The sequence below is a fragment of the Enterococcus sp. DIV0691 genome (assembly GCF_051711145.1).
Classification (GTDB): domain Bacteria; phylum Bacillota; class Bacilli; order Lactobacillales; family Enterococcaceae; genus Enterococcus_B; species Enterococcus_B hirae.
Map to the genome: position 1 here is coordinate 693,530 of NZ_JBIOLY010000001.1, position 115,343 is coordinate 808,872.

The following is a 115,343-nucleotide window of genomic DNA, read 5'->3' on the forward strand; positions in this document are numbered from 1 at the left end:
GATAATTTAGTATTAACTGGTGACTTAGGAGCCGGAAAAACAACGCTGACCAAAGGGATTGCTCGCGGATTAGGAATTGAACAAATGATCAAGAGCCCCACTTATACAATTATTCGGGAATATGATCAAGGTAGATTGCCACTTTATCATATGGATATTTATCGTGTGGCAGCTAGTGGTGCGGATCTTGGTTTAGATGAGTATTTTGAAGGAGAGGGTCTATCTGTCATTGAATGGGGGAATCTTTTAGAAGAAGCCTTACCAGAAGACTATTTGGAACTGATTTTAGAAAAAAGTGATACAGATTTAGAATATAGATATGTGAAATTGCAAGCATATGGGGAGCAAAGTGAAGCTTTCAAACAACGGATCATGGAACAATGGAGACAAAACAATGAGTGAAGAGATCTCATTGACCATTCGAGAAGCTCAGCCAGATGATGCCAGTGAATTATTAGCAATGATGCAACAAGTAGAGGAAGAGACTGACTTTTTGGTTATGGATGAACAAGGAATGGAGCTAACACCTGAAGCCTTAGCTTTATCCATCGAATATCTACAAGACAGCAACAATAATCTTTTACTCTTAGCTTGTATGGGTCAAAAAATCATCGGGGCTGTTTCTGTTAAAGCAGGCGAACAATACCGCATCTCTCATGTGGGAGAGGTTGGGATCAGCATCTTAAAGGACTATTGGGGTTTGGGATTAGGAACGATGTTGCTTGAAGAAGTATTGATTTGGGTGAAAGAAAATGGTGTACTTTTTAGACTGGAATTAGATGTGCAAACTCGAAATGAACGAGCGGTTCACTTGTATCAAAAAATGGGTTTTGAAATCGAAGCGCTTATGAAAAGAGGGGCCCGAACAGATGATGGGGACTTTTTGGATGTCTATAGGATGTCTTTATTGATTGACTGATCTTAGATTTAGGAGGACATCTTTTCAAATAATCAGAAAAAATTGGTGAATGGTTGGAATGAAGGGGATAAAGGTTCTTGAAAAGGTTAGAAAAGGCGATCAAAAAATCCATGGTTACCTGTAAAAAGCAACCATGGATTTTTTGTCTACCTATTTTTTAGTAGCTCATTTTAGGGTAACTAATTTTTTCAAAGGATCTGTTCCAAAGTGTTTTTCTTGATAAAGTAAAATCTCTGCACAGGCACGACTGTCTTCTAATGCATCATGGTGATTCGCTAAAGTGATATTTAAATTTTCACAGACAGTATTCAATCGATGATTTGGCATCTCTGGAAATAAACGACGACTGGTTTTTACCGTACATAAAGATAAATAATGAGGTTGGAGCAAATTGTAATAATCTAAACAACCAGCTAGAACTTTCGTATCAAAAGCTGCGTTATGAGCGACGACTAAGCGGTTTTTTTGGAAATAATGTTGAATCGTTTGCCAAACTTCAGGAAATTTGGGTGCGGTACGAACATCTTCTTGATGAATACCGTGAATTTGAACATTTCTCCAGAAAAAAGGTGTTTCTGGCTGGATGAGTGTGTAATATTCATCAACGATTTGGCTATTTTGGACCATAACCAATGCTAATGAACAAGCACTGTGGGATTGATGGTTGGCTGTTTCAAAGTCCATTGCAACAAAATTCATGTGCATAAAACCTCCTTAAAAAATAAACACTAACATAAAAAGTGAAGAAAAGAAAGTGATGGATATGTAAAAAAAATCAATCAAATGAAGAAAGACCACGCTCAAAAAAGAAGCATCTTTGCTGATCTTTCTTCATTCTCTTTAATAAAAATATTCAGCCCTGCCTAGGATGACGATGGCTAACAATGAGATTATTTCAAGTCTAGTTCTACGGGACAATGATCGCTTCCCATAATCGAGGTATGGATTTTTGCATCTATCAAGCGTGGCTTCAACTCGTCACTAGTTAAGAAATAGTCGATACGCCAACCTGCGTTGTTTTTTCTAGCATTGAAACGATAACTCCACCAAGAATAAATACCAGTTTGTTCAGGATAGAAATAGCGGAAGGTATCAATAAAGCCATTTGCTAACAAGTGTGAGAAGGCAGTTCGTTCTTCCATCGTAAAGCCAGCATTTTTTTGATTGGTTTTCCAATTTTTTAAATCAATTTCCTGGTGGGCAACGTTTAAGTCGCCACACACAATGACTGGTTTTTGTTTTTTTAGTTCTTCTAAGTAATGGTAAAAGGCTTCTTCCCATTGTAAACGGTAGTCCAAGCGTTTTAATTCATTTTGGGAATTAGGTGTATAACAAGTAACTAGAAAGAATTCAGGGTATTCAAGTGTGATCAAACGTCCTTCTTGATCATGTAAATCAATGCCCATTCCATAAGAGACATTTAGTGCGGGTTCTTTGGCAAAGATCGCTGTGCCTGAATAGCCTTTTCTTTCTGCATAATTCCAATATTGATGATAGCCAGGTAAGTCTAATTCGATTTGACCGGCTTGTAGTTTGGTTTCTTGAAGACAGAAAAAGTCGGCATCTAATTCATTAAAGACGTCTAAAAAATTTTTATTGACGATTGCACGTAGGCCATTCACATTCCAGGAGATAAATTTCAATTAAATACGCATCCTTTCTTTTGGATCTTAGATTAGCATTTGTGGTTCTATTGTACCTTATTTTACTAAAAAATAGTGTAAGATAAGAGTAATGAATGGATTGGAGGAACGAACATGCGAATTGGTGTGATTGGTGTGGGTAATATTGCAGAAAAAGCGTATTTACCTACTTATGCAAAAAATCAAGGAAAGATTGATTTCTACTTTGCGACTAGAAACAAAGAAACGAAAAAACGAATCCATGAAATGTATGGATTTGACCATCTATATGAATCAATTGATGAACTACTGTCTCAGGATATCAAGGCTTGTATGATTCATGCAGCCACAAAGGTACATTATGAATTAGCCAAAAAGTGTCTTGAAAATCAGGTGCATGTGTATATCGATAAACCACTCAGTGTTGACCTTAATGAAATCAACGAATTACAAGAACTGGCAGATAAAAATCAAGTTGTCTTAATGGTTGGATTCAATCGACGTTTTGCTCCAATGGTCGAACGTTTGAAACAAGTCCCCGAGAAGCGGCTAATCCAGTTACAAAAAAATCGAATTGCCGCTCAGGAAACAACGGAATTTGTGATCTATGATTTGTTTTTACATCTTGTTGATACGGCGGTATATCTTTTGGACGAACCGATCTTGCGTACGAAATATCAGATCCGTGAAACAAAAGAATTTTTGGGATTTGCCGTATTACAATTGGAAACAGCCCATCAAACAGCAATTTTAACAATGGATCTTTTAAGTGGAGCAAATAGCGAGAACTATCAGATCACTAGTAAAAGTGGTACTTATGAAGTGGCGGAATTAACGGATATGACGATCCAACGAGCATCTGGTATCGAAATAGAAAAATTTGGCGATTGGGAAAGTACGTTAGTCAAACGCGGATTTGAGCCAATGGTTCAAACATTTTTCGCAGAGATTAGCAAAGAAAAACCTTCAATGGAAGGATTGAAGCAACAAGGGATCATGCAAAGTCATGCACTTTGTGAAGAAATGCTACGCAAACATACAAGACAACAAATGTGAGGGAAACTGGCAAGTTTGTTTTAAGCGTGATAGAATAATGGGGATGTTTGATATAGAAAGGAAAATCCTCAGTGAATAAAGAAGACTTAGTTAAAAATTTACCAGCACTCAATCTATTGTTTGATGAACCATTGATGAATTACACGTTTACCAAAACGGGCGGTCCAGCGGATGTTCTCGTTTTCCCAAAAACACAAAATGAAGTAAAAGAAGTAGTGGATTATTGCCGAACCCATGATGTACCTTGGATGGTTTTAGGTAATGCCAGTAATTTGATTGTTCAAGATGGTGGGATTCGTGGCATGGTGATCATGTTGACTGAGATGAAACAAATCCTAGTTTCTGGGACGATGGTCACAGCTGAAGCTGGAGCAAAATTGATCGATACGACCTATGCGGCATTAGATACTTCTTTAACCGGGTTTGAGTTTGCTTGTGGCATTCCTGGAAGTATCGGAGGCGCTGTTTATATGAATGCAGGTGCCTATGGCGGTGAAATCAAAGACGTATTAGCAGAAGTGGATGTTTTATTAGCGGATGGTACGTTGAAAACTCTAACCAACGAAGAAATGGCGTTTTCTTATCGACATAGTAAAATCCAAGAAATGGATGCAGTCGTTTTAGAAGCACGTTTCCAATTAACTGCAGGAGAGCATGAAGTAATCAAAGGGCGGATGGACGAGCTGACTGAATTACGTCAATCGAAACAACCATTGGAATATCCTTCTTGTGGGAGTGTATTCAAACGTCCTGTGGGGCATTTTACTGGTCAATTGATCCAAGAAGCTGGATTACAAGGCTTAAAATGGGGTGGCGCTCAAATCTCTGAAAAACATGCTGGCTTTATTGTCAATATTGATCATGCGACCGCTACGGATTATACAGAATTGATCGCGCATATCCAAGAAGTGATCAAAGAAAAATTTGATGTGTCTTTGGAAACAGAAGTACGGATCATTGGCGAAGCAAAAACAGTGGATGCAAGCATGTAACCATTGCTAGTTGAATGAACTAGCCATCAATGACTACAGTGAGATGTTCAAACTTTTGTGATAAAACAGATAGAAAGAGCTATTCTGTTTAGAAAGGAAGTTAGCTCATGCTAGATAAACATGTTCCTTATGCCGAGATTTGGATGACTCGTCCATTAAGTGACAGTCTCCCTACGCAATCTTTAGCGACTGGGTATCATTTTGAGTACTACCGTCTAGGCGATGAAACCGAATGGGCAAGAATCGAACAATCAGTCGGAGAGTTCGCAACAGAAACAGAAGCACTTGCTTACTTTCAGAGAGCTTTTTTACCTTATCAAGAAGAACTTCAGCAACGAATGCTTTTCGTTGTAACTGATACAGGTGAAAAAATCGCGACTTGTACCGCTTGGTTCAAAAAACGGAAGGATGGAAGCTATCCGCTTTTTCATTGGCTGGCAGTAGATCCGAGGCATCAAGGAAAAGGGATTGCCAAAGCATTAACGATCGAAGTATTGCGTATTTTCCAAAAGCTGGCATCTCATGGACCAGTGTATCTGCATACGCAAACTTGGAGTCATCCTGCCATTCAACTATACCAAAAGCTAGGGTTTACGATTATCGCTGAGAATTTTGATGGACGTCCGAATAGCGAGTATCCCTTAGCAATGGACACTTTGGAAAAATTGAATATAAAAGCTAAAAAAGACTAACATTCTTTTTGTGGAATAACCGTGATAATGGAAAGTAGAATCAGCTATTTTCTGTGATCATGGTTATTTCGGCTTTCTTTTTTCCGACCTACTGGTTTCATTTCAAATAGGTTTAGGCTGAAATGTAAGAATGTATATATAACTATAGGATACAATTATGAATGGAAAACAGTTATTTAGGAAATGAACGACCTGAAGAGGTAAATCTAGACTATAATACATTTAATATTTATTAAAGCTTTGAGAAAGATGTGCCAAATGATATTAAAGGGAGCGATATCATGAAGAAAACAGAAGAAATCAATCAAATTATAGTAGAATTATACGACTTGATTCTTAATAAAGAAGTCAAAGAAAGGGAAAGAGTATCATTAATCGAGGCTAAAAACAAACTAGAAAAACAAGAATATTTTCCAAGAGTAATGAAAGATCTGGAATATCAACTACGCCCTTTAGCGATCAAGAGTCAATTGACACCACCAGTCGCAGCTTTTTATTTAAAAATTTCTACGATAGGGCGATTTGAACAAGAATTAGGTCGAGGATTAGCTTCGACGCCTATCGCTTTTGGACCATTTTTTCAATAAATATCCCCTGAAGCGTGGAACCACTGCTAGCTGGTTTATCTGATCTCTTTAATAAGTGTAAGTAGTACAATTCCTGAACACACTTTATTTGTTTTTATACTCATCAAAAAAGCTTAGGACGTTCTTGTCCCAGGCTTTTAATAGTAGACAATTTTTCTTATACTAGTTTCTAAAGTTATCGATAGGATCACATAAAGAATAATTGACGATAAAATTTTGTTTATTTCGAAGATGCTTTTCTTCTTTCAGTTCGTGATTCTCTCTTTTTTCTGGGGATGAAGTTACGGATAAAAGTAAACTTCCGATAATCATTCTGACTATAAAGATATCCAAAGATACTAAACGTCAAGGCTCCAATAAAATTGACGAATAGGTCTTTCATCGTGTCAATAATCCCTATGTCAAGATAACCACCAGAAATCACATATTTTTCTGTATTTCCAGCTGAATCTTTATATTCCACGGTGGTTTGCTCGATATTAGGGATCGAGTGGACAGTATTGCCATCTTTACTTAACTCCACACTATTGATTTGTTGGACAAGGCTATCTTTTTGCATGTCCAGTTGAAATATATGATCAGCTGAAAATTCAACAAATTCCCACATCACACCGACTGTCATTGAAAAACAAAATGAAACGATAGCTAACAATAATGGTGTTAGATTCATTGTTTTCGTGTTTTTGTTCAGTAAGTAGACAAGTGAAAAACCAACCCCACCAGCTAAAAAACCAGTTAAAGCATGTAAGATAGTATCCCACATTGAGAAATACCCGTAGAAGTCACTTAATTCTCCTAAAACAGTTGAACTAAAAATAAATGAAATAATAATGATTTCTAACATATTCGGGATTTCGATCTTTAACATTTTTTCTAGAAGATAAGGAATTTCAAATAAAACTAGAGTCAGCAATAAGAGAAAAGTATTCCCCATATTTTGCTGAAAAATTTGATCGACTAACATTACTGTAACGATGACCCGTAGAAGAATATAAAACGCATGGGTAATTCTTCCAGCGGTTTTGGTACCATTCATAAAAAACATTTTCAGATAGTTCATAAAATAACTCCTTTATCTATAGTAAAGATTATACTAGGGTAAAAGCGCAAACCAAAATTATTTGTACCAAAACGCCTAAATGAATAAGAAAACAGCCAACAAAAATTAGCAAAAGTAGTTATCTAGAGATGCTAGATGAAAAAGTCATTGTTTATTGATAAAAAGAATAAAAAAATAGTTGGAATTGTGAATTTTTTCACTTAAAATAAAGGAGTACTAAAATTTAGGAGGAAAAGAATGAAAAAAGTGCTAAAAAGTTTGGTGGTTTTTACATCAGTTTTAACAATGGGAGCTTGTAGTGCAGATTCAAAAGAAAAAACGACGACAAGCACGAAATCATCTGAAAAAACAGAGGTATCTTCAGGTGCATCGGAACAAACGTATACCAACCCAGCTGAAATGAAAGATTCTTATGATATTATCATTGTTGGTGCAGGTGGAGCAGGGATGACAGCTGCGATTGAAGCAAAAGATGCTGGATTGAACCCAGTCATCTTTGAAAAAATGCCAGTAGCAGGTGGGAATACCTTAAAATCCTCAAGTGGAATGAATGCATCAGCCACTAAATTCCAACAAGCTGACGGAATCAATGACTCCAATGAAGCGTTCTACGAAGAAACATTAAAAGGCGGAGGTGGCACCAATGATCAAGAATTACTACACTACTTCGTTGATCATTCAGCCGCTGCGATTGATTGGTTGGATCAAAATGGAATCAAATTGGATAATTTAACAATTACTGGGGGAATGAGTGAAAAAAGAACCCACCGTCCTTCAGATGGCTCAGCTATTGGTGGTTACTTAGTTGACGGATTGTTAAAAAATGTACATGAACGTAAAATTCCTATTTTTGTGAATACAGATGTAACTGATATCAAAGAAAATAGTGGTAAAGTCAATGAGGTGACTGTACAAGTCCAAGGCGAAGAGCCAAAGGAAATCAAAGGGAACGCAATTGTAGTGACAACTGGCGGGTATGGTGCCAATCAAGAAGTGATTGAAAAATACCGTCCTGATTTAGCAGGCTATGTCACTACTAACCAAGTAGGCTCAACTGGTGATGGAATCACGATGATTGAAAAATTAGGTGGTCAAACGGTTGACATGGATAAAATCCAGATACATCCAACAGTCCAACAAGATGAAGGCGTCTTGATTGGTGAAGCTGTTCGAGGTGAGGGAGCTATTTTAGTCAACCAAGAAGGACAACGATTTGTGAATGAATTAGATACAAGAGACAAAGTTTCCGCAGCTATTACAGCTTTACCGGAAAAATCTGCTTATTTGATTTTTGATCAAGGAGTAAGAGATCGAGCAAAAGCAATTGATTTCTATGAGCAAAAGGGTTACGTGACTTCAGGAGATGATCTGGCAGAATTAGCTGAAAAAGTAAATGTGCCTGCAGACAATTTGGCTCAAACACTTGAATCCTGGAATAAAGCAGTCGATGCTCAAAAGGATGACGCTTTTAATCGGACGACAGCGATGGATAATGGGCTGACAGAACCTAAATACTATGCGATCAAAATTGCACCAGGTATCCACTACACAATGGGTGGCGTGAAAATCAATACGAAGACAGAAGTATTGAATAAAGAAAATCAACCGATCACTGGTTTGTATGCTGCTGGTGAAGTAACTGGTGGGCTACACGGGAATAATCGGATTGGTGGAAATTCAGTTGCTGAAATTATTATCTTTGGACGACAAGCTGGACAACAGGCAGCAAAATTCGTCAGTGAAAATTAAGAACGTAAATATAAAGTAAATGGACGGTCAATTAGGAGAAAACTAGCATCTCAAAAGTTAGTTTTCTCCTATACTTTTATCAAACTGTGAAGAACATGCGATCATGGTTCTACTCCTTTACTTTGAATAAATGATTATTTGATAGAAAATAAGTGACTTTTGCAGGTCGTTCCAGATGATAATAAATAAAAATAGAAACGAGTGAAACGAATGAGTCAACAATTATATTATTTCTTTTTGATAATCGCATTCGTACGATTGTATGTATTAAAAATTTCAAGTAAGCATGCGAACCAATTATTACATGAAGGAGCGATTGAGTATGGAAAAACAACTACAAAATGGTTAGCTATCTTACATACGCTGTTTTATTTTTCTGCTTTCTTTGAGGGAAGCATTCAAAAAACACAAATTAATTGGGTCAGCTGGATTGGATTTTGTCTCATCCTATTTTCGTTTATCATGCTCTTTTGGGTCATGAAATTATTAGGAAAATATTGGTCAGTGAAATTGATCTTTGAACCAGATCATCAATTGATTGAACATTGGTTGTTCCAACGGGTCAAGCACCCCAATTATTTTTTAAATATTTTACCTGAATTGATTGGAGTCGTGCTTCTTTTTCACGCCTATGTGACACTCATTATTTTTATTCTTCCTTATAGTCTCTGTCTCTATCTACGAATAAAAAAGGAAAATCAATTAGTTGCATCTATTAAACAGAAAGAAATAAAGCAGTCATAATAAACTAGCTAAATAAAAAAAGCCGTAGAATCCAAAAATAGTTGCTCCTATTTTTGAGATTCTACGGCTTATTTTTTGATTGCTATTTGCATTTAAAAGTTGGTTATTTTGTTATCGTCAAAATAATCTTTCCGATATTCTTATTCGCTTCCATATATTCATGAGCTTCTTGGACTTGCGCCAATGTAAAGGTACGATCAATAATTGGTTTGACTCGTTGGTCAGCTAGATAAGGTCCAACTACTTGCATAAATTCTTGAGTCAATTGAGCTTTGTACTGATCACTTCGAGGAGTCAACAAAGTGCCGATCAATTGGATTCGTTTGGTGATCAAGGTAGCTAAATCAATCTCTGGTACAATTGTTCCACCTAACATTCCGATCAATACCCAACGTCCATCAATAGCAATAGAAGCTAAATTTTTCTCCCAATAAGAAGCCCCGATGAAATCTAAGATGACGTCGACACCTTTTCCATTGGTAATTCTTGCTACTTCGGTTGAAAAATCCTGTGTTTTGTAATTGATCTGTTCATCTGCACCAAGTTTTTGACAAAAAGCTAGTTTTTCTGATGAACCAGCAGTGACGATGACGGTTGCCTTAGTAAGTTGTTTTGCTAGTTGGATGGCTGCCGTTCCCACACCGCTCGCTCCAGCGTGGATCAAAACAGTTTCACCTTCTTGTAAATTTCCTAGCCAATAGAGTGTTTGGTAAGCTGTTAAAAAAACTTCTGCAATACCAGCCGCTGCAATATTATCCAATGTATCGGGCAGTAAAATTGCACGGTCAGCTGGCATCACTGCGTACTCGGCATAACCGCCTAAATTGACTAACCCACATACTCTTGTACCTGGTACAAAAGTTGGGTTATCACTTCGGTTTTCAACCACTTCTCCAGCTACTTCTACGCCAAGAATCGGGTAAGGAGTTTGTTGATTCGTTGTTTCTCGACGCATGATGTCCGTTCGATTGATTGCCGCTGTGTGAACTTTTATGAGTAATTGTCCTTTTTCCGCTATTGGTTTTGGTGCATCGATCTCTTGTAGTACTTCGGCAGAACCGGGATGTTTGATCGTGATGGCTCGCATTTTTTATTCCTCCTCGACTATTTGTTGCAACGCAGTTGAAATTTCCTGCGTTCCTTCAGATAGTACTAGCGTTGTTTTAGTTATAGTTGGTTGTTCCACTAAAGCTGTCAAAACAGCAGCTACCGTTTGACGAGAGACGGTTTTAGCAGTGGCTTCTGTTGGTTTTGCCAGTTGGACTGTAGTAACTTCTTCATTTGTTAATGACACTGGCTGGATGATTACATAATCTAAAGTTGTTTGTTGTTTCAGCCACTCATCAGCATAATGTTTCGTAATGTAGTAATCAATCATAGAATCTGGCCATTTGCTGCGATCCTCGGCAAAAACAGCACTAATCATAAAGTAGCGAGAAACATGTGCTGATTCGGCCGCTATCATTGTCTTGATCGCACCGTCTAAGTCGATCTGCAATAAGTTTTTCCCTTGCGAACCCGCAACAAAAATAACGAGATCACAACCTTTAAAAGCATCTGCCATTTCTTCAATTGTCCAAGTCAGATCGAAAGAAACATAAGTGACATTATCTTTTTTTACTAAAGATTGTGTTGCAACCTCGCGTACACCTGCTGTCACTTGATGTCTAGTAGTTGCAAGGTCTTTGATTAAATGCCGACCAATTTGGCCATTAGCACCTACAACAAAAATTTTCATTTTAATCATCCTTTCTTATAATAATCACTATCAATCATAACACTAAACAAAAAAAATGCGAGAAAGAGGTTATGAAAGCATCGATAGCTCCGAAGACAATAAGAAAGAATTTTTTAAAATAGCTTCACATATTTTGAAAAATTCAGGCTTATTGCCGAAGGTCAGCTCTGAGAACGCCGTGGATAGGATAATAAACAGCATGGGGAACTTAGATGGGACAAATTCAGGCTTGCTCCAAGGAGTAGAAGCTTTCATACTATTGATGATTTTTAAGTAAAAAACATCCATCTACCAATTTCAACAAAAATTGGGATGGATGTTTTGATTCAAAGAAGATCATGTTCGCTATCAGCTAATTGTCTTATTTAGGTTGGGGTGTCGCATGCATCAAACGAAGCAAGACACTACCAACAGCGACTGTAGCAATTCCAGCGATGATTCCTTCTGGAACACCACTCGTAAAGATAACAGCTAAAATAGCAGTATATAACGCATGGATACTTTTTCCGACCACTTGAGCATAATCTTGTTGGAATAAGAAATAGATCATATTCATCACTAGGATCGTATTCACGAAAGAACCAGCTAAGCCTGCTAGAAACAAAGAAACACCTTGAAACTTGTTTTTACTTAGCCGTAGTATTCCTTTATAGACAAAGTAGGGAACAACACCAATCAATATCCTTGGAATAAAAGCAATCAATAATGCTTTCAAACTTCCGTGGTCTGTGCCAATCACTGGGATGAATGGGGAGAAGACGAATGATAAAGGCGTTTGAATGACCGTACTACGAATCATACTAATCAAGCCGAATGTCCCTCCTAGAAAGCCACCTAAACGTGGGCCCAAAACGATTGATGCAATGATCACTGGGATATGCATGGTCGTAGCGTTGATTGGACCAATAGGAATAAACCCAAGCGGTGTGACCGCTAATAAAATCATGATTGCTAAAAACATAGCAGTCAAAGCAAAAGTACGTGTGTTTTTCATAATGACTCCTTTTATATTAAGCGTTTCTTTCATTAATCAATTGTACCGTTTGATCAATGATTATTTGGGTATCAGCTAAAGCACCTTTGCCAAAATCACCACAAGCCAACAACGACTCTCTTGGCTCGATTTCTTGATAGCCGATTGATTTTAACGTATTTAAATTCCTTTGATTGAGTGGATGTTGATACATATTTGTATTCATTGCAGGAGCAATCAACTTCGGAGTATCTGCAGGGAGTGCCATTGCAACTGTTGAGAGCAGATCATCTGCTAATCCATTTGCTAATTTACCGATAATATTAGCCGTAGCAGGAGCAATCAAGAACAAGTCTGCTTGTTTTGCCAGTTCGATGTGATTAATCACTGAAGGTTCTTTTTCTTGCATGACATCGGTATGAACGGCACGTTTTGATAAGGATTGTAACGTAAGTGGCGTGATGAAGTGAGTGCTGCTTTCTGTCATGATTACGTCTACTTGGTAGCCAAGTTTCACGAGTTGGTTGGTAATATCCGCACTTTTATAAGCAGAGATACTGCCAGTAACCCCCAATAGAATTTTTTTCATAATTGTTTACTCCTTTCATTCCCTGCTAAAATCAAGCTTAACTTTTGTGTTTTAAGAAATAAATCAGAGAATTCTTTTCAGCGTTTCATTGGTTAAAGGAAACTGGTTCTATTATAACCGATGCTAATAATTTAGCAATTTCTTCCTTGGATTGTGCTTCTTTGATTGTTCCGTCTGCCCCTAATAGATAGCCGTGATGGTTTGTTCCGTCGATTTGTGTCAGATCATTCGCGAGGATGTAGTCTACCTGATTCTTCATGATGCTTTTTTTGGCGACTGCTAAAAGTTCTGTTTTTGAAACATCGACTAATAACTTAAAGCCGATGATGGTTGCTTCTGGTTGCCATTTTCTTAGATAGCCGATGATCTTAGGCGTTTTTTTCAAGGCAATTAACAAGTGTTCTGTGTCAGAAGAGATTTTTTCAGCTTTATTAGGATTTATTTCATGGTCTCGGAACCATGAAGAAAGGTGTTCTGGCGTTAGCGGTGTTTGGTCAATGCTCTGTGACAATTGTTCTTCAGATAGGCTAAAAGCAGGAGTGAAATCGCTCACTGCCATACTATGGATGATGGCATCATAAGAGTCACTTGTCAGTAATCTTTCCAAAGTTTCAAATAAATCTTGAGTGGACTCGATTAGATGAAAGCGAATATTGTCCTGTGACGTTGGCTTGACAGCACTGTTTGTCGTGACATAGTCGATCGTTACTGTTGAATCAGTTACCAATGTTTCAGCAATCTTTTTACCTAACTGCCCAGTCGAATGATTTGTGATTGAACGGACTTGATCAATTTTTTCGCTTGTGCCACCAGCCGTAATCAATATCTTCATTTCATTTCACCTACATTAACTAGTGTTCTTCCCTGATGTTGCCCAGCTAACAATCCTTGAATCACTTTGGGCAATTCCTCCAAGGCGATTTCTTTAACGAAAAGATCATCAGCAATAGCAAGATCAGCTAATTGTTGCCATAAGGAGAAACGTTTTTCATGCGGAACATTGACTGAATCGATACCGATCAACTGGATATTGCGCAAAATAAACGGTAATACAGTAGTGGTCAATTTGATTCCTCCAGCATTTCCACATAATGCCGCAGCACCATCATAGGCGATCAAAGGAAGGAGTTGGGTCAATAAGTCACCACCAACCGTATCAATGACATAATCGATTTGTTGCTTTCCTAAAGGTTTTGTCTTTTCAGGAAGAAATTCATTTGGGGATAGGACTTCATTTGCCCCTAATTTTTTCAGCCATTCCACCGATTCTTTTTTGCGTGAAAGAGCGATGATCGAAGTAAATCCCATTTTTTTTAAAATTGCTACAGCAGTACTGCCTACTCCTCCAGATGCTCCAGTTACAACAATACGGTCACTCGATTTCATCCCTTTTGATATGAGGGCGTTCACGCATAAAAGTGCAGTAAAGCCAGCAGTTCCTAATACCATTGCCTGACGAAGTGACAAGGTTTTCGGAAGTGGGATCAACCAATCACCAGAAACTTTCTGGTACTGGCTATAGCCTCCAGGTTGAGTGACGCCCAAGCCATAACCAGTTAGGAGAACAGAATCATCTGTTTTGAAACGTTCATCTCGACTTTCGACAACGGTTCCTGAAAGATCAATCCCAGGTGTCATAGGATAAGAACGGATGACACCACCAGATTCACTACTAGCTAGTGCATCTTTATAGTTAACATCAGAATAAGCAACTTTGACCAACACTTCGTTCGCTGATAAAAGAGGCATTTCCTGGTCAATGATCGAAGTATGAAAATGCGGAACATTATTTACTTGAAACGCTTTAAATTTATTCATGTAAAAACAGAACTCCTCTCAAAATTTTTCTTTTATCATACCATAAATCAATCTATTTTATGGTGATTCGCTGATGATTAGTGACTAAAAAAAGTGAAACTTATTCTTTCAAATAAAAAAGATGTTTTTCTTGAAATTTAAAATAAAAAGGGTTGTGTTTTTGATCAAAATTTGTATACTAGTACGAGTGAGAGTAAACTTGATGTTTACTATTAGAAAACTTCATGGAGGAGGAATGAGATGGAAATAGGTGAGAAGTTAAGAAATTTACGTATCCAGAAAAATTTGACACAAGAAGAATTAGGTGAACGTACGGATTTATCAAAAGGCTATATCTCTCAATTAGAACGTGACTTGAGTTCGCCATCCATGGAAACATTTTTTTCGATTCTTGAAGTATTAGGTGTTTCTCCTGAAGAATTTTTTCATCAAGAAACAGTGAATCTACAAGTTGTTTATTCTAAAGAAGATCATACCGTTTATTTAGATGAAGAAAATGGTTATCAACTTGAATGGTTGGTCTCTGATTCGAATGAAAAAGAAATGGAACCTGTTTTACTGACATTCAATGAAGCAGGAGAGTATAAATTATTTGAACCTTCTTTATCAGAAACGTTTATTTTTGTGTTAGAGGGGGAATTAGAGTTAAGCTTAGGTGAAGAACGATATATTGCCAAAGCAGGTCAATCGATCTATTACCAAGCAACAAAGCACCACCAATTGAAGAATCATCAATCAAAACGTACGAGGGCATTGATTGTCGCTACTGAATCGTACTTGTAATTTTAGGGGGTTAAAAAGTGGGAAAACCAATTATTTCATTTGATCAGGTGGTCAAACGCTATGATGATGAAACGATTTTGAAGAAAGTGAGTTTTGAGATCGAACAAGGGAAATTTTATACCTTACTAGGTCCTTCGGGTTGTGGAAAAACAACGATTTTACGAATTATTGCTGGTTTCACAGATGCTACTGAAGGCGAAATGTATTTTGAGGGAAAACGATTAAATGATGTGCCAGCTAATAAACGGCAAGTAAATACGGTTTTCCAAGATTACGCCTTATTTCCTCATATGAATGTATTCGACAATGTCGCTTTTGGATTGAAAATCAAAAAAATGAATAAAGTCGATATTGAGAAAAAAGTCAAAGATGCACTTCGCATGGTGCAACTTCCTGGGTACGAAAATCGAGAAATTAGCGAAATGTCTGGTGGACAAAGACAACGTGTGGCTATCGCGCGAGCTATCGTTAATGAACCTAAAGTATTGTTGTTAGACGAACCTCTATCTGCGCTGGATCTAAAGTTGCGAACGGATATGCAGTATGAATTAAGAGAGTTGCAACAACGTTTGGGAATTACATTTATTTTTGTGACACATGACCAAGAAGAAGCTTTAGCAATGAGCGATGAAATCTTTGTGATGAATAAGGGGAAAATCGTGCAGAGTGGAACACCTGTCGATATCTACGATGAACCGATCAATCATTTTGTGGCTGATTTTGTGGGTGAAAGCAATATCGTTGATGGTGTGATGATCGACGATAATCTTGTAGAGTTTGTTGGCAAACGATTTGAATGTGTTGATGGTGGAATGCGTCCCAATGAACCAGTTGAAGTCGTCTTGCGCCCTGAAGATTTAACGATTACTACCCCTGATAAGGGAAAACTGGTTGTGACTGTTGATACGCAACTGTTTCGTGGGGTCCACTATGAAATTGTCTGTTACGATGAGCAACAAAATGAATGGACGGTTCATTCAACGAAAAAAGCAAAAGAGGGTAGCAAAGTTGGTCTAGCCTTTGATCCAGAAGATATCCATGTCATGCGTTTTAATGAATCAGAAGAAGAATTTGATGCACGACTTGATAGTTATGAAGAGTAAGGAGGAATAGTCAATGAAAACAATGCGTAGAATCTACTCTGTTCCTTATGTACTCTGGCTTGGTCTATTCGTGATTGCACCAGTTTTGATGATCATTTACCAATCTTTTTTTGATATGAATGGACACTTTACTTTAAATAATTATGCTACTTTTTTGACGTCTAGAACGAATCTTTTCATGGCGTTAAATTCTGTTTGGTATGCCTTTTTGATCACCTTTTTTACATTAATCATCAGCTATCCGACTGCTTATTTTTTAACTAAATTAAAACATAAACAGTTGTGGTTGATGCTGATCATCTTACCAACATGGGTGAATTTATTACTAAAAGCTTATGCGTTTATTGGTATTTTTAGTATCCATGGAAGTGTGAATCAATTTTTTGAATTTTTAGGGATCGCTCCAAGACAAATTTTGTTTACCGATTTTAGTTTTTTATTTGTGGCAACTTATATCGAGATTCCATTTATGATTATGCCGATATTCAATGCATTGGAAGAAATGAATCCGTCATTGATCAGTGCTAGCCGTGATCTAGGAGCAAATAATTTTGAAACATTTCGCCGAGTAGTATTCCCATTGTCATTGAATGGTGTAAAAAGTGGGATTCAAGCAGTGTTTATTCCTTCACTGTCATTGTTCATGTTGACACGACTGATTGGTGGAAATCGTGTGATCACTTTAGGAACAGCAATTGAACAACATTTTCTCGTGACTCAAAATTGGGGGATGGGTTCGACGATCGGAGTTATTTTGATTATTGCAATGTTTATTGTGATGTTGTTGACAGGTGAGAAGAAGAAGGGAGGCCGCGCATGATGAAAAAATTTAAGTGGTCTTACCTTTACCTCTTTATTGTTTTTCTACTATTATATTTGCCTATCTTTTATTTGATTTTCTACTCCTTTAATGACGGTGGTACCATGAACAAATTTACCGGTTTTACTTGGGACCATTATCAGGCAGTTTTTGAAGATACACGATTGATCATTATTGTATTGAACACCTTTATGTTAGCTTTTTTATCGGCACTGATCGCAACGATTATCGGAACGTTTGGGGCAATGGGGATTTACTATACTAAAAAACGTCAAGCAAGAACGACATTACTAAGTATGAATAATATTTTATTAGTTTCACCAGATGTAATTATTGGTGCCAGTTTCTTGATTTTCTTTACTTTTTTAGGCTTTGGATTAGGTTTCCAAAGTGTTTTGCTTTCTCATATTGCCTTTAGTATCCCAATCGTTGTATTGATGGTATTACCTAAATTACAAGAAATGAATGATTCGATGGTTGATGCCGCTAGAGATCTAGGTGCAAATAATTTTCAAGTCGTAAAAAATATTATTTTACCATTCTTGTCTCCTGGCATCATTGCAGGCTACTTTATGGCATTTACTTATTCATTAGACGATTTTGCGGTGACCTTTTTCGTGACAGGTAATGGATTCACTACGTTGTCAGTAGAAATCTATTCTCGTGCTCGTCAAGGAATCAGTTTAGAAATCAATGCGTTAAGTGCATTAGTGTTCCTATTTTCGATGGTTTTAGTGATCGGTTATTATTTTATTAGTAAAGAAAATCGTTCCAAAAAACTGAGAAAAAATCGCCGAGGACGTGAGGAGGTCGCACGCTTACGATGAAAAAATTACAATCACTGTTTGTGGGTATCGTTGTGATCATCTTGGTCTTGCTCTTTGGTGTACGGCAATTAGAACAAGCAAGCGGAATGAGTGGAGCAAAAATCGTTACGATCTATAATTGGGGCGATTACGTTGATCCTAGCTTGATCACAAAATTTGAAAAAGAATATGGGTATAAGGTCAATTATGAAACGTTTGATTCCAATGAAGCCATGTTTACTAAGATCCAACAAGGTGGCACAAATTATGATATAGCCATTCCTAGTGAATACATGATCCAAAAGATGATCAAAGAAAAATTAGTGCTTCCTTTAGACCATTCCAAGATCAAAGGATTAGCGAACATTGATGAGCGCTTTTTGGATTTAGACTTTGATCCCCAAAATACCTATTCGATTCCATACTTTTGGGGAACCTTGGGGATCGTATATAATGATAAAGTTTTCAATAAAGAGGAAATCCAGCACTGGAATGATCTTTGGAAACCGAAATTAAGAGATAGTTTGATGTTGATCGATGGTGCCAGAGAAGTGATGGGGCTATCGTTGAACAGTTTGGGCTATTCGTTGAACAGCAAAGAGATGGATCAATTGAATGCAGCTGCAGATAAACTGAACAAACTAACCCCTAATGTCAAAGCAATCGTAGCTGATGAAATCAAAATGTATATGATCAATGAAGAAGCATCCGTCGCTGTAACTTTTTCTGGAGAAGCAGCAGATATGATGTCTGAAAATGAACATCTTCATTATGTGATCCCTTCAGAAGGTTCGAATTTATGGTTTGATAATATCGTGATGCCGAAAACAGCAAAAAACAAAGAAGGCGCATATGATTTCATCAACTTTATGTTGAAACCAGAAAATGCTGCCCAAAATGCTGAATACATTGGCTACTCAACACCTAACAAAAAAGCGAAAGCTCTTTTACCAAAAGAAATTTCCCAAGATGAACAATTCTATCCCTCTGATGAAACCATCTCTCATCTAGAAGTTTATGAAGACCTTGGACCTAAATTCTTAGGAATCTATAACGACTTGTTCTTAGAGTTCAAGATGTATCGGAAAAGCTGGTAAGACTCAATAAAATTGGGGAAAAATCAAGCTTAAAATAGTCTATTTCACGTACTTTCTGATACTCAGTTTTCCAATTTTCTACCAAAAGCGTCTTTTTAGGCGCTTTTTTTGTGTTATTTTATCTTTTCTACCAGAAAAAATAGATGAAATAGTGATGCAACAAGTATGATATGTTTTTGATAGGCATTGGTTGGGTTAATCTAATGCCTGTAAGGTAACTTACAAATAAAAGCCTATTTTTCAGTCGCCTTTTGGTGGCTATTTTTTATAGTTGATATAATGAATATGAATAGAAATAGGTTGTTTTATCAACTATAATTATATTGTGATGTATGAGACATTCTATTGTATTTGTATTCTATCCTTTACATAAATCATCTAACAAAGAAGGTATAGTTATGTACTCTGTAGAGTTCAGCAAGGAATTTTCCGATGTATTTTCTGAGAATCAATCAAAAAAATACCAAGAAATAATCGTATATAAAGTGAATGAGTATTTGACACATAATTTTTATCGCATCAAACCTGTCCATTCATCTGCAAAATACTCTATTTATGAAATGAAAATCCATTTAGGAAAGGAAGATTTTCGAATTGCTTTTAGAATAGATGGCAAAAAGGTGCAAGTTTTTTATATTAGTCGAACGTTGAAAAAATTTTTATTTGATAAGGAAGTAAATAAGTTGGTTAATCGACTCAACAAAAATCAATGGCTAGTCGATGAAGAAAGTAGAAGTGCCATAAAATGAACATGATTTATAAAAAGCAATTAAAACAATTTTTGAAAAAAACATTTAAGTCAAAGAACTGTTTCGCTTTAAAAATTCTTACATTCAAAAAAGATCGCTATGTATTTATTTGTTATGACCAAGATCAATACACGATAGTTGAAGATGGATTTGAAAAGAATAGGTACCAGTTTGACTCTTCAGATGAAGCAATGAAAAAAGTAATGAAAATAGCAGATATTGAATTTAAAAATAGCTATAGACTTTATATACAAACTAAACTTAAACAATGACTCTCATTTGTTTTATCTTCTTGAAAGGAATGCTTTATTATAAATAAAAAACGACTCAAAATGAGTCGTATAAATCAATTATTGTAATAAATCATTAATTTCTTTAAATTCTTTATCAAGTTCTTTTTCATCATATTTCTCATATTTACCAGCTTCATGAAGGATTTTTTTAATTTCATGAATCGCTTTTCGTTCAACTAACCATTTTTTTAGGTTATGTTTTTTTTCTGGATTTTCAGATAACGTATCAAGTTCGTCTAATTCTTTATCCAGTTTATTAACCGTAGCAATAATTTTGTCTAAAGTTTTTTCTTCTTTATGTTCTAAATTTGACATTTATCTTCACGTCCTTTTTATTTGATAATTCAAGTATAAAATGTCAATATATTTTTTTCAAATAAAACTCTTTATATATGTTTTATTGCATAAGTAAGTAGAACTAGTTCCCTCTATCACACTATACGATAAATCAATTTAGTTAAAAATATCCTCTTTGACTATCGTACTACTGTGATCAGTTAGGGTTTGCTAGTAATCTATTTACTCAAAAATGCCTTGATATCAGAATTTTTGGTGTTTATATGAATTGATAGAAGTCAATTTTAATCTTTAATCAAGATGCTAGAAATTAACATTGAACAGAAGAATAGAGTCATGCTATAATAATCGTGCAAAAAGGAACTGCGTCAACAGTTCCCTTTTGACAGCACCGCTAAAGACGGTGGCGAATTCAATGGTATTTCAAAAAGAAATAGCCAGTCTTCTCGCTAAAGTGACGGCTATTTCTTTTTGTCATGTTTAAGCATAGATACAACCAAGCCAATCAAAGAAATGGTAAACATACCAAACCCAAGAATGGTTTGAATTGTCTCGTATGCGGACAAAAAGGCATCTCCTTTCTCTAAAGTGTGAGATTATGTGCATAAGCACCACCTCGCTTTCAGAATGGAAAGCCACCGTCATTAAACTTTACTGTCATAAAGGATCGTAGCATATAGACTTAGGGATCATTGCTTTAAAAAAACAATCGTTCTTTTGTTTTTTATTGAATAGAAGAATAGAGGTATGCTATAATAAATACGAAAAAAGGAACTGCGTCAACAGTTCCCTTTTGACAGCACCGCTAAAGACGGTGGCGAATTCAATGGTATTTCAAAAAGAAATAGCCAGTCTTCTCGCTAAAGTGACGGCTATTTCTTTTTGTCATGTTTAAGCATAGATACAACCAAGCCAATCAAAGAAATGGTAAACATACCAAACCCAAGAATGGTTTGAATTGTCTCGTATGCGGACAAAAAGGCATCTCCTTTCTCTAAAGTGTGAGATTATGTGCATAAGCACCACCTCGCTTTCAGAATGGAAAGCCACCGTCATTAAACTTTACTGTCACAAATGATTATAGCATATAGACTTAGTTATTTTCTTGAAAATTCAAGTAGAACTGAGTCTATTTTTTTGTTTGAAAATAAAAAAATAGAAGGGATAATGTGTATTGAAAAAAACAAACCAACTCACTTATCTAGTGTTAGTCAATTTTAGATTTTTTTGGCTAACTATTTTTTTAACTATTTAATTAGTTTATTTGTTGACAAACAAAATAAATAGTTTATCATTTACTTTGTTGATATCGATATAAACTAAGTAAATATTTTGGAGGTCATCTTATGAATCATCATGAAATCTTAGAAAATCTGTTAGAAATTGCGCACCAACCGTTTTTGATTTTTGCCTATCAAGTGGAAGAAAAGACAGACAATGCTTTTGAAACATTAAAAATATTAGTGGCTGAGGACGATGTGACGGCAGGACGGTTAGCTGAAGTGCTAGATATTAAACCGTCTAGTGTGACACAAATCATCAAAAAATTAGAAGAGGCTGGGACGGTCATGCGGGAAAAATCAGCAACGGATTCCCGAGTGACTTTGGTCAAGATTACTGATAAAGGTCGAGAAAGTCTGCAAGAGCGTGGTTCAATCAGTACAACATTAAAAGATGTCTTATTTAAAGGCTTTGCAGAAGAAGAGTTAGCACAATTGAATACCTATCTTGAACGAATGAATGAAAATATCAATCGTCCTGAATTTCAAGAAAAATTAGCTGAAGTTTTCGGCGATGATCAACGTTGGGAACGATTCAATAAGATGAGTGCGCATTTTGGCAGAGCACGTGAACAGATGATGGATCGCAGTGGGTTCGGTGGTTTTGGTCGAGGTGGCTTTGATCGAGATGCCTTCGATGGACGATTTGATAGACATTACGGTGGCTTTGAAGGATGGAAGAAAGGGCGTAGAAAATAATGGCACAAGGTGGAGGCGGAAGCCCCGTTAGTATCTCGATGAAACAAACGAATACAAGATTTTCTTTGAAAGAATTTCTTAGTTTAATCAAACAAACAAAACCGCGCTATCCCTTACTGGCGATTGGGATGATCTTATTAGCAGGTTCATCAGCTGTGCAAGTTTATGTTCCTAAATTGGCTGCTAATTTAGTTAATCATTTTCAAGAGGGGATCGATTATGCTTTATTAGGAAGAGTCGTGGGGATGTTCGTTTTTTCAGCTGTAATTTCAGCGATTGGTGGGACGGTTTTAGGAATTTTTGGCGAAAACGTCATTCAAAATATGCGAAAACGTTTATGGAATAAATTAACGATACTGAAAGTCACCTATTTTGATTCGGTGAAGGCGGGTGAGATGTCCAGCCGAGTAACGAATGATACGTCCCAGGTAAAACAGCTGTTGGCTGTGACATTTCCACAAACGATTGCGAGCATCATTACCGTGATCGGAACGGTTTATATGATGATCAGAATGGATTGGCATATGTCGCTAGCCATGGTTATTGCTGTTCCCGTCGTTATCCTATTGATGATTCCTGTGATGACCTTTGGTTCAAAGATCAGTCATATCCGTCAGGATGCTATGAGTCATTTCAATGGAATCGCAACAGAAACGTTGTCAGAAATTCGTTTAGTAAAAACGTCGAATGCTGAACAACAAGCACAAGAACGGGCAGCAAATGAAGTCGATCGTTTGTTTCGCGTTGGTAAAAAAGAAGCAGTCTTTGATGCTGCAATGCAACCGATCATGATGATGGTTTTTATGAGCATGGTCTTTGGTTTGTTAGCTTATGGAATGCATCGTATTGCGATTGGAGCGATGACGATCGGGGTATTGATGAGTTTTCTCATGTATCTCTTCAATCTGATCGGCGCGATGCCAACGATTGCCACATTGTTTTCTGAAATGGCAAAAGCTGCTGGTTCGACACGCCGTGTACAAGAATTATTGAATGAAGTACCTGAAGACTTTGAATCTGGTGAAGAAGTGGATTTATCGAACAAAACATTGTGTGTTTCTAACGTGGACTTTGCTTATAGTGATGCACCTGAGGAACCGATTTTAACGAATGTGTCTTTTGAAGCTAAACCTAACGAGATCATTGCTTTTGCGGGTCCTTCTGGTGGAGGGAAATCGACTACATTCAGTTTATTAGAACGTTTTTATGAGCCAACAGCAGGTACGATCAAATTTGGCACAACGGAGATCCAAAAGATCAAGTTGTCCAATTATCGTAGTCAAATTGGCTATGTTTCCCAAGATTCTGCTATTATGGCAGGAACGATCCGTTATAATTTAACTTATGGATTAGCGGATACTTACACAGATGAGCAGCTTTGGGAAGTGTTAGAATTAGCCTATGCACGTCAATTTGTGGAAGAGATGCCCAATGGTTTAGATACAGAAGTGGGCGAACGTGGTACGAAAATTTCTGGAGGCCAACGGCAACGACTGGCAATCGCTCGAGCGTTCTTAAGAGATCCAAAGGTCTTGATGTTGGATGAAGCAACAGCAAGTCTTGATTCTGAATCAGAAGCAAAAGTCCAACAAGCCTTGACAAATCTGATGAAAGGTCGGACAACATTAGTGATCGCACATCGTCTATCAACGATCGTGGATGCTGATAAAATCTACTTTATCGAAAAAGGAAAAGTAACCGGTTCAGGAAAACACGCTGAGCTTGTTCAAAAACACAAAACCTATGCCAAATACGTAGACGAACAATTTAAAGTTGATACATTGCAAATTGCCTAAGTGTTAAAAAGCTGAATCCTTTTATCTTACTGAAAGAATGCGAAGAATCTAAGAGAAAGAAGAAATACTTTTTTCTGTTCTTTTTATTTGGTTAAACAATTTTCCGCGAAATAGATAATCAGGTTTAGAATGTTTAGGATATGTTTGGTAAACTGAGTATCAGACATCTTGAATCCTCCTATGAATTGGTTCGTTAAACTAATTCTAAAGGATTTCAAGGTGTCTTTTTTTCACCGTTTATTCGTTTTTAGAGATACTAGGAGAGACTGAGACAAGTTTTGGCTCAGTCACACAAAGTATAGAAACAAAAGAGAAGGAATTATATACAGGTATAAAAATCTATCATCTGATCACAATTTATTCGTTTTGTCATCTATTTCATTGGCAATTGTATTTGAAAAACGACTCCTCTAGGTTCCCAGTCTCTTACGGACAGTTTGCCTTTATGCTGAGTGATGATCTGTTTGGCAATTGCGAGACCAAGACCATAGCCACCAGTTTCTTTAGAACGAGAGCGGTCTTCGCGGTAGAAGCGTTCAAAAATTCGTCTTTTGTCTTCATCGCTAATAGATGGCCCGTTGTTTTTGACTTCAATCAGCCAATTATCGTTGGAGATTTCAGATTGCAGGACGATTTTTTCTTTAGCTTCTGTGTATTTTAGCGCATTGTCCAGCAGAATAACTAGAACTTGGTGGATACGTTTTTCGTCGACTATCACTGGTTGATCGGCAAAGTTTTCCAAGACAAAATATTGATCGTTTATTTCTGCGATTTCCTGGAAGGGCTGGGCTAATTGACGAATAAATTCTTTGGGATTAACTGATTCTTTCTGCAGAAGCAACTGATTGGAATCACTGCGTGCCAAGGTTAGCAGGTCTTCAGTCAGGCTTTTCATTCGCCGTGTTTCATTCAGGGCTTGGGCAATTGGTTCAGACTCTTCCAAGATGGTGTGATTGGGTCGGGTGAACAATTGCTGCAGGCTGTTTTGAATGATTGCTAGTGGCGTGCGTAATTCGTGAGAGGCATTTTCAACAAATTCCTGTTGTTTGCGCCATGAGAGCATGATGGGTTGCATATTCATTTTTGAAATGTAAAAGCTTATTCCAATCGAAATCAGCCAAAAAACGACCATACAGATAATCAGTGTTGTCTTGAAGGTTTTCATGGAGTCTGCGATTTGATTGGTATTGGCTAAAAATTGAATATAGGCGATGTCTCCTCCTTTATCTGCTTTGATTGTATACGAATGAAAGGAAAGTTTTTGGCTAGAATAGCCTGCATTTTTTAAACTTAATGCTTGAACAGAATCGAGATTTTTCTTATCTAAGGTTAAATTTTCCAGTTCAGTGAACCGTCCACCAATCGTGTCTTTGTTGAGAATCGTTCCTTCTTTTGACCATAAAATGATCTGAGTATTGAACTGATTATTGCCTTCTGGTCCATTCTCTCTCAGCTGATCGCCCGGCATTTGTGCCAGAAAGGGATTGCTTTGTTGGTACCGGTTGATTTCCATCTGAATAAGATGTTCATTTTCCGCCATTTGAGTTAGTGACAGGTCTGTTTGGCGGTAGGCCGAGCTTTGCAGCAACTGTAGAGTTATAAATCCTAATAATAGGAAGATACCTGCAAAAGCGGCTACATTTAAGAAGAAAAATTTTAGTCGTTGTTTTCTTGATATTTCGGTATTCATAGCATTAATCCTTTTGTAAGATGTAGCCGACATTTCTCAGTGTTTTAAAGAACTGATCTGCACCTGACGGCTTCAAATGTTTTCTTAAGTGACTCATATATACTTCTACAACTGTAATGGTCGTATCGGAATCAAATCCCCAAATCCGATCGAAGATTTGCTCCTTTGTTAAAATCACGCCCTTATTTTGGATGAAATAAACCAAGAGATCAAATTCTTTTCCTTGAATTGATAGGATCTCATCGTCGATGGTTACTTCTTTCGTCGCAAGGTTGCAGGTAATATTTTTATAGACGATTTGATTCTCAGAAAACAATCCTAACGAACGCTTCAATAACGCTTTTACCCGCATAATCAGTTCTTCACGATAAAAAGGTTTCGTCAAATAATCGTCTGCACCTTTTTGAAATCCATTGATTTTGTCTTCTAGGCCATCTTTGGCAGTTAGAATCAGCACAGGGGTTTGGATATTTTTTTTTCGTAATTCTGCTAAGATTTCGTAGCCGTTTTTCCCTGGCAGCATCAGGTCCAGCAATATTAGATCATAAACACCAGTTTCTGCTTCAAATAAGCCTTCTTCCCCATCATAGATCTGTGTGATCTCACCTAAATCCGACAAGATTTCTTTTATATTATCTGAAAGTGTCGCTTCATCTTCTACTATTAAAAGGTTTATCATTGATTTTCTCCTTTTTCATCTATTACTTACTCAGTTTACCACGCTTTCCTAAAACAACCTTAAAAACTTTTTTGTCACGTTTAAGCTTCGGTTAAGCCAATTTGCCTATTCTATAAACAGACAAATGAAGGAGGAACCAAAATGAATTATATCAAACGGGCGATTCAAAGCCTTTGGGCCAAAAAAGGACGCAGCATCATTATGATCACCGTCTTTTCCGCCATATTAATTTTTGTATTAGCGGGGTTAACGATCCGCAGCGGCGCTGAACTGGCGACCACGAATGCGAAAAAAAGTGTCGGGGCGACCGTCACCTTATCAACGAACCGAGAGGCAATGTTCAAACAGCAATCAAATTCAGATTCAGATGATGAAAGCAGTCGCCCAGATCCAGGTAGCTTTGAACAGACACCCGTCAACTTGAGTGATGCAAAAAAAATCGCAGAATTAGCGAATGTTAAATCGTATTCATTTGAAGCAAGTACTTCAGCGGATAAAGGCACAGGGATTACACCGATCTCGAGTGATAGTGACAGTGAAGAGGAATCTTCGGATGAACAAGCTGTTGGATTTGGTGGACAGAAAGCACCTGGTGGGATGAGTCAAGGGGATTTCCAAATTAAAGGTGTTTCCGAAAGTAATTCTTACAGTGATTTTTCATCAGGAACAGCTAGCCTAGTTGAAGGCAAGGCAATCACTTCGGATGATGAAGGGACGAATAATGTACTGATCGAGCAAAGTTTAGCGGAAGCAAACGATCTAAGTGTCGGGGACAAATTTAAGATTAAAGATACCGATGATAAAGATGTTGAAGTTACTATTAAAGGTATTTACAAAACAAGTGATTCTGGCAACAGTATGAGTGCTCGCTTCAACTTTATGAATCCAGCGAACACGATTTTTTCTTCTTATACACTGGTTAACACCTTAACTGGATCGGAAGGAAAAACGATCGATTCGGCAGTTTATAACTTAGATGATCCCAAAGACATGGACAGCTTTGTAGAAGCAGCGAATAAATTGATCGATACGGATACATTCAGCTTAGAAACCAATGATCAAATGTATCAGCAAATGCTTCAACCATTGAATAATGTATCAAGCTTTGCGAAGAATATCGTGATTTTAGTAGCCGTAGCCGGAGTCATTATTTTGACATTGATTATTATGCTGTCGATTCGTGAACGTAAATATGAGATCGGTGTATTACTTTCATTAGGTGAATCACGGGTCAAAGTTATTTCATAATTTTTCGTTGAGATTTTTGTCTGCATGATCTTCGCTTTAGGGATCGCTGCAGCTAGCGGAAATGTTGTTGGCAATGCAGTCGGCAACCAGTTGTTGAGTCAGCAAACAACTTCGCAAAATGCAGATGGACAAGAAGCGAATACGGCAGGAAACGGCGGTCCAAATCAAGGTAACCAAGGACAAGCACCTGGTGGCGGAAACGGTGGTCCTAGTGGTGGTCAAATGGGAAGCAATCCATTTACACAATCAAAAGAAATTCAAGAACTAAATATTTCAATGCAGCCAACCGAGATTTTAAGTCTTGCAGGAATTGGGCTGGGGATTAGTTTATTCTCAATTGTCCTTTCATCAGCTGGAATTCTACGACTGAATCCGAAGAAAATATTGATTTCCTAATTAAAGGAGGAATTTTTAATGACACTATCAACAAAAGATTTAGGCTACTGGTATGAAGACAACCGACGATTATTCGAAAATGTTAATTTAACTTTTGAAAAAGGCAAAATGTATGCAATTTTAGGTACGAGCGGTTCAGGGAAAACGACTTTTTTATCCCTGATCGCAGGATTAGATACACCAAAAAGCGGAGAAATTCTCTATGACGACAAATCGTTGAAAAAAATTGGATTGCGGGAATATCGTCGTAAAGATGTATCAATTGTGTTCCAAGCCTATAATCTACTGCCGTATTTATCGGCAGTAGACAATGTGGTAACAGCGATGGAGATTGCTCAAAGCCAACAGACAGATAAAAAAGCCTACGCCTTAGCGAACTTGGAAAAAGTCGGAATCACTAAGGATTTAGCAGATAAAAAAGTTACGATGCTATCTGGTGGTCAGCAGCAACGAGTAGCAATCACTAGAGCCCTATGCTGTGAACACGATCTAATCGTTGCGGATGAACCGACTGGAAACTTGGATGAAGCAACTTCCAGCGAGATCGTTAAACTTTTCCAAGAGATTGCACATGAGCAAAAGAAATGTATTATTTTAGTCACCCACGAACAGGATGTCGCTAAAGGCTGCGATGTGGTGTATGAACTGAAAAATCAAGAATTCAATCAAGTATCTTAAACAAACAGAATTTCGGTTCAGCTAGTATGAATGAGTAGGAAATGAATAGAGGAGACTGAGAAAATTTTTGCTCAGTCTCTCTTTTAGTAATAGTCGTTTTTTTTAGGTTGAAAGGAATAAAGTGACCTATTAATAAAAAGAATAACAGATATAATTCTTGTAAAAGAGCGATAGATAGGAGTGTTTAGAATGGGATTGTCTCAATGGCTTAGAAAAAATTTTTCAAATAATAGAGATGCAAATAATCAAGATAAAGAAGTCAATGAAATGCTACTTAAGCTAAATAAAAAGATTCATGAATCGAAAGACTTTTGTCCGGCGACTACAGCATTAATCCGCTTGTATGACCGAGAAAAAAATGCAAAAGAAATAAATAAAGGTGAAACCAGTTATGAATCTCATACTGAAGCCTTTCATAAAGAAATACAAGTCCATAGTCAAGAAAAGATTTATCTAACAGATTATTTAAATATCTGGCTACAAATAAATGAAGCAAAATTACAGGAATATAAGTTGGATACAATGTTCGAGAAAGGAAATTTAAAGGAAATCAAAGTAGAACTAGCGAAGGATATAAAGATAAAAAGTGAAATTTTATCGCGGTGTTTGGGAGGGGAAATTACTAATTATCGGTTAAATCAACAAGCTTATCAAGAAATGTTTGGGCGAATAAATCCTAAAGGCTGTCAAAGAAACAAAGTGGTAATTGATTTTCAAGTAACAAAGAAGATCACTGATTTCTCATTGAATAAGGGGAGGGATCAGATGGAGAGTCAGACAAAACAAAAAACTCAAACGAATGGATGCCAAACGATGGAAAGTATAACCGATAAAATAAAGGACCCCGGTTTAATCGAAACAAAGGCACAATCTAGTGAGACAAAAGTTCAAGAAAATTTAGGTAGAGAATAAACAAGCACTTTGAGATTGCTTTGATAGTGTGCGTTGTGATAATTGAAACGCCCTCGAAACAGCGGGTACTGTTTTGAGAGCGTTTCTAGTGCAGAAATGAATATTCATTTATCTGTTTTTATTCATTTTCATATTCTTCAAGCTCAATACTCAAATCTTCCCATTCAGAAAGTTTTGTTTCTTGAGATTGGCGAGTTGCTTCGAGTGTTTGATTCAATTCATTTAATTTGAGATGGTCATCCAAATTCTCTGGGGACACCATTTGTTGTTCTAGTGCCTCGATCTGTTCATCTAAAATAGCTAATTCTTCTTCAATTTGAGTAATTTTACGTTGCAAACTACGTATCAGCTTTTGTTGCTCTTTACTTTGGAAATAGGTTTTCTTGTTCGTAGAAATATGCTCTTCTTCTGGTGTTTTTTCAGCTAACAGCTCTGCTATTTCCGCTTCTTCTTGTTTCTTTTCCAAATAATAATCATAGTCACCTAAATAAACTTTACTACCGTTTTCCGATAATTCGATGACTTTTGTGGCAATCCGATTGATGAAATAACGGTCATGAGAGACAAACAACAAAGTACCATCATAATCAATCAAGGCATTTTCTAATACTTCTTTATTATCAATGTCCAGGTGGTTGGTTGGTTCGTCTAAAATCAAAAAGTTTTCTTGATTCATTGCGAGTTTTGCAAGGGCGACTCGGGCTTTTTCACCACCGCTTAGCAAGGGGATGGTCTTTTCTACATCTTCACCAGAAAATAGAAAGGCACCCAAAACGCTACGAATTTCTTTTTCGGGGGTCGTTGGATGTTCATCCCATAATTCAGCTAAAATTGTTTTGTTGGTGTGTAAGTCTGCTTGACCTTGATCGTAATAGCCGATCGTCACGTTGGTTCCTAAATGTTCTTTTCCACGGATAAAAGGCAACTGATGGATGATCGATTTTAAAAGCGTGGATTTACCAATACCATTGGGACCGACCAGTGCAATGGCTTCTTGACGCCGAATATCAAGATTGATCGGTTCAGACAAAACTTCATTATGATAACCAATCGCAGCATCTTCAATTTGTAATACAACATTTCCTGATGGCTTTGCTACATTGAAAAGAAAGTGAGCTTGTTTTTCGTCTCCTTGAGGACGGTCGATTCGATCCATTTTCTCTAGGACTTTTCTGCGGCTTTGGGCTCTTTTCGTCGTAGAAGCGCGAACCAAGTTGCGTGCGACAAAATCTTCCAATTTATGGATCTCAGTTTGTTGTTTTTCATAAGCTTTCCATTCACTCGCTAATTGCTCAGCTTTCATGTCGAGGTATTTTGAATAATTCCCTTTATAGTGGCGCATTTTTTTGCGACTTAATTCGTAAACTTCTGTTGCGACTTTATCTAAGAAATAACGGTCATGGGAGACAATCAGTAAGGCACCAGTATAACTTTGCAGGTAGCCTTCTAACCAAGAGAGAGTCTCAATATCTAAATGGTTGGTTGGTTCGTCTAAAATCAATATATCTGGATGTTGGAGCAACATTCTTGCTAACGCTAAGCGAGTGCGTTGTCCTCCAGACAATTCATTGATTTTTTGATCATAAAAAGACGGATCAAATTTAAAGCCATGTAAAACAGAGCGTATTTCATTTTCGTAGCCATAACCGTTTCTATCTGAAAAATCGTGTTGTAATTTATCGTATTCTTTCAAAAGTGACTCATAGGAAGGTGTATCAGGTGTTCCTTCACTAATCAAGATTTCAAGTTCGCGCATTCGATTTTCCATTTGACGGATTGTTTCGAATGATTTAAGCATTTCATTCCAGACTGTTTCTGCTGAATCTAACCCAGTATCTTGTGCCAGATAGCCTAAAGTAGCAGCTTTATTTTTAGCAATTGTTCCTTCATCGGGGCGTTCGATTCCAGCAAGGATCTTCAAAAGTGTTGATTTTCCTGCTCCGTTACGGCCGACTAATGCGATCCGAGCCCCTGTGCTGATTTCTAAATGGATATTCTCAAATAAGATCTCTGCACCGAAGTGACGAGCAATTTGATTGGCTTGTAATAATATCATGGAATCCTCTTTTCTACTTTGTGAATTCTCTAAGAATAAATCTCTTTTTCAACTAGTAGTCTACCATAAATTCCTTGATACTGCGAGGTTCAAAGAAATGATAAAAAAATGAATAAAGAATAAAATTTCACAATATCCAAGCAATCAAATTGATTTTTTCCTATATATACTGATATGATGGATAAATCAAAGTAAACTTAAAGTAAAAGTGGAGGTAATTAAGTGAAAGATCATGTTATTCCAAAGGCAACAGCCAAACGGCTACCTTTGTATTACCGTTATTTACGAATCTTAAATAATGCTGGTAAGAAAAAAGTATCATCAACTGAATTAAGTGAGGCTGTTCAAGTTGACAGTGCAACGATTCGCCGTGATTTTTCATATTTTGGAGAATTAGGAAAACGAGGCTATGGCTACGATGTTGAAGACCTCATGCATTTTTTCGCAAAAACATTGAATGATGATCAATTGACTAATGTGGCGTTGATCGGTGTCGGTAATTTGGGAAGTGCCCTTTTAAAATATAAATTCCATCAAAGTAACAGTATCCGTGTAAGTTGTGCATTTGATGTCAACGAAGCAATCGTTGGACGGATCGTGGATGGGATTCCCGTTTACCCTATGGAAGATATGTTTGAGCAAATCAAGATCCAACAAATCGAAGTAGCAATATTGACGATACCAGCTGAGCGAGCACAAGAAGTAGTTAATCGGTTGACTGAAGCGGGCATTAAAGGTATCTTGAATTTTACTTCTGCTCGATTAAATGCGCCAGCAGACGTGTTGATTCAAAATGTTGACTTAACGAATGAATTACAAACGTTGATTTATTTTCTTCATTCTGATGCATCCTTGCAAGCGACTGAAGAAACTGAGTAACGAATGATTCAGATGACCTGGTTGGTTTACTAAACAGTCTCAAGTGATGAATGATCATTTTAGAAGTCGTGATTTCCGAAATTGATGTCTCAGTTTTTGTGAAATTTCGGCTCTTTTTTGTGGTCCGTTCGGTGGGTAACCATCTTCTTGTCACCGAACAAAAGTTCCTATATAATCATGATAGGGGTGAGTGAGATGGAATTACAGTTTCCTTTACATAATGATACATCTAGAAAAATCATTCATATCGATATGGATGCTTTTTTTGCCTCTGTCGAAGAACGGGATCATCCAGAATTTAGAGGGAAACCCTTAGTTATTGCCAGACATCCGAGTGACACTGGTGGTCGAGGAGTAGTTACTACAGCGAATTATGAAGCAAGAAAGTATGGCATCCATTCAGCGATGAGTGCGCAAAAAGCATATGAATTATGTCCACAAGCTATTTTTAAACCAGGTGACCATCAAAAATACAGTGAGATCTCACAAACTGTTCGTGAGATTTTTTACCGATATACGGATATCGTTGAGCCTGTCAGTATTGATGAAGCCTATCTTGATGTGACGAACAACAAATGTAATTGTAAATCAGCAATCAAAATTGGTCGTTTGATCCAAAGAGACATTTGGGAAGAGGTAAGACTGACCTGCTCGGCAGGTGTGAGCTATAATAAGTTTTTAGCGAAATTAGCCTCAGATTTTCAAAAACCTAAAGGCATTACTATCGTTGCACCTCAAGACGCATTGACGTTCCTAAAGGCATTACCTATTGATAAATTTCATGGGGTAGGAAAAAAAACCGTCCCTAAGATGCATGAACTTGGTATTTTCACTGGAGAAGATCTTTATAATTGTACGGAAATGATGTTGATCCAACAATTTGGAAAGATGGGCTATTCCCTTTATCGAAAAGTAAGAGGTGTCCATGATGCACCAGTCAATGTGACAAGAGAAAGAAAATCTGTAGGAAAAGAGCATACTTATGGTCAGCCACTACAAACGGAAGAAGCGGTATTAGCACAATTACGACAATTAGCTGAGAAAGTCGAAGAGTCGTTGAAAAGAGTCCAGAAACATGGAAAAACCGTAGTGTTAAAAGTGAGATATACGGATTATACGACAGTCACGAAAAGAGTCACTTTACCTGAGTATATCTATAAGAAAGAAGCGCTCTTTTATCAAGCAAGTTTGATTTGGGAAGAAATTTTAGGGATTGAACAAGGCATACGTCTCTTGGGGATCACGTTAACGAATTTAGATCCCATGACTTATGAGAATATTGTGTTACCTTTGTGGGAATGAAAAAACAGTAGAAAACGTGTTGGAAATCAACATACGTTTCTACTGTTTTTTATTCAATGAGGAGTGGGAGGACCTAAATGAACTCCTGTTTTTTGATTTGTTCATACGATTCTGTAGCATCGCTGCATTTTTCCCAAATCACTACTCTATTTTCGGCTAGCGATTTTTTGACATCGATGATGCGTTGATTACTACTACCGCGAAACTGTAGTTTTAAATCCTTTTTACTTAGTTCAAAACGTCCATCAACTAAGATATCGATTTTTGCTAAAAGAGCTAACTTGTCTTCGGAGTCTTGAAGTAGTTCGTCAAAAGTATAACCGGTCCACGACCAGATATCTTTGGTCTGACCAAATTCTTGTCGGATACGCTCAACGACTTGGAGACAGACGTCCGTGTTTAGAAAAGGTTCCCCGCCTAAAAGGGTCAGTCCTTGAACGTAATCATGGCGGAGATCGGTAATGATTTGTTCTTCCAGCTCTGGTGTGAAAGGTTTACCATAGCGGAAGTTTTGCGCTGCTTTATTGAAACATCCTTCACAAGCAAATAAGCAGCCACTCACATAAAGACTATTTCTTACGCCTTCGCCATCCACAAAGTTAAATGGTTTGTAATCAGCAATGTAATTTTGGCTGTAATCTTGTGCCAGCCATTCTTTAGGTTTAGGGTTTCGCATAAAAAAACTTCTTTCTAACATCAAAGTATGAAAAATTTACTTAAAACTCAAACCAGTTTCACAGCAAGCAATAGCAGACAAGCTAATGGACTAGCCTCAAAAAAATGCAAATAAATCGAACGGTCACGGTTCACACACCGTTCGATTTATCGTAGTCACGCTGTGAAAGGGGATTGTTTTCTAAGGAATAACTGATCGCTCTATCTTTTTTCTTAGAGTAAATTAGAACGAAATAGTAGAGAAAGATTACTTCATATGTTTGACACGTGAAGAGATCTCCTTGTGACGACCGTGAACCATTGGACGTGCTTGTGGGTTACCTAAATAGCCACAGGTTCTTTTAACGACGTCACAAGTTTTTGGATCATGATTGCCGCATTCGGGACATTCAAAGCCACGTTCGGTTGGTTTGAAGTCACCTTCAAAGCCACATTTGTAGCAATGATCAATTGGTGTATTCGTTCCTAAATAGCCAACTTTATCGTAAGCATAATCCCAAACGGCTTCTAATGCTTTCGGGTTTTGTTGAAGCATTGGGTACTCACAGTAATGGATAAAACCACCAGAACAATACTTCGGATAATCTTTTTCAAAATCTAGTTTTTCAAACGGAGTTGGGTTTTTACGAACGTCATAATGGAAACTATTCGTGTAATATTCTTTATCAGTGATGTTTTCGACTTCGCCAAATTTTTCTGTATCTAAACGGCAGAAACGATCAGTTAAGCTCTCACTAGGTGTAGAGTAAACGCTGAAATGATATCCATATTCGTCACCCCAAGCATCTGCTTTGGCTTTTAATTCTTTCACGATATCAAGGGTAAAATCTTTTGCTTCGGGATTGTTTTCCCATTCCCCACCATAAAAAGCAGAAGCCACTTCGTAAAGACCGATATAGCCTAAAGAAACCGTTGCACGACGATTTTTGAATAATTCATCGACAGCATCTGTTTTTGAGAGACGTTTGCCGAATGCACCATACATATATAAGATTGGTGCGTTAGCAGGGATCGCTTCTTTACAACGATCGACACGATAAACTAAAGCATCTTTCATGATGGCTAAGCGCTCAGAGAGGATTTGCCAGAATTTTTCCTGATCGCCTTTCGCTTCGATGGCAATACGAGGTAAGTTTAGTGTGACCACACCAAGATTCATTCGTCCAACGTTCACTTCTTGGCCATTTTCATCTTTCCAACCTTGTAAAAATGAACGACAACCCATAGGTACTTTGAAACTACCGGTTAATTCAACGATTTTGTCGTAGTTTAAAATATCAGGATACATCCGCTTAGTTGCACATTCCAAAGCTAATTGTTTAATGTCATAATTAGGATCAGTTGGGTTCAAGTTTATGCCATCTTTTAATGTGAAAATCAATTTAGGGAAGATAGCTGTCCGCTTTTCGCTGCCTAAGCCATTGATCCGATTTTGTAAGATTGCTTTTTGAATTTCTCGCTCAAACCAGTTTTTTCCTAAACCAAAGCCAAGAGAAGTAAATGGTGTTTGACCATTTGAAGTAAAAAGAGTATTGATTTCATATTCTAGACTTTGCATCGCATCAAAAATATCTTTTTTGGTTTTTGATTTCGCATACTCTACTCGACGTTCAGGTGTTTCGATCCATTCTTCTGCATCCGCTAAATGTTTTTGATAATTCAGTTCAGCGAAAGGAGCAAGTAATTCATCTGTTCGATCAGCAGAACAACCACCGTATTGACTGGAAGCTACATTTGCAATAATCTGTGAAATTTGAGCAGTAGCAGTTTGAATTGATTTTGGTGATTCCACTTCAGCATTTCCAATTTTGAATCCGTTGTTCAACATTCCTTTGAAATCGATCAAACAACAGTTTGTCATTGGTGTGTATGGATGATAATCTAAATCATGGTAATGGATGTCGCCTTTTTGATGCGCATTTGCGATATGTGGGGGCAACATTTTCAAACCGATGGATTTTCCAACGATACCAGCGGTTAAATCTCTTTGAGTATTGAAGACATTACTATCTTTATTTGCATTCTCATTGACAACTGTTTGGTCTTTATTGATCAATTTTTTGATCGAAAAATTGATATCTGTCGCTTTGCTTCTGGCAAAATCACGTTTTGTGCGGTAATTGATATATTCTTCTGCTAATTCATATTCGTTTTTTTCTAAAAGAATGTGTTCAACGATATTTTGGATCTCATATATTTTAACGTTGTCGGTAAAGCGTCGTTTGATTTCTTGAACGACTAAATCCACGATCGTTTGAATTTTTTCATAAGTAAGTGGAGACAATGAGCCATGAATTTTCTTTTCAGCTTTGACTAAAGCCTCATTGATTTTTGTTTCATCAAATTCGACACGTCGACCATCTCGTTTAATGATTGTTATGTTTGATACTTCTGAATGAAGGGGATCTGTTACTTTTTCTTCAATTTGTACACTCATTTTATTCAACTCCTGCTAAATTCTTCTTGTCTATCATAAAACAAAATCCACGAAGGAGCAACTAAATACTAGCTATATATAGTATTCAAACAGGTGTATAAACGGACAACTATACTATATGTTGTATATATTTCTTTGTGAAAAAAAGTGAAAACGTAAGTTTATAGGATTTTTATTTTGAATATACCGCTTTCGTGAATAAAATAGATGAATAAAAATTTTTTTAAAAAAGGTTATGTCTGTGAAATGATAAAAATCTAAAAAGAAATGCTCAAATGCTGTAAAGATCAGAGAAAAAAACCAAAGAATATGCTAATATGCTGGTAAGTGTGTCAGTGTGGCGAGTAAGCAAAACCCAAGGAGGAAAGCCATGGATAAAATGATCGAGGTAAAACATGTAAGTAAAAGCTATGGAAATAAGCTTTCGCCGGTAAAAGTACTTGATAATATCTCTTTTACAGTAGAAAAAGGAGAATTTGTTGGCATCATGGGTCCGAGTGGTGCTGGAAAGACGACTTTGATGAATATTCTTTCGACGATCAATCTACCAACGATGGGAAGTGTGTTGATCCAAGGAAATGAGATCACTAAAATGAAAAATAATGAATTGAGTGACTTCCGTCGCAAAAAATTAGGATTTATTTTTCAAGAATTTAATTTGATCGATACATTGAATGCGAAGGACAATATCTTACTACCATTAGCGGTGGAACGAATCTCGAAAGAAGAGATGGAAAAAAGTGTGTTGCATGTTGCTCAATTATTAGGGATCGAAGAAATCTTAAAACGTTATCCAGATGAATTATCAGTTGGTCAGAGACAACGGATTGCGGCTGCTAGAGCATTAGTTATTCAACCACAAGTCATTTTTGCTGATGAGCCAACCGGGTCTCTGGACTCGAAATCAGCCACCGAGTTACTAAATTATTTAACAACGATGAACCGAGTAGAAAAATCAACTATCTTATTAGTAACACATGATCCGTATACAGCCAGTTATTGTGATCGGATTTTATTTATCAAAGATGGGGTGATTTTCTCTGAAGTAGTTCGCAGAGGTTCAAGAAACGAATTTTTTGAACGGGTGATTGATATGCAGGCGACCATTGGGGGAGGTGGAAAACTCAATGCTTTATAAGTTGGCTGCGAAAAGTTTTCTGCGACAGTCAAGAGGGTATCTCGTTTACTTTTTTAGTCTAACGTTATCAACGATGATCTACTATTCTTTTAGTACGATTTCTTATGATCAATTATTGAACCGAAGGACACAGCAAGATTCTTTATTCAATGTTTTTTTTGGTATTGGTAGTTGGATTATCTTAATCGTATTACTTTTTTTTGTTATTAGTGCAAATCGTTTTTTCTTTAACCGCAGACAAAGAGAGATTGGGATCTATCAGTTGTTTGGTGTGAAGAAAACCCAAATCTCACTGATCTATGTATTGGAAACAATGGCTATTGGATTATTCGCCTGTACAGCAGGGATTATTTTAGGAATCATTTTCTCAAAATTATTTTCTATGATCTTGATTCGCATGATGAACTTGCAAATCATGAGTCTTTTCTTCATTTCCGTGCCATCGATTTTTGAAACATTTCTGTTGTTTTTTTTGATTTTATCTGTTGTTTCTTTGTATTCATTATGGAAAATCTGGCGCTATCCGACGATTCGAAATTTTGGCGAATACGATCATTTGGAAAGTAGCAAGTTAAGAGTTCGGACACGCCATCGTTTTTTAGGAACACTGGGTTTATTGCTGATCTCTAGTGGTTATTTCTTTGCGGTCCACTATCGGGAATTTGCTGCTAAACTTTTTATTTTTACGCAAGATCTTCGCTTTCCTTTCTTATTATTTGTTCTGATCCTGCTGTTTTGTGTGATCGGGACATATCTGTTCTTTTGTTTTTCCCTACGTGTGTTAATCGATTTGGTGAGTCGTTCTCGAATTAAGTATCGAGGGATCAACTTCTTGCTGATCGGCAATACGCAGATCCATCTGCTGAAAAGCTGGCGGATCAATTCGTTGATCACACTGATCATGGCTCTAGCTTTAACGATGATTGGCGCAATGATGAGTGCGACTGTCATCATGTCTCGAAATGTGGAGATGGTCTCACCGGTATCTTATCAAATGGATAAGGCAACAGCCGACAAGCTGCGACCGCTTCTTGCAAGTGAAGGGCAAACGATCACAAAAGAAATGACGATCAATTACAAAGTAATTGGAAGTTACTATAATGATAAGTTAGACGGGATTTCTGAGGAAAAAGTATTTCAATTGGTAAATTTGATTCCAGAAAAAGAATATCATGCCTTTCGACAATTCAATCCTAAAATGCCTAAAATTGATTTAACATCGGATAACAGCACTGTGGTATTAGATAGTATGAAAAACATCTTTAGAAATTTTTCAATGTATGATTCAACATTCTACTTGCCCGATCAAACTTTAGATATTCAAGCAACCTTACCTAATTTTTTAGGAGATGGTTCGTTGAGGTATTTCGGTCCGACACTCGTTGTCAGTGATGATTATTTTGCTAAGGCATCTGGACTAAACTATCAAGTGGTCAATTGGAATGTGCAAGGGGGAGATCAGGAAAAAATCATTGAACGTATTTCTAAAGAGATTCCTACAAGTTATGAGAACATCATTTATTATGATTATGAGATCAAAGGAGAGTCTATAACTGGAACGATTCATAAAAATGAATCGCACCAAGAAAAAGCAGCTTCAGATCAATCTTCTGATGAATACAATAATGAAGATTCACGTCTTAACTTTTCTGCACGTTTCCCATTTAAACGAACAGTTGAACAAGGAATTGGTTTAATGGCGTATGTTTCGATCTTTATTGGAATAATTGTTATTGTCACGACTGGAAGCATGCTGATGGTTCGTCAATTAGCAGAAGCAGAAGAAGAACGAGAGAATTATCAATTATTAACGAAATTAGGGATTTCTCGAAAAAAAGTGAAGCGAGTCATCTTTGGGCAAAATGCGATCATGTTTTTCCCACCAATTATTTTGGGGAGTATGCATACCTTTTTTGCCATTGAAGTATTTACTCAATATGTCGATACAGCAAATTATGGGTTAGCATATCTGATTTGTGGCTCACTTGTCTTGATCTATATCTTGTTTTATTACATCACAAGTGTCTTATATTGCAGGATTATTGAGGAGTAAATCAAGCTATATTTAAATGAGCAAAAGGTGAGTACTCTGTTTTTTTAATTTGAATGAAGAAAGACTTAAACGATTGGTTACATAGATCGCTTAAGTCTTTTTAGCTTTTTTAAAAAAAATCTTTATTTATTTGAGGTGATGCTTATATTATAATAACCGTCTTTTTATAGTTAATCTAAATTGTGACAAAATTGTTAGCAGAAAAGCGATTACTGTTAGGAAAACAAATGTTGTTTTTTAAAAAGAATGGGTAAAATTATTTTGAGATTCGATTAGGAGGGAAATATAAATTGAAAAATTGGTGGAATAATCCTCAATTTAGGTACTGGGGCACGTTTGTGGTACGAACATTATTGTATAGTGCAATTATTTTTATGTTGATTTATTTGTACCATTATAAAAATGTCCAAGGCGGATCTTTTATCTATAATGAATTTTAGGAGGAAGACGATGGATATTCAAACAATCGTTGAATCAATTGATTTTTTTGGTCAAACGGAACCAGATCGGGTCGTTTATCAGACAGAAACCACAGAGCATACCTATGGGGAGCTAAAAAGAAAGTCCGATGCTTTAGCAGCTTATTTAGACAGAAATCTACAGAAACAGGGACCAATCGTGGTTTTTGGAAATCTAGAGTTTGAAATGATCGTTTCTTTTCTTGGTGGCACCAAAGCTGGCCATGCCTATCTTCCGATTGAAGAACATACGCCGAATGAGCGAATTGAATCAATTCTTCGAGTAGCAAAACCAGCTTTGATCATTAGTGTCGGTGACTGGCAGATGGAAACAGATGGTATCCCAGTGATTTCTCGGGGAGAATTAGCAACGATCACGAAAAAAGAGAGTCAATACGAAGCAACACATCCAGTTAAAGGTGACGAAAATTATTACATCATTTTTACCTCTGGTACTACAGGTGAGCCCAAGGGTGTGCAAATCAGTCATGATAACTTATTGAGCTTTGTTCGTTGGACAATCCAAGAATTTCATCTTGAACAGGGTCTACGTTTCTTAGCACAAGCACCATTTTCGTTTGACTTATCTGTTTTTTCGATTTATCCAGCACTTGTGACAGGAGGAATGTTAAAACCCTTAGAAAAAGCGGTTATTCAAGACTTTAGACAATTATTTTCTACTTTAGCAAAGTTGAAATTAGATGTCTGGGTGTCAACTCCTTCATTTATCGATATCTGTTTGATGGAACCCACTTTTGATGCGGAACATGTACCAGATCTAGCCACTTTCTTGTTCTGTGGGGAAGAATTAACCAAAAAAACAGCGCAAGAATTATTGAAACGATTTCCTGAAGCCCGTATTTATAATACGTATGGACCAACGGAAGCCACGGTTGCTATTTCAAGTATCCAAATCACTCAAGGTATTTTAGATCGCTATGAACGTTTACCGATTGGTTATATCAAAGAAGATACCGAGGTTCAGATTGTGAATGATCAAAAAGTGCAACCGGTCAATCAAACAGGTGAAATTATTATCTTGGGTCCTAGTGTCTCCAAGGGGTATCTGAATAATCCAGAAAAAACCAAAGCTGCTTTTTTCAAGAAACAGGATCAACAAAGTTATCATACTGGCGATGCTGGGTTTCTTAATGAGGAAGGTCTTTTGTTCTATGAGGGACGAATGGATCAACAGATAAAACTTCATGGGTATCGTATCGAATTAGGAGATATCGAACACGGGCTTTTGTTAGATGAACGGATTAAACAAGCGATAGTTGTTCCAAAATACCAAGGAACTAAAGTTCAACAACTAGTTGCTTTTATTGTATTAGAAAAAAATTCGCCAGAACCAAGTTTTAAACTCTCTAAATCAATTAAGGAAAAATTGGCACATTCGGTCATGGATTACATGGTCCCTCAAAAAATCAATTACATTGATCTTTTACCACAAACGGTGAACGGGAAAATCGATCGGAAAAAATTAATAGCTGAGGTGAATCCTCAATGACCTTTCCACATATGATCCCGTACGCAGAACCTTATTATTTTCTGCTGTTAATCATCGGTTTAGTACCAATCGTGCTATCATTGTTGATTCGAGGGAAAAGATTGCCAATTTATCAAACACTCATCACCTTGCTTTTCTTATTCATCAGTTTTGGTGGTGTCTATTGGCAACAAGGTGTAGCCTTGATTGCATATGTTGTTTGGCAGACATTATTAGTTTGGGCTTACTTCGTTTACCGTCAAAAGAAAAATCAAGGTATTTGGTTTTACTTAGCGGTGATCCTAGCGATTTTCCCATTATTTTTAACAAAAGTCACACCGTTTTTTGCCCATGGGAAAGAATCTTTTCTAGCTTTTCTAGGGATCTCCTATCTAACCTTTAAATCTGTTCAGATGATCATGGAAATTAGGGATGGATTGATCAAGAACTATCAGCCTTTTCGTTATATTCAATTTTTACTCTTTTTTCCAACGATTTCATCTGGACCAATCGATCGCTATAGAAGATTTGAAAAGGATCAATGTCAGCCGCCTGCAACTGAGAAATATCTGACATTATTAGAAAAAGGTATCCAAAATATTTTTCTAGGTTTTTTATACAAATTTATTATTGGCTATTATTTGGGTCAAGTGTTGTTACCAATCGTTTCCAAAGCTGCCTTGCAACATGGTGGTTTTTCTTGGTCATTAGTAGGATATACCTATGTGTATAGTTTATATCTGTTTTTTGACTTTGCAGGCTATAGTTTGTTTGCGGTGGGAACGAGTTACTTGATGGGGTACCAAACACCAATCAACTTTAACAAACCATTCTTGTCTTGGAATATCAAAGAATTTTGGAATCGTTGGCACATGACGTTATCATTTTGGTTTCGAGATTATGTTTATATGCGCTTGATGTTTTTCTTGATGAAGAAAAAATGGTTCAAAAGTAAAATTGTAACCTCGAATATTGGTTATTATGCATTATTCCTATTGATGGGAATCTGGCATGGTCTAACTTGGTATTACATCGTGTATGGGTTGTATCATGCTACTTTGATTTGCTTAACCGACGTTTGGCTACGATTCAAGAAAAAACATAAAAAACAACTACCATCCAATTGGTTTACTCACGCTTTTGCTGTCTTTATGACTTTCCAAGCAGTTTGTTTTAGTTTATTGATATTTTCGGGCTTTTTAGACCAACTTTTGTTTAAGTAAAGCAGATGATTATCTAAGACTTAAAAATGATTTATTTTACATTATGATTATTTAAGGAGAGATTATATTATGGAAGAACAAATTTTAACTATTTTAGAAGACATTACGGGAACAGATGAAATAAGAGAAAATCGAGAGCTTGATTTGTTTGGTGAAGGATTGCTGGATTCACTTGCTTCTGTTCAATTATTAGTCGAATTAGATGGACAATTAGATGTTCAAGTCCCTGTTTCTGAATTTGATCGTGAACAGTGGGGCACACCGAATAAAATCATTGCACAAGTACAAGAATTGAAGGGATGAGAATGAAAAAGAAATTATTTGCTATTTTCGGTCCAATCCTTTTAGCCTTTGGATTGATAGCAGTTTTTTTCACTTCTTCGTATCGTGTGGATCTAACCGACCCAACAATCATAAAAAAAGCTTCTACATCCATGTCCGAAAATGTGTTAAAAGGAGATACCATCAAAAACGAAGCCTTAGCTGAAAAAAAATATGTTCCTTTTTTTGGTTCAAGTGAACTCAGTCGGATCAGTCCATTTCACCCATCCGTCTTGGCGGAGAAATACCATCGTGATTATCGTCCCTTCTTATTAGGGGCACCTGGGACACAATCATTAAGTCAGTATATGATGATGCGCTCTGCAGGAGATGATTTGAAAAATAAGAAGATCGTTTTTATCATTTCTCCACAATGGTTTGTCAAAGATGGCGTAAAAAAAGATTATTTTGATACGTATTATTCACAGTTACAAACCCTTGACTGGCTGTTCTCATTGAAAAAAATCACTCCTGCTGACCGTTATTTAGCTAGAAGACTTTTACATTTTTCTATCGTTAAAAAAGATGAAAAATTGACGGAAATGTTACAAATGATCAAAAAAGGTCAACTTCCTTCTGTTGAAAAACGAAATCAATTGCGCTTGAACTGGAATATTTTAAAAAGAGAAGATGAAATGTTCAGCAATATTGGTCTGAAAAGTAAACAAGACAAAATTGATCAGGCAATGAAGCCGTTGCCTGCTAATTATCAAGAAAAAGTTCTGGCAAACCTAGCGGAAAATATTGGGAGAAAAAGTACAAGCGACAATTCTTTTGAGTTAAAAAATGATTTTTATAAAGAGCGCATTCGTCACCACTTAAAAGAGCTGAAAAATTCTCAAAAAAATTGGGATTATCGTTTTTCACCTGAATTTTCAGATTTTCAATTAGTCCTACAGCAATTAGCCCAAGAACAGGCAGAAGCATTATTCATCATTCCACCTGTGAATCAAAAATGGAGTGATTATACTGGGTTATCTCAAGAAATGCTTCAAGGATTTGCAAAGAAAATCAAATTTCAATTGCAGAGTCAAGGCTTTGATCGGATCGCAGATTTTACAAAAATGGCTGATCAACCTTATTTCATGGAAGACACCATTCATTTAGGTTGGAAAGGGTGGCTAGCAGCAGATCAACGGATTAGACCGTTTTTAGAAAACCAACAACAACCAAGTCACTATCAATTGGATCCATCATTTTATAGTAAAGACTGGCAAAAACATTCACCAAATGATTTAAAAGAAAACCAACAGTAATGGAGTTTCGAACACGAAGTGCATAAAAGAAACGCTCGTTTACTGCTGTCAGTCCATTTAAGAGAAAATAGCGATTGCTATCGTATGCATTATGCAAAAAAGCCAGGATTATTGAAAGTTATTCGGTAAACTTTCGAGGAATCCTGGCTTTTTTCTAACTGAAAAAATCGTTCTGCTGAAAAGCACACCTAATAAATGGTATAATCTAGCTATCAATACGAGAAATGAGGGAGACGTTTTGGATAAAAAAGAAGAACAGTTATTGATTGATCTGACTTCAGCCAAAGGAGTACCAGGCAATGAAGAAGAAGTGAGACAAGTCTATAAAAAGTATGCAAAAGACTTTGCGGAAGATATTTTTTATGATGGTTTAGGTAGTATTATCGCCAAACATGGTTCTGGTGGTGGACCTAAGATTTTTATTTCCGGTCATATGGATGAAGTGGGATTTATGGTGACTAAGATCACTGATAAAGGTTTTTTGGAATTTCAAACATTAGGTGGTTGGTGGGGACAAGTGATGTTAGCCCAACAAGTGGAAATCAAAACGCAAGCTGGGAAAGTGATCCATGGCGTGATTGGTTCGAAACCGCCACATGTTTTAACCCCACAAGTAAGAAATAAACCGTATGATATCAAGGATATGTTTATTGATATTGGAGCGACAAGCGATAAAGAAGCAAAAGAATGGGGTATTCGCCCTGGCGATATGGTAACCCCATATATTGAGTATAAACGGTTGAATGGCGGTAAATTTTTACTAGCTAAGGCTTGGGACAATCGCATCGGTACAGCTGTTTCATTACGAGTTCTTGAGAATTTAGCAAAAGAAGGACATCCCAATGTTTTATTCGCAGGGAGCGATGTGCAAGAAGAAGTTGGCCTTAGAGGGGCACGCACAAGTACACACTTAGTGAATCCAGATATCGCCTTTGCTTTAGATACAGGAACAGCTGGAGATACACCGGGGATGACGCCAAAAGAAGCGGATTCGATTTTGGGTAAAGGTCCACAAATCTTGATTTTTGATGCTTCAATGATTCCACATAAAAAACTGTTGAATTTTGTGATTGATGTGGCGGAAGAAATGGATATACCATTCCAATACACCGTCATTACTGGTGGTGGGACAGACGCAGGACAGATGCATTTGACAAGAGATGGGGTACCGTCTGTGGCGATTACTGTTCCGGTACGGTATTTGCATTCACATACTTCAGTGATCCATGAAGATGATTATTTGAATACTGTGAAATTAGTGACGGAATTAGTGAAGCGATTAGACCACAAAACAGTTGAAAAGATTAGGAGTTATGATTAATGGAAACAAAGTTATCACTTTCAGATTATCGCAAAAAAGCTCGAGCTAGCCTTGCGCAACAATGGGGAATCAATGCTTGGCTAGTCTTTCTTTCGATGTTTGTTGCGGGTTTGATCCAAATGTTTTTTGAGGGATTTTTTTTCGTAGATAGCACGCAACAACAAATAGTTAGCTTTTTACTAGAGAATTTCCTTTTATTTGCTTTTTCATATGCCTTATATTACATTGCGCTGGTAGTCGTTCGTGGTGGCAGAGCAAAAAGTAATTTATTGTTTGCCGTCTTTCAAAAAAAATATTTTGGACCTATTTTAGTGATTAATTTGATCAATGTTGTGATCAATTGGATCATTAATGCCCTTGTTTTATTACCAGGTTTTTTGATTGGTGGTGTCAATACTTATACACAATTACTATTTAATTCAAACACAATTTCAACAGATGTGTTATCAGGGAATGCTTTGGACATTAGTTACGTTTTGACCACCCTGCTCATGACCTTTGTTTCTCTTTTGTTGATGAGTATTGTAGGCGGATTGTTTCAATTTGCGGCTTGGACTAAATTTGATTACCCAGAACTTTCAATCATCCAGTGTTTGCAATACGCGTGGTATTTATTAAAAGATCGTTTAGGTACTTATATCCTATTACAACTTTCATTTATCGGGTGGTACCTTGTTGGAGCCCTAGCCTTGTTCTTTGGTTTATTGTGGGTTATCGCCTATGTCAATGTGACTATTGCAGGTTTTTACGAGCAAGCAAGACTTGAAAAAGAACCCCCAGCTACTTATTTTTCATAAAACATGAGAGAGGTTTCACAGAAAAAACAGGATTCTATTACATTGATTCTGAAAGGAGAACGATCATGAAATTAACTGTATTAGGTTGCTTAGGCGCCTATCCATATAAAAATCAAGGAACGACTAGCTATTTATTGCAGTCAGCTGGCTTTAACCTACTGATCGATGCTGGTAGCGCCACCTTGATAAAATTACAAGAGCATCTTGAACCGTTAGAACTTGATGCGGTTATCTTGAGCCATTACCATCATGATCACATCGCTGATCTAGGTGTATTGCAATATTATTGGCAACTACATCCTGAAAAAGAACCAGGAGCTATCTTGCCAATCTATGGTCATACTAAAGATACTTTTCATTTTGATGAGTTAACAATGCCGAACGTGTCAGAAGGACGTGGCTATTTTGAGGCAGAAGAATTGAAAGTAGGTCCTTTTTTAATCACGTTTATGGAAACCATCCATCCAGTGGTGTGCTATGCCATGCGGATCGTCGAAGAAGCGACTGGCAAAGTCTTTGTTTTTACAGGTGATTCCGGCTATTTGGAAAGTTTTGTAGAATTTGCTGAAAATGCAGACTTATTTCTAGCAGATACTTATCTGTTTGCTGGTAATGAACGACACAAAGCGCACTTTACGTCAAAAGAAGCGGGGGAACTTGCGAAAGCAGCAAAAGTCAAAAAGCTAGTATTGACCCATTTACCTCAATTTGGGGATCTTACACAATTACAGAACGAAGCGCAACAAGCTGCGGGTGATACAGTAGAAGTAGCACTAGCAAAAGTCGATAAAGTATTTGATATCTAGGAGGAAGACAATGATTTTTGTACCGAATGACAAGCATGATCCACGTATCAATCTAGCAATTGAACAATTTTTACTCCAAGAAATGCCTGTTGATGAACCGATTTTATTGTTTTATATCAATGAACCATCTATCATTATTGGGCGTAATCAAAACACGATCGAAGAAATCAATCGAGATTACGTTGAACAACAGGGCATCCATGTCGTTCGTCGTTTAAGTGGCGGTGGAGCCGTCTATCACGACTTTGGAAATTTAAACTTTAGTTTTATCATGCCTGATGATGGCGATTCTTTCCGTGATTTTGCTAAAGTTACTAAGCCAATTATTCAAGCTCTTCACGAATTAGGGGTATCTGGAGCGGAATTAAAAGGCCGAAATGATTTAGTGATTGATGGTATGAAATTCTCTGGTAATGCAATGTATGCAACGAATGGTCGAATGTTTGCCCATGGAACTATCATGTTTGATTCTGACATCAATGAAGTGGTCAATGCGTTAAAAGTAAAAAAAGATAAAATCGAGTCCAAAGGGATCAAATCGATTCGTTCTCGTGTGACCAATATCAAACCATTTTTACCTAAAGAAAAACAAGAAATGTTAACAGAAGAATTTCGTGATGAAATTCTATTAAAAATATTCGGAGTAGCAACGCTGGCAGAGGTTAATACGTATCAGCTAACAGACAAAGACTGGATCAAAATCAACGAAATCTCTGATCGCTATTATCGTAATTGGGATTGGAATTATGGGGAATCACCTGATTTTAACTTTTCGAGACAAAAGCGGTATCCGATTGGTTCGATCGAAGTCCATCTGAATGTGTCACATGGTTTGATTGATGATGTGAAAATATTTGGTGACTTCTTTGGGTTAGGAGAGATAAAGGACGTCGAAGAAAAACTGATTGGACAAAGATATGATAAATCAGTTTTAAGTGATGTAGTAAAAACGATTGATATCAAAAAGTATTTTGGTGCGATCGAAGCTGAAGATTTTCTTGCTCTTTTATATTGATCGAATGTTAGTCATCAGTCAAAAACAGGGAACACCAATGATTGGTGTTCCCTGTTTTTTATCTTTTTTTGAGAAAGAGAACGAATATTATTTTGTCCGCTCAAACCTTCATTCAATGAATCAATTTTCCAATCCGCCAAAGACATTATACGCTTTTCTTGGGATTTGTTTTAGTCAATTGGATGATTAAACGATCAACCTGACTATCTTTTTCCTGAGTCAACGTTCCTGCATAACGTTCCGCCACATCTTGGATTATTTTTAAATCAAACTGTTCTTGTTCAGCAAAGTTTTCGGTAATTCCTTGTGAAAAGAGATTTGTTTCATAGTTTGCGCTATGTTCACAACGAATCAATAGTTGATTTTCTTTTTCCTGCATCGATAAATAAATTTTTCGATGCATTGGATCTTCAATGGCATGTGTTTCTCTAAAAGAATGTTCTAAGACATGAATCAGTATTTGGGTCAAGTCATCATCATTGACGGTCAATACTTCTGGTAGTTCGGCTTGAAACTTCACTTTGATATTTCGCTTTGATGCAATTTCTTGATAACGAGCTAAAATAAGATTAGTGAGTTGGTGAGAGGAGTAAGAGAAAATAAATTCAAAATTTCGAGCATTAGTTAAGATAGTTTGCACATAATTTTGTACTTCATCGGTTTCTTCTTCCTTGACCAAGTGTTCTAAGTTTTCCATAGTTTGGATAAACTCAGTTCTTAATGTACTGATTTCTTGAATGTGATCACGTAGCTGATCATAATGCTGTTCAAGTAAATCCGATTTTGTTTTCAAGAAATTAACAGTTCGCTGATGCTTATCAAAGCTGATGATGTACTCGATAATATTATAACAAATGATAATAATCAGAATAATCATAAATAGAATAGTAGACCAATTAATATTTGCATTATAAATACCTAATGATGGTTGGATATAAAGCATACAATGGAAAATGGCAATCAGCACAATCCACGGTGTACAAGCAATGAAAAAACGATTATTCCGATAGGCTTCCCCAACACAGACAAGCGAAGTAACTAATGTACTGATTACACTAACCGCATTAACAATGGGCATTAGTTCAGTTAATTCTCCTACTGTCATCAATGAATAAATAAGGACACCTATTTGGATGGAGACTTGTAGAAAACAAAAGAGACCATATATTTTTTGATAATGTTTCATTCGGGATAAATAATACAATACCAGAAATACTGAAGTTAAAATAGTAAATGTATCAGATAAAATCGAATGGACGATTGGTTCAAAAAGGATGCCGCTTAATATATCTTCAGAGATTGATTCAAACCCTAAGACTAACGCAAAACAACTGAGAATGATCAGTGAAATATCTAGTGTCTTTTTTTTGTAAAGCTTAAAAATGGCGTACACCAATATCCCAATTCCTAAAAAGATGGCAATGATCATGGTAACTACTTGAGGAACAGATTGGGAAAAAATAAAGCTGATGATTGGTCCCGTATTTCCAACATAAACTTTTGGTGGAATACCCGAATAGTTTTCATATGGTGAAGTAACTTCGATTTTTAAGTGTTCACCAGCATAATGTGTAGGCAGATCAATAACTGCCAAAGATAAACCAGGATGAAGTTGGTCTTGTTCATTTGTTCGATCATATAAAAGTTGATCATTTAAATAAACTTTTATCCATTGGTTGTTTCCCCGAATCACTAAGTTCGAATCATCCATCTCTTCTTTTAATATAGTTTCCATCACAAAAGTTTCATTTCTTTCAACTGTTGGAAGGTAACTAATATAATGACTATCAAAACGAAAATCAGGTTCATTTTTTAAGTAAAATTCCCATGAATTTTTTATTTCTTTGACCTTTCCACTATCAGAAGGAGTAAAAATATAATAAAAGAAATATACTGTTATCATTAAAAATAACGTTGATAATAGAATAGTGAAAAACCATTTTATCTTTAATGAGTTCGCTTTTTTAAAATATTCAATGTTATTAAAAAAGTTCATAATGTGTCCTTTCTAAAAGTAACATTTTTTTTAGGGTAAACGTTTTTTGTTTTCTAGTCAATCATAAACCTGCATAAAGTTAGATAACCAGAGTTATTTTTTAGATTTTTTTTAAAATTCTTTCAATTCGTTGTAGAAGAAATAGAGTTAAAATTGATAAAATTAAATCGTTATTATATGATGGGAAATAAGAAATGAGTAAAGGGAGTGGAAACTAGTGCCATTTTATAAAAAAATAACCTATATTAGTTCAATTACACTGATTGTTATTTTAGCGATCATTTTGAGCATTATTTTACTTCCTAAAATAGCTGGTCTATCAACCCATATTATTGAAGATCGTGGTATGAGTCCTTACTATAGCCAAGGAAGTTTGATCTATGTACGTCCGAAGAAACCAGAAGAATTGTTGGTTGGTGACGTGATTACGTACTATGAAAACTCAGGAGAGCAAATAACCACCCGACGAGTGATCGCAGTGGAAAAAGACCATCAAGACTTTTATACTAAAGCAGATAGTTCTACGCAGACCGAATCCGGTGTAGTGGGGAGAAGATACATCATTGGAACGCCCATTTTTCAGATTCCCTATATTGGCATTCTTTTATCAAAGTCAGCATTTACTTGGATGCGCTGGCTATTTTTTACCATCGCCTTTTGTTTGACCGGTATTACAGCTTGGAACATGCTAGATGAATTTGAAAAAAAGAAAAGTTTCAATCGGTTTTTTACTCATAGCCAACGAAAAGGAAAGTGAGTGTAAATTTGTTTGCAACTTGTGGATTTGTCAGGTTCTTCGTATAATAATTTGGAAGAGGAGGCAGATTATGCGTAATGAAATGATGCATCGTCCGGTAGTAAAAGAAGAGTTAGTTGATTTTATGCGGACAAAACAGAAAAAACTGTCTGGAGAACTTGGTTTGATTGAAGAAGAAGCCCATTTAGCGGAAGTACCGATCATTCCCCATGAAACAGTCGTATTCATGCAGTTTTTATTAGGGCAATTAAAACCAAAGAATGTTTTAGAAATTGGTGCAGCTATTGGTTTTTCTTCTAGTTTGATGGCTCAATTAATCAGTGAAAAAGGTCACGTCACGACGATCGATCGTTTTGATGTTATGATCAAAAAGGCCAAGGCAACTTATGAAAGACTTGGCGTAACCGAAAAAGTTACTTTACTAGAAGGACAAGCGGCTGATATTTTACCAGAACTAACTGGGCCTTATGATTTTATTTTTATGGACAGTGCCAAATCGAAATATATTGAGTTTTTACCAGAATGTTTACGTCTGCTAAAAAAAGATGGCGTATTGATGGTTGATGATATTTTTCAAGGCGGAACGATTTTATTGCCTGATGAAGAGATTCCTAGAGGCAAACGTGCCATTCATCGTAAATTAAATGAATTTTTACAGGTCGTCATGACCCATCCAGACTTGACTTCCACATTAGTGCCGCTGGGTGATGGTGTGATCTTGATAACTAAAGAAAAAGAGCAAATTCATCTACCTTAAGAGTATTTACCTTGTTACGACAAAAAGCTTGCTTTTTGTCGGACACTAGGTAAAAGAGGAACGCTTTCTATTGAGCAATCTTTTTTATTGATAAAATAACTATTTCATATTGACAGAACCAAAATGATTCTATATAATTATTTTTGTTCCGAAAAAGCTGTCATAGTAGCTCAGCTGGATAGAGCATCCGCCTTCTAAGCGGACGGTCGGGGGTTCGAATCCCTCCTGTGACGTAAAAAAAACCAAAACCGGTAGAAACGAAAGTTTCTACCGGTTTTTCTTTGTTCTGGTAGTTGGATCAAATGGGTACGTAGCAAGTATTCTTATGATACGCAGTCTAATCAGGTAGGACCTAGGTATGTGTTAAAAAAGAATATATTGGATGTTTTTCTAAGTAAAAGGAGTAGGTAAAATTTTTACTCTACAAATTCATACATTCGTGTATTTTAACTTCGTTTAAGCAGAAATCAGTCCATCCTCTATAGGTGGATGATGTTTGATATCGGGGGATCCAAGGCTTTTTTAATCGCTACAAGTGTGTTTGTTTTTTTATTTTTGAACGGTTCGGCTATACTTATTCTAAGCCGATAAGCAGAAATGAATAGGGGGAGAAAATATGTCGATTATTTCACAAATTATCATTACATTAGTCGCAATTGAATTTTTTTATATCATGTATTTAGAAACCTTTGCTACAACTTCTAAAGCAACTGGCAGAGTATTTAAAATGAGTCAAAAAGAATTAAGTAATCCGTCGGTACAAACGTTATTTAAAAATCAAGGTGTTTATAATGGATTGTTAGGTATTGGTTTATTGTATGCCACTTATATTTCGTCTGCACCAAAAGAAATGGCAAGTTTGTTATTGATTTATATTGTATTGGTCGCAGCTTACGGTAGTATCACTAGTGACAAACTAATTATTTTGAAACAAGGTGGTCTGGCAATCATTGGATTACTGACTCTTTTGATTTGAGTTAATCTTATTTTATAAAAATTTTCATGAAAACGCCTCTAACTTTGTGAAAAAGCTGACATGAGTTAGAAAAATATGCTATTCTAGTAGTTGCGTGTTTCGTAAAATTTTTATAAAAAAGGAGTCTCTAGGTTGTTCAAAAAGTATATTATTTTACTAAATGAAGAATTTGACGGATATGATCGTCAAAAATTCCAAAAAGATTTATTAGCTGGTATTACTGTAGCTGCAGTAGCTTTACCTTTAGCGTTGGCGTTTGGCGTGTCCAGTGGTGCAAATGCTGCGGCAGGATTAATTACAGCGGTTATTGCTGGACTTATTATTGGTGGCTTGTCAGGTGGTTTTTATCAAATTTCAGGACCAACAGGCGCAATGGCTGCGATCTTGATGTCGATTGCAGCTACTCAAGGGATGTCTGGGGTGTTACTGGCGACATTTTTAGCAGGACTATTATTGCTAGTGGCAGGCATTTTTAGATTAGGAACATTGACCTCTTTTATTCCAGCTCCAGTGATTACTGGATTTACTTCGGGAATTGCTATTATCATTGCCTTGGGTCAAGTGGATAACTTGTTTGGTGTCCATTCAGAAGGTGCAAATGTGATTGAGAAGTTTCTCAGCTATCAGACCTTTGGCTTTTCGATAAATTTTTCCTCCTTTATTATGGGATTATTAGTGATCATCGGAATGATTATCTACCCCAAAAAATGGGCTCAAACTATACCAAGTTCTTTGATGGCAATTATTCTTGCAACGGTTGCGATGTTCTTGTTTCACTTGCCGATAGCAACCGTGGGAAAAATTCCACAGACGTTGATCAGTAGCGATCGCTTAACGTTTGCAGCCTTTCATCTTGATTCTTTAAAAGAAGTGATGGTGCCAGCGATTAGCATTGCCTTGCTTGGCATGGTGGAAAGTTTGCTCTGTGGTGCTTCTGCGGGACGAATGGCAAACAAACCATTGGACAGCAACCAAGAACTTGTTGCGCAAGGAATCGGAAATCTAGTTTTACCATTTTTTGGAGGCATTCCAGCGACAGCTGCGATTGCCCGAACAAGTGTGGCAATTAAATCAGGGGCACAGACTCGTTTAGCTGGTATCATTCATGCTTTGGTTTTGTTTTTATCTATGATTATTTTTGCACCAATTATGTCAAACATTCCTATGCCAGCTTTGGCAGGAGTGTTGATTGTTACTGCTTGGCGCATGAATGAATGGGAAACGATCAACGTCTTGTTCACTAAGAGATATTGGTCTGGCATCTTATTATTTTTGATTACTATGGGATGTACTGTGATTTTTGACTTAAGTATTGCGATCGTCATCGGTATTATCGGTGGCTGTATTTTCTTTGTGATCAAAAGTGCGGCAATCACGATCTCGGTTGAAACAATCGATTGGGAACGAATGGATTTGCCAGAAACGAAAAAATTAGATAATTGGACAGTTGTCTATATTAGCGGACCACTCTTTTTTATGTCTGCTGAAAAATTAAAAAATACATTAGCTGATCTAAATCAAAAAGAGGGGATCATTTTTTCTATGCGTGGTGTTCCAAGTATTGATTTAACTGCCCGAGCTGTTTTTGATGAGTTTCAAGAAAAAGCTAAAATGCGAGAACAAACGATTATTTACACCTCGCTACAACCAGAAGTAGAAAAACAACTACAACATTTATGGCAAAAAGCTGGCTTTGAACAACACCAAACAGTAGCGCATGCACTCTCAGCGCTGCATGAACAATATACGTAATCAGTCATGAGTAGGAGAAATGTTTTTGAGAAGCAGGGCAAACAAAGTGTTTTTTGCAGTGTTTAATTAAAATAAGCTATAAAAATTCAAAAATCCCGAAACAGCTTTTTTCTGTTTCGGGATTTTTTACCTATGGAAGCTGTGGCTATTGATTGCTAGGATCTTTCTCGAGATAGTTTGCTAAGGTAAGCCAGTCTTTGCGGATCACGTCAGCTAATGTTCGATTGTAAAAAATAGCTGCAGGATGGAAAAGCGGGAGGATCTGGTAGCTTTTATCACTCCACTCGTAAGCATCTTTTTGTTGATTCAGTTTTAAAATAGGCCCAGTATAAAGCTGACCATGATTTTTAGAGATCGTATAAGCAGAACCTAATAACCGTTGCAAACCGATATTGCCTAATGTAGCAATCAAATGGGGCTCGACATGCTCGATTTCATAATCTAGGATCGGCGCATGAGCGAATACTTCCGCTTTCGTTGGTGTCCGATTCGGATAAACAGTTTCTGCTTGCTGAGTTCGTTTATTGAGTCGTTGGACTGTCCGATAAGGTCGACTTCTGACTGCACTAGTAATATAAACATCTTCTCTTGTCAAACCAGCTAGAGCAAGAGTTTGCATTAGTTCTTTGCCTGCTTGTCCGCTAAAAGGAATATGATTATCGATTTCTGTTTTGCCAGGAGCTTCACCTACCAGCATGAGTTTTGGGTGGAGTGGGCCTTGACCAGCAACGAAACCTTCTACCGCACGACCTTGCATACGAATCGTTGCTTCTTGAACCAATTCATCAGGATAGATCATTCGTTTACCTCCTTCGTCTTCACTAACATTATAATGAGCAAAAGGGAAAATTGCGATTGATTGACTTAAGAAAAGTTCTAGAATCTAGAGTTGACGAATGCGCTAGTTTCTGGTAATCTAGTACTGTTGTAATTGTGGACTCCACAGCTACAACCGCACAGAACGAGTTTGTAAGTACAGGTAACTGTCACTCTGGATGGCGAGTCTAAGTCTATTATAAGGAGGTGCTTTATAGCATGTACGCAATTATTAAAACTGGTGGTAAACAAGTAAAAGTTGAAGTTGGACAAGCAATCTACGTTGAAAAACTTGACGTTGAAGCAGGTGAAAAAGTTGTTTTTGACGAAGTTATCTTAGTAGGTGGCGAAACTACAAAAGTAGGCGCTCCAATTATTTCTGGTGCAACTGTTGAAGGTACTGTTGAAAAACACGGCAAACAAAAGAAAGTCGTTACTTTCAAATACAAACCTAAAAAACATTCACACCGTAAACAAGGTCACCGTCAACCATACACAAAAGTGGTTATCGACGCGATCAACGCTTAATTAGCGCTTGAGAAAGAAGGCCTGAATAATGATCAAAGGAACATTTAAACGTAATGACGCTGGTCAAATCGTTTCATTTACTTTGACAGGGCATGCTGATGCTGGTCCTTATGGGAGTGATATCGTCTGTGCAGGAGTTTCTGCATTAGCGATCAGTACTGTCAATGGGATTGCCTCATTAGCTGGTTTTGAACCAATTGTCGAAATGAATGAAGAAGAGGGCGGTTATTTATATACCGAAGTCACTTCAGGATTGACACAAGAGCAAAACAATATTGCCGAGATTCTATTAGAAAATCTCTTGTTGGGATTACAATCGATAGAAGCTGAAAATTCAGAATATATCCAAATTAAAACAATTAATGATAAATAGGAGGTGCAGACCATGTTGTTATCAATGAATCTACAATTCTTTGCCCACAAAAAAGGTGGCGGTTCTACATCTAACGGACGCGACTCAGAATCAAAACGTCTAGGTGCTAAACGCGCTGACGGACAAACAGTTACAGGTGGATCAATTCTTTACCGTCAACGCGGTACAAAAATTTATCCAGGTGTGAACGTGGGTATTGGTGGAGACGACACTTTATTTGCTAAAGTTGACGGAGTAGTACGTTTCGAACGTAAAGGCCGCGACAAAAAACAAGTGTCTGTTTATCCAGTAGCTCAAGAAGCTTAATAAACAAACTGCTCTATCTCTTGTGTAGCAAGGGGTGGAGCTTTTTTGTTAATTAAGAGAATTTTTTTGACCATACTTTTGACCATACTTTCTTAGAAGTTAATATAATTTGTTAGTTTTTGTGTTGTTTCTTCTTTTTTACTATTAGTAATGTGTGTATATGTGTCCATAGTAGTTTTTATATTTGCGTGCCCCATTCTTTCTTGGACTTCTTTGTGATCTGCACCAGCCTCATATAGCATTGATGCATGAGTATGTCTAAAACCATGCAGACCGATATAGGGTAAGCCGACACGCTCGCGATATACATTGTATCTTTCTGCTACTGCCTGATTAATTGTGAAACTATTTTCGTCATTGGTAAACTTAACGGGAATCACGGATAATGGTTATACAGGTTCTGACAAACCGAAAACAGATACTCTAGCAATTAATGCGGGCGAAGAAACGAGTGAAAAACTAAAATCAGAGATTAAAACTGGCGACACTTTGAAAGTGAATTTCTCAGCTAATCAGTGGGCGACCGGTGAGACTATTCCGCCATGGGTGAAAGGTTAAAGCTACAAGGTTCAATAAGTAGACGGCAATAAAATTTTACTTGCAGATATTCTTTCTTGGATTGATAAATCTAATGTAGAACTTTTACCAGATTCTACGACAGTTATAGAACAACCTTCAACTACAACGTACATTGTACAGTATGGAGAAACCTTGTCATCAATCGCAACCCAATACGGCACAACTTACCAAGCTTTAGCTTCATTGAATGGATTGAGTAATCCAAACATGATCTATGCTGGTCAGGTGCTAAAAGTAATTGGTGTAGCAAGTGGAACTAGTATGTATACAGTTCAATATGGCGATAATCTTTTGTCAATTGCGACTAAGTTAGGAACAACCTATCAATCACTAGCACAACAAAATGGATTATCAAATTCTAATTTGATTTATCTAGGTCAAGTACTATCATATTAAAAAATATCCCCTCAATTTTGAGGGGAAGTACATAGATATTATTACATAACGATTAAAAATGTTTCTTTGGTTACAATAAAATTTCTCTTTTTTAAAAAAGAAATTAAAAAATGATGCATTTTGATACAAAACGATTAGTAAGTATGTTAGTATTATTTGTAGAATATTGACAAAAAACAATAAACTTAAGTGTGGGATAAAAGTTGTTAGCAATTAGATGTTACCATTGTGGTAAAAAAGATACTATAAATGAATTTTGTGAAAATCAGGATTTCATTCCTATTAGTAACCATAAATATGACAACAAATGGGCAGGTCCAGGTATGTATTTGTGGGATAATTTATACAACGCAAAGCATTGGCTTAATAGTCGTAGTGATAAGAAGAATAGAAGCATTTGTAAATGTATGCTTGAAATTGAAGAAGAGCATCTGCTAGATTTAACTGACTTAGAAATTGTGGAATCTATGCAAAAACTTATAGAGTTGATGGAAAAAAACGAAGATATATCTGTTAACGATGAAGTGGGTATTAAAATATCTTTTCTATCAAATTATATAGGTGCTAAAGCAATAAAAATTTTTGGTGACTATCCCAACCTTAAGAAATCTCCATTTTTCAATGTACCATCAAAAAATGTACCCCATGTAGATATAACTACAAAGGTTATTTATTGTGTGAAAGAAGGAAACCCTGACGTACTAACAAAAAGGGAACTCGAAGAAAGCGAGTTAGAAGAGGTGATTTAGCATGGAAATGTTAGATAAATTAAACAATTTAAAAGAAAGATTGAATTCTTCGCCAGAGAATTTAAAGAAGTTTATGAAGGATTATGAAGAGTACAGAAATGAAGTTATTTATAATCAAACGAAAAGTGACTTTATTAACAATGTTGCTTTTTATTATTTAAGTGAGGACATTATTTTCGATAATAAGAAGGAAAGTTCTGAGTATGATAATAAAAAGGCAGATGTGTCAGTAAATACTTTTAAATTATCAAATGAAATTATAATGTTTAGTGATAACAAGTTTGCGGCTTAGGAGTTAATGAGACAAATGGGTAAAGGACCAGTAATTTATTTAGATGGATATAATATTGATGAAATATCATATAAAAATGTGAGTAGTAAAGAAACATTAGTAAGTAAAGAAGAACCTGAATTTTCTTTTGAATTTGGTTTTACTGAAAATTTAGAACATGCTATAGTTAAAATGACTGTCGAATTAAATCAAGGAAACAGAAAAATCATGGTGAAAATGTCAGGTAATTTTTCTATACCAGATTTAGGCTATACAAAAGAAGAGATAAAATTATTTGTTGCTCAAAATGGCAGTGCAATACTATACCCATATTTGAGAAGTGTTGTTTCAATTATAAGTACTTTGGATGGTCCATCTGCAGTAGTACTTCCAACATTAAATATGATAGATGAGCTTGCTAAACTAAGCGAAAAAAACAAAAAAGATCTTAGCGAAAGCTAAGGTCCTTTTTATTTTTATGACTTTTAATGAAAACGGTTGACAAAAAAGGTGCTTAAACATAAAAATCAATACCATTCTTTACTTTTTTATTCAAAATCCTGTGCTTATCATTAGTTAAAATGGAAATTACATATAAAAAAACGAACGTCATTCTAAATGATCGGTTAAAAAAATAAAAAATGTTTCCCGTTTAAAGTATAACAATATATGAGTGAAAAAAATCACTACTATTTGTGAATGTGGTATTGTATACTGGGATTAAAAAAGGAGTGATGAATGAAAAAATGAATTTAAATAACGTTTCAAAGCGTTTGTACAAATGGGACAATTTAAAGGCTTTATTAATTTTCCTGGTTGTAGTAGGTCATTTAATTGATCGGGCGAATCAAAAGAGCGACTTGTTAATGAAAATTAACTATTGGATATATATGTTTCATATGCCAGCATTCATCTTTGTTTCTGGTCTATTCAGCAAGAATACAATTCGTAACAAGGATTTCCGTAAAAGTTTTAGATATCTCAAATGGTTTTTCATTTTAAAAATTATATTTTTGATTAGCACTTTTCTCTCTTCAGGTTCTTTAAGCTTTTCCTTTTTAACAGAAAGCGGACTGCCGTGGTATTGTTTTGCTATTTTTGCTTTTCAATTAATCAGCATGGTTATTGATGGATATGACAAATACTGGGTGCTAGGCATAGCTGTTGTAATTGGTTGTTTGGCAGGGTATGATGCAAATTTGGGAGATTTTCTATGTTCTTCAAGAATCTTAACTTTCTTTCCATTTTTTTATGCTGGATACTTAATTGATTATCAAAAAATGTCAAGTTATCTAAACAATTTTAAGATCAAGTTGTGCGCGTTGTTCCTTTTGTCAGGAAGTTTTTTTGTCGTTTATTTTAAGTTATATGGCACCTCACTGACGATGGGATTTTTGACCGGTAGAAATGCTTATGCGAATGTAAGCGAATTAGTAGGTCTTTATGGTGGTTTTTTCCGATTTATTTACTATATTGCAGTCTTCCTTATAATCAGTAGTTTGGTTGCTTTGATAAGTAATAAACGACTGTTTATTACGAGTTTTGGAGAATTATCCTTGATCATATATATGTTGCATATACCTATCGTCAGAATAGTTAATGATAAACTTCATTTGGATTTGTTTATTAAAAGTTTTGGTGTACCGCAGAGTATTACGATTCTAATAGTAACTATATGTATTTTCTTTTTGTGCAGAATGGAGTGGGTTCATAAGCCGTTAAACAAAATTCTCTATTTTAATGTTCCTGAAAAAACAGATAATTTGGTAAAAGGAAATGGATATTTTAAAAGCTTTTTTTATGACCGTACTTTGACCATACTTGATAGTAAAAATGAAGAATAATTAGATGGTATGATGAGCGTATTATTATAGAAGACAAGTGTTTAGGTTATACGATCGGAGTTAATAAAAGTTCACTAGAAAATATTGAATTGGAAGTGATTGTTTATCCGAGCACTCAATAAACAGAATAAATTGAATAAACAATGAACTAAACTCAATGAAAAAAGTTCTCTCTTGTTGATTAAGAGGAGAGCTTTTTTTGTCTGTGTTTCATTACAATAGATAAAATGGTTTATCGGCGCAAGCACTTCGATCCGATCATTTTAAAGAAAAGCTTTAAGTTGAAGGGGACGTTTTTGGATAATTCTAATGAGACAAAGAGTAGCTGATCCAGTCAATACTTCTTTTAATAAGAGATATTTACTGTAAATAGTTGACGAAATGGAATTAAATTTATAGTATTATGTTTTGAAGCCAGTTAATGAAAAAGGGGCGAAACCAAATGGCGAAGCGCATTGATCGAATTTATACGTATGTCAAAGAAAAAACGGCTCATCTAAAACCGATTGAATATGATCAGGGGGTCACAACGAAAGAGATAGCTGAGGTTTTAGGAATCCAACGGACCAATAGTAGTAAAGATTTGAATCAGTTGGTACGTGAAGGAAAATTGTTGAAAACCGATGGACGACCTGTACGTTACATATATCAAAAAAATGTTGCCTATGAACAACCGACCGCCAAACATGTCATAAGCTATAAAGAAGAAAGAGTACCAGTAGAAAAAGCAAGGATTCAGATTGATACGAAAGATATTTTTGCTAAGATCATTGGCGCAAATGGGAGTATGAAAAACTCGGTTGAGCAAGCGAAAGCCGCCATTTTATATCCGCCGAGAGGTCTGAATTGTTTGATCACTGGACCAACTGGATCGGGGAAAACCTACTTTGCACATGCGATGTTTCATTTTGCCAAAGCCAATCACGTCATTAGTGAAGACAACGAGTTGATCGTCTTTAACTGTGCCGACTACGCTAATAACCCGGAATTATTGATGAGTCACTTGTTTGGGTATGTCAAAGGTGCTTTTACTGGAGCAGAAGAGGAAAAAACCGGAATCATTGACCAAGCAGATGGAGGAATGTTGTTCCTAGATGAAATTCACCGGTTACCACCTGAAGGGCAAGAAATGATCTTTTACTTCATGGATCATGGTACCTATAGTCGATTAGGAGAAACAACAAAATCTCATGAAGCAAATGTTCGGATCGTGGGTGCAACAACTGAGGACCCTGGTTCTTCTCTATTAGAGACCTTTGTTCGGAGAATACCGATCAATATCAAGTTGCCATCTTTTGAAAAACGCCCTGCAAATGAAAAAATCGACCTGGTTAAAATTATGATCGCCCATGAAGCCAACCGTATCCAACGGCAAATTTCGCTAACTGAAGATGTTGTTAAAGCGTTGATCGGTAGTGTAACCTATGGGAACATCGGTCAGTTGAAATCGAATATCCAATTGATTTGCGCTCGTGGTTTTTTAAATCATATCAATTCTCCAGAAATCTCGATTACGATCGATGATTTGACGGAAGGGATTAGAAGTGGATTGATCCAATTAGCAAGTAATCGAGTAGCGATGTCCGAACTATCGAAGCTATTGGAGCCTAAAATTACGGTGTACCCTAACGACACGATCATGAAGATTCAATCTGATTCTTATGAACTACCCTATAATCTTTATGACATTATTGGGGACAAAGCAGCGCTATTAAAGTCTGACGGATTAGATCAAGAAGCCATCAATCATTTTATTTCAACGGATATCAACATCCATTTGAAATCTTTTTACAAGGATCATGGATTCTCATTCAATGCCGATAATAAACTAGCTGAGTTTGTTGATCCTAAAATCATCGAAGTCACCAATCAAATATATATAATGGTAAAAAATGCCTTGCCATATGAGTTTCAGCAAAACTTTATCTACGCAATGAGTCTGCACATCAGTTCTTTTTTAAAAAGAATCAATATCGGTGAAGAGCGCCATACGAATGATAATATACGTGAAATGGCAATTGATTTTCCAGTGGAATATGAAGTAGCGAAAGAAGTTAGAAAGTATATTGAGGAGTATTTCCAAGTAACGATTCCAGATAGCGAAGATTACTATCTCACTGTCTTGCTTGTGTCGCTAAGGGCAAATCAAGCAAGCGGTCGTATTGGGGTAGTCGTGGCAGCACATGGTAATAGTACAGCAAGCAGCATGGTTCAAGTGGTCCAACAATTATTAGATGCAGACAATGTACGAGCGGTCGATATGCCATTGGATATGGATCCTAAAACGGCGCTTAGTCGGATCGAACGAATGGTGCAAGAGGTGGATGAAGGCAGTGGAACGATCTTATTAGTGGATATGGGTTCGCTTGCTTCATTTAATTCTCAGATTCAGCGAGATACAGGAATTCCTGTGCGGACAGTTGACATGGTGACGACCTCTTTGGTATTAGAGACGGTTCGCAAAGTTTCTGTGTTAGGTACGGATTTAGATATGTTATACGATTCCTTGAAAAATTTCCGAGGTTATGCAGAAATTTCGATGGAAAAAACACCTGAACCGACCGTACTCAGAAAAAAAGCCATCTTAGCTATTTGTGCATCTGGTGAAGGAACCGCACAACGAATCAAAGAATTAATCGAACGTTCTGTAAGTAAACGGCAAGATGTCGAGTTGACTGTTTTGGCACTCTCTGTTTTAGAATTGGAAAAAGAATTGCCTAAATTAATCGAAAATTACCAAGTCATTGCGACTACTGGAATTACAGATCCGCAGATTGCTGCGCCATTTATTCCATTGGAGCGGTTTATCGATCAAAATATCGAGTTGATTTTAGATCAATTATTACTTGAGGCAGAATTAGATGAAACAGAAGAAGTGCCATTGAGTGAAGAAACTGCAAAACAGACTTGTGTGAAATTTATTGAACAAAATTTTACATTTATCAATGGAACCAAATTGATTGATCCTTTATGGAATTTTAGTGATCAAGTGTCTGAGAAGCTATCGATTGAGAATCATGGATATAGTTTTAAAATCAATTTAGTTTTACACACAGTGGGGATGATTGAACGGATTTTATTAAACGAGCCATTGAATGTTGAATCAGACGAACTGGAAAAAGCGATGGAAGATCCATTGTTTTCGTCTATCCAACAATTGTTATCCCCGTTGGAAAAGACCATCAGATTTGAAACACCTTCATCTGAAGTTTATTATTCATTCAAGCTGATTCGTAATGAATTGGCAAAAAATGAATACACTAAATGAAAAATACACAAAAAAGATACACTGTTATTAGTGTATCTTTTTTGTGTATTGCTTCGAAACGCCTTAAAACCCTTTAGTGTATTGATAAAAAGTTGGCACGGTTCTTGCTTTTATATAAATGTGCCAATAGATGGTTATACACACAGAAAATGAGAGGGGTTTCTGTGAAGTAGTTTAACAAAAGGAGATTTGCTGATGGATATTCGGTTAGCGCGTATAGATGATCGTTTGATCCATGGACAAGTTGCAACGGTCTGGTCAAAATTGACCGGCGTGGAACGCATCATTGTTATTAGTGATTTAGTAGCCCAAGATAAATTGAGAAAGTTTCTTTTAAAAGAAGCTGCTCCACCGGGAATCATCGCAAATGTGATCACGGTGAAAAAAATGATTCAAGTTTATCAAAGCGGTTTACTAGCAACGACGAAAGTGATGCTTTTATTCACTAATCCTCAAGACGTTGAGAAAATTGTCTTAAGTGGTGTACAGCTGGATTCATTGAATATCGGTGGGATGAGTTTTTCTGAGGGGAAGACGATGATTACAAATTTTGTGTCAGTCGACCATAAAGATATTGCATCGTTCCAATTCTTGAATCAGCAAGGTGTAGAATTAGAAATTCGCAAAGTACCCGCAGATAGAAAGATCCTTTTGATGGAATTACTAGCAAAAGCCAAAAAGGCATAATATTGTTGTTGGAAAATGGTCAAATTCATCTGTTGTAATGGTTAGCAATTATTTTAATATTTGATTTGTTACAACAAAAAGAAGTAGGAGGTATAAATATGGTAGGGATTATCCTTGCAAGTCATGGACAATTTGCTGAAGGTATCTTGCAATCAGGTTCAATGATTTTTGGCGAACAAGAAAACGTCAAAGCAGTCATTTTAAAACCAAGCGAAGGTCCAGATGACTTGAGAGCCAAATTAGAAGAGGCTGTTGCTTCTTTTGATAATCAAGACGAAGTATTGTTCTTAGTTGATTTATGGGGCGGAACACCGTTCAATCAATCAAACACATTGTTTGAAGAACACAAAGACAAATGGGCAATTGTTAGTGGTTTGAACTTGCCTATGTTGATCGAAGCTTATGCGTCACGTTTTTCAATGGAATCTGCTCAAGAAATTGCAGCACATATCATTGAAACAGCAAAAGATGGTGTGAAAGTGAAGCCAGAAGAGCTTGAACCACAAGAAGCACCAAAAGCAGAAGTTTCTGATGGACAACCTAAAGGTGCATTACCTGAAGGAACAGTAGTTGGCGACGGTAAGATTAAATATGTTTTAGCACGTGTTGACTCACGTTTATTACATGGTCAAGTTGCTACTGCATGGACAAAAGCTGTTCAACCAAATCGGATCATCGTTGTTTCAGATGCTGTATCAAAAGATGATTTACGTAAGAAATTGATCGAACAAGCTGCTCCTCCAGGGGTTAAAGCAAACGTTATCCCAATTTCTAAAATGATCGAAGTTGCTAAAGATCCAAGATTTGGGAATACAAAAGCTTTGCTATTGTTTGAAAATCCTGAAGACGTGTTGACAGCTGTTGAAGGCGGCGTTGACATCCAAGAATTAAACGTAGGTTCAATGGCCCACTCAGTTGGGAAAGTTGTCGTAAGTAAAGTTTTATCAATGGGTCCTGAAGACGTAGAGGCATTTGAAAAACTAGAAAGCAAAGGAGTTAAATTTGATGTACGTAAAGTACCAAATGACTCTCGCGACAATATGGACGAAATTCTTAAAAAAGCTAAGTCTGAATTATCTAAAGCATAATTCAAAAAACTAATATTTATAGGAGGCTTATCATGTCTATTATTTCAATGATTTTAGTCGTATTCGTTGCCTTTCTAGCAGGGATGGAAGGGATTCTGGATGAATTCCAATTTCATCAACCTCTAGTGGCATGTACATTAATAGGTTTAGTAACAGGTAACCTTGAAGCAGGTATCGTATTAGGTGGTACTCTTCAAATGATCGCTCTTGGCTGGGCAAATATCGGAGCTGCTGTAGCACCAGATGCTGCATTGGCATCAGTTGCATCTGCAATTATTTTAGTATTAGGTGGTCAAGGTGTTCGAGGCGTTCCATCAGCTATTGCTATCGCAGTACCACTTGCTGTTGCTGGTTTGTTCTTAACAATGATCGTACGTACAATCGCTGTTCCTATCGTTCACTTGATGGATGCTGCTGCTGAAGAAGGTAACATCCGCAAAGTTGAAATGTGGCACATCATTGCAGTATGTTTACAAGGTATCCGTATTGCAATTCCTGCTGGAGCATTATTATTCATCCCAGCTCAAACTGTTCAATCTTTCTTAGAATCAATGCCTGCATGGTTAACAGACGGTATGGCTATTGGTGGGGGAATGGTTGTTGCTGTAGGTTACGCATTAGTAATCAACATGATGGCAACTAAAGAAGTATGGCCATTCTTCGTTATCGGTTTTGTTGTAGCTGCAATTACTCAATTAACATTGATTGCCCTAGGTGCTTTAGGTGTTGCTTTAGCTCTTATCTACTTGAACCTTTCTAAAATGGGAGGCTCTTCAAATGGTGGCGGAGGAAGCAACTCAGGTGACCCTCTAGGCGACATTTTGAATGACTATTAATCTTGAAGGAGGAAAATAAAAATGGCAGAAGAAAAAATTACTTTATCTAAAAGAGACCGTTTAGCTGTTGCATGGCGTTCTACCTTCATTCAAGGTTCATGGAACTATGAACGTATGCAAAATGGTGGTTGGGCTTTCTCAATGATCCCAGCAATCAAAAAATTATACAAAACGAAAGAAGAGCGCACAGCAGCTCTTAAACGTCACTTAGAATTTTTCAACACACATCCATATATTGCTTCACCTATCTTGGGTGTTACGCTAGCATTAGAAGAAGAACGCGCAAATGGCGCTCCTGTTGACGATGTAGCGATCCAAGGGGTTAAAGTTGGTATGATGGGACCTCTTGCTGGTGTTGGTGACCCAGTATTCTGGTTTACTGTTCGTCCGATGTTAGGAGCTCTTGGTGCTTCTCTAGCAATGGGTGGTAATATTCTTGGACCAATCATCTTCTTCTTAGGTTGGAACATTATTCGTTGGTCATTCATGTGGTATACACAAGAATTTGGTTACAAAGCTGGTTCTAAAATCACAGATGATTTATCTGGTGGATTATTGCAAGACGTAACAAAAGGTGCATCTATCTTAGGGATGTTCGTATTAGCCGCCTTAGTACAGCGGTGGGTATCGATTAAATTCTTGCCAGTTGTATCAACTGTTAAGTTAGATAAAGGTGCTTACATTGAGTGGGATAAATTACCTGCTGGTGGCGAAGGAATCAAGAGTGCTTTTGAACAAGTAAACAGTGGTCTAGCACTTAGTCCTGAAAAAGTAACAACTTTACAAGATAACTTAGATCAATTGATCCCAGGGTTAGCTGCTTTAGCATTGACATTACTATGCATGTGGTTATTGAAGAAAAAAGTTTCTCCAATTGTCATTATCTTAGGTCTATTCGTTGTCGGTGTAGTTGGCCATGTTGTTGGTCTTTTATAATAAGAATCTAGCTCGGGCGTAGCCCCGAGCTTTTTTTATCAAAAAGTGGATGCTGCTTGAGATTTCAACATTGAAACGATAGTATACTAGATAGATAAAATAATAGGAGTGATTAAATGGTTCAATCAATCAATACAAAAGTTGATTTGGTAATTGATGCCACTGCGTTTACTGGTTTGACTGATTATGGGAAAATCATGATTGGAGACCGAGGATTCGAATTTTATCATGCAAGAGACACTCGGAAATTTGTTCAAATCCCTTGGGAAGAGATTGATTACGTCATCGCATCCGTTATGTTCAAAGGAAAATGGATTCCGCGCTATGCCATTCAAACAAAGAAAAATGGTACATATACATTTTCTTCTAAAGAACCCAAAAAAGTACTTCGCGCTATCAGAAAATACGTAGATCCTAGTCGTATGGTTCAATCCTTGAGCTTTTTTGATGTAGTGAAACGTGGTGTCAAAAGTATCTTCAAACGCAAGTAGAAAAACACGAATGTATGCTCTTCGCAGCATGTCATTCGTGTTTTGTTTTGTGTTTCGCTTTTTCTTTTGTGTGCGGTGTCATTATCTAGGTCAGCTTCAACACTGGTTCAATCATTTGCTCCTAATAATTTTCCTATGCTAGAATGAAACTGTAAAGAAGGAGGTTATTAGTATGGGTTGGATATGGACTTTAATCGTTGGTGCAGTCATCGGAGCCATTGCTGGAGCAATTACCAGTAAAGGAAATTCTATGGGGTGTATCACAAATATCATTGCTGGATTGATTGGTTCAAGTATCGGTCAAGCAATTTTTGGTAACTGGGGACCACATGCAGCTGGTATGGCACTTATTCCATCAATTTTAGGCGCAGTTATTTTAGTGGCAGTTGTTTCATTCTTTTTTGGGAAACGATCATAATCAAATAGATTAACGCTTAGCCAATAGTTTTGCAGATAGAAGTAAATAGTTAAGGCAGATCTGAAACTGATTTGTCTTAACTATTTTTGTTTTACTAAGTTTATTAAGAAAATTTGTTTTATCTGCTGTGTCAGAAAGAAAATTTGCTATAATAGAAAAAAGAGAGTAAAGAAAGAAGGAATTTCATTTATGATGCTACGAGTAGAAAAATTGCGTAAAAAGATGCAAGAAGAAAATTTAGATTCATTTTTGATCACTAGTCCATACAATCTTCGTTATTTGACTAATTTTACTGGTACGACAGGCTTAGCGGTCATCACATTGGAAAAAGCCTTTTTTATTACTGACTTTCGTTATACCGAGCAAGCAGCAGCTCAAGCTCAAGGATTTGAGATCATCAAAAATGTAGGACCGATTTTTGAAGAAGTAGCTGACTTAGTTCAAAAAGAAGGACTACGTGAACTTGGTTTTGAAGAAACAACTGTTTCCTTCTTAGAATATTCGGTATTAGAAGAGATCATTGATGCGCAACTGATTCCTATTTCGGGCATGATTGAAGAACTTCGAGAAATCAAAGACGAAGAAGAAATTGCGATTATTGAAAAAGCTTGTAGTATTGCAGATTTGGCATATGACCATATTCTCAAGATGATTCAACCGGGAATGACAGAGATCGAAGTTGCCAACCAATTAGATTTTTATATGCGTTCACTTGGAGCGTCAGGTGTTTCTTTTGAAACAATCGTTGCTAGTGGTTTACGCTCAGCTATGCCACATGGAGTTGCTAGCAAAAAAATCATTGAACAAGGCGATTTGATCACAATAGATTTTGGATGCTACTATGAAGGTTATGTTTCTGATATGACACGAACATTTGCGATTGGTGACCCAGGAGAACAATTAAAAGAAATTTATCAAATCGTTCTTGAAGCCCAACTAGCAGTTCTGGAAGTAGCTAAACCAGGAGTTACCGGTAAGCAACTAGATGCTGTAGCTAGAGATTACATTACGAAACATGGTTATGGCGAAGCTTTTGGACACTCAACAGGACATGGAATTGGCTTAGAGATCCATGAAGGACCCAATGTTTCAGTTCGAGCTGAGAAACAATTTGTTCCAGGAAATATTATTACCGACGAACCAGGCATTTACTTACCAGGTATCGGTGGCGTTAGAATCGAAGATGATTTATTGATTACTTCTGATGGAAATCGCGTGTTGACGCATTCACCAAAAGAGTTGATTATTTTATGATGAGCGTAGCCTAAAGCATCATTCACTCAGACTTTGTTATAGAAAATCACTTGATTTAATGATACACTATAGAAGACAGCAAGCTTTGAAAACAAAGCGTAATTTGTTTGAGAAAAAGACTCTCAAATAGGCAAGTGAACAGTTTACCTTTATACGTTTCGAATGAAGAATAAGTGAAAGAACGGTTCATTCGTAGGCAACAATCTGTGTAGAGGCAAAAGGAGGAATAGATAAAATGGCAGAGGACAAAAATTTAGTTTTGAATGCGACTCAAGAGCTTGGTGAAATTGTCATTGCGCCAGAAGTCATTGAAGTGATTATTGGTATCGCTGCTTCAAAAGTAGAAGGCGTTTATGGGATGCGTGGAACATTTGCCAGCAATGTAACGGAATTATTAGGGCGTGCAGCGCATGGTAAAGGGGTCTATTTAGTAAATGATGAAGATGGGTTAAAAGTAGATCTTTATTGCTATTTAGAATATGGGGTTTCTGTTCCCAGAGTAGCGATGGAAATGCAAGAACGCGTGAATCAGCAAGTTCTTTTCATGACAGACATTGCTTTAGCAGAAGTCAATGTTCATGTGGTAGCAGTCGTACCGGAAAAACTAGAACAACCAGCAATTGAAGAACTTTTTGAAGACGAAGAGGAAGAAAATGAATAAAGAATTATCAAGACACGAAATTCGTGAAATGGCTTTACAAGCATTATTTCCATTAGATTTTAATGCTGATTTGACCAAAGAAGACGCAATTTTCCATGCAATTGAGTTGGATCACAAAGAAATGATCAATGAAGAGGAGTCAGAGTTTGTTCCTGTTTATTTAGATACATTGGTTGGCGGTGTGTGTGCGAAAAAAGGCGAATTAGACCAAACCATTGAGAAGCACCTCAAAGGAAACTGGCGCATCAATCGTATCTCTAAGATGGATTTGATCATCTTGCGTATCGCCATCTTTGAAATGAAGTACATTGAAGATGTACCATCCGCAGTCGCATTGAATGAAGCCATTGAATTAGCCAAAACTTTTAGTGATGATCAATCACGTAAGTTTGTCAACGGTGTATTATCTAATGTTTTAAAAGAGATTGAAGCTGGGGCATAGTCCCAGCTTTTTTCTATGAAAACAAGGAAACGGGTTCTAAAAGCTTGTTTATCTATGGTAGAATGAAAGCACAAAAAAATCTGGGAGTGATCGTATGGCAGAATTGATTAATGGAAAAGAACTAGCTGAAAAAATGCAAGCAGAGATTGCGATAAAAGTGAGCGAATTAAAAACAAAATCGATCTCCCCCGGATTGGTCGTTTTATTAGTAGGAGAAAATCCAGCCAGTCAGGTTTATGTACGTAATAAAGAACGTTCCGCAAAATCAATCGGGATCCATTCAAAAGTTGAACGTTACCCAAGCACGATCTCTGAAGAAACGTTGTTAGCTGAAATCGAAAAATATAATCAAGACCCAAATTTTCACGGGATTCTTGTTCAGTTGCCATTGCCGAAACACATTGATGAAGAAAAAGTCTTATTAGCAATTGATCCTAAAAAAGATGTAGATGGTTTTCATCCAATGAATTTAGGACGATTATTAGCTGGTAACCCGGATAAGATTCCTTGTACGCCATATGGCATCATGAAAATGTTCGCAGCTTATGATATCGATTTGGCAGGGAAGCGGGCGCTGGTAATCGGACGTAGCAATATTGTAGGGAAACCAATGGCACAATTATTATTGATGGCAGATGCTACAGTAACGATTGCTCATTCAAAAACGGCTAACCTTGCTGAACTTGCAAAAGAAGCTGATATTTTAGTCGTAGCGATTGGGCGAGGCCATTTTGTTACTAAGGAATTTATCAAACCAGGCGCAGTGGTGATCGATGTTGGTATGAATCGTGATGAGCATGGGAAATTAATCGGTGATGTAAAATTTGATGAAGTAGAACCTTTAGCAAGCTATATCACTCCAGTCCCTAAAGGAGTAGGACCTATGACGATTACGATGCTGATGTATCAAACCGTGCTGGCTGCTGAAGCAGGTGAGTAGATGACACAAGAATATTTAACAGTAACCACATTAACCAAGTATTTAAAAAGGAAATTTGATGTAGACCCTTATCTTGAAAGGGTCTATTTAACAGGTGAAATCTCGAATTTTCGTTTGAGAGCAAATGCACATCAATATTTTAGTTTAAAAGATGACCATGCGAAAATCTCAGCAATCATGTTCAAAGGTGCATTTCAAAAATTACGTTTTCAACCTAAAGAAGGGATGAAAGTATTAGTGGTCGGACGGATCTCTCTTTATGAAGCTTCTGGTTCTTATCAGATTTACGTTGAACACATGGAACCTGATGGTGTAGGAGCGCTATATCAAGAATTAGAAGAACGAAAAGAAAAATTGCGAAAAGAAGGTCTTTTTAAGCCGGAACATAAGCAAGCTCTTCCACGTTTTCCAAAAAGAATTGCAGTTTTGACCAGTCCAAGCGGTGCAGTTATCCGAGATATCATCACAACTGTCAAAAGACGTTACCCCATCGCTCAACTCGTCCTATTCCCAACGGTGGTGCAAGGAAATCAAGCAGCTGACAATATCGTTGAAAATATCCGTCGTGTTGAAGAACTGGGAGATTTCGACACGATGATCATTGGACGTGGTGGCGGATCGATTGAAGACTTGTGGCCATTTAATGAAGAAAGAGTAGCACGTGCCATTTTTGAGGCACGAACACCTGTGATTTCTTCAGTTGGGCATGAGACGGATACTACTATTGCTGATTTAGCAGCAGATGTACGAGCAGCCACACCGACGGCGGCAGCTGAATTAGCTGTTCCTGTTTTATCTGAAGTATTGTTGAAGCTGAAAGAACGGCAAGCAAGGCTTGAACAGGCCTTTTTGCGTCAAATTCAACGCAAACAAGAACGTTTTGAACGAGCAAAACAATCATATGTTTTCCGTCAACCGGAACGTCTGTATGAAGGACAAACAATTAAGCTTGATCAGTTCAAACAGCGCTTGTTCCAAGCGACACAACAAATTTATCATTTGAAAGAAAAACAAACGGTTCGCTTGAACCATCAGTTGGCACAAGTTGCACCGACTTATCGAGTGAAATCTGCCAAGCAAGAAACAGACTACTTAGAGAAGCGGTTAGCTGAAAAAATGGAACAATATATGCAGAGCCAGCAGCAACGTTTCCAACAAGCGATTCAATCATTAGATTTGCTTAGTCCGTTGAAAATCATGGGGCGAGGATACAATTACACAACAATCGAAGGGCGTGTCGTGAAAAGTGTGACAGAGATGAAGCCTGAGGATACGATCACGATCCATTACCAAGACGGACAAGTGAATGCTACGGTACAAGAAGTAGAAGAAGGAGAATGATCAATATGGAAAATCCGACATTTGAGGAATCATTACAAGAATTAGAAAAAATTGTCATGGAATTAGAACAAGGTGATGTACCTTTAGAATCTGCTTTAGATGCTTTTAAACGAGGAATGGAATTAAGTAAGCATTGCCAAGATACTTTAACTAAAGCTGAAAAAACCTTGACGAAAATGATGTCAGAGGCAAATGAAGAAGTTACTTTTGAAGGAAATGAGGAAGCATAATGAAGTTGGCTGATTTTTCAACGATCCATCTATCTTCTGTAGAAGAAGAAATTGTTTCTTTTCTAAATGACTACACTTCTGATGAACAGTTGAAAGAAAGTATGCTTTATTCCGTTCGCGCTGGAGGCAAACGGATTCGTCCTTTGCTTTTACTTAGTACAGTAGCTGCGTTTGGCGAATCGATCAATACAACAACTTATCAAGTAGCAGCTGCTTTGGAAATGATCCACACGTATTCGTTGATTCACGATGATCTTCCGGCAATGGACAATGATGATCTACGCCGCGGGAAACCAACAAACCATAAAGTCTACGGGGAAGCACTGGCTATTTTAGCAGGAGATGGGTTATTGACAGGTGCCTTTCAACTCATCAGTATGGCTCATTTAGCGAACTCACCAAAACTTTTACTGCTGCAACAATTAGCAATCAATGCGGGAACCCAAGGGATGGTTGCTGGTCAAGCAGCGGATATCGAGGGAGAAACAAAACAATTAACATTAGAGGAATTAATGTTTATCCACGAAAGAAAAACTGGTCGCTTGATGCACTACGCTTTATTAGCGGGAGGAGTATTAGCAAACCAACCGGAGGAAGTTTTAGCTAGCCTACAAAAATTAGCCAGTCATCTAGGACTTGCTTTTCAAATCCGTGATGATCTGCTCGATGTGGTTAGCACGACTGAAGTATTAGGTAAAACAGCTGGTAAAGATGCTAAAATGGAAAAAACGACCTATCCAGGTTTATTAGGTATCGAAGAAACAAAAAGCGCACTTGAAAATGAGATTGATGCGGCGAATCGAATGATTGATCAGTTAGAACAAACGGTGTGTTCATTTGATGGGCAACTTTTACGTCAATTAGTTCAGCAATTCAGTGTATAGAAATGGAGAAAAAAATGGAAAAAGAACGCGTAGACGTTTTAGCAGTCAAACAAGGCTTGTTTGAAACGAGAGAGCAAGCCAAACGTTCAGTTATGGCTGGTTTGATCTATAACGAAAAAAATGAACGTTTCGATAAGCCAGGGGAAAAAATCCCTGTAAGTAGTGAATTACAGATCAAAGGCAAAAAATTACCCTATGTTTCTCGTGGAGGATTGAAATTAGAAAAGGCGCTAAAGGTCTTTGATTTATCTGTAGAAGGTAAAATATTATTGGATATTGGAGCATCAACGGGTGGTTTTACCGATGCGGCTTTACAAAATGGTGCAAAAATGAGTTATGCTCTGGACGTTGGGTATAATCAATTAGCTTGGAAAATCAGACAAGATGAACGAGTTGTAGTAATGGAAAGAGCGAATTTTCGTTATGCCAAACCAGAAGATTTTCAAGAAGGAACCCCAGAGATTGCCGTCATCGATGTATCATTCATTTCTTTACGTTTGATGTTAGTGCCATTACACGAAATTTTAGTTGACGGTGGCGAAGTGATTGCTTTGATCAAACCACAATTTGAAGCGGGGAAAGAAGCAGTTGGCAAGAATGGGATCGTTCGTGACCCTCAAACACATGTACAAGTGATTGAGGATATTTTACACTTTGCTGCGATGCATGGGTATGATGTATTAGATTTAAGTTATTCGCCAATAACCGGTGGAGAGGGGAACATTGAATTTTTAGCCCATTTGAAAAAAGTTTCTGATCAAGGAACGTTATCTCCAGATGTGGCACCTGAAAAGATCGTCCAAGAAGCCCACAACCAGTTTAACCACAAATAATGACGGGCAAGCAATAAAGAAGACAGCGGATTCTTCTTTATTAAGCGTTTGAAATAAGCTATCATAGTAAGGAAGAATACGTAAAGGAGCGAAGAACGTATGCGAAAAAAAGATCGGCATCGTTTGATTACCCGGCTACTAAATGAAAATGATATCAGAAAACAAGAAGAATTTGTGGAGATCCTGAAAAACAAAGGGATTTCAGTGACGCAGGCAACGATTTCCAGAGATATCAAAGAACTCAAACTCATCAAAGTTCCTGCAGCTGATGGAGGTTATCGCTATAGTCTTCCTGCAGAAACTACTGAAGACGTTAGTACGAAATTAGAAAAGTTATTGAAAGATGCATTTGTGGCTGTTGATCAAATGGAAAAATTTGTCATTTTAAAAACTTTACCAGGCAACGCTTCTGCTGCGGCTAATTTAATTGATAAACGATATAAAAAAGAATTATTTTCCATCATTAATGATGACGATAATGTGTTGATGATCACACGAACAGAAGAAGATGCAGTTGCATTGAAAATGGATTTTTTACATTACCTTTGAGTTGAGGAGTGGTTGCCTTGTTACAAGAGATCAGTATTACTAATTTTGCGATTATTCCGGAATTGCATTTGTCTTTCCATAAAGGAATGACAGCTCTAACTGGCGAGACCGGGGCAGGTAAATCGATTATCATTGATGCCCTTGGATTACTGGCTGGTGGTAGAGGCTCCAGTGATTATATTCGCCAAGGAGCCGATAAGTGTATCTTAGAAGGGTTGTTTGAATGGCCAAGTCAAGAAGGATTTACTGAATTGATGGAAGAACTTGGCATCGAATCAGATGGTGATAACTTGATTGTTCGTCGTGATATGGCATTAACGGGTAAAAATGTCTGCCGAGTCAATGGACATATTGTTACGCTGGCAAACCTTAGAAGGATCGGAAGTTATCTAGTTGATATTCAAGGACAAAATGAACACCAGGAGCTATTACAACCAGAAGCCCATTTAAATTTATTGGATCGTTTTGGTGATCGTACTTTTCAACAACAAAAGAAAAAATATCAAAAAGAGTATGCTATCTATCGTGAGCTCGAACGAAAAATGCGGAAAGTCCAACAAAATGAAAAATCATTTGTTCAACGGATCGACATGCTTCATTTTCAACAAGAAGAAATCGCAGCAGCTGATTTACAAGTTGGCGAAGAGGAACAGTTAAGCGAGGAAAGAGAAAAATTAAGCAATTATCAAAAGATCGTGGATAGTTTTGCTAGTGGTTATAGTGCATTGAGTGCGGGAGAACCCAGTAGTGTGGATAACGTTGGTTTAGCTGTTTCTGAACTACAAAGCATTGCTCATCTAGATAATGAATATGAAGCAATCGTTGAGAATGTTCAAAGTGCTTATTATTTACTTCAAGATGCCATTGGTGACATGAGTCGCCAAATCGATCTGCTGGAATTGGATGAAAACCGATTAGAAGAAGTCAATCAACGGCTTGAATTGATTCGTCAGTTGAAACGCAAATATGGGGAGTCAGTGGAAGCAATCCTTGATTATTACGAAGAAATCACTAAAGAACTGGATTCTTCTGATTTCTCAGAAGGTCAACTAGAAAAGATGCAACTGGAATTAACTAAAAAAGAAACGTTCTTGCAAGAACAAGCATTAGCACTGCATAAAACAAGAAAAAAAATCGCTAAAGAACTAGAAAAATCAATCTTAACGGAATTAAAAAGTCTATATATGGAAAACACGGAGTTTGAAGTCCGTTTTTCATCTGAAAAAAATGGACAATTAGATGCTAATGGATTGGACCAAGTGGAATTTTACATAACCACAAATCCTGGAGAACCATTGAAGCCATTAGTAAAAGTTGCCTCGGGTGGGGAACTATCACGTATGTTGTTGGCGTTAAAAACTATTTTTTCTTCAGAACAAGGTGTGACTAGTATCATTTTTGATGAAGTGGATACAGGAGTAAGCGGTCGAGTTGCCCAAGCGATTGCAGATAAGATCTCACAGATCTCATGTCACTCACAAGTTTTGTGTATTACCCATCTACCGCAAGTCGCTGCAGTTGCCGATTTTCAATACTATATTCAAAAAGAAGTCATTGATGGGCGTACCCAAACATCGGTTACCGAACTACAACCCACACAACGAGAAACCGAAATTGCCCGAATGTTAGCTGGAAGTGAAATTACCCCACTAACAGTCGAGCATGCCAAAGAATTATTACGCTTAGCAAGTAAATAGAAAAATAGGTAGAAGCCTGAGCAGTCTAAGAGAAGAGGATATCTTAGAATGAACAGTTATTTGACTCAGAGATGCTACTTGTATGGCAGCAACTAAAACGACACTTGGCTTTCTTATAAAAAACGAACCATTAGCAAGCGAACATTCTTTCCTAGCAAGGTAAAAAACAAGTCCCGCACTTCTTTTTGGGAAGTGCGGGACTTGTTTTTTAAGCCATTCTTACATGACACTCATAACTGCAGTCAAGACAACTGAACCAATCGTTAAGATCAACATGGTCCAAACAACGAATTTAGTGATTTTTGAAAAAGTACTTGTTTGTTTATTCTCGCGCATAATTTTTACCTCGAAATTTTTTAGTTGTCTTTAGTTTAACTCCTTTTACTTTTCTTCACAAGGGGACGGTTACAAAAACTTTCCCTTTTTTAAATAATAAGCAGTAGCGATACTGATAAAAATCATCAGTAGAATAATCCATAAAAACGCATCGTCCCTTCCTGCAATAGGAAGCTTGATATTCATTCCATATAGACTACCAATGATGGTCGGGATCGTTAAGATGATCGTTAGAGAAGTTAAAATTTTCATAATATTGTTTAGATTATTAGAAACAATCGCTGAAAAGGTTTGATTCATTTGTTCAACTAGTTTTAATTGAATTCGAGCGGTAGTGCGTGATTGTTCTGTTTCAATAATCACATCATGGAGATGATTTTTTAAAGCGTGGTTTTCTTGAATCGTTTTGTTTTTTACTAAGGTTTTTAAAGTGGTCAAGTTAGCCGTTGTTGCTTCTTTGAAATAAACCAAGCTTTTTTGGATATCCATGATTTGATACAGTTGACTATTTTCTGTTGAGACACGCAATTGTTTTTCCAAGACATCGCATTGTGATTGTAAGGTGCTGAGATAAGTATTGTAGGAAAAAGTAATTTGCCACAATAATTGCATGAAGATATTTAAGTTGGCTGGTAAATCATTTTCAGTAAAAGCTTGACTAAATACTTTTTTCAAAAAGAGTGGTTCATGATTCGTAATTGTGATAAGCTTTTTTTTAGGTGTCACAATAATAGAAAAAGGGTAAGTATCTACTTGAAAATAGCCGCTTGGGCTTGTTTTTGGAAATGGGTATTGCAATAATAATAACGCTGGTTTTGTTAATTTAGTCTGATTAAATTCTTCTTCTCGTGAATTTTCAGCATCGTCTAAAATAGAAGTAATGTAATCAGACGGAATTTGAAATTGGTGTGTGATTTGCTGAATTTCATCTTCACTTGGACGTTCGACGCAATACCAAATCGTATCTGCTGTTTCTTTTTGAGTATTGACCAATTGTCGATCCTCGATAGAAAAATACTTGATCATTTTTGAACCTCCTAATACGCTCTTTCATCTATTATAACGAATATCAGAATAGAACACAGTGAAAGAGCTTGGAAAATGGGATTGGCTAGGAACAGGAAAAAGGTAGTATTAAAGGAGTGGACTCATACAATTTGGATTAGATCTTTATCTAAGAAGTAAAAATAGTAGAAAACTTTATAAATTTAAAATAAATGAAATAGTTGTGTAAAATACATCAGGTATACTTGAACCAACTATGAAAGGGAGTTTTGTTAGATGGGCACTTTTACGCCACTTGTTTTATTTTGGTATATCTTTCCAGCCATCGTGTTGTTTGGCTGTAATTTTTTAGTGAAAATTTTTTCATTAGATCGTCGTTTTAAAATCAAAGCGCCTGATCTTGCCGTTCCTTTTTTATGGGGAGGGATGCATGCATTGTCACGCAATTCTGCGACAGTTTCCTTCCTGCCTTTCTTTATGATTTCACTTTTGTTGATGGCGATTTGTATCGCTGTATTCCAGGCGTATTACTATGATGAAATTATCTATTCACGTTATCTTAAAATGACTTGGCGTTTAGCTTTCTTGTTAACAAGTGGTTTTTATGTCGTTTTAATCGTCTTAAATCTTCTCTCGTATCTTTGATAAAAAGCCAATCAAGCTGTAAAAAGACTTTTTAAAGACTTTTTGCAGCTTGATTCTTAAAATTTTTTTTACTAATAAAAAAGTTATTCTCTGATTTTCCATAAAAGGTGGTAGAAAGTGGGGGATTGTGGTAGACTAATTTTAGTTAGTGGAGAGATGGGGGTAGTTTCAATGTTCATGGGCGAATTTCGGCATAATATTGATACAAAAGGTCGTATGATCGTACCTTCAAAACTTCGTGAAGAGTTAGGTGAACAATTCGTTCTCACGCGTGGATTAGATGGCTGTCTTTTTGGCTATCCAATGAAAGAGTGGGCGAATTTAGAAACAAAACTGAACGACATGCCTTTAGCGAAAAAAGATGCTCGAACTTTTGTGCGTTTTTTTTACTCGGCGGCCACTGAATGTGAATTAGACAAACAAGGACGGATCAACATTCCCAGTACATTAAGAAACTACGCTGCTTTAACGAAAGAATGTGTTGTCATTGGTGTATCCAATCGAATCGAGATTTGGGATGAGGCACGATGGCAAGAATTTTCTGAAGTGGCAGCAGAAAACTTTGATGAAATTGCTGAAAATATGATTGATTTTGGACTATAAGAATAGGAAGAGGCTGACTAATGACTGAGACATTTCAACACTATACAGTCATGTTGAAAGAAACGGTAGATGGCTTGAACATCAAACCAGATGGCATTTATGTAGACTGTACACTAGGCGGTGCCGGACATAGTGAATATCTTTTGAGCCAATTAAATACAAACGGGCACCTTTATGCATTCGATCAGGATCAAAAAGCCATTGATCATGCAAAAGTACGGTTAGCCCCATACATTGAAAAAGGTATGGTTACTTTTATCAAAGCGAATTTTCGTGAATTAGAAGCAAAGATAAAAGAGCATGTTCCTCAAGTCGATGGTATTTTGTATGATTTAGGCGTATCTTCTCCACAATTAGATGAAGCTGAACGAGGTTTTAGTTATCATCAGGATGCTCCTTTGGATATGCGTATGGATCAATCAGCACCTCTGTCAGCGTATGACGTTGTTAATGAGTATTCCTATAATGAATTAGTAAAAATCTTCTTTCGTTATGGCGAAGAAAAATTTTCTAAACAAATTGCTCGAGAAATTGAACGAGTAAGAAAAATCCATCCGATCCAAACAACTGGTGAATTAGTAGAAATCATTAAAGATGTGATTCCTGCACCAGCAAGAAGAAAAGGTGGACACCCAGCTAAACGAATTTTCCAAGCAATAAGAATTGCAGTAAATGATGAATTAGGTGCAGAAGAAGCTTCATTAGAACAGGCGATTCGGCTATTAAAAATCAATGGAAGAATCAGTGTGATCACCTTCCATTCATTAGAAGATCGAATTGTCAAAAGTATGTTCAAAGAATACAGTACCGTTCAAGATTTACCACCCGGATTACCGGTTGTTCCTGAAGAATTTCAGCCAGAGCTGAAGTTGATTAATCGAAAACCGATTCTTCCATCAGAAGAAGAACTAAGTGAAAATAATCGATCACGTAGTGCAAAATTACGGATTGCTGAAAAAATACGAGTGAAAGAGGAGTAGCGTAATGGCAGAATTAAAAAAAGTCCAAGAATATCCATATGATTTACCAGAAGTGGTTGATCAACCAGAACAACAATTGCCAGATTCAAATCAAGAAATCGTACGCCCTCAATCACCGGCTAAACGCCTAAAACATATTTCTGTTTTAGAAAAATTAGCAGTAGTAAGTATTATTTTTTCAGTGATCGCACTATGTGTCTTAACAGTCATGTTACGAACAAATATTAGTGGTGTCGAAAAAGCAATCACAACGATTCAAACAGAGATCACTCAAAAAAACCAAGAAAAAACTAGTTTAGTACAGGAAAAAAATGAATTATCACGTACTGAACGAATCAAAAAAATCGCAGAAGAAAAAGGGTTGTCAATCAATGACGACAATTTAAGGAAAGTGAAGTAAATGAGTCTTAAAAATAAATTCCGGCGGTTTATGGAAAAGAAAAATCTAAATCCGACGAACAATCGCAAAAAAGTAGGTATCATTTTATTTGCTACGAGTATTGGATTGTTCTTTTTATTTGCCGTTCGTTTTTCTTATATCGTGATCGGTGGTCACGTGGCAGGAACCTCTTTGGCAGAAAAGACCGAACAACTTTACAAAGGGAGCGAGGTCGTAAAAGCAAAACGAGGAACGATCTATGATCGGAATGGGGTCGCTTTGGCAGAAGATGCCACTTCTTACTCAATCAAAGCAATCCTTTCAAAAACTTATACTTCTGGTGACAAAAAATTGTATGCCGAAGAAAAGAACTTTGACAAAATCGCCGAGATACTAAATAAAAATCTCTCTATAGAAAAGAACGATGCCTTACAAATCTTAAAAGATGGCGCCAAAAATAATCTATATCAAGTTGAATTTGGTTCTTATGGAAAAAATATCAGTCAAGAGACCAAACAGAATATAGAAGACGATATGAAGAAAGCAGGAGTAGTCGGTCTGTATTTTGAAGATCATCCCGCACGGATGTATCCTAACGGCGAATTTGCTTCCCACTTTATCGGCTATGCTGTTCCAGATAAAAATGAAAATGGCTTAGTTGGAAAGCTCGGACTAGAAGCTGCTTATAATGATATTTTAAGTGGTAAAAATGGGAAGATCGTTTACCAAAAAGACAACTACCAAAATCCTCTACCAGGAACAGTGGCAGAAGAAGTGAAAGCAGTTGACGGACAAGATATCTATACGACGTTGGATAGTCGTTTACAAAGTTATCTTGAAACGCTTATGGATCAAGTGAATGAAGAATACCAACCAGAAGAATTAACAGCCATGTTGATGAAAGCGAAAACTGGAGAAATTCTAGCAATGGGTCAACGACCTACTTTTAATCCTGAAACGATGGAAGGCTTAACCGGCAAGGATGCTGTTTGGCGTAATTTCTTAGTGCAAGATAGCTATGAGCCTGGTTCAACTATGAAAGTCTTCACGACTGCAGCAGCGATCCAAGAAGGAAAATTCAATGAGAATGAAACGTACCAATCTGGGAAAATAAAAGTTGCTGACGCGACAATCAACGACCACGATTTTGGAGCAAAAGGAGTTCTTACGATGCGACAAGCGTTATCTTGGTCAAGTAATGTTGGGATGGTAATGCTAGAGCAACGAATGGGCGGTACTTGGTACAATTACCTACAAAAATTAGGTTTTGGTCAAAGTACTCATTCAGGTCTAGATGATGAAGTAAATGGTGCTTTGCCAACAGAAAATATCGTTGACCGCGCAATGAGTTCTTATGGGCAAGCGATTGGTGTTACAAATTTCCAAATGATGAAAGCTTTCACTTCCGTCGCAAATAATGGAACGATGATCCAACCACGCTACATCAGTAAAGTTGTAGATCCTGCAACGAATGAAGAGCGTACAACGCAAACGGAAGTATTGGGGCAACCATTTTCAAAAGAAACGACCGAAAAAGTACGAGAATATATGCGTGACGTAGTTGAAAGCGAAAATTATGGTAGTGCATATGGGGTATATAGTGTGCCGGGTTATAATGTTTCAGCTAAAACTGGTACGGCACAGATTGCTTCTGATAAAGGTGGGTACCAAACTGGCGATACAGCATACTTATATTCCATCGTCGAAATGGTTCCATCTGAAGATCCAGAGTATGTTTTATACATTACGATGAAACATCCTAAGACTTACGATCGAATGGCTTTAGCTAAAATTGCTAATCCATTGATGAAACGTGCGATGGACTTCCAAGAAAGTGAAGAAGAAAATTCACCAGAAGCAAAAACAGAAAAAATCACTGTAGCAGATTACCGTAATCTAAGTGCTGACGTTGCCGCAGCAGATGCACAGAAAAGTGGATTGCAACCTATCGTTGTTGGTGATGGGAAAAAAGTGAAGAAACAATCTACTGCAAATGGTGATCAATTGATTTCTGGCGAAAAACTGATCTTGTATACAGGCGGAGAAAAACTAATGCCTGATGTCACCGATTGGTCCAAAGCAGATATTATGAAGTTAGGGAAAATCTTAGGGGTTGAAGTCACCTTCCATGGCGATGGTTACTGTAAGGAGCAAAGTTTAGCACCCTATGAAAAAATCACTGATAAAAAATTAAGTTTTACATTAGAAGAATAAGAATAGAATTGGGAGAGAAAAAGAGTATGGAGTGGACACAAGCATTGATTCCTATCGTTAGTAGTTGTGCAATGACTATTGCAGCAATGCCACTATTTATTGGGTATTTTCAAATGAAAAAACAAGGGCAGGCGATTCGTGAAGAAGGACCAAAATGGCATAATGTAAAAGCCGGAACTCCAACGATGGGTGGATTGGTGTTTTTAGTTGCAGCAATATTAACCGGAATTTGGGTTGGCGCTTGGCAAAATCAGTTGACGCCTACTCTTTTCATCCTACTATTTGTTTTAGCTTTATATGGTGTGATCGGATTTTTAGATGATTTCATTAAAATCTTTAAAAAACGAAACATGGGGCTAAACTCTAAACAAAAACTGCTAGGGCAGATCATTGGCGGGATCATTTTTTATCTTGTCTATCGTTCGGAAGGCTATCCTGGTACGTTAAATTTCTTTGGAATAGAGTTGCCACTTGGACTATTCTATGGGGTATTTGCTATTTTCTGGCTTGTTGGTTTTTCAAACGCGGTTAATCTGACAGATGGGATCGACGGATTAGTTGCTGGACTAGGAACGATCTCTTTTGCAACCTACGGGATCATTGCTTGGCATCAGCAACAATATGATGTCTTAGTTATTTGTTTAAGTGTGCTTGGTGGGTTACTTGGCTTTTTTGCTTATAATCGTAAACCAGCCAAAATATTCATGGGCGATGTTGGTTCTCTGGCATTAGGTGGATTATTGGCAGCAATTTCTATTATGCTAAACCAAGAGTGGACATTGTTATTAGTTGGTTTGATTTATGTTATGGAGACAGCAAGTGTAATGCTTCAAGTTACTTCTTTCAAATTAACAGGAAAACGTATCTTCAAAATGTCTCCTATCCATCATCATTTTGAAATGTGTGGTTGGTCGGAATGGAAGATCGACATCATTTTTTGGTTAGTAAGTATTGTAACTTCTTTAATAACACTATGGTTCATTTGGTAGGAGATGACAGGAAATGAAAAAAATTTCAACATATGAAAACAAAAAAGTCCTTGTTCTTGGATTAGCGAAAAGTGGATTTAGTGCGGCCAAACTGTTACATGAGTTGGGCGCACTTGTCACTGTTAATGACGGAAAGCCGTTTGATGAAAATCCAGAAGCACAAGAGTTGCTATCACTGGGAGTCAAAGTGATTGCTGGAAGCCATCCAATTGAATTATTGGATGAAGAATTTTCTTTGATGGTGAAAAATCCGGGGATTCCGTATAGTCATCCATTTGTTCAAAAAGCACAAGAACTGGGTATTCCGGTAATTACGGAAGTGGAATTAGCTTACGAGGTAGCGGAATGTCCGATTATTGGGATTACAGGAACAAATGGTAAAACAACAACAACAACTATGACAGGCTTGTTATTGAACGCTGGTGATTTGCCAGGAACAGCTCGCCTAGCCGGGAATATCGGTTATCCAGCTAGTAGTGTGGCGCAAGAAGCAACAGCTGACGATAAAATCGTTATGGAACTATCTAGTTTCCAATTGATGGGAATCACTGATTTTCGTCCCCATGTAGCAGTAGTAACCAATATTTATGAGGCTCATATCGATTACCACAAAACGAGAAAAGAATATGTAAAAGCAAAATGGCATTTACAACAGAATATGACAGAGAAAGATTATTTGATTTTGAATTGGAATCAAGAAGAGTTAAGAGAACTCAGCAAAAAGACTAAAGCAACGGTGTTACCTTTTGCGACGGAACAAAAACTACCTAAAGGTGCCTATTCTTTAGATGGTAGTATCTACTATAACCAAGAAAAAATCATGGATATTACAGAATTGGGTGTTCCTGGTTCACACAATGTTGAGAACGCACTAGCTGCCATCTCAGTTGCTAAATTATATGGTATCTCAAATGAAGCGATCAAAAATGCTTTACACCATTTCCATGGAGTACCGCATCGTACACAGTATGTGGGGGAATTCCAAGGAAGGAAGTTTTATAACGATTCAAAAGCAACTAATATTTTAGCTACTAAAATGGCATTAAGTGGTTTTCAGTTAGATCAATTAGTATTAATCGCTGGAGGTCTGGATCGGGGAAATTCATTTGATGAGTTGATACCAGCTTTAAAAGGCATCAAAGCGTTGATCACTTTTGGGGAAACTCAAAATAGATTAGCGGATGCCGGCAAGAAAGCAGGTATCCCTGTGATCAAGGCAGCTGAAAACGCAGAAGCCGCTGTACCGATCGCCCTTGAATTGAGTGAAGAGGGTGATTCGATCTTATTGTCCCCAGCAAATGCAAGTTGGGATCAATACCCTAATTTTGAAATTAGAGGCGAACGGTTTATGGAAGCTGTCAATAAACTAACTATACAAAAGTAGAAACGAGCGAGAATGAATGAAAATTTTGGTTACTGGTGGCGGAACTGGCGGGCATATTTATCCAGCACTAGCCTTCGTCAATTATGTAAAAACAAAAGAGCCGAATACTGAGTTTATGTACGTTGGAGCGCAAAGAGGCTTAGAAAATAAGATTGTTCCTGAGACCGGGATGCCTTTTCGTACGCTAGAAATACAAGGATTTCAGCGGAAACTTTCGCTACATAATCTGAAGACTATCCAACTTTTTTTAAAAAGTATTCGAGAAGCAAAAAAAATTTTAAAAGAATTTAAACCAGATGTGGTGATTGGGACTGGGGGCTACGTGTCGGGTGCAGTAGTCTATGCGGCATCTAAATTAGCGATTCCTACGATCATCCATGAACAAAATAGTGTGCCTGGCATCACCAATAAATTTTTAAGTCGCTATGTGGATCGAATCGCACTTTCTTTTGAAGATGCTGCTCCATTTTTTCCTGCAGAAAAATCGTCTTTGATCGGTAATCCTCGGGCGCAAGAAGTGGCGGATATGGATAAATCGAAAATTTTAGCCACTTATGGACTTGATCCAGAGAAAAAAACAGTCTTGATTTTTGGTGGTAGTCAAGGGGCTTTAAAAATCAATCAGGCAGTGACAGAATTTTTAATGTCGTTCGATCAGGAATACCAGGTTCTCTATGCCTCAGGCGAACGCTATTATAAAGATATCCAAACGAAAGTTCCTGCTTGTGCCAATGTCAGCATACAGCCTTATATCAATAAAATGGCAGAAGTAATGGCATCAAGCGATCTATTGGTTGGTAGAGCAGGTGCGACTTCGATTGCTGAATTAACAGCTTTAGGTTTGCCAGCTATTCTAATTCCAAGTCCTTATGTGACGAATGACCATCAGACAAAAAATGCAATGAGCTTAGTCAAAAACAATGCAGCGAAGATGATCAAAGATGACGAATTAGATGGACGTTCCCTAAAACAAGCGATTGAGGAGATCATGACCAATGATCAATTACAAAAACAAATGTCTTTAGCTTCTAAACAGCAAGGAATCCCAGACGCATCAGAAAGAATGTACGAGCTAGTAAAATCATTAATTCAAAAATAAAGGTGGTGTGGTCTTAGTGAGTAAGAAAAAAAAGCCAGACAAGCTGCCAAATGAATCTGAGGGTGAACAAAATCTAACTCCTTGGCAAAAGGCCAACCGGAAATATTTGGCAGAACACGAAAAAAAGGAAGAACAAAAAGAAGAGCAAAAAGAAGAAAAAAATGAAAATACAAATGAGCTGGCAGCATCCACTTCCGCTACTAAAGAAGCAGACTCAGCGGAAGGTGAGAAGCAAGAAGCAACCGCTTCTGATCCAATGAAAAAAGGGGACTCTGAGCCATTTGAAAAAATTGAACAACCAAAAATTGGTAGTCCTTATAATGGCTCTTTTTTAAATCGGCTACCGAATCTGAAAAATCAACGAAATAAAGTTCTTTATCGAAGACTGACTTTTATTATTTCAATCCTAACGATCCCACTGATTTTTTTGATTTATTATGTTTCCCCTTATAGTCGACTGCAAGGGATAACAGTTTCAGGGAACCAAATGATTACGAGTCAAACAGCCATTGCCGACTCTCATTTGGCAATTGATGGAAATGTTTGGAGTCAGTATTTCCATAAAAACCAATATCTTGATACATTGAAAAAAGAACAACCAAGAGTAGAGAGCGCACAATTGCATTTTAAGTCAATCAATACTTTTGAGTTGGCTATCAAAGAATACAAAGAGATTGCTTTAGTGATGAAGGCCGGCGAATATTTTCCAGTAATCGAAAATGGGAAAGTCTTAAAGGAAAAAGTAGCAAATCCGACTAAGAATTTACCAATTCTAGAGAATTTCACAGATAACGCCAAAATTAGTCAATTGGTTAAAGAATATAATCAATTAACTTCAGAATTACAAAAAGCAATTTCAGAAATCAAATATACACCAAAAGAGAGCAATAAAAATTTGATCCAACTAAATATGAATGATGGGAACCAAGTGATCGTCAATATTCAAAATCTAGCCAGTCAAATGAAATATTATCCACAAGTCGCTAAAGAGATGAAGGAAAAGGGCGTCATTGATATGGAGGTAGGGATTTTCTCTTATCCTTACAGTGAAAGCAAGAAGGAGAATGGCGGAGCAACAGATCCATCTGCGCAGACAAGTTCTACCGAAAATCTCACAGGACAATCGGGAGCATCAAGTGATCAGTCAGACCAATCTTCGGAATCAGTTGAGTCAAATCAAGCAGGTCAGTCAGAGAATACAAGTGAATCTAGCCAAATCGATGACAATTCAAGTTCATCGTCTCCAGATTTAACCGAAAATTAATAAAACAGCTTTAAAAAGTGATAATCTACTTTCTAAAAACCGGTAATTTATGGTAGAATTGAAGGCAGTGAATATATCTATTAAAGTATATTTAAAAACGGACGTTAGTTGTTCGCTTGTATATGGAATAGTAAGTAGGAGGGAATCCCGTTCATGGCAAAAACAGGAATGTATGTAGGCCTTGATATTGGAACGACATCTGTCAAAGTTGTCGTGGCTGAATATATCGACAGCCAAATGAATATTATTGGAGTAGGAAACGCAAAATCAGAAGGGATTAACCGCGGCATTATCGTTGATATCGATAAAACGGTCCAAGCGATACAACGAGCAGTAAGACAAGCAGAAGAAAAAGCAGGGATACAGATCAAAGGGGTTAGTGTTGGTCTACCAGCAAACTTGCTTGAAGTGGAAAATTGCCAAGGAATGATTGCAGTAAACGGGGATTCGAAAGAAATCACCGATGAAGATGTCAGAAACGTGGCTTCAGCTGCCCTTGTTCGTTCAATTCCTCCTGAACGTCAAATCGTATCAATTTTGCCACAAGACTTTACCGTTGATGGATTCGAAGGAATCAAAGATCCTCGTGGAATGATCGGTGTCAGATTAGAAATGTATGGCTTGTTATTTACTGGGCCAAAGACGATTGTTCATAATATCCGTAAATGTGTAGAAAATGCAGGATTGGTTGTCAATGAATTAGTCATTACACCATTAGCTTTAACAGAAACAATCCTTTCAGATGGAGAAAAAGATTTTGGGACGATCGTGATTGATATGGGCGGTGGACAAACGACAACAGCTGTTATGCATGACAAACAATTGAAGTTCACTAGTCTAGATCAAGAAGGTGGAGAGTTCGTCACAAAAGATATCTCGATTGTGTTGAATACGTCATTCAATAATGCTGAAGCGTTAAAAATCAATTATGGGGATGCTTATCCAGAACGTACTTCTGCAAATGAAGAGTTTCCAGTAGATGTGATCGGTCAATCTGAACCTGTCAAAGTGGATGAACGCTATTTATCAGAAGTGATTTCAGCCCGTATGGAACAGATTTTCAATAAAGCCAAAGAAGCGTTAGACCAAATCGAAGCACTAGAGTTACCTGGTGGTATCGTACTAACTGGTGGTGCTGCAAGCCTTCCAGGTGTTGTTGATCTGGCACAAGAGATTTTTGGTGTGAATGTTAAGCTATATGTACCTAACCAAATGGGACTTCGTAATCCAGTCTTTACTAATGTGATCAGCATCGTGGATTACTCAGCTAACTTGAGTGAAGTCTATCAATTGGCTAAAATTGCTGTGACAGGTGAAACAGTGGTCGCGCATCACACAACTGTAGAACAAGAAGTGACATCATATGATAATGATAGCTATGATGTTCCAGAAGAAACGGTCTACGACGAACCTGAACAAAAGAAATCAGACGAAGATGTAACAACTAAAATTAAAGGTTTCTTTTCAAAAATTTTTGATTAATTCATCCTGGGAGGAATAAAATATGGAATTCTCAATTGATAATAATATCAATGACGGCGCAGTAATCAAAGTCATCGGTGTCGGTGGCGGCGGTGGAAATGCTGTTAACCGTATGATTGAAGAAAATGTAAAAGGTGTTGAGTTCATCACTGCCAACACAGATGTCCAAGCATTGAAAAATTCAAAAGCTGAAACAGTTATCCAATTAGGACCTAAATATACACGCGGACTAGGTGCAGGCTCTCAACCAGAAGTTGGTCAAAAAGCTGCCGAAGAAAGTGAACAAGCTTTACGCGAAGCCTTAGATGGCGCTGACATGATTTTCATTACTGCAGGTATGGGAGGCGGAACTGGTACAGGTGCTGCTCCAATCGTAGCAGGAATTGCTAAAGAACTTGGTGCTTTAACTGTCGGTGTCGTAACTCGACCATTCACTTTTGAAGGACCAAAACGTGGCAGATTTGCTGCTGAAGGTATCGCACGTTTGAAAGAAAACGTCGATACATTATTGATTATCTCAAACAACCGTCTTCTTGAAGTAGTTGACAAGAAAACACCAATGTTAGAAGCTTTCCGTGAAGCTGATAATGTATTACGTCAAGGGGTTCAAGGGATCTCAGATTTGATTACAGCCCCAGGTTACGTTAACCTTGACTTTGCTGATGTGAAAACTGTTATGGAAAACCAAGGAACAGCGTTAATGGGTATCGGTGTAGCAAGCGGTGAAGAACGTGTGATCGAAGCGACGAAGAAAGCTATTTCTTCTCCACTTCTTGAAACATCAATCGATGGAGCTGAGCAAGTCTTGCTTAACATCACTGGTGGATTAGACATGACTTTATTTGAAGCTCAAGATGCTTCAGATATCGTAGCAAATGCTGCTACAGGCGATGTTAACATCATTCTAGGTACATCAATCAATGAAGAAATGGGCGATGAAATCCGTGTAACGGTTATTGCAACGGGTATCGACGAATCAAAAAAGGAACGCAAGTCTAGTCGTCCGGCTAGACAAGCACAAATGCAATCATCTACTCAAAAAACAGTTTTAGATATGGATCAAGCAAAACCAATCTCTGCTGAAGAAGAAAATAGCAGTTTTGGTGACTGGGACATCAGACGTGAACAAAATGTCCGTCCTAGAGTTGAAGAAACGAATTTTGAACCTATCGAAAAAAAAGAATTTGATACATTCAATCGTGAAGAAACAAAAGCAAAAGGTGACGATGAATTAAGTACACCACCATTTTTCCGTCGTAAAAAATAAAGGAGGAAGAGCACATGATTGCTGACAACTTGCTAAAAATCGAGCAAGAGATTCAGGACTCGTGTGCTCTTGTTCATCGTGATCCGAAAGAAGTCACACTAGTCGCTGTCACCAAATCAGTGGATTCTGCTACGGCAGAAAAATTGATTGAACAGGGTGTAAAAAACTGCGCAGAAAACCGCGTAGATAAATTGTTACAAAAAAAACAAGATTTAGTTAATTATCCTGATGTAAAGTGGCATTTAATTGGTAATTTGCAGCGTAGAAAGGTAAAATTGATTATAAATGAAATTGATTGCTTTCACGCATTAGACAGTTTGAAATTAGCAGAAGAAATACAAAAAAGGGCAACAAAACCCCTCGATTGTTTTGTGGAAGTGAATGTATCTGGTGAAGCATCCAAACATGGTTTTTCGCCAGAAGAGCTGGTTCCTTTTATCGAATCTTTAGTTGCTTTGTCTAAAATAAAGGTTGTTGGTTTAATGACGATGGCACCTAAAGAGGCTTCTGCTAAACAAATTCGCAAAGTATTTGGAACGCTGAAAGAATTGCGTGATCTTGTTCATTCGAAAGGTTTTTCGCATGCACCATGTACGGAATTAAGCATGGGAATGAGTCAGGACTTTCAACTGGCAATCGAAGAAGGTGCCACATTCATCCGTGTAGGAACAGCGCTATTCAAAGACGAGGAGGAACAATAATGCCACTTTTAAATAGAGGTGCGATTGCTAATTTTTTCGGATTAGCTGATGAGGAAGAGTACGAGGAGTATCCTGAAACATCTAAGCCGGCTGTAGCACAGCCTACAACAAAAAAGAAACCAATACAGCCAACACAATCTCAAATGAGCCAGCCAAGAGCTGTCTCAAAGCCACGTGCGCAACAAACAACACGTCCTGTTGCTCGTGAAAGTGTAGCGGCAAATGAAACAAAAAAAGTGATTGAATTACATCAAACACCAGCTAAAAAAACACGTAAAGAAGAAACAGCAAAAACTTCTTTTACACCTAAAACAAATTTAGCTGGAAAAATTACGGTCATGGAACCACGAGCTTATTCTGAAGCAATGGCTATTGCCAAACGAATCATTGCTGGTGAAGCAACATTAGTAAATTTCCATTTAGTAGAAGAAAAACAAGCGAGAAGAATCGTTGATTTTTTAACTGGCACTGTCTATGCATTAGATGGTGACATTAAGCGAGTAGGTGACGAGATTTTTCTATGCACGCCAACTGGAATGGAAATCGATAGTTCAACAGCACAATCTTTTGCAGACGTGAACCTATTTGACCTATAAGAGGAGGAACGACAATTTATATTATTTTTATATTACTTAATCTGCTGGGACGAGCAGCCTACTTTTACAGTCTTTTGTTAATGGTTTATGCACTTTTATCCTGGTTTCCAGGAGGATATCAATCAGGGATTGGTCGCTTTTTAGCAAAAATCTGTGAACCGTATATCCAGTTATTTGATCGGCTTCCACTTCGATTTGGTGGAATTGATTTTACGATTCTAGCTGCGATCTTGATTTTAAACTTAGCAGTACAAGGTCTTCAACATATCGTTTTATGGATAGTCATGGCAATTTATTAAAACGATCAAAGGAGTAGCTGATAGGAGGGGAAAATATGGACACTAATGTTTATCAGCATTTCCGTGCAGATGAACGTTCTTTCATCGATTCAGTAGGTGATTGGATCGAACAGGTACAAGGGCAATATGCACCTTATCTTACTGACTTTCTTGATCCAAGACAATCCTATATACTAGAGACGCTGATCCGTCAAGATAGTGAATTACACTTTTCATTTTATGGCGGTTATGAGCAAGCAGAACGGAAGCGATGTTTGATTTTTCCTGACTATTATGAGCCTACTGACGAAGATTTTGAGGTGTCACTTTATGAAATCCATTATCCGAGTAAGTTTGCTAGTTTGACTCATGGAAAAGTATTAGGTACATTGGTTGGTACAGGTATCAAACGAGCTTACTTTGGTGATATCATTTCTGATGGTGATCGCTGGCAAGTGTTCATTGCAAGAGAAGTTGAACAGTTTGTAGTAACGCAAGTAACAAAAATCGGCAAAGTATCTGTTCGGATGGAGCCAATCAAGTATACGGAATTACTTGTGCCAAAAGATGGTTGGACACAAGAAAGAGGTACAGTGACTTCATTGAGACTAGACAGCGTGATCTCGGAGATTTATAATATTTCCAGACAGCGTTCGAAGCAGCTGATTGAGTCTGGAAAAGTAAAAGTAAATTGGACAGAAAATACACGCCCTGATTTTTTACTTGAGTTATTAGATATCGTTTCGATCAGAGGATTTGGTCGAATCCAAATTCAAGAACTTGAAGGAAAAACCAAAAAAGAAAAATACAGGGTATTATTTGGTGTATTACGTAAATAAAACAAAAAGGTGGTTTACACATGGCTTTAACTCCATTAGATATCCAAAACAAAACATTCCCCACAAAAATGCGGGGATACAATCAAGACGAAGTAGATGATTTCTTAGATTTAGTTGTTCGTGACTATGAAGAAATCACGCAACGAAACCGTGAACTTGAAAAAGCAGTGAAACATTCAGAAGAAAAATTAGAATATTTCAATGAACTAAAAGATGCATTGAATCAGTCAATCATCGTGGCACAAGACACAGCGGATAAAGTTAAAACAAGTGCAAGTAAAGAGTCCGAAGTAATCGTGACATCTGCTCAAAACAAAGCGGATGAATTAGTGGCTACGGCTGAAAAACGTGCGCACCAATTAACGACAGATGCGGAAGAAAAAGCAAGACAAATCCTAACAGATGCAACTGAAAAAGCAAAACAGCTAGCAGTTGAAACAGAAGACTTAAAGAAAAAAACACGAGTTTTCCACCAACGAATCAGCTTGATGTTAGAATCTCAATTAGAACAAGTAAAAAGTCCAGAATGGGATGAAATTTTACAACCTTTCTCAAGCTATGTGTCAGATAGTCATGAAGTGATCAAAGAAGTTTTAGCAAAACAACTTGACAATGAAAATCAAACTGATGTAAACTCAGACACAGGCATCATGGAAGCACCAATGACTGCATTTGATACACAGGCGATCGATATTTCGATCATTCCTGGTGATGACGAAGAGTAGAACAGAAAAGCATTTTGTCATTCTTTTCAGCGAGCCGATGATAGTGGAAGTTCGGCAAGACCCTGCAAAGTGAAAGATCCTCTACGAAAATTGTTTCTGAAATAGGAGTAAGAAACAACGGTTGACCTCGTTATTGGTTTTTAAGAGTTACATGATCATGTAACTGAATTTGGGTGGTACCACGGCATGTTCGTCCCTTTGGATGAACATGCTTTTTTGTGTTCTTTAAAATGATGAAAGAAGGAGCGTAACTGGTTTATGAAAATGAAAGAAACCTTACAACTAGGTAAAACAAAATTCCCAATGCGTGGTAATTTGCCTAATCGTGAAGCGGATTGGCAAAAAGAATGGGAAGAAAATAAAATTTATCAAAAAAGACAAGAATTAAATGAAGGAAAGCCAAGTTTCATCTTACATGATGGACCTCCTTATGCAAATGGAAATATCCATTTAGGACATTCATTAAATAAAATCAGTAAAGATATCATTATCCGTTCAAAATCAATGTCAGGATTTCGTGCACCTTATGTTCCAGGTTGGGATACTCACGGTTTACCGATTGAACAAGTATTAGCCAATAAAGGGATCAAACGAAAAGAAATGACAATGTCAGAGTACTTAGAAAAATGTCGTGAATATGCCCTTTCACAAGTCGACAAACAACGAGAAGATTTCAAACGACTAGGAGTGGCAGGCGATTGGGAGCATCCATATGTCACGTTGGATCCTTCTTACGAAGCGGCACAAATCCGTGTTTTCGGTAAAATGGCTGAAAAAGGCTATATCTATAAAGGATTGAAACCAATCTATTGGTCTCCGTCAAGTGAATCTTCACTTGCTGAAGCAGAAATCGAATATAAAGATGTGAAGTCTCCTTCTATCTTTGTGGCTTTCAATGTGAAAGATGGCAAAGGGTTGTTAGATGAAGATACAGCTTTCGTTATTTGGACAACTACGCCATGGACATTACCAGCAAACCAAGGGATTGCAGTAAATCCAACTTATACGTACGTTTTAATCGAAGCAGATGGACGTAAATTTGTCGTTGCAAAAGATTTATTAGAAAAAGTTCAAACTGAAATCGGTTGGTCTGATGTTCAGGTGTTGAAAGAGATTGCTGGTCAGGAAATGGAATACATGACTGCTTGGCATCCGTTTTATGAGCGGGAATCATTAGTCATCTTAGGTGACCATGTAACTTTAGACGCTGGTACTGGATTAGTCCATACAGCACCAGGTCACGGGGAAGATGACTATATTGCAGGAAACAGATATAAATTGCCAGTAGTTTCTCCAGTGGATTCAAAAGGGGTTTATACAGAAGAAGCACCAGGATTTGAAGGGGTCTTTTACGACAAAGCGAATCCAATGATTACTGATTTGTTACAAGAAAAAGGTGCTTTATTAAAACTTGACTTCTTTACGCATAGTTATCCTCATGACTGGCGTACGAAAAAACCTGTGATTTATCGTGCTACACCACAATGGTTTGCATCAATCGACGATTTCCGACAAAATATTTTAGAGGAAGTAGAGAAAGTAGATTGGATCATTCCTTGGGGGAAAACACGTCTTTATAATATGATCCGTGATCGTGGCGACTGGGTTATTTCACGTCAACGTGCATGGGGTGTGCCATTGCCAATCTTTTACGCTGAAAATGGGGAAGCAATCATTACGCCGGAAACGATTGAACACGTAGCGCAATTATTTGCTGAACATGGTTCAATCATTTGGTTTGAGAAAGAAGCGAAAGATCTTCTTCCAGAAGGCTTTACGCATCCAGGATCACCGAATGGACAGTTTACGAAAGAGACAGATATCATGGATGTTTGGTTTGATTCAGGTTCTTCTCACGAAGCAGTCTTGCGTCAACGTCCAGAACTATCATTCCCAGCTGATATGTATCTAGAAGGTTCTGATCAATACCGTGGCTGGTTCAATTCAAGTATTACTACAAGTGTGGCAATCAATGGGGTTGCACCGTATAAATCTGTCCTTTCTCAAGGGTTCACTCTGGATGGCGAAGGGCGTAAGATGAGTAAGTCGTTAGGTAACACGATCTTGCCAGATAAAGTGATCAAACAATTTGGTGCGGATATCTTACGTTTGTGGGTAGCTAGTGTTGATTATGAAGCAGATGTACGTGTATCCATGGACATTTTAAGCCAAGTAGCAGAAGTTTACCGCAAAATCAGAAATACGATGCGCTTCTTGATTGCAAATACTGAAGACTTCGATCCACAAAAAGATACGATTTCATTTGAAGAATTACGTTCTGTAGATAAATATATGACTATCCGATTGAACGAAGTGATTAAAGAAATTCGTGAAGAAGGATATGAGAAATATAACTTCATGCACATCTATCGTACCGTAATGAACTTTTTAACAGTAGATCTATCTGCGTTCTATCTGGATTTTGCTAAAGATGTTGTTTATATCGAATCAGAAAATGATTACCAACGCCGTTGCATGCAAACTGTGTTTTATCAAACTGCAGTAGCTTTAACAAAATTATTAACACCGATTATTCCACATACTGCAGAAGAAATTTGGTCTTTCTTAAAAGAAGAAGAAGAGTTTGTTCAATTAAGTGAACTTCCAGGTTACCAAGAGTATCCAAATCAAGAAGAATTGATGGATACTTGGGCAGCATTTATGGACTTCCGTGATAAAGTGTTAAAAGCTTTAGAAGAAGCACGAAACAATAAATTGATCGGTAAATCTTTGGAAGCGAAGTTGACGATCTATCCAAATGAACAAGTTCGTGGATTGCTGACAGCTGTGGATGCGGATATTCCACAATTGTTGATCGTGTCACCAGATTACTATGAAGTGATGTCAGCTAACGCAGAAGTACCAGAAACTGCGGTGAAATTTGATGACGTAGCCATTTTAGTAGAAAAAGCTGACGGACAAACATGCGATCGTTGTCGTCAAATCCGCAAAGACGTAGGCGTTGATGAAAAATTACCACACTTATGTGGACGCTGTGCGCACATCGTTGAAGAAAACTATCCAGAAGCAGTGGCAGAAGGATTTGAATAAAAATTTGGTCATGTTTGGTGACTAAAGGAAAGTTATCTAAAAAACATCAAAGTTAGTAAGAATTACTAGCTTTGATGTTTTTCGTTTTAATAGAGTGATTTCATTATTCATATAGAGCCGAGAGGAGCCAAAAAGTCTGGGATATTAATCAGAACATAACTGATTAATATCCCAGACTCTTAATGTTAGTAAATTTTTACTTTTAAACGTTACACACAGCTAGTCTTCTAGCTTTCCACGATCACGGTACCAGCCATCTGGTTGCCAGATCCATTCAAACCCATCTTTTTCCAGCAATTCAAATGCAGCTTCTGGTCCCATTGTTCCAGCTTTATAATTAGGGAAGTCAGGTTCCACTTGATCCCAAGCTTTACGAATGACATCGACGATATGCCAAGATTGAGCAACTTCTTCCCAATGTGAAAAGTTTGTACCATCACCTTTTAAAGCATCTAAAAGCAGCTTCTCATAAGCTTCAGGACTGTTTTCAACCATTTCAGCGCTATTGCGGTACTCTAATCTTCTAAATTCAGTGTTAAACCCTTGTCCAACCTCTTTTCCATTTAATGTTAAAGAGAAACCTTCCGTTGGTTGGATATAAATCGTTAAAACATTTGGTGGTAATGTCCTATCTTCACAAGGTTCATCTTCGACCGAAGTTTTAAAAACATTGACTGGGACTTGTTTAAAGACGATATTGATCCGAGTTCCTTTTTCTGTCAAACGTTTCCCAGTGCGCACATAAAAGGGAACACCTGACCAGCGGAAATTGTCAATGACAAACTTCCCAGCTACAAAAGTTTCGGTAGTAGATTCAGGATCTACTTTATCTTCTTCACGATAGCCTTTAAATGTATTACCATCTAACTCACCAGGTGCATATTGCCCACGGATAAAGTTTTTTAATGCTTCAGCTTTTTCATAGATTCGCACAGCTTTCAGTGCCTTGATTTTTTCTGCACGAATTTCTTTTTCAGAAAAGGCGACAGGAGGTTCCATCGCTAAAAGTGCTAGTACTTGTAGAATGTGGTTTTGGACCATATCTTTTAAAGCACCACTGTGATCATAGTAGCCACCACGATCTTCAACACCTAAAGCTTCACCGAATGTAATCTGAATATTATCGATATAGCGATTGTTCCATTGTGATTCAAAAATGTTATTAGCAAAACGAATTGCTGAGATATTTTGGATCATTTCTTTACCTAAATAATGATCAATCCTAAAGATATCTTGTTCAGGAAAGACTTGACGGATCTTTTCATTCAGCTCGAATGCAGATTGATAATCTGAACCAAATGGTTTTTCGATGATCAAGCGATTATAACCATTTTCAGTAACGATATGTTGCGATTTAAGATGAGAAACGATCGTACCGAAAAATTCTGGAGACATGGCTAAATAATAGATGCGATTGCCAGCTAATTGGTAGGTTTCATCTAAGCGGTCAGCTAGGTCTTTTAAAGTATTGTAGTGGGTAGAATCATTTACATCATGTGATTGATAGTAGAAATGACTAGCAAATTCTTTTGCTTCTTCTTCAGTCGGATTCAAGGACTGGATCGTCGAAGCGACCACTTCACGATAATGTTCATCGCTCCAAGGTCTACGAGCAGTACCGATTACTGCAAAATGTTTTCCTAGATTTCCTTTTTTATAAAGGCGGAACAAGGAAGGATACAATTTGCGTTGTGCTAAATCACCTGTACCACCAAAGATTGTAAATAAGACATTTTTTTCATTAGCCATATGGGTGTACTCCTTTATAATTTGTCGACAAAAATCGTACTGGCTGCTTTAAAGCTGACAGGGATTTTCTTTTGTTGATTTTGGATTGTGATCGGTCCTTCATAAGCGGCAACATCTACAATCTCATATTCTTCATCAATGTTTAAGTCAATCGTCACAAGATAGTCCAATAGTTCTTTTTCATCCAACACTCGAGCGATGCGAACTTTAGAACCAACTGGATAAGACTCTAATGTTTGTCTACGTTCTTCATGAACCACTTGTTCTTTTTTAGGAATAATTCCACCATGTGGACAGTGCATAGGATGATTCAAATAGTCTTCTAAATGGTCAGCAAGTTGTTCTGAAGTCACATGTTCCAACACCTCAGCATCATCATGAACTTCGTTCCAGCTATAATCTAAATGTTCGACTAAAAAAACTTCCCATAAACGATGTTTGCGAATCAAACTACTTGCCTTTTGTAAGCCAGTCTCCGTAAGTTGAACTCCTTGATAAGGAGAATGCTCAACGAGTTGTTCTTTCACAAGTTTGGAAATCATTTCGCTAACAGAAGCTGGGGACACAGCAAGACTGGAAACGATTTGTTTATTATTTACTTTTGTCGTGTCTCCGCCTAATTCCAAAATGATTTTCAAGTAATCTTCTCGATTTGGTGTCATGTTTAATCATCCTTTCATGGTATGAAACCATCATTAGTAAGTTTATCAAAAAAAACATCAAATGACTATTTTTCTAGACAAAAAACGTAAAATAAACGAAGAAATACAGAAAGGTAAATCAATGATGAAGGGAATGAAAAGAGTTTGGGATATAGGACTTGCTCTAAAAGTCGTTCAAGAAGTGGCTCTATCAAAAATAAGCCGAAGAATTCCAAAAACAGGAGGAGATTTTTGGAAATTCTTCGACTTATTTTTCAGAGTTAGCCGCTCTTGTCACACCCTCTTTTGAGGAACTATTTTGTTTTGTCAACGTATAAGAAGTATCGGATGATTCATCATAAAAGGTCGTATCACTGTATGATAGGATCAAATAAAAACCATATTGATCTCGCAAGACGAGTTGCTGAGGGGTGAGTTCGACCAATTCCGTTACTAAGGAGTGACCGTTGATAGATAAATCAAACGTTTCTGTGACCAGTAGTTGTTGTGTTTGTTGATTTTTATCTATAAAGGTCCAGGTTCCATGATATTGCATTGGATCAAAGTCTTTGGTGGTTGGCTGTTTCTTTTTCAGAAAGAATTTTCCAAATAAAATAGCAAAAAATGCAAGGATTCCATAAAGTGTTTTTTTACGTATCATACGACTGTCACTCCTAACCTCTTTTAATTCCAACGATCATTTTCTGTCAGTTTCATTGTACCTAAAAAAAATAAAGATTTCTCTAGGACTTTCGACTGGTTTTTCAAGAGTTTTTTGTGAAATTATGGTAGGATACATAGTAGGAAGAAAGGTGACCGTTTTTGAAGTACCAGCAAGTAGAAATCGCTTTTTTTATTGAACGACCGAATCGTTTCATCGCTCATTGCTTGAACCAACAAGGAGAAGTGATCGTAGCCCATGTGAAAAACACTGGAAGAGGTAAAGAAGTCCTGCTCCCAGGAGCGAAAGTAGCGGTTGCATATACACCTAGTTTAAAACGGAAAACAGATTATGATTTAATTGCTGTGAAAAAAGGGGATAACTGGTTCAATATCGATAGTCAACTTCCCAACCGTTTGGCATTAGAAGGAATTTTATCTGGAACAATCCAGTTGCCATCGTTGATCGGAAAAATCGTTAAGTTCAAGCGTGAAGTCCGCTATCGACAGTCCATATTTGATATTTATTTAGAAACAGATTCAGGAAAAAAAGTGTTCGTCGAAGTAAAGGGAATGACTTTAGAAAATAAAGGAATTGGGGCGTTTCCTGATGCGCCAACGTTACGAGGTTTAAAACATGTGAAAGAATTAGTGGAAGCGCGACAGGAAGGCTATGAAACTTACGTGTTGTTTATCGCACAGTTTGAACACCTTCATCTGGCAACAATCAACGAAGCAATGCAACCGGAGTTAGCCAATATCATACGCTACGGACAGTTAAACGGCGTGAATGTTTTAGCCTATAATTGTCAGGTAACAGCGGATTGTGTCAATTTGAAACAAGCCATACCATTTGATGTAGAGGCATCGTTTGAAGACCCGAATAAATAGAAAGAAGGTAAATGAAATGATCAATTTAGGAATTATTGGTACCAACTGGATCACCCATCAATTTGTGCAAGCAGCATTAAGCACGAAACAATATGAATTAACAGCAGTTTATTCGAGACATTTAGAAAAAGCACAAGAATTTGGCGCCAAGTATGAGGGAGATATTGCCTATGCGACAGATTTAGAAACTTTTTTTGGTCTGGAACATCTTGATACGGTATACATTGCTTCGCCTAACAGCCTGCATTTTCAACAAGCAAAACAAGGCATTTTAGCAGGAAAAAATGTCATTGTTGAAAAACCGGCATTTAGTACGCCTAAAGAAATGGATGAGATCATTCATCTAGCGAATGAGAAAAATGTTTATTTTTTTGAAGCTGCACGAAACATCCATGAAGCAGGATTCAAAAAAATTGCTGACTATCTTCCATTGAAAGATGAGATCCTCGGTGCCAACTTTAGTTATATGAAATATTCTTCTCGTTACGATCAAGTACTAGCAGGAGAAGTACCAAATATTTTCTCTACCCGTTTTTCTGGTGGTGCGCTGATGGATCTGGGCATTTATCTCGTTTATGCTACGATAGGATGGTTTGGGATGCCTTCAGAAGTTCATTATTTTCCACGGAAAATCTCAACTGGTGTTGATGGACTGGGTTGGGGGATCTTGCGTTATGAGACCTTTGATGTCACGATTCAACCTGGTAAAATCGGTGATTCTTACTTACCTTCAGAAATCTACTTTAATTCAGGAACATTAGTCATGAACGGGGTCAATGCGATTGAAAAAGCAGAGTTCCATGATCGAGAACATCAGGAAATTGATGCATTAGCAATTACCGCAGCTGAAAATCCCATGGCAGAAGAGGCAGCTGATTTTGCCAATGTGATCAATCATCCAAACGATCCAGCTTGGGGATTACGATATGAAGAATGGATCGAACTTGCTCGCAATGTGAACCAAGTAGTTTACGATCTTAGAATAAATGGTGGCATCAAATTTGATGCCGATAATGAGGACGATTTTTAAAATGAATGAATTTGTAAAAAACTTTCCACAAGCTTGGCAAGAAAAATGGCAGGAAAAGGGATTTCAAACACCCTCTCTGATCCAACAGGCTGCTTTTCAACCGCTTAAAGAAAAAGAATCAATTATTGGTATTTCACCAACCGGCTCAGGCAAAACATTAGCTTATCTTTTACCTTTGCTGCTGAATGTCCCTAAAGAGGGGGGAAGTACTTTACTAATCCTTGTTTCTTCGCAAGAATTAGCAATTCAAGTCGCAGAAGTGGCTCGTGAGTGGTCAAAAGGATTGGCATTAAAAGTCCAATCACTTGTGGGCGGAGCTAACGTCAAAAGGCAGATCGAAGGTTTGAAAAAACGACCAGAAGTCTTAGTAGGGACTCCTGGACGGGTGCTGGAATTGATGAAGACCAAAAAATTAAAAGCTCATCAGTTGCAAACGATTGTTTTTGATGAAGCAGATCAATTGTTTGATGAGGGGAATCGTTCATTAGTGGAACAAATTTTGCGACAAGCCCCTGTGGACTATCAATTAGTATTCTTCTCAGCAACAGCTGATCGCTCAATCAGTAAAATTGAAGAAATCACAAAGGCTTCCATCCCAGTTGTTGATGTCACAAAAGACGATGACTCTAGAAAAGGTCAGCAACATTACTATTTAAGGATACCACCTCGTAAAAAAGAAGAGTATTTGAGACGGCTTGCTTATGTCACAGATTTTCATGGACTAGTCTTTTTCAACCAACTCAATGAATTAGGGACAATGGAAGAAAAATTACAATTTCGTGGTGTTTCAGTTGGCAGCTTAGCTTCCGATCAAAATAAATTGTTACGTAAAGCAGCACTTGATCAATTCAAGAATAAAAAAATCACGATGTTGTTCACGACTGACGTAGCAGCCAGAGGATTAGATATCGAACAATTACCTTATGTTGTGAATGCCGAAATTCCCTTAACGGAAGAAGCTTATCTGCATCGTTCAGGGCGAACCGGACGGATGGGGAAAGACGGAACCGTGATCACGTTTGTGCAAGATCATACAGTTAAAGAGTTGAAAAAATTAACACGTCATATGGCGATTGATATGGAAGAGATTTTTCTTCATGGTGGACAATTAGTCAAAGAATTGCCACAAAAAGAACTCTCACAAAAAGAAGAAGTCAATGACAAAAATACAAAAAAAACTGCTCCATTTGGTCCTTCGAAAAAAGAACAAGTTGAAAAAAATAGTACGCCAAAGAAAAAGCTTAAAAACAAACAAAAAAAGCAGAAAAATAAAGGAGCAAGGCGCAAATAAGCGCCTTTTTGTGTTATTATATTGAAAACGCAATCAGCGTTATTTGAGGATAGTGGGAGATTGTATGAACGAAAGACAAGAAGAAATATTGGATCTATTGCATGAGAAACAGCAAGGATTGACGGCAAGTGATGTGGCAAAACATCTAAAAATCGATCGAAGTAATGCAAGTCGATATCTCAGCGATCTCTATAAAGACCGCTATATTATCAAAAGTTCCGGCAGACCAGTCGTCTATTCATTGCCTCCGCAAAAAACAGCCTCTGACAAAGTTCACGTTGATGCATCGACCCAAGTGACGTTTGATACACTAGTTGGTGAAAATGATTCTTTGAAAGTAAGCATCCAGCAAGCTAAGGCAGCCATATTATATCCTCCTCGAGGATTGCATACAATCATTTTTGGTGAGACAGGAACGGGTAAATCGATGTTTGCAGAATGTATGTATCATTTTGCGATTGATTCTGAAATGCTCTCAGAAGATGCACCTTTTGTTTCCTTTAACTGTGCGGATTATGCGCAGAATCCACAGTTACTGTTTGGACATATTTTTGGAATCAAAAAAGGAGCTTATACTGGGGCATCGCAAGATAGTCAAGGGTTGATTGCGAAAGCGAATGGTGGGATCTTGTTTCTTGATGAAATTCATCGTTTACCACCAGAAGGACAAGAAATGTTGTTTACTTTTATTGATAAAGGGGTCTATCGTCCGTTGGGAGAAAGCGCCCACGTCCATGAAGCATCTGTTCAGATCATTGGAGCAACCACCGAGTCATCCGAAAGTTTTTTGACAACCTTTAATCGCCGAATTCCTATGGCAATCACATTACCAAATTTGGCTTCTCGTTCATTAGATGAACGTTATGAAATCATTTCTTTATTTATCAAACAAGAAGCCAATCGTTTGAATCAACGTATAGATATCGAAAAAGAAGCCATTTTGGCATTTATGCTTTATGATGCAGAAGGAAATATCGGACAAGTCAAGCGTGATTTGAAATTAGTATGTGCGAAGTCATTTTTACATTATCGGACACATAATGAAGAAAAACTGATCATTCGTAAAGAAGAACTGTCTCTCCAAGTACAAAAAGGGTTGTTGAAAATCAAAGAAGTACCTGAACGTTTGGATCGCTTTATGGATAGTAAGAGTCAATACCTGACTTTTGAGCCTGGTTTTGCTGATGTTGTTTGGTCACAAGATCCAGAACGAAACATGCAGGTCTATAATGATATCGAAGAAAAAATGCTTTCTTTATCAGAAACGGGTGTCGAAAGTATTGATTTAGAAACTTTGATCTCGAAAGATGTGGATGCTTATTTCCAAACTTATGTCAAAGAGTTGACAAAGAGTACGATTCCAAAAGATCTGTTACCAGATGATATTTGGCGGTTAACCAACGAGTTATACGATGTTGCAGAAGCTAGGTTGGATCGAATCTACAATGAAAAAGCTCGATTTGCCTTTGCCCTTCATTTGCAAAGTACATTGGATCGGGTCAAAGAAGGACACATGATTGTTCATCCTGATCTCAACAACGTACGCAAAAATTTTAAAAAGGAATTTCAAGTAGCCATTGATTTATCTACGATCATTGAAGAAGAACAACAAATTGAAATTCCGTTTGACGAAATTGGTTTTATCAGTATGTTTCTTTCCATTAATCTTGGCGAAAGTGAACCAGTAAAAGAAAATAAAGTTGAGGTCTTAGTTTTGATGCACGGCAGACAAACCGCCTCAAGTATGTTGGAAATGGCGCAAGAATTATTAGGAACGAAATTAGGTACAGCATTTAATATGCCGTTAGCCATGGAAGTCCAAACGATGTATGAAGAAGTGCTGGCTTATGTTCAAAATCGTCAGGCAAGTCTGACGAATGGATTGATCTTACTGACGGATATGGGTTCTTTAAATACCTTTGGTGACTTGATTTTTGAAGAGACTGGAATCAAAACGAAAGCAATTACAATGAGTAGTACGATGATCGTGATTGAGGCATTACGGATGGCGAATGTTGGTCGGAGCTTGGAAGATATCTATCAAAGTATCCAGATTTCCTTTGAAACGATCGTCAAGGACCAATTCAAAGAAGAACAAACTGAGACCTATGAACGTAAAAAAGCGGTGATCGTTACTTGTTTTACTGGGGAAGGTGTAGCAGCTAAATTATACCAGCGGATTGTTCCTGTAATCGACCAGAAAAAGGTCGAAGTGATCCAAATGCAGTTTTTAGAACGAGAATCATTTAAGCGACACATTGATGCATTATTAGAAGAATATGAGATCAAAGCCATTGCGGGCACGGTAGATGTGGATTACCAAAATATTCCGTTTTTCTCAGCGTATGATGTCTTCAACGATGAGAAATTGAATATGCTCAAGCGGATCGCTGATGATGAAGTTCCAACTGCCAAAATCGTTGATTCATTAAAAGATTCTTTAAATTCGATTTCTTCGGTAGAGATTTTGATCCATTCTTTACAAAAAAACATCCAGCAAATCCAAACGGATCTCTCAATTATAGTAGAGCCAGGAGTAGACATTGGGATCGTGATTCATTTAGCCTTTTTACTGGATGGACTGATCAAGCATGAGAAGACCCGAGAATTTGAGAATCTGTCTACTTTCTCAAAAATTTATCGTTTAGAAATGGACATCGTTCGAACGAATCTTATTGGATTGGAACGGAAATATCAGGTGAATATCCCAGAAAATGAGATTGCCTTCTTAACGCAAATGTTTATTGAAAATAAAATTAAAAAATAAAACACACTAATCTATTTTTTTACACAGATAACATCAGTGTGCGCACAGAAAAGAAGGACCAAAGGCTATGAAAACGCTATTTTGGTTCTTTTTTTGTTTGGCATGCTTCTTGCATTATAAAAATGTGTAAAAAAAATTAAAAGGAGTGGAGAAAATGGCGAAAAAAACGATTATGTTAGTATGCTCTGCGGGGATGAGTACAAGTTTGCTAGTTACGAAAATGCAAAAAGCTGCAGAAGAAAAGGGAATGGAGGCAGATATTTTTGCTGTTTCAGCTTCAGACGCTGATAATAATCTTGAAGCAAAAAATGTCGATGTCTTACTTTTAGGACCTCAAGTCCGGTTTATGAAAGCTCAATTTGAGCAAAAATTAGCACCGAAAGGGATTCCGCTAGATGTAATCAATATGCAAGATTACGGCATGATGAATGGTGCAAAAGTACTAGAACAAGCCGAAAATTTGATGCAATAAATCTATAGGAAATGGAGGGAAAAATGTGGAAGATCAACAAAATCTCGAAGCCATCATGGGACTCATCATGTTTGGTGGTAATGCCAAGAGCGATGCAATGGAAGCGATTTCTGCGGCTAAAAAAGGTAATTTCGAGTTAGCGGATCAAAAAATAATGGATGCAAAGGAATCATTAGTCCAAGCCCATCATTCACAGACGCAAATGTTGACACAAGAAGCACAAGGAAACCATGTTCAGGTCACGTTATTGACCGTACACAGTCAAGACCATTTAATGACGTCGATTGCTTTTACTGATTTAGCAGAAGAACTTATTGAACTTTACCGAAGAATCAATGTCGAATAAAGACAGATGAATGAAAATAGAACCTTCTTTTTTGAACGGAAGAAGAAAAAATTTTGAACGGATTTTTTTAATTTGGTATGAGGAAGCAATTCTTTATATAAACAACTTATAGGAGGATATAAAAATGAACGGATTAACAAATTGGATGGAGAAATACATCCTTCCGGTTGCCGCAAAAATTGGTGCGCAGAAACATTTAGTTGCTTTGCGTGACGCTTTTATCGGTACTTTACCTGCAACAATGGCGGGATCAGTCGCTGTAATGATCAATGCAATTATTCGAGATTTACCACAGCAATTTAATAGTACGTATGCAGATAGTTTAGCAGCGGACAAAGGAATTTTTGCAGTATTAAATGTTATTATTGGAATTAATGGATTTGTATGGAATGGAACTTTAGCAATTGCCGGCTTGATTTTTGCCTTTTCTTGGGGATACAATCTTGCGAGAGCTTATGGGGTCAATGACCTAGCCGGAGGGATCGTTGGTCTGGCAACTTTGATCCAAGGAATTTCTTTTGGTCCTTCATTGTCAGCCGCTTTGAACGTGAATGTTCCGCAAAATATCGTTGATGCCATCAATGGAACAGAATTAGGGGCAACGATCGCAGATGGAAATTTATCTGTTGGTCTTTGGGGTTGGCTAAAACTTGATCATTTAAATGGAAACTCTTATTTCACAGTCATGATCATGGGTGCTATTTCTGTCATTATTTTCTGTAAATTAATGTTAGCCAACATTACGATCAAAATGCCAGATTCTGTACCACCAGCAGTATCGAAGGCTTTTGCCGCAATTCTGCCAGCAACGATCGCTTTATATGTCATTGCTATTATTAATTATATCGTTGGCCGTATCGCTGACGGACAATTGATCATTGATTTAGTTCAAAAATATATAGCTGAACCCTTCTTGGGATTATCTCAAGGGATCGGTGCTGTATTGATCGTTACGGTCTTTGTTCAGATCTTCTGGTTCTTTGGTATTCATGGACCAAACGTATTAGCTCCAGTTTTAGAAGGAATTTGGGGTCAAGCACAATTGATCAATATCGATATTTTCCAAAAAGGTTACAATGGAAAAACAGGAACACCTGCAGTCTTAGATGCAATTGAAGATGGTAAGGCTTATATGTGGGTTCGTGGATCCTTTGATGCCTTCGCTTGGTTCGGGGGTTCTGGTGGTACGATCGTTCTATTGATTGCTATTTTACTCCTTTCTAAACGTGCTGATTATTTAACAGTTGCTAAATTGTCGATCGGACCTGGTATTTTCAACATCAATGAACCAGTTATGTTTGGTTTGCCGATTGTATTGAACGCTATCATGTTCATCCCATTCTTATTAGCACCTGTTGTTGCAACAGCTATAGGTTGGGGAGCAACTTACTTTGGTTTGGTCGCCCCAGTATCGCAACAAGTCACATGGGTTGTTCCACCATTCTTACTCTCGTTCCTAGCTACCGGAGCAGACTGGCGTGCGCCAATCGTGACATTAGTATGTATGGTTGTTACTTTCTTGATCTGGGCACCGTTCGTTATCTCAGCGAATAAGATGGATCCAGCAGCAGGCGAACAATAAAAATCAATGAGCAGAAGCATTTTTTGCTTCTGCTCTCTAAACAATAATCTAGGAGGAACTAAAATGATTTCAATCGCAAGTGCCATGCAACAAGATGCTATCAAAGAGTTATTAGAAGGTTACAATGAAGATGGCTTTTCATATACATTTAAAGAAAAACAAGGGATCAAATTGTTTTTTGAGACGAGCGCACAAGATAAAGAAGCAGCAGCACAAAAAGCAAAAGCATTAATCAAAGCACAACCATGGGGCACTGTTTTATATTTTCAAGCAACAGCAGTTTAACTGGTTGTAAGATAGGAAGGGTTCAAAATGATGAAAAACGGCTTATTTTTATGTAGTATTGGTTCACTGATCGTATTGTATTGTTTAAATCCTAGTTCGCAAAACTATGATTTGTATAGTATGGCTACAGGACTATTTCTGGCAGGTTTAGGTATACATTTCTTTTTAAAAGGGAAAAAAAGAGAAGAAGCAAAGGGGAAAAATAGCTAATGGAAATCGTTAAAACTTTAAATATTCCAGCATCCTTTTTCTATGATAAAGTGATGGACTCTGTCCTTTTTGATGTACGTAAAGCGACTGGAAAATCGGTTACTCGTAAACAACTTAAAAACCTTGAATACGTCAAACAATTCTCACAAAATAGCCGCGCTCGCATCAAGATCGAGGAAGTTATTGAAAATCAGTCGTATAAATTTCGAACATCTACCACAAAAAATGATTATGTCGTCCATTATCAAATCAAAGCGTTAGATGATAAAACCTGCGAAGTACGTTATACGGAACAAATGCAATCATATGGGATGCTACAAAAATTGAATGATATGATTTTAGGAACGATGTTGATGTATTTTAAAAAACGTCGCTTCAAAAAAATGTTAGTAATGATCGAAGAAACTTACTAGTAAAAAACTAATTGTGGCAAGAAGCAGTTGATTCAGCTAAATAGTGATTTATTGAAATAACATTTTTATTTTGATAAAGTGACTATGGTTGGATCACTGAACTTGACACAATTTTTTATTGTTTTTGATGGAAGGGGTAACAAAAATGGCAAATGAAGTAAAAGAACTTGGTGTTGCTTATCAAGAAGCGATGTTTGAACTAGCAACCTATGCATTTAATGCGCAGGATACACCTGCAAGACGTGAACGATTCAAACTGATCGTTGAAAATTCATGGAATTATGGTTTTTTTGACGAGGAAGAGCAACTCACTAGCCAAGTAATGGCGACGCCTTTTTCTGTTGAATTTTATGGGCAACAGTATTTAATGGCAGGAATCGGTTATGTAGCATCTTATCCTGAAGCTAGGGGACAAGGCGGGATCAATCAAATCATGGAAAAAATCTTAAAAGATTGCCGTGAAAGAAAAGTAAGTCTTTCTTATCTTGCTCCATTTTCTTACCCATTTTATCGTCGCTACGGTTATGAGCAATTGTTTGATAAAATCAATTATCAATTGGATAGTCGAGATGTACCGAACGTGAAAAAGACGGCTGGCAAAATGAAACGAGTGACTTTTGAACAAGCAAAAGAAGTCATAGAAATGATTTATAAACAAATGCCAGTGAATCAACGTGGTGGATTAAGTAGAGAAGACTGGTGGTATACTTATAAGTTTAAGCAAAAGACAGATAATCATTATGCGCTGTATTACAATGAATCTGGTCAAGCAACGGGATATGTGGTTTACCAGTTAACCGCACCAACATTTGTAGTAGTGGAATGGGGCTATTTGAATCATGAAGCCTTTCAAGGATTAGTGAGGTTTGTTAGTTCCCATAGTGGGGCGTTTGCTTCTTTTGACTATGCTTGTGGTTATTCAGGTAGTGATCAAAATTATTTGCTTAAAAATCCTTTTGCACAAATGACGATCACGCCATATATGATGGGCAGAATTGTTGATCTTGAGTTGTTTTTGAAAGACTATCCTTTCAAAAAACAAGCGCTCACTTTTGCTTTAGAGGTAACAGAAGATCCTTACGCACAGTGGAATGAAGGGATCTTTGAGATCACTGTATCAAATGCAGAGGTGAAAATTGAAAAAGTAACAGAAACAAAATTACCAACCATCAGTGGAACCATTCAACGCATGACTCAATTATTAATGGGGTATCGTCAGATGGAAGACCTTGTTTTTTACAATCACATCCAATTGTCAACTGAAGCTCTATTAGAAATGGCGCCATGCTTTCCAAGTCAGCAACCTATTCTAAATGATTATTTTTAAAATGAACGTAAAATGTTTGTTACTCAACGCATATAACGCCCTCCAAGGTTTTCGACGAATTCTTGGAGGGCGTTATCGTATAAAAAGTTATTTTGAAATTTTTTCGATATCATTCTGAAAATCAGATTGCTTTTTTGCCACTGATTTATCTCATTTCTCTACAGCAAATCTTCTTTTTTAGTAAACTTGAATTTGCGACTTTCTTTTTTCTGAGGTTTTTCATCTTCATGCTGTTTAATGGCTTCTTTTGATAGTTGTTCTCGTTCTTGTTTAGAAGCATCAAAGCGTTCAGCATATACTTCTTCTTTTGGTTTGTCATTCATAAATAAAACCTCCCTCATCACTTGTTGGATAATTCTATTTTATCACTCGTCAAAAGCTAGTGGAAACGTTTTGCTTAGGAAGAAAAATGATTTTTCTAAGAGAAGCTTGCATGTGATTCCTAAACAAGCTAAAATAATACTATTGAGAACTTGTTCCTGTAGCTCAGTAGGATAGAGCAATCGCCTCCTAAGCGATAGGTCGCTGGTTCAATTCCAGTCAGGAACGTTAAAAACCTGTAACCGTTGTGGTTCAGGTTTTTTTGTTTGTGTGGGACCAAGATAGTTTTCTACGCTACATTCGATTTTTCTGGTGAATGAAAGACAGCTTTTCTAAATTTTTTTGATAAAGGAAAAGTAAACATACAAATAAGCAATAATAACTGGCTCAAAGTGATGATAGTTAAGCAAACTGTTTGGTATTTGACCAGTAAATAAAAATGGATGCCTAATTCGATAATATTAATCAAGATAAGGTACAAGTAGTATTGTTTCTTTATTTTACATTGATAAATACAGTAGAAACTGAACCGATAATCTAAACAAACCAAAAATAGCAAAATGAATTTGTGGATTGTTGTGAGCAGGTCATGTTGATTAGCTAAACGATGAAAAAACAATAACGCAGTTGGCAGAGGGATATAAAGCGTTAATAGTAAGACAAAAAAATAAACAATAAAGGGCATACTATCTCTCCATCATTTTTTCTAATTTTTAATAATAAATGTTGTTTTTGTCAATCTTATCAAAAAACAGAAAATGTATTAATAGAATTTCGTGATAGATAGTATAAATAATTTTTATAAAAAACTTGAACAACAGGATCAAAAAATCGCTTATTCGACCATCTTTCAGTGAGTAGCGGGGAAAAGTGTTGTCTGTAATAGAAATAATCATCACAAAAAAGAGAAGAAGTCTGTAGTACCCCCAAAAGTTAGACCAAAAATCTAACTTTTGGAGGTCGTTTAAGATTTCTCCTCTTTTTTTGTATCGTTTTATCAGATTAAGCCCAGTCACCATTTCTAAATACTGGAACAGTAGAACCGTCTTCACGGATACCGTCAATATTCATTTGGTCAGAACCAACCATAAAATCAACATGGGTTTGGCTGCGGTTAAGACCAGCTTGCGCAAGTTCTTCATCGGTCATTTCAGTACCACCTTCGACACTAAAGGCATACGCAGATCCTAGAGCTAAGTGATTCGACGCGTTTTCGTCAAATAGAGTATTGTAAAAGATAATACCCGATTGAGAAATTGGCGAAGGATCGGGAACGAGCGCTACTTCTCCTAATGAGCGTGCGCCTTCATCAGTGTTGAGCAAGGTTTCCAATACTTCTTGACCTTGTTCAGCAGAAAAATCAATGACTTTTCCAGCTTCAAAAGTAAACTTCATCCCTGAGATGATCGTACCTGCATAGCTCAATGGTTTTGTACTAGAGATATAACCATCGATCCGTCGGTAATCAGGTGCAGTAAACACTTCTTCAGTAGGCATATTTGCCATGAATTTTTCTCCACGGGAGTTGTAACTTCCTGCGCCTTCCCAAAGATGATTTTTTGGTAGACCAATGACGATATCTGTGCCAGGGGCAGTATAGTGCAGGGCAGTAAACTGTTCTTGATTTAATTCATCGGCTTTTTTTGCTAATTTTTCATCATGTTCTTTCCAAGCCTGTACAGGATCTTCTTCGTAAATACGAGTTGTTTTAAAAATTTGATCCCATAACGCATCCAGTTGTTCTTCTTCTGGTAAATCTGGGAAAACTTTAGCTGCCCATTGTTTACCAGCCGCAGCGACTACAGTCCAGCTTACTTTATTTGCTTGGGTCGCTTTTCTTAGATTCATCATTGCTTTGCCAGCGGCAGTTTGATACGTAGCGATTCGTTTTCCATCTACGCCACCAAAAGCATCTGGATCGGCAGATACAACACTGATTCGGCTAGCACCTTTAGCGATCCAATCATCAGTCTGATCAATTTTATATTGTGGAACAGTTTCAAGACGGTCTTGTGCAGCGTAAGAAAGAAATTCTTTTTGGATCACGTCGTCCGTCCATTGTACGATCACTTCAGCTGCACCTAAACGATAGGCTTCTTTGGTGATCAAGCGAGCTAATGGGGCTTGATCGACGTTGATTTGTAAAACAACTGTATGGTCTTTTTCGACGTTTACGCCGGTTTCAACAATTAATCGTGCATATTTTTCGAGGTTCTCATTAAAATTTTCTAACATAATCCATTTCCTCCTAATGTTTCATCCAATAGCTATTTGTATGATAACATTTAATTCTTTTAGAGACAATCTGCCAGAATCGTAAAATAAAAAAATGGGTGTTCTTCTAAATGATGTCTAAAATTTATAAAATTGATTGTTTTTAAAGTAATTTTTTAAAAATAAAAAAACAAGTTGTGCATAACAAAATAATCATGTTACAATTAAATTAATCAATGGTGGAAGCGTTATAAATAATTTCAAGGAGATTAAAAAATTATGGCAAGAAAAAAGACGATCACAAAAGATCAGATTTTGGCAGCCGCTTTTGAAGTGGCTACCACAGAAGGATTTTCAAAATTTACGGCAAGGAATATTGCAAATAAAATGAATTGTTCGACTCAACCGATTTATCTTGAGTTCAAAAACATGGATGATCTGAAGCAAGCCTTATTTGCTCAGATTTACGAGTACTTGAAGCATGAAGTGTTCCCAGTTGTACATACAGGAAATACCATTATCGATTTAGCTGTAAACTATATTGATTTTGCCAATCGAGAGAAAAAATTATACAGTTCTCTGTACTTAGAAGAATATGGTGGGGGAAGGGAGATGCAAAACTTCTCTTATAATTATTTTGTCGAGACGGTCAAGAAAGATCCAGAGTATGCTGATCTATCTGCGGAACAAATTGAGTCTTTGCATAACACAATTTGGATCATCGCTACAGGATTAGCGGCACTGATGTCTTCAAGTATCATTCATCCGACCAAGGAACAAATTGAAAAAATGATCCAAGATAGCATCAATGCGACGCTAAATACGAAAGAAACGATCCAAGTGAATTAAACAAACTACTTGAAGTATTTCTCGAAAGTCTTTCTCAAACATACACATTGATTTTTTGAAATTAAAAAAGCTTCTAAAAACATGATAAAAAGAACGTGTGACGCTAACTCTCTCCAGCATCACACGTTCTTTTTATCAAATAATTGAAGTTTTGCCAAAAGTTCTCAGCTGTGAGCTGACTGCTTTGGCCTATAATTTTGAAACAAGCGCCTTAGCAAATGCTTCGAGTTTTTCGATGTCTTCTTCTTCAGCGTTTAAATCAACTTTAACATTTTCTGTTCCTTTGACTGCTCCTGTTTTCGCAAAGGCAGCATCAAAGTCATCTACGGACTTACAAAATTCATCATAAAAAGTGTCTCCAGAACCACAAACGCCATAGATTTTTCCAGACAAGTCAAGTTCTTGTAAATCTTCATATAAGTCTACGATCTCATCTGGTAAGTCACCATCATCGTATGTATAAGTTGCGACGACACAAATATCTGCATCCTCAAATTCATCTGCATCCACTTGAGTACACTCATTGATTTCAACATCAATATCTAAATTTTCAAAAGCTTCTGCTACGATATCAGCAATTTCTTCTGTATTGCCAGTCATACTTGCGTAAACGATTTTTGCTAAAGCCATGGGTTGCCTCCTACTTATTGATATATGATCCTCTAACATTTACAGATTATACCAAAACCTTTACTAAAAGAAAACAAGTCAT

At 37.2% G+C, this 115,343-nt stretch carries 117 protein-coding genes, 2 tRNA genes, 3 pseudogenes and 2 other annotated features (1 of these 124 cut by a window edge); of the genes and pseudogenes, 93 read left to right on the forward strand and 29 right to left on the reverse strand.

The features are described 5' to 3' along the window. Window positions 1–402: the 3' portion of a tRNA (adenosine(37)-N6)-threonylcarbamoyltransferase complex ATPase subunit type 1 TsaE gene (gene tsaE / locus IGJ11_RS03100; RefSeq protein WP_251849251.1), read on the forward strand. The gene continues 72 nt to the left of window position 1, outside the view; only the last 402 of its 474 coding nucleotides appear in the window; the start codon falls outside the window, past its left edge; it ends in the stop codon at window positions 400–402. Next, window positions 395–919 (forward strand): GNAT family N-acetyltransferase, encoded by a 525-nt coding sequence (locus IGJ11_RS03105; RefSeq protein WP_063626699.1) that lies wholly within the window; start codon window positions 395–397, stop codon window positions 917–919. The genes tsaE and IGJ11_RS03105 overlap by 8 nt, the downstream gene beginning before the upstream one ends. 165 nt (window positions 920–1,084) lie before the next feature. Here the strand turns inward: IGJ11_RS03105 and IGJ11_RS03110 are convergent, their stop codons facing one another. Continuing rightward, a complete protein-coding gene (locus IGJ11_RS03110; protein ID WP_010719861.1) occupies window positions 1,085–1,618 on the reverse strand; it encodes a 3'-5' exonuclease in 534 nt (177 codons plus the stop codon). A gap of 191 nt (window positions 1,619–1,809) precedes the next feature. Continuing rightward, entirely contained in the window at window positions 1,810–2,562 is a 753-nt protein-coding gene (locus IGJ11_RS03115; protein WP_094940460.1) for an exodeoxyribonuclease III, read from the reverse strand. A gap of 114 nt (window positions 2,563–2,676) precedes the next feature. Here IGJ11_RS03115 and IGJ11_RS03120 point away from each other — a divergent pair, with 114 nt between their 5' ends. From IGJ11_RS03120 to IGJ11_RS03135, 4 genes are all read left to right on the forward strand, one after another. Continuing rightward, complete coding sequence (locus tag IGJ11_RS03120; protein WP_207433040.1) at window positions 2,677–3,597, forward strand: Gfo/Idh/MocA family protein; 921 nt, start codon at window positions 2,677–2,679, stop codon at window positions 3,595–3,597. A gap of 71 nt (window positions 3,598–3,668) precedes the next feature. Continuing rightward, entirely contained in the window at window positions 3,669–4,589 is a 921-nt protein-coding gene (murB, locus tag IGJ11_RS03125) for a UDP-N-acetylmuramate dehydrogenase (protein WP_207433049.1), read from the forward strand. A gap of 107 nt (window positions 4,590–4,696) precedes the next feature. Next, window positions 4,697–5,281: a GNAT family N-acetyltransferase gene (locus IGJ11_RS03130; protein ID WP_010719856.1), complete on the forward strand. Its 585-nt coding sequence runs from the start codon at window positions 4,697–4,699 to the stop codon at window positions 5,279–5,281. A gap of 281 nt (window positions 5,282–5,562) precedes the next feature. Continuing rightward, window positions 5,563–5,868 carry a bacteriocin immunity protein gene (locus tag IGJ11_RS03135; RefSeq protein ID WP_010738298.1) on the forward strand — a complete coding sequence of 102 codons (306 nt, stop codon included), beginning with the start codon at window positions 5,563–5,565 and terminating at the stop codon, window positions 5,866–5,868. A gap of 220 nt (window positions 5,869–6,088) precedes the next feature. On the opposite strand, the gene IGJ11_RS03140 is transcribed toward IGJ11_RS03135, so the two are convergent. Then, window positions 6,089–6,928: a hypothetical protein gene (locus IGJ11_RS03140; protein ID WP_207433053.1), complete on the reverse strand. Its 840-nt coding sequence runs from the start codon at window positions 6,926–6,928 to the stop codon at window positions 6,089–6,091. Window positions 6,929–7,165: 237 nt separating this feature from the next. Between IGJ11_RS03140 and IGJ11_RS03145 the strand changes: the two genes are divergently transcribed. Beyond that, the gene (locus tag IGJ11_RS03145; RefSeq protein ID WP_010719853.1) at window positions 7,166–8,677 is read left to right on the forward strand and encodes a flavocytochrome c; all 1,512 of its coding nucleotides are present in this window, start codon (window positions 7,166–7,168) and stop codon (window positions 8,675–8,677) included. Between the two features lie 210 nt (window positions 8,678–8,887). Further along, on the forward strand, window positions 8,888–9,421 hold the full coding sequence (locus tag IGJ11_RS03150; protein ID WP_034699792.1) for an isoprenylcysteine carboxyl methyltransferase family protein: 534 nt from the start codon (window positions 8,888–8,890) through the stop codon (window positions 9,419–9,421). Window positions 9,422–9,524: 103 nt separating this feature from the next. On the opposite strand, the gene IGJ11_RS03155 is transcribed toward IGJ11_RS03150, so the two are convergent. The 6 genes from IGJ11_RS03155 to IGJ11_RS03180 form a co-directional block, all read right to left on the reverse strand. Continuing rightward, window positions 9,525–10,508 carry an NAD(P)H-quinone oxidoreductase gene (locus IGJ11_RS03155; RefSeq protein WP_207433055.1) on the reverse strand — a complete coding sequence of 328 codons (984 nt, stop codon included), beginning with the start codon at window positions 10,506–10,508 and terminating at the stop codon, window positions 9,525–9,527. A 3-nt stretch (window positions 10,509–10,511) separates the two neighbouring features. Next, entirely contained in the window at window positions 10,512–11,159 is a 648-nt protein-coding gene (locus IGJ11_RS03160) for an SDR family oxidoreductase (RefSeq protein WP_010719849.1), read from the reverse strand. Window positions 11,160–11,520: 361 nt separating this feature from the next. Beyond that, complete coding sequence (locus IGJ11_RS03165) at window positions 11,521–12,153, reverse strand: ECF transporter S component (RefSeq protein ID WP_010719848.1); 633 nt, start codon at window positions 12,151–12,153, stop codon at window positions 11,521–11,523. A gap of 16 nt (window positions 12,154–12,169) precedes the next feature. Further along, a complete protein-coding gene (coaC, locus tag IGJ11_RS03170; RefSeq protein ID WP_010719847.1) occupies window positions 12,170–12,721 on the reverse strand; it encodes a phosphopantothenoylcysteine decarboxylase in 552 nt (183 codons plus the stop codon). Between the two features lie 85 nt (window positions 12,722–12,806). After that, complete coding sequence (locus IGJ11_RS03175; protein WP_178286648.1) at window positions 12,807–13,553, reverse strand: phosphopantothenate--cysteine ligase; 747 nt, start codon at window positions 13,551–13,553, stop codon at window positions 12,807–12,809. Continuing rightward, window positions 13,550–14,539 carry an acrylyl-CoA reductase family protein gene (locus IGJ11_RS03180; RefSeq protein WP_251849245.1) on the reverse strand — a complete coding sequence of 330 codons (990 nt, stop codon included), beginning with the start codon at window positions 14,537–14,539 and terminating at the stop codon, window positions 13,550–13,552. The genes IGJ11_RS03175 and IGJ11_RS03180 overlap by 4 nt, the downstream gene beginning before the upstream one ends. 240 nt (window positions 14,540–14,779) lie before the next feature. On the opposite strand from IGJ11_RS03180, the gene IGJ11_RS03185 reads away from it, so the two are divergent. From IGJ11_RS03185 to IGJ11_RS03215, 7 genes are all read left to right on the forward strand, one after another. Then, the gene (locus tag IGJ11_RS03185) at window positions 14,780–15,322 is read left to right on the forward strand and encodes a helix-turn-helix domain-containing protein (RefSeq protein WP_010719844.1); all 543 of its coding nucleotides are present in this window, start codon (window positions 14,780–14,782) and stop codon (window positions 15,320–15,322) included. Between the two features lie 17 nt (window positions 15,323–15,339). Then, a complete protein-coding gene (locus IGJ11_RS03190) occupies window positions 15,340–16,425 on the forward strand; it encodes an ABC transporter ATP-binding protein (protein WP_010719843.1) in 1,086 nt (361 codons plus the stop codon). 13 nt (window positions 16,426–16,438) lie between these two features. Then, window positions 16,439–17,245: an ABC transporter permease gene (locus tag IGJ11_RS03195; RefSeq protein WP_207433061.1), complete on the forward strand. Its 807-nt coding sequence runs from the start codon at window positions 16,439–16,441 to the stop codon at window positions 17,243–17,245. Then, window positions 17,245–18,072, forward strand: coding sequence for an ABC transporter permease (locus IGJ11_RS03200; protein ID WP_034699851.1), 828 nt, complete (start codon window positions 17,245–17,247; stop codon window positions 18,070–18,072). The genes IGJ11_RS03195 and IGJ11_RS03200 overlap by 1 nt, the downstream gene beginning before the upstream one ends. Continuing rightward, window positions 18,069–19,148 carry an ABC transporter substrate-binding protein gene (locus tag IGJ11_RS03205; RefSeq protein ID WP_053766139.1) on the forward strand — a complete coding sequence of 360 codons (1,080 nt, stop codon included), beginning with the start codon at window positions 18,069–18,071 and terminating at the stop codon, window positions 19,146–19,148. The genes IGJ11_RS03200 and IGJ11_RS03205 overlap by 4 nt, the downstream gene beginning before the upstream one ends. Window positions 19,149–19,546: 398 nt before the next feature. Further along, window positions 19,547–19,897, forward strand: coding sequence for a type II toxin-antitoxin system RelE family toxin (locus IGJ11_RS03210; protein ID WP_207433062.1), 351 nt, complete (start codon window positions 19,547–19,549; stop codon window positions 19,895–19,897). Beyond that, window positions 19,894–20,169 carry a hypothetical protein gene (locus IGJ11_RS03215; protein WP_010719838.1) on the forward strand — a complete coding sequence of 92 codons (276 nt, stop codon included), beginning with the start codon at window positions 19,894–19,896 and terminating at the stop codon, window positions 20,167–20,169. The genes IGJ11_RS03210 and IGJ11_RS03215 overlap by 4 nt, the downstream gene beginning before the upstream one ends. A gap of 78 nt (window positions 20,170–20,247) precedes the next feature. On the opposite strand, the gene IGJ11_RS03220 is transcribed toward IGJ11_RS03215, so the two are convergent. The 3 genes from IGJ11_RS03220 to IGJ11_RS03230 all read right to left on the reverse strand — a co-directional run bounded on the left by IGJ11_RS03220 (window position 20,248) and on the right by IGJ11_RS03230 (window position 21,464). Beyond that, complete coding sequence (locus IGJ11_RS03220; RefSeq protein ID WP_010738287.1) at window positions 20,248–20,505, reverse strand: hypothetical protein; 258 nt, start codon at window positions 20,503–20,505, stop codon at window positions 20,248–20,250. Window positions 20,506–20,948: 443 nt separating this feature from the next. Further along, window positions 20,949–21,053, reverse strand: coding sequence for a putative holin-like toxin (locus IGJ11_RS03225; protein WP_014834224.1), 105 nt, complete (start codon window positions 21,051–21,053; stop codon window positions 20,949–20,951). Between the two features lie 306 nt (window positions 21,054–21,359). After that, complete coding sequence (locus IGJ11_RS03230) at window positions 21,360–21,464, reverse strand: putative holin-like toxin (protein WP_014834224.1); 105 nt, start codon at window positions 21,462–21,464, stop codon at window positions 21,360–21,362. A 369-nt stretch (window positions 21,465–21,833) separates the two neighbouring features. On the opposite strand from IGJ11_RS03230, the gene IGJ11_RS03235 reads away from it, so the two are divergent. After that, window positions 21,834–22,466, forward strand: a complete 633-nt coding sequence (locus IGJ11_RS03235) for a MarR family winged helix-turn-helix transcriptional regulator (protein ID WP_207433064.1) — start codon at window positions 21,834–21,836, stop codon at window positions 22,464–22,466. Further along, window positions 22,466–24,262, forward strand: a complete 1,797-nt coding sequence (locus IGJ11_RS03240; protein ID WP_207433066.1) for an ABC transporter ATP-binding protein — start codon at window positions 22,466–22,468, stop codon at window positions 24,260–24,262. Before IGJ11_RS03235 ends, IGJ11_RS03240 begins: the two co-directional genes overlap by 1 nt. 373 nt (window positions 24,263–24,635) lie before the next feature. Here the strand turns inward: IGJ11_RS03240 and IGJ11_RS03245 are convergent, their stop codons facing one another. Then, on the reverse strand, window positions 24,636–25,952 hold the full coding sequence (locus IGJ11_RS03245) for a sensor histidine kinase (RefSeq protein WP_034699804.1): 1,317 nt from the start codon (window positions 25,950–25,952) through the stop codon (window positions 24,636–24,638). Window positions 25,953–25,956: 4 nt separating this feature from the next. After that, window positions 25,957–26,631 (reverse strand): response regulator transcription factor, encoded by a 675-nt coding sequence (locus IGJ11_RS03250; RefSeq protein WP_034699806.1) that lies wholly within the window; start codon window positions 26,629–26,631, stop codon window positions 25,957–25,959. Window positions 26,632–26,772: 141 nt separating this feature from the next. Between IGJ11_RS03250 and IGJ11_RS03255 the strand changes: the two are divergent. The 3 genes and pseudogenes from IGJ11_RS03255 to IGJ11_RS03265 all read left to right on the forward strand — a co-directional run bounded on the left by IGJ11_RS03255 (window position 26,773) and on the right by IGJ11_RS03265 (window position 29,865). Continuing rightward, a pseudogene (locus IGJ11_RS03255) lies at window positions 26,773–28,275 on the forward strand (ABC transporter permease). Window positions 28,276–28,293: 18 nt separating this feature from the next. Then, window positions 28,294–28,953 (forward strand): ABC transporter ATP-binding protein, encoded by a 660-nt coding sequence (locus IGJ11_RS03260; protein ID WP_010738281.1) that lies wholly within the window; start codon window positions 28,294–28,296, stop codon window positions 28,951–28,953. A gap of 189 nt (window positions 28,954–29,142) precedes the next feature. After that, a complete protein-coding gene (locus tag IGJ11_RS03265; protein WP_207433068.1) occupies window positions 29,143–29,865 on the forward strand; it encodes a hypothetical protein in 723 nt (240 codons plus the stop codon). Window positions 29,866–29,983: 118 nt separating this feature from the next. On the opposite strand, the gene IGJ11_RS03270 is transcribed toward IGJ11_RS03265, so the two are convergent. Continuing rightward, window positions 29,984–31,921 (reverse strand): ABC-F family ATP-binding cassette domain-containing protein, encoded by a 1,938-nt coding sequence (locus IGJ11_RS03270; RefSeq protein ID WP_207433070.1) that lies wholly within the window; start codon window positions 31,919–31,921, stop codon window positions 29,984–29,986. Window positions 31,922–32,143: 222 nt separating this feature from the next. Here IGJ11_RS03270 and IGJ11_RS03275 point away from each other — a divergent pair, with 222 nt between their 5' ends. Further along, window positions 32,144–32,800 (forward strand): redox-sensing transcriptional repressor Rex, encoded by a 657-nt coding sequence (locus tag IGJ11_RS03275; RefSeq protein WP_010719828.1) that lies wholly within the window; start codon window positions 32,144–32,146, stop codon window positions 32,798–32,800. 195 nt (window positions 32,801–32,995) lie between these two features. Beyond that, on the forward strand, window positions 32,996–34,102 hold the full coding sequence (gene dinB, locus IGJ11_RS03280) for a DNA polymerase IV (RefSeq protein ID WP_207433077.1): 1,107 nt from the start codon (window positions 32,996–32,998) through the stop codon (window positions 34,100–34,102). 73 nt (window positions 34,103–34,175) lie between these two features. Here dinB and nrdG read toward each other — a convergent pair whose 3' ends face one another. Then, complete coding sequence (gene nrdG / locus IGJ11_RS03285; protein ID WP_010719826.1) at window positions 34,176–34,778, reverse strand: anaerobic ribonucleoside-triphosphate reductase activating protein; 603 nt, start codon at window positions 34,776–34,778, stop codon at window positions 34,176–34,178. Between the two features lie 246 nt (window positions 34,779–35,024). After that, window positions 35,025–37,214 (reverse strand): anaerobic ribonucleoside-triphosphate reductase, encoded by a 2,190-nt coding sequence (nrdD, locus tag IGJ11_RS03290; RefSeq protein WP_010719825.1) that lies wholly within the window; start codon window positions 37,212–37,214, stop codon window positions 35,025–35,027. Window positions 37,215–37,584: 370 nt separating this feature from the next. Here nrdD and IGJ11_RS03295 point away from each other — a divergent pair, with 370 nt between their 5' ends. From IGJ11_RS03295 to IGJ11_RS03345, 11 genes are all read left to right on the forward strand, one after another. Beyond that, a complete protein-coding gene (locus IGJ11_RS03295) occupies window positions 37,585–38,352 on the forward strand; it encodes an ABC transporter ATP-binding protein (protein WP_034698771.1) in 768 nt (255 codons plus the stop codon). Next, window positions 38,342–40,405, forward strand: a complete 2,064-nt coding sequence (locus IGJ11_RS03300; protein WP_207433080.1) for an ABC transporter permease — start codon at window positions 38,342–38,344, stop codon at window positions 40,403–40,405. The genes IGJ11_RS03295 and IGJ11_RS03300 overlap by 11 nt, the downstream gene beginning before the upstream one ends. A gap of 290 nt (window positions 40,406–40,695) precedes the next feature. Beyond that, a complete protein-coding gene (locus IGJ11_RS03305; RefSeq protein WP_014834217.1) occupies window positions 40,696–40,845 on the forward strand; it encodes a teichoic acid D-Ala incorporation-associated protein DltX in 150 nt (49 codons plus the stop codon). A gap of 10 nt (window positions 40,846–40,855) precedes the next feature. Continuing rightward, window positions 40,856–42,373, forward strand: a complete 1,518-nt coding sequence (dltA, locus tag IGJ11_RS03310) for a D-alanine--poly(phosphoribitol) ligase subunit DltA (protein WP_207433081.1) — start codon at window positions 40,856–40,858, stop codon at window positions 42,371–42,373. Next, window positions 42,370–43,575 carry a D-alanyl-lipoteichoic acid biosynthesis protein DltB gene (gene dltB, locus IGJ11_RS03315; RefSeq protein WP_010719821.1) on the forward strand — a complete coding sequence of 402 codons (1,206 nt, stop codon included), beginning with the start codon at window positions 42,370–42,372 and terminating at the stop codon, window positions 43,573–43,575. The genes dltA and dltB overlap by 4 nt, the downstream gene beginning before the upstream one ends. Before the next feature lie 69 nt (window positions 43,576–43,644). Next, window positions 43,645–43,878, forward strand: coding sequence for a D-alanine--poly(phosphoribitol) ligase subunit DltC (dltC, locus tag IGJ11_RS03320; protein ID WP_010719820.1), 234 nt, complete (start codon window positions 43,645–43,647; stop codon window positions 43,876–43,878). A 2-nt stretch (window positions 43,879–43,880) separates the two neighbouring features. Beyond that, window positions 43,881–45,152: a D-alanyl-lipoteichoic acid biosynthesis protein DltD gene (gene dltD, locus IGJ11_RS03325; protein WP_178286621.1), complete on the forward strand. Its 1,272-nt coding sequence runs from the start codon at window positions 43,881–43,883 to the stop codon at window positions 45,150–45,152. Between the two features lie 238 nt (window positions 45,153–45,390). Then, a complete protein-coding gene (locus IGJ11_RS03330; protein WP_010719818.1) occupies window positions 45,391–46,473 on the forward strand; it encodes a M42 family metallopeptidase in 1,083 nt (360 codons plus the stop codon). Next, entirely contained in the window at window positions 46,473–47,270 is a 798-nt protein-coding gene (locus tag IGJ11_RS03335; RefSeq protein ID WP_010719817.1) for a DUF975 family protein, read from the forward strand. Before IGJ11_RS03330 ends, IGJ11_RS03335 begins: the two co-directional genes overlap by 1 nt. A gap of 65 nt (window positions 47,271–47,335) precedes the next feature. Continuing rightward, the gene (locus tag IGJ11_RS03340) at window positions 47,336–48,076 is read left to right on the forward strand and encodes an MBL fold metallo-hydrolase (RefSeq protein ID WP_010719816.1); all 741 of its coding nucleotides are present in this window, start codon (window positions 47,336–47,338) and stop codon (window positions 48,074–48,076) included. A gap of 10 nt (window positions 48,077–48,086) precedes the next feature. Further along, window positions 48,087–49,091 carry a lipoate--protein ligase gene (locus IGJ11_RS03345; RefSeq protein ID WP_207433083.1) on the forward strand — a complete coding sequence of 335 codons (1,005 nt, stop codon included), beginning with the start codon at window positions 48,087–48,089 and terminating at the stop codon, window positions 49,089–49,091. A 145-nt stretch (window positions 49,092–49,236) separates the two neighbouring features. On the opposite strand, the gene IGJ11_RS03350 is transcribed toward IGJ11_RS03345, so the two are convergent. Beyond that, window positions 49,237–51,087, reverse strand: coding sequence for a GHKL domain-containing protein (locus tag IGJ11_RS03350; RefSeq protein ID WP_251849704.1), 1,851 nt, complete (start codon window positions 51,085–51,087; stop codon window positions 49,237–49,239). Between the two features lie 217 nt (window positions 51,088–51,304). On the opposite strand from IGJ11_RS03350, the gene IGJ11_RS03355 reads away from it, so the two are divergent. The 5 genes from IGJ11_RS03355 (at window position 51,305) to IGJ11_RS03375 (ending at window position 55,329) form a co-directional block, all read left to right on the forward strand. Then, complete coding sequence (locus tag IGJ11_RS03355; protein ID WP_010719813.1) at window positions 51,305–51,844, forward strand: signal peptidase I; 540 nt, start codon at window positions 51,305–51,307, stop codon at window positions 51,842–51,844. Between the two features lie 70 nt (window positions 51,845–51,914). Further along, a complete protein-coding gene (locus tag IGJ11_RS03360; RefSeq protein WP_207433085.1) occupies window positions 51,915–52,601 on the forward strand; it encodes an O-methyltransferase in 687 nt (228 codons plus the stop codon). Window positions 52,602–52,760: 159 nt separating this feature from the next. Then, a tRNA-Arg gene (locus IGJ11_RS03365) sits at window positions 52,761–52,834 on the forward strand. Between the two features lie 383 nt (window positions 52,835–53,217). Then, complete coding sequence (locus tag IGJ11_RS03370; protein WP_178286617.1) at window positions 53,218–53,577, forward strand: DUF1304 domain-containing protein; 360 nt, start codon at window positions 53,218–53,220, stop codon at window positions 53,575–53,577. Window positions 53,578–53,709: 132 nt separating this feature from the next. Further along, window positions 53,710–55,329: a SulP family inorganic anion transporter gene (locus tag IGJ11_RS03375; RefSeq protein WP_207433087.1), complete on the forward strand. Its 1,620-nt coding sequence runs from the start codon at window positions 53,710–53,712 to the stop codon at window positions 55,327–55,329. 145 nt (window positions 55,330–55,474) lie between these two features. Here the strand turns inward: IGJ11_RS03375 and IGJ11_RS03380 are convergent, their stop codons facing one another. Continuing rightward, window positions 55,475–56,128 (reverse strand): uracil-DNA glycosylase, encoded by a 654-nt coding sequence (locus tag IGJ11_RS03380; protein WP_010719809.1) that lies wholly within the window; start codon window positions 56,126–56,128, stop codon window positions 55,475–55,477. Window positions 56,129–56,269: 141 nt separating this feature from the next. Continuing rightward, window positions 56,270–56,345 (forward strand) — a sequence feature (ribosomal protein L21 leader region). A 19-nt stretch (window positions 56,346–56,364) separates the two neighbouring features. Between IGJ11_RS03380 and rplU the strand changes: the two genes are divergently transcribed. From rplU to rpmA, 3 genes are read left to right on the forward strand one after another with little or no spacing between them, the layout of a single operon-like run. Next, window positions 56,365–56,673 (forward strand): 50S ribosomal protein L21, encoded by a 309-nt coding sequence (gene rplU, locus IGJ11_RS03385; RefSeq protein WP_010719808.1) that lies wholly within the window; start codon window positions 56,365–56,367, stop codon window positions 56,671–56,673. Between the two features lie 28 nt (window positions 56,674–56,701). Next, on the forward strand, window positions 56,702–57,046 hold the full coding sequence (locus IGJ11_RS03390) for a ribosomal-processing cysteine protease Prp (protein ID WP_010719807.1): 345 nt from the start codon (window positions 56,702–56,704) through the stop codon (window positions 57,044–57,046). A 12-nt stretch (window positions 57,047–57,058) separates the two neighbouring features. Then, a complete protein-coding gene (gene rpmA, locus IGJ11_RS03395; RefSeq protein WP_010719806.1) occupies window positions 57,059–57,352 on the forward strand; it encodes a 50S ribosomal protein L27 in 294 nt (97 codons plus the stop codon). A gap of 92 nt (window positions 57,353–57,444) precedes the next feature. Here rpmA and IGJ11_RS03400 read toward each other — a convergent pair. Continuing rightward, a pseudogene (locus tag IGJ11_RS03400) lies at window positions 57,445–57,717 on the reverse strand (tyrosine-type recombinase/integrase); the annotation flags it as partial. Between IGJ11_RS03400 and IGJ11_RS03405 the strand changes: the two are divergent. The 22 genes and pseudogenes from IGJ11_RS03405 to recN form a co-directional block, all read left to right on the forward strand. Next, window positions 57,713–58,327 (forward strand): annotated as a pseudogene (locus IGJ11_RS03405) (LysM peptidoglycan-binding domain-containing protein); the annotation flags it as partial. The pseudogenes IGJ11_RS03400 and IGJ11_RS03405 sit on opposite strands and share 5 nt — an antisense overlap. Before the next feature lie 203 nt (window positions 58,328–58,530). Beyond that, window positions 58,531–59,076, forward strand: a complete 546-nt coding sequence (locus tag IGJ11_RS03410; protein ID WP_207433090.1) for a hypothetical protein — start codon at window positions 58,531–58,533, stop codon at window positions 59,074–59,076. Window position 59,077: 1 nt separating this feature from the next. Next, window positions 59,078–59,368: a hypothetical protein gene (locus IGJ11_RS03415; RefSeq protein ID WP_207433093.1), complete on the forward strand. Its 291-nt coding sequence runs from the start codon at window positions 59,078–59,080 to the stop codon at window positions 59,366–59,368. Between the two features lie 15 nt (window positions 59,369–59,383). Further along, window positions 59,384–59,809: a protein-export chaperone SecB gene (locus IGJ11_RS03420; protein WP_186294997.1), complete on the forward strand. Its 426-nt coding sequence runs from the start codon at window positions 59,384–59,386 to the stop codon at window positions 59,807–59,809. A gap of 272 nt (window positions 59,810–60,081) precedes the next feature. Next, window positions 60,082–61,191 (forward strand): acyltransferase family protein, encoded by a 1,110-nt coding sequence (locus tag IGJ11_RS03425; RefSeq protein WP_207433095.1) that lies wholly within the window; start codon window positions 60,082–60,084, stop codon window positions 61,189–61,191. Window positions 61,192–61,633: 442 nt separating this feature from the next. Next, window positions 61,634–64,459, forward strand: coding sequence for a sigma 54-interacting transcriptional regulator (locus IGJ11_RS03430; protein WP_207433097.1), 2,826 nt, complete (start codon window positions 61,634–61,636; stop codon window positions 64,457–64,459). 195 nt (window positions 64,460–64,654) lie between these two features. After that, window positions 64,655–65,146, forward strand: coding sequence for a mannose/fructose/sorbose PTS transporter subunit IIB (locus IGJ11_RS03435; RefSeq protein ID WP_010719803.1), 492 nt, complete (start codon window positions 64,655–64,657; stop codon window positions 65,144–65,146). Between the two features lie 98 nt (window positions 65,147–65,244). Further along, window positions 65,245–66,234, forward strand: a complete 990-nt coding sequence (locus tag IGJ11_RS03440) for a mannose/fructose/sorbose PTS transporter subunit IIA (RefSeq protein WP_010719802.1) — start codon at window positions 65,245–65,247, stop codon at window positions 66,232–66,234. Window positions 66,235–66,266: 32 nt separating this feature from the next. Continuing rightward, the gene (locus IGJ11_RS03445) at window positions 66,267–67,070 is read left to right on the forward strand and encodes a PTS mannose/fructose/sorbose transporter subunit IIC (RefSeq protein WP_010719801.1); all 804 of its coding nucleotides are present in this window, start codon (window positions 66,267–66,269) and stop codon (window positions 67,068–67,070) included. Between the two features lie 21 nt (window positions 67,071–67,091). Beyond that, window positions 67,092–68,006, forward strand: a complete 915-nt coding sequence (locus IGJ11_RS03450) for a PTS system mannose/fructose/sorbose family transporter subunit IID (protein WP_010738207.1) — start codon at window positions 67,092–67,094, stop codon at window positions 68,004–68,006. A gap of 116 nt (window positions 68,007–68,122) precedes the next feature. After that, window positions 68,123–68,497, forward strand: coding sequence for a DUF956 family protein (locus tag IGJ11_RS03455; RefSeq protein ID WP_010719799.1), 375 nt, complete (start codon window positions 68,123–68,125; stop codon window positions 68,495–68,497). A 172-nt stretch (window positions 68,498–68,669) separates the two neighbouring features. Beyond that, window positions 68,670–68,915, forward strand: coding sequence for a GlsB/YeaQ/YmgE family stress response membrane protein (locus tag IGJ11_RS03460; RefSeq protein ID WP_010719798.1), 246 nt, complete (start codon window positions 68,670–68,672; stop codon window positions 68,913–68,915). 189 nt (window positions 68,916–69,104) lie between these two features. Beyond that, window positions 69,105–70,169 (forward strand): M24 family metallopeptidase, encoded by a 1,065-nt coding sequence (locus tag IGJ11_RS03465; protein ID WP_010719797.1) that lies wholly within the window; start codon window positions 69,105–69,107, stop codon window positions 70,167–70,169. 235 nt (window positions 70,170–70,404) lie between these two features. Then, window positions 70,405–70,830 (forward strand): Asp23/Gls24 family envelope stress response protein, encoded by a 426-nt coding sequence (locus tag IGJ11_RS03470; RefSeq protein ID WP_010719796.1) that lies wholly within the window; start codon window positions 70,405–70,407, stop codon window positions 70,828–70,830. Beyond that, complete coding sequence (gene nusB, locus IGJ11_RS03475) at window positions 70,823–71,272, forward strand: transcription antitermination factor NusB (protein WP_010719795.1); 450 nt, start codon at window positions 70,823–70,825, stop codon at window positions 71,270–71,272. Before IGJ11_RS03470 ends, nusB begins: the two co-directional genes overlap by 8 nt. Window positions 71,273–71,366: 94 nt before the next feature. Next, window positions 71,367–72,212, forward strand: coding sequence for a bifunctional methylenetetrahydrofolate dehydrogenase/methenyltetrahydrofolate cyclohydrolase (locus IGJ11_RS03480; RefSeq protein ID WP_063626747.1), 846 nt, complete (start codon window positions 71,367–71,369; stop codon window positions 72,210–72,212). Beyond that, entirely contained in the window at window positions 72,213–73,553 is a 1,341-nt protein-coding gene (gene xseA / locus IGJ11_RS03485) for an exodeoxyribonuclease VII large subunit (RefSeq protein ID WP_034698802.1), read from the forward strand. 5 nt (window positions 73,554–73,558) lie between these two features. Next, window positions 73,559–73,783: an exodeoxyribonuclease VII small subunit gene (locus IGJ11_RS03490; protein WP_010719792.1), complete on the forward strand. Its 225-nt coding sequence runs from the start codon at window positions 73,559–73,561 to the stop codon at window positions 73,781–73,783. Next, on the forward strand, window positions 73,783–74,667 hold the full coding sequence (locus tag IGJ11_RS03495; RefSeq protein WP_010719791.1) for a polyprenyl synthetase family protein: 885 nt from the start codon (window positions 73,783–73,785) through the stop codon (window positions 74,665–74,667). The genes IGJ11_RS03490 and IGJ11_RS03495 overlap by 1 nt, the downstream gene beginning before the upstream one ends. A gap of 14 nt (window positions 74,668–74,681) precedes the next feature. Continuing rightward, complete coding sequence (locus IGJ11_RS03500; RefSeq protein WP_010738204.1) at window positions 74,682–75,500, forward strand: TlyA family RNA methyltransferase; 819 nt, start codon at window positions 74,682–74,684, stop codon at window positions 75,498–75,500. Between the two features lie 99 nt (window positions 75,501–75,599). After that, window positions 75,600–76,049: an arginine repressor gene (argR, locus tag IGJ11_RS03505; RefSeq protein WP_010719789.1), complete on the forward strand. Its 450-nt coding sequence runs from the start codon at window positions 75,600–75,602 to the stop codon at window positions 76,047–76,049. 17 nt (window positions 76,050–76,066) lie between these two features. Continuing rightward, the gene (gene recN, locus IGJ11_RS03510; RefSeq protein WP_010719788.1) at window positions 76,067–77,746 is read left to right on the forward strand and encodes a DNA repair protein RecN; all 1,680 of its coding nucleotides are present in this window, start codon (window positions 76,067–76,069) and stop codon (window positions 77,744–77,746) included. Window positions 77,747–77,965: 219 nt separating this feature from the next. On the opposite strand, the gene IGJ11_RS03515 is transcribed toward recN, so the two are convergent. Together IGJ11_RS03515 and IGJ11_RS03520 are read right to left on the reverse strand one after the other, a co-directional pair. Then, window positions 77,966–78,082: a DUF4044 domain-containing protein gene (locus tag IGJ11_RS03515; protein ID WP_010719787.1), complete on the reverse strand. Its 117-nt coding sequence runs from the start codon at window positions 78,080–78,082 to the stop codon at window positions 77,966–77,968. Between the two features lie 69 nt (window positions 78,083–78,151). Further along, window positions 78,152–79,108, reverse strand: coding sequence for a magnesium transporter CorA family protein (locus IGJ11_RS03520; protein WP_010719786.1), 957 nt, complete (start codon window positions 79,106–79,108; stop codon window positions 78,152–78,154). A gap of 255 nt (window positions 79,109–79,363) precedes the next feature. On the opposite strand from IGJ11_RS03520, the gene IGJ11_RS03525 reads away from it, so the two are divergent. From IGJ11_RS03525 to ileS, 17 genes are all read left to right on the forward strand, one after another. Further along, window positions 79,364–79,732 (forward strand): DUF3397 domain-containing protein, encoded by a 369-nt coding sequence (locus IGJ11_RS03525; RefSeq protein ID WP_010719785.1) that lies wholly within the window; start codon window positions 79,364–79,366, stop codon window positions 79,730–79,732. Between the two features lie 171 nt (window positions 79,733–79,903). Further along, complete coding sequence (mraZ, locus tag IGJ11_RS03530; RefSeq protein ID WP_014834189.1) at window positions 79,904–80,335, forward strand: division/cell wall cluster transcriptional repressor MraZ; 432 nt, start codon at window positions 79,904–79,906, stop codon at window positions 80,333–80,335. 20 nt (window positions 80,336–80,355) lie between these two features. Further along, entirely contained in the window at window positions 80,356–81,315 is a 960-nt protein-coding gene (rsmH, locus tag IGJ11_RS03535; protein WP_053766114.1) for a 16S rRNA (cytosine(1402)-N(4))-methyltransferase RsmH, read from the forward strand. A 4-nt stretch (window positions 81,316–81,319) separates the two neighbouring features. Next, window positions 81,320–81,715: a cell division protein FtsL gene (gene ftsL, locus IGJ11_RS03540; RefSeq protein WP_010719782.1), complete on the forward strand. Its 396-nt coding sequence runs from the start codon at window positions 81,320–81,322 to the stop codon at window positions 81,713–81,715. Further along, on the forward strand, window positions 81,716–83,908 hold the full coding sequence (locus IGJ11_RS03545; RefSeq protein ID WP_010719781.1) for a penicillin-binding transpeptidase domain-containing protein: 2,193 nt from the start codon (window positions 81,716–81,718) through the stop codon (window positions 83,906–83,908). A 26-nt stretch (window positions 83,909–83,934) separates the two neighbouring features. Then, complete coding sequence (gene mraY / locus IGJ11_RS03550; protein ID WP_010719780.1) at window positions 83,935–84,897, forward strand: phospho-N-acetylmuramoyl-pentapeptide-transferase; 963 nt, start codon at window positions 83,935–83,937, stop codon at window positions 84,895–84,897. Window positions 84,898–84,910: 13 nt separating this feature from the next. Then, the gene (gene murD, locus IGJ11_RS03555; protein WP_034867826.1) at window positions 84,911–86,281 is read left to right on the forward strand and encodes a UDP-N-acetylmuramoyl-L-alanine--D-glutamate ligase; all 1,371 of its coding nucleotides are present in this window, start codon (window positions 84,911–84,913) and stop codon (window positions 86,279–86,281) included. 16 nt (window positions 86,282–86,297) lie between these two features. Continuing rightward, a complete protein-coding gene (gene murG / locus IGJ11_RS03560) occupies window positions 86,298–87,380 on the forward strand; it encodes an undecaprenyldiphospho-muramoylpentapeptide beta-N-acetylglucosaminyltransferase (RefSeq protein ID WP_010738199.1) in 1,083 nt (360 codons plus the stop codon). Window positions 87,381–87,396: 16 nt separating this feature from the next. Further along, window positions 87,397–88,644, forward strand: coding sequence for a cell division protein FtsQ/DivIB (locus tag IGJ11_RS03565; RefSeq protein ID WP_207433105.1), 1,248 nt, complete (start codon window positions 87,397–87,399; stop codon window positions 88,642–88,644). A gap of 153 nt (window positions 88,645–88,797) precedes the next feature. Further along, the gene (gene ftsA, locus IGJ11_RS03570; RefSeq protein ID WP_010719776.1) at window positions 88,798–90,126 is read left to right on the forward strand and encodes a cell division protein FtsA; all 1,329 of its coding nucleotides are present in this window, start codon (window positions 88,798–88,800) and stop codon (window positions 90,124–90,126) included. 22 nt (window positions 90,127–90,148) lie between these two features. Continuing rightward, window positions 90,149–91,393 (forward strand): cell division protein FtsZ, encoded by a 1,245-nt coding sequence (ftsZ, locus tag IGJ11_RS03575; RefSeq protein WP_088745122.1) that lies wholly within the window; start codon window positions 90,149–90,151, stop codon window positions 91,391–91,393. A 14-nt stretch (window positions 91,394–91,407) separates the two neighbouring features. Then, window positions 91,408–92,094, forward strand: a complete 687-nt coding sequence (locus tag IGJ11_RS03580) for a YggS family pyridoxal phosphate-dependent enzyme (protein WP_010719774.1) — start codon at window positions 91,408–91,410, stop codon at window positions 92,092–92,094. Then, a complete protein-coding gene (locus IGJ11_RS03585) occupies window positions 92,094–92,690 on the forward strand; it encodes a cell division protein SepF (RefSeq protein ID WP_010719773.1) in 597 nt (198 codons plus the stop codon). Before IGJ11_RS03580 ends, IGJ11_RS03585 begins: the two co-directional genes overlap by 1 nt. Before the next feature lie 29 nt (window positions 92,691–92,719). Further along, window positions 92,720–92,989, forward strand: a complete 270-nt coding sequence (locus IGJ11_RS03590) for a YggT family protein (RefSeq protein ID WP_034686156.1) — start codon at window positions 92,720–92,722, stop codon at window positions 92,987–92,989. 35 nt (window positions 92,990–93,024) lie between these two features. Then, window positions 93,025–93,807 carry an RNA-binding protein gene (locus tag IGJ11_RS03595; protein WP_207433108.1) on the forward strand — a complete coding sequence of 261 codons (783 nt, stop codon included), beginning with the start codon at window positions 93,025–93,027 and terminating at the stop codon, window positions 93,805–93,807. Window positions 93,808–93,827: 20 nt separating this feature from the next. Next, the gene (locus IGJ11_RS03600) at window positions 93,828–94,532 is read left to right on the forward strand and encodes a DivIVA domain-containing protein (RefSeq protein ID WP_010719771.1); all 705 of its coding nucleotides are present in this window, start codon (window positions 93,828–93,830) and stop codon (window positions 94,530–94,532) included. Continuing rightward, window positions 94,516–94,733, forward strand: a binding site (T-box leader). (Overlaps the previous gene by 17 nt.) A gap of 57 nt (window positions 94,734–94,790) precedes the next feature. Further along, on the forward strand, window positions 94,791–97,583 hold the full coding sequence (gene ileS / locus IGJ11_RS03605; RefSeq protein ID WP_161651873.1) for an isoleucine--tRNA ligase: 2,793 nt from the start codon (window positions 94,791–94,793) through the stop codon (window positions 97,581–97,583). 219 nt (window positions 97,584–97,802) lie between these two features. Here ileS and zwf read toward each other — a convergent pair whose 3' ends face one another. The 3 genes from zwf to IGJ11_RS03620 form a co-directional block, all read right to left on the reverse strand. Further along, entirely contained in the window at window positions 97,803–99,332 is a 1,530-nt protein-coding gene (gene zwf / locus IGJ11_RS03610) for a glucose-6-phosphate dehydrogenase (RefSeq protein WP_207433111.1), read from the reverse strand. Window positions 99,333–99,346: 14 nt separating this feature from the next. After that, window positions 99,347–99,994, reverse strand: coding sequence for a metal-dependent transcriptional regulator (locus IGJ11_RS03615; RefSeq protein ID WP_010719768.1), 648 nt, complete (start codon window positions 99,992–99,994; stop codon window positions 99,347–99,349). A gap of 247 nt (window positions 99,995–100,241) precedes the next feature. Further along, on the reverse strand, window positions 100,242–100,634 hold the full coding sequence (locus IGJ11_RS03620) for a DUF4828 domain-containing protein (protein WP_207433113.1): 393 nt from the start codon (window positions 100,632–100,634) through the stop codon (window positions 100,242–100,244). A 161-nt stretch (window positions 100,635–100,795) separates the two neighbouring features. Between IGJ11_RS03620 and sfsA the strand changes: the two genes are divergently transcribed. The 11 genes from sfsA to IGJ11_RS03675 all read left to right on the forward strand — a co-directional run bounded on the left by sfsA (window position 100,796) and on the right by IGJ11_RS03675 (window position 111,247). Further along, complete coding sequence (sfsA, locus tag IGJ11_RS03625; protein WP_178286552.1) at window positions 100,796–101,524, forward strand: DNA/RNA nuclease SfsA; 729 nt, start codon at window positions 100,796–100,798, stop codon at window positions 101,522–101,524. A gap of 16 nt (window positions 101,525–101,540) precedes the next feature. After that, window positions 101,541–102,554: a Gfo/Idh/MocA family protein gene (locus IGJ11_RS03630; protein ID WP_207433115.1), complete on the forward strand. Its 1,014-nt coding sequence runs from the start codon at window positions 101,541–101,543 to the stop codon at window positions 102,552–102,554. Window position 102,555: 1 nt separating this feature from the next. After that, window positions 102,556–103,845: a DEAD/DEAH box helicase gene (locus IGJ11_RS03635; RefSeq protein WP_010719765.1), complete on the forward strand. Its 1,290-nt coding sequence runs from the start codon at window positions 102,556–102,558 to the stop codon at window positions 103,843–103,845. Window positions 103,846–103,909: 64 nt separating this feature from the next. After that, window positions 103,910–106,612 carry a sigma 54-interacting transcriptional regulator gene (locus IGJ11_RS03640; protein ID WP_207433119.1) on the forward strand — a complete coding sequence of 901 codons (2,703 nt, stop codon included), beginning with the start codon at window positions 103,910–103,912 and terminating at the stop codon, window positions 106,610–106,612. Between the two features lie 154 nt (window positions 106,613–106,766). Next, a complete protein-coding gene (locus tag IGJ11_RS03645) occupies window positions 106,767–107,084 on the forward strand; it encodes a PTS sugar transporter subunit IIB (protein WP_010719763.1) in 318 nt (105 codons plus the stop codon). Window positions 107,085–107,109: 25 nt separating this feature from the next. Continuing rightward, window positions 107,110–107,430 carry a PTS lactose/cellobiose transporter subunit IIA gene (locus tag IGJ11_RS03650; RefSeq protein WP_010719762.1) on the forward strand — a complete coding sequence of 107 codons (321 nt, stop codon included), beginning with the start codon at window positions 107,110–107,112 and terminating at the stop codon, window positions 107,428–107,430. 124 nt (window positions 107,431–107,554) lie between these two features. Beyond that, complete coding sequence (locus tag IGJ11_RS03655; RefSeq protein WP_010719761.1) at window positions 107,555–109,012, forward strand: PTS sugar transporter subunit IIC; 1,458 nt, start codon at window positions 107,555–107,557, stop codon at window positions 109,010–109,012. A gap of 63 nt (window positions 109,013–109,075) precedes the next feature. Beyond that, window positions 109,076–109,297 carry a hypothetical protein gene (locus IGJ11_RS03660; protein ID WP_010719760.1) on the forward strand — a complete coding sequence of 74 codons (222 nt, stop codon included), beginning with the start codon at window positions 109,076–109,078 and terminating at the stop codon, window positions 109,295–109,297. 27 nt (window positions 109,298–109,324) lie between these two features. Beyond that, complete coding sequence (locus tag IGJ11_RS03665; protein ID WP_010719759.1) at window positions 109,325–109,507, forward strand: DUF3188 domain-containing protein; 183 nt, start codon at window positions 109,325–109,327, stop codon at window positions 109,505–109,507. Continuing rightward, window positions 109,507–109,920, forward strand: a complete 414-nt coding sequence (locus tag IGJ11_RS03670) for a DUF3284 domain-containing protein (protein ID WP_010719758.1) — start codon at window positions 109,507–109,509, stop codon at window positions 109,918–109,920. The genes IGJ11_RS03665 and IGJ11_RS03670 overlap by 1 nt, the downstream gene beginning before the upstream one ends. A gap of 145 nt (window positions 109,921–110,065) precedes the next feature. After that, the gene (locus IGJ11_RS03675; RefSeq protein WP_207433121.1) at window positions 110,066–111,247 is read left to right on the forward strand and encodes a GNAT family N-acetyltransferase; all 1,182 of its coding nucleotides are present in this window, start codon (window positions 110,066–110,068) and stop codon (window positions 111,245–111,247) included. A gap of 158 nt (window positions 111,248–111,405) precedes the next feature. Here the strand turns inward: IGJ11_RS03675 and IGJ11_RS03680 are convergent, their stop codons facing one another. Then, window positions 111,406–111,570: a hypothetical protein gene (locus tag IGJ11_RS03680; RefSeq protein ID WP_207433123.1), complete on the reverse strand. Its 165-nt coding sequence runs from the start codon at window positions 111,568–111,570 to the stop codon at window positions 111,406–111,408. A 152-nt stretch (window positions 111,571–111,722) separates the two neighbouring features. Between IGJ11_RS03680 and IGJ11_RS03685 the strand changes: the two genes are divergently transcribed. Then, a tRNA-Arg gene (locus IGJ11_RS03685) sits at window positions 111,723–111,796 on the forward strand. A 61-nt stretch (window positions 111,797–111,857) separates the two neighbouring features. On the opposite strand, the gene IGJ11_RS03690 is transcribed toward IGJ11_RS03685, so the two are convergent. Then, window positions 111,858–112,253: a hypothetical protein gene (locus tag IGJ11_RS03690; protein ID WP_034867835.1), complete on the reverse strand. Its 396-nt coding sequence runs from the start codon at window positions 112,251–112,253 to the stop codon at window positions 111,858–111,860. 317 nt (window positions 112,254–112,570) lie between these two features. After that, window positions 112,571–113,803 carry an aminopeptidase gene (locus IGJ11_RS03695; RefSeq protein WP_010719754.1) on the reverse strand — a complete coding sequence of 411 codons (1,233 nt, stop codon included), beginning with the start codon at window positions 113,801–113,803 and terminating at the stop codon, window positions 112,571–112,573. 258 nt (window positions 113,804–114,061) lie between these two features. On the opposite strand from IGJ11_RS03695, the gene IGJ11_RS03700 reads away from it, so the two are divergent. Then, window positions 114,062–114,631 carry a TetR/AcrR family transcriptional regulator gene (locus IGJ11_RS03700; RefSeq protein ID WP_010738183.1) on the forward strand — a complete coding sequence of 190 codons (570 nt, stop codon included), beginning with the start codon at window positions 114,062–114,064 and terminating at the stop codon, window positions 114,629–114,631. 189 nt (window positions 114,632–114,820) lie between these two features. On the opposite strand, the gene IGJ11_RS03705 is transcribed toward IGJ11_RS03700, so the two are convergent. After that, on the reverse strand, window positions 114,821–115,261 hold the full coding sequence (locus IGJ11_RS03705; protein WP_010719752.1) for a flavodoxin: 441 nt from the start codon (window positions 115,259–115,261) through the stop codon (window positions 114,821–114,823). Between the last annotated feature and the right edge of the window lie 82 nt (window positions 115,262–115,343).

Excerpts from the sequence above, each read along its gene's own strand:
- coaC (WP_010719847.1), bottom strand. The coding sequence starts at position 12,721 with ATGAAAAAAATTCTATTGGGGGTTACTGGCAGTATCTCTGCTTATAAA.
- murG (WP_010738199.1), top strand. The coding sequence starts at position 86,298 with ATGAAAATTTTGGTTACTGGTGGCGGAACTGGCGGGCATATTTATCCA.
- IGJ11_RS03680 (WP_207433123.1), bottom strand. The coding sequence starts at position 111,570 with ATGAATGACAAACCAAAAGAAGAAGTATATGCTGAACGCTTTGATGCT.
- IGJ11_RS03145 (WP_010719853.1), top strand. The coding sequence starts at position 7,166 with ATGAAAAAAGTGCTAAAAAGTTTGGTGGTTTTTACATCAGTTTTAACA.
- dinB (WP_207433077.1), top strand. The coding sequence starts at position 32,996 with ATGGAATTACAGTTTCCTTTACATAATGATACATCTAGAAAAATCATT.
- IGJ11_RS03470 (WP_010719796.1), top strand. The coding sequence starts at position 70,405 with ATGGCAGAGGACAAAAATTTAGTTTTGAATGCGACTCAAGAGCTTGGT.
- IGJ11_RS03210 (WP_207433062.1), top strand. The coding sequence starts at position 19,547 with ATGTACTCTGTAGAGTTCAGCAAGGAATTTTCCGATGTATTTTCTGAG.
- IGJ11_RS03500 (WP_010738204.1), top strand. The coding sequence starts at position 74,682 with ATGGAAAAAGAACGCGTAGACGTTTTAGCAGTCAAACAAGGCTTGTTT.
- IGJ11_RS03425 (WP_207433095.1), top strand. The coding sequence starts at position 60,082 with ATGAATGAAAAAATGAATTTAAATAACGTTTCAAAGCGTTTGTACAAA.
- IGJ11_RS03370 (WP_178286617.1), top strand. The coding sequence starts at position 53,218 with ATGTCGATTATTTCACAAATTATCATTACATTAGTCGCAATTGAATTT.
- rpmA (WP_010719806.1), top strand. The coding sequence starts at position 57,059 with ATGTTGTTATCAATGAATCTACAATTCTTTGCCCACAAAAAAGGTGGC.
- dltB (WP_010719821.1), top strand. The coding sequence starts at position 42,370 with ATGACCTTTCCACATATGATCCCGTACGCAGAACCTTATTATTTTCTG.
- IGJ11_RS03675 (WP_207433121.1), top strand. The coding sequence starts at position 110,066 with ATGGCAAATGAAGTAAAAGAACTTGGTGTTGCTTATCAAGAAGCGATG.
- ftsZ (WP_088745122.1), top strand. The coding sequence starts at position 90,149 with ATGGAATTCTCAATTGATAATAATATCAATGACGGCGCAGTAATCAAA.
- xseA (WP_034698802.1), top strand. The coding sequence starts at position 72,213 with ATGACACAAGAATATTTAACAGTAACCACATTAACCAAGTATTTAAAA.
- IGJ11_RS03300 (WP_207433080.1), top strand. The coding sequence starts at position 38,342 with ATGCTTTATAAGTTGGCTGCGAAAAGTTTTCTGCGACAGTCAAGAGGG.
- IGJ11_RS03380 (WP_010719809.1), bottom strand. The coding sequence starts at position 56,128 with ATGATCTATCCTGATGAATTGGTTCAAGAAGCAACGATTCGTATGCAA.
- IGJ11_RS03700 (WP_010738183.1), top strand. The coding sequence starts at position 114,062 with ATGGCAAGAAAAAAGACGATCACAAAAGATCAGATTTTGGCAGCCGCT.
- IGJ11_RS03515 (WP_010719787.1), bottom strand. The coding sequence starts at position 78,082 with ATGCGCGAGAATAAACAAACAAGTACTTTTTCAAAAATCACTAAATTC.
- IGJ11_RS03270 (WP_207433070.1), bottom strand. The coding sequence starts at position 31,921 with ATGATATTATTACAAGCCAATCAAATTGCTCGTCACTTCGGTGCAGAG.
- IGJ11_RS03705 (WP_010719752.1), bottom strand. The coding sequence starts at position 115,261 with ATGGCTTTAGCAAAAATCGTTTACGCAAGTATGACTGGCAATACAGAA.
- IGJ11_RS03205 (WP_053766139.1), top strand. The coding sequence starts at position 18,069 with ATGAAAAAATTACAATCACTGTTTGTGGGTATCGTTGTGATCATCTTG.
- IGJ11_RS03635 (WP_010719765.1), top strand. The coding sequence starts at position 102,556 with ATGAATGAATTTGTAAAAAACTTTCCACAAGCTTGGCAAGAAAAATGG.
- ftsL (WP_010719782.1), top strand. The coding sequence starts at position 81,320 with ATGGCAGAATTAAAAAAAGTCCAAGAATATCCATATGATTTACCAGAA.
- IGJ11_RS03345 (WP_207433083.1), top strand. The coding sequence starts at position 48,087 with ATGATTTTTGTACCGAATGACAAGCATGATCCACGTATCAATCTAGCA.
- mraY (WP_010719780.1), top strand. The coding sequence starts at position 83,935 with ATGGAGTGGACACAAGCATTGATTCCTATCGTTAGTAGTTGTGCAATG.
- IGJ11_RS03495 (WP_010719791.1), top strand. The coding sequence starts at position 73,783 with ATGAAGTTGGCTGATTTTTCAACGATCCATCTATCTTCTGTAGAAGAA.
- IGJ11_RS03600 (WP_010719771.1), top strand. The coding sequence starts at position 93,828 with ATGGCTTTAACTCCATTAGATATCCAAAACAAAACATTCCCCACAAAA.
- IGJ11_RS03140 (WP_207433053.1), bottom strand. The coding sequence starts at position 6,928 with ATGAACTATCTGAAAATGTTTTTTATGAATGGTACCAAAACCGCTGGA.
- rsmH (WP_053766114.1), top strand. The coding sequence starts at position 80,356 with ATGACTGAGACATTTCAACACTATACAGTCATGTTGAAAGAAACGGTA.
- IGJ11_RS03420 (WP_186294997.1), top strand. The coding sequence starts at position 59,384 with ATGGGTAAAGGACCAGTAATTTATTTAGATGGATATAATATTGATGAA.
- IGJ11_RS03235 (WP_207433064.1), top strand. The coding sequence starts at position 21,834 with ATGAATCATCATGAAATCTTAGAAAATCTGTTAGAAATTGCGCACCAA.
- IGJ11_RS03480 (WP_063626747.1), top strand. The coding sequence starts at position 71,367 with ATGGCAGAATTGATTAATGGAAAAGAACTAGCTGAAAAAATGCAAGCA.
- IGJ11_RS03660 (WP_010719760.1), top strand. The coding sequence starts at position 109,076 with ATGATTTCAATCGCAAGTGCCATGCAACAAGATGCTATCAAAGAGTTA.
- IGJ11_RS03135 (WP_010738298.1), top strand. The coding sequence starts at position 5,563 with ATGAAGAAAACAGAAGAAATCAATCAAATTATAGTAGAATTATACGAC.
- IGJ11_RS03130 (WP_010719856.1), top strand. The coding sequence starts at position 4,697 with ATGCTAGATAAACATGTTCCTTATGCCGAGATTTGGATGACTCGTCCA.
- IGJ11_RS03415 (WP_207433093.1), top strand. The coding sequence starts at position 59,078 with ATGGAAATGTTAGATAAATTAAACAATTTAAAAGAAAGATTGAATTCT.
- IGJ11_RS03620 (WP_207433113.1), bottom strand. The coding sequence starts at position 100,634 with ATGATACGTAAAAAAACACTTTATGGAATCCTTGCATTTTTTGCTATT.
- IGJ11_RS03260 (WP_010738281.1), top strand. The coding sequence starts at position 28,294 with ATGACACTATCAACAAAAGATTTAGGCTACTGGTATGAAGACAACCGA.
- IGJ11_RS03670 (WP_010719758.1), top strand. The coding sequence starts at position 109,507 with ATGGAAATCGTTAAAACTTTAAATATTCCAGCATCCTTTTTCTATGAT.
- IGJ11_RS03175 (WP_178286648.1), bottom strand. The coding sequence starts at position 13,553 with ATGAAGATATTGATTACGGCTGGTGGCACAAGCGAAAAAATTGATCAA.
- IGJ11_RS03465 (WP_010719797.1), top strand. The coding sequence starts at position 69,105 with ATGATGCTACGAGTAGAAAAATTGCGTAAAAAGATGCAAGAAGAAAAT.
- IGJ11_RS03595 (WP_207433108.1), top strand. The coding sequence starts at position 93,025 with ATGGACACTAATGTTTATCAGCATTTCCGTGCAGATGAACGTTCTTTC.
- IGJ11_RS03520 (WP_010719786.1), bottom strand. The coding sequence starts at position 79,108 with ATGATCAAGTATTTTTCTATCGAGGATCGACAATTGGTCAATACTCAA.
- dltC (WP_010719820.1), top strand. The coding sequence starts at position 43,645 with ATGGAAGAACAAATTTTAACTATTTTAGAAGACATTACGGGAACAGAT.
- mraZ (WP_014834189.1), top strand. The coding sequence starts at position 79,904 with ATGTTCATGGGCGAATTTCGGCATAATATTGATACAAAAGGTCGTATG.
- IGJ11_RS03490 (WP_010719792.1), top strand. The coding sequence starts at position 73,559 with ATGGAAAATCCGACATTTGAGGAATCATTACAAGAATTAGAAAAAATT.
- IGJ11_RS03240 (WP_207433066.1), top strand. The coding sequence starts at position 22,466 with ATGGCACAAGGTGGAGGCGGAAGCCCCGTTAGTATCTCGATGAAACAA.
- IGJ11_RS03695 (WP_010719754.1), bottom strand. The coding sequence starts at position 113,803 with ATGTTAGAAAATTTTAATGAGAACCTCGAAAAATATGCACGATTAATT.
- murD (WP_034867826.1), top strand. The coding sequence starts at position 84,911 with ATGAAAAAAATTTCAACATATGAAAACAAAAAAGTCCTTGTTCTTGGA.
- rplU (WP_010719808.1), top strand. The coding sequence starts at position 56,365 with ATGTACGCAATTATTAAAACTGGTGGTAAACAAGTAAAAGTTGAAGTT.
- IGJ11_RS03150 (WP_034699792.1), top strand. The coding sequence starts at position 8,888 with ATGAGTCAACAATTATATTATTTCTTTTTGATAATCGCATTCGTACGA.
- IGJ11_RS03360 (WP_207433085.1), top strand. The coding sequence starts at position 51,915 with ATGCGTAATGAAATGATGCATCGTCCGGTAGTAAAAGAAGAGTTAGTT.
- ileS (WP_161651873.1), top strand. The coding sequence starts at position 94,791 with ATGAAAATGAAAGAAACCTTACAACTAGGTAAAACAAAATTCCCAATG.
- IGJ11_RS03160 (WP_010719849.1), bottom strand. The coding sequence starts at position 11,159 with ATGAAAATTTTTGTTGTAGGTGCTAATGGCCAAATTGGTCGGCATTTA.
- IGJ11_RS03615 (WP_010719768.1), bottom strand. The coding sequence starts at position 99,994 with ATGACACCAAATCGAGAAGATTACTTGAAAATCATTTTGGAATTAGGC.
- IGJ11_RS03165 (WP_010719848.1), bottom strand. The coding sequence starts at position 12,153 with ATGAAAAACACACGTACTTTTGCTTTGACTGCTATGTTTTTAGCAATC.
- ftsA (WP_010719776.1), top strand. The coding sequence starts at position 88,798 with ATGGCAAAAACAGGAATGTATGTAGGCCTTGATATTGGAACGACATCT.
- IGJ11_RS03200 (WP_034699851.1), top strand. The coding sequence starts at position 17,245 with ATGAAAAAATTTAAGTGGTCTTACCTTTACCTCTTTATTGTTTTTCTA.
- IGJ11_RS03665 (WP_010719759.1), top strand. The coding sequence starts at position 109,325 with ATGATGAAAAACGGCTTATTTTTATGTAGTATTGGTTCACTGATCGTA.
- IGJ11_RS03455 (WP_010719799.1), top strand. The coding sequence starts at position 68,123 with ATGGTTCAATCAATCAATACAAAAGTTGATTTGGTAATTGATGCCACT.
- IGJ11_RS03245 (WP_034699804.1), bottom strand. The coding sequence starts at position 25,952 with ATGAATACCGAAATATCAAGAAAACAACGACTAAAATTTTTCTTCTTA.
- IGJ11_RS03250 (WP_034699806.1), bottom strand. The coding sequence starts at position 26,631 with ATGATAAACCTTTTAATAGTAGAAGATGAAGCGACACTTTCAGATAAT.
- IGJ11_RS03630 (WP_207433115.1), top strand. The coding sequence starts at position 101,541 with ATGATCAATTTAGGAATTATTGGTACCAACTGGATCACCCATCAATTT.
- IGJ11_RS03525 (WP_010719785.1), top strand. The coding sequence starts at position 79,364 with ATGGGCACTTTTACGCCACTTGTTTTATTTTGGTATATCTTTCCAGCC.
- IGJ11_RS03460 (WP_010719798.1), top strand. The coding sequence starts at position 68,670 with ATGGGTTGGATATGGACTTTAATCGTTGGTGCAGTCATCGGAGCCATT.
- IGJ11_RS03105 (WP_063626699.1), top strand. The coding sequence starts at position 395 with ATGAGTGAAGAGATCTCATTGACCATTCGAGAAGCTCAGCCAGATGAT.
- nusB (WP_010719795.1), top strand. The coding sequence starts at position 70,823 with ATGAATAAAGAATTATCAAGACACGAAATTCGTGAAATGGCTTTACAA.
- IGJ11_RS03155 (WP_207433055.1), bottom strand. The coding sequence starts at position 10,508 with ATGCGAGCCATCACGATCAAACATCCCGGTTCTGCCGAAGTACTACAA.
- IGJ11_RS03120 (WP_207433040.1), top strand. The coding sequence starts at position 2,677 with ATGCGAATTGGTGTGATTGGTGTGGGTAATATTGCAGAAAAAGCGTAT.
- argR (WP_010719789.1), top strand. The coding sequence starts at position 75,600 with ATGCGAAAAAAAGATCGGCATCGTTTGATTACCCGGCTACTAAATGAA.
- IGJ11_RS03450 (WP_010738207.1), top strand. The coding sequence starts at position 67,092 with ATGGCAGAAGAAAAAATTACTTTATCTAAAAGAGACCGTTTAGCTGTT.
- IGJ11_RS03580 (WP_010719774.1), top strand. The coding sequence starts at position 91,408 with ATGATTGCTGACAACTTGCTAAAAATCGAGCAAGAGATTCAGGACTCG.
- IGJ11_RS03430 (WP_207433097.1), top strand. The coding sequence starts at position 61,634 with ATGGCGAAGCGCATTGATCGAATTTATACGTATGTCAAAGAAAAAACG.
- IGJ11_RS03220 (WP_010738287.1), bottom strand. The coding sequence starts at position 20,505 with ATGTCAAATTTAGAACATAAAGAAGAAAAAACTTTAGACAAAATTATT.
- IGJ11_RS03295 (WP_034698771.1), top strand. The coding sequence starts at position 37,585 with ATGGATAAAATGATCGAGGTAAAACATGTAAGTAAAAGCTATGGAAAT.
- IGJ11_RS03545 (WP_010719781.1), top strand. The coding sequence starts at position 81,716 with ATGAGTCTTAAAAATAAATTCCGGCGGTTTATGGAAAAGAAAAATCTA.
- IGJ11_RS03390 (WP_010719807.1), top strand. The coding sequence starts at position 56,702 with ATGATCAAAGGAACATTTAAACGTAATGACGCTGGTCAAATCGTTTCA.
- dltD (WP_178286621.1), top strand. The coding sequence starts at position 43,881 with ATGAAAAAGAAATTATTTGCTATTTTCGGTCCAATCCTTTTAGCCTTT.
- IGJ11_RS03440 (WP_010719802.1), top strand. The coding sequence starts at position 65,245 with ATGGTAGGGATTATCCTTGCAAGTCATGGACAATTTGCTGAAGGTATC.
- IGJ11_RS03585 (WP_010719773.1), top strand. The coding sequence starts at position 92,094 with ATGCCACTTTTAAATAGAGGTGCGATTGCTAATTTTTTCGGATTAGCT.
- nrdD (WP_010719825.1), bottom strand. The coding sequence starts at position 37,214 with ATGAGTGTACAAATTGAAGAAAAAGTAACAGATCCCCTTCATTCAGAA.
- IGJ11_RS03640 (WP_207433119.1), top strand. The coding sequence starts at position 103,910 with ATGAACGAAAGACAAGAAGAAATATTGGATCTATTGCATGAGAAACAG.
- IGJ11_RS03645 (WP_010719763.1), top strand. The coding sequence starts at position 106,767 with ATGGCGAAAAAAACGATTATGTTAGTATGCTCTGCGGGGATGAGTACA.
- IGJ11_RS03195 (WP_207433061.1), top strand. The coding sequence starts at position 16,439 with ATGAAAACAATGCGTAGAATCTACTCTGTTCCTTATGTACTCTGGCTT.
- zwf (WP_207433111.1), bottom strand. The coding sequence starts at position 99,332 with ATGGCTAATGAAAAAAATGTCTTATTTACAATCTTTGGTGGTACAGGT.
- IGJ11_RS03180 (WP_251849245.1), bottom strand. The coding sequence starts at position 14,539 with ATGAATAAATTTAAAGCGTTTCAAGTAAATAATGTTCCGCATTTTCAT.
- nrdG (WP_010719826.1), bottom strand. The coding sequence starts at position 34,778 with ATGCGAAACCCTAAACCTAAAGAATGGCTGGCACAAGATTACAGCCAA.
- IGJ11_RS03335 (WP_010719817.1), top strand. The coding sequence starts at position 46,473 with ATGGAAACAAAGTTATCACTTTCAGATTATCGCAAAAAAGCTCGAGCT.
- IGJ11_RS03690 (WP_034867835.1), bottom strand. The coding sequence starts at position 112,253 with ATGCCCTTTATTGTTTATTTTTTTGTCTTACTATTAACGCTTTATATC.
- IGJ11_RS03185 (WP_010719844.1), top strand. The coding sequence starts at position 14,780 with ATGGAAATAGGTGAGAAGTTAAGAAATTTACGTATCCAGAAAAATTTG.
- IGJ11_RS03350 (WP_251849704.1), bottom strand. The coding sequence starts at position 51,087 with ATGAACTTTTTTAATAACATTGAATATTTTAAAAAAGCGAACTCATTA.
- dltA (WP_207433081.1), top strand. The coding sequence starts at position 40,856 with ATGGATATTCAAACAATCGTTGAATCAATTGATTTTTTTGGTCAAACG.
- IGJ11_RS03215 (WP_010719838.1), top strand. The coding sequence starts at position 19,894 with ATGAACATGATTTATAAAAAGCAATTAAAACAATTTTTGAAAAAAACA.
- IGJ11_RS03655 (WP_010719761.1), top strand. The coding sequence starts at position 107,555 with ATGAACGGATTAACAAATTGGATGGAGAAATACATCCTTCCGGTTGCC.
- IGJ11_RS03445 (WP_010719801.1), top strand. The coding sequence starts at position 66,267 with ATGTCTATTATTTCAATGATTTTAGTCGTATTCGTTGCCTTTCTAGCA.
- IGJ11_RS03435 (WP_010719803.1), top strand. The coding sequence starts at position 64,655 with ATGGATATTCGGTTAGCGCGTATAGATGATCGTTTGATCCATGGACAA.
- IGJ11_RS03110 (WP_010719861.1), bottom strand. The coding sequence starts at position 1,618 with ATGAATTTTGTTGCAATGGACTTTGAAACAGCCAACCATCAATCCCAC.
- IGJ11_RS03265 (WP_207433068.1), top strand. The coding sequence starts at position 29,143 with ATGGGATTGTCTCAATGGCTTAGAAAAAATTTTTCAAATAATAGAGAT.
- IGJ11_RS03340 (WP_010719816.1), top strand. The coding sequence starts at position 47,336 with ATGAAATTAACTGTATTAGGTTGCTTAGGCGCCTATCCATATAAAAAT.